The sequence below is a fragment of the Halomicrobium sp. HArcel3 genome (assembly GCF_058933135.1).
Map to the genome: position 1 here is coordinate 1 of NZ_JBZYDN010000012.1, position 82,955 is coordinate 82,955.

Genomic DNA, 82,955 nt, shown 5'->3' on the forward strand with positions numbered 1-82,955 from the left:
GCCCGCAGCTGGTGGCTCGAATTCCGCGAGATGGTGCTGAAAGCCACCGTCTACAACCTCCGCCGCAGCGTTAGATACTCGTGAAAATCACGCACCGACAGACCGATCCTACAGAGCATTTCAGTCCGCCAGGGCTGCATAGCTCGCGCGGCCTTCGGCACGCGCTCGCGAGTGACTCCACCACACCTCCCCGGATTCGCGGCGTCCGCCGCGAATCACGCTTCCTTCCGCAATCGCACAGCAGTTGGCCGGGAGCACGTGCCCGAACGAATGTGAGGGTCGTGCGACCAGGGGAAGGGCAGGGCTGCGGTGCTGTGCTGACCTGGTGGATTGAAAGGGCGAGGCGGGCTGAACGAAGCACGGGCCCGTAAGCACCGAACGGAGTGAGGCGCGCAGCGCGGTCCGCGCGAGTTCAGCACGTCGAGGGCTTTCCCTTGTTTGAAGTCTCGTTCTCTAGCTCAGCTCCCATCGAAATTACTGATCGAATCACTACTATACGAACGCTTAACCACCGCCCACACGCGCATGCTAGACATGGCAATCGGGGACGTCACGCACGCGAGCGAGGTGCACGAAGACCTGTGGTACGTCGACACCGGGATGTACGGCGTCGAGGAGTACGGCTCGGTGTACGTGATAGACGCCGAGCGTCCCGCCGTGGTCGACACGGGCCTGGGGACGAACTACGAGCGCGTGCTCGACGCCGTCGAGGCGGCGGGTATCGACCCGGAGGACGTCGAGGTCATCGCGGCGACGCACGTCCACCTCGACCACGCGGGCGGGGCGGGGTTCCTGGTCGAGGAGTTCGAGGACGCGGCGGTGTACGTCCACGAGATCGGGGCGCCGCACCTCGTCGACCCCGAGCGGCTCTGGGAGGGGACGAAGGCGGCGGTCGGCGACCAGATCCAGTACTACGTCGAACCAGAGCCCGTGCCGGAGGACTGGATCGTCGAGATCGAGGACGGCGACCGGATCGAACTGGGCGACCACTCGCTGGCGGTCCACCACGCGCCCGGGCACGCGCCCCACCAGGTCGTCTTTCACGACCCCGAAATCGACGGGGTGTTCACGGCCGACGCGGCGGGCATCTACAGCCCGTCCACCGACGAGGTCCACGTCACCAGCCCGCCGTCGAACTTCGACCTGGATCGGGCGCTGGACGACGTCGAGACGCTCGAAGCGATCGGCCCCGAGTGGCTGCTGTACGGCCACTTCGGACCGGCGCGGACGGCCGACCGCCTCGACACCTACGCCGAGATCCTGTCGGCGTGGGTGGCCGACGTCGAGGCGGCCCGCGACGAACTGGGTGACGACGACGCCGTCATCGAACGGTTCCAGGAGACGGTCGAGACACCGGAGATCTGGGGCGAGGAGAAGTCGACGGCCGAGGTGGCGATGAACGTCCGCGGCGTGTTGACGTATCTGGACCAGTAGCGACGGCCGCTGCCGTCGAGCCGGTAGGGAGGTGGCTGCCCCTCGAGTGTTTTGTGACGATCGATTTCCTACCGTGCACGGAGCGCAGTTCCGCCGTACAGCCGAAGAGCCGGAGCCGGTGGACAGCGAGCGACCATCGCAGACCAGAGCGTTAAATGACAGTCCAAAATGTTTATATAATAATATAATTTCAATTGATATGGGTTCGTATCATACATGATTGGCAGAAACGACGGTCTGGAAACGAGCAGATCAGACGGAGCACAGCCTCAATTAGCTGCTTTCCTCGTCAGCGCAATTGTTCTGGTCGCGAGCGCGGGAATGGTCGCTGGCGCGACGGCACCGCCGACCGCCGAAGCATCGGCCGCTGCGACGGCGCCGGACACCGAACAGCTGACAGTAATAAGCGGGCACACAGTGATAATCAGTGAGGAAGGGAATGAGACCACGTATAGTCTCGAGACGCCGGAAAGATCGCGAGGTCGTCAGACCCGCTACTGGCGGGCTTCGGCCAGTATCGTCAGAACAGGTTCCGGTACGTACGTCCTTCCCGACGAATACAACCAGTCGAGATTCGACCGGGCCCTGTTCGACATCGAACTGCTCAGATCGCAGGGACAGACGGACGCAACGACAGATGAGATCCCGGTGATCATCCGCTGGTCTTCCGACAACCCGGAGGACGCTTCGGCCGTCCTGTCCCATCCCGGAGTTCGTGTCCGACACCGGCTTGACTCCGTTAACGCGACCGCAGTCCGTATCTCGAAGTCCGAGACGAGGAGCGTGTATCAGGCACTGCAGGAGAACCGAGACGTCGACGCAGTGCTGTACGATGCGAAGGTGTCCCTCTAATAGCACAGGTGGCGGATCACGTCGATGAGAGGAGCCGGTTCGTGGACGGCGGCGATCCGGCTGCTTGCCGACCCCCGTCGCGGGTGAACACCGAGCACGCGGTCCGGAAGCGACGAAACCCGGTGGCTTGACCGCTGCCGAGCGTCCTGGGACGGAGACCTCCCAGGATTGGACGGTGTGAAGTGAACGAATCGACTGCGCCCGACCGCTTTTCGCGAGTGGATGTATTTATACCGCCCCGTTGCTTTGGGCCAGACACACGATGGCGGCCACAGACCTGATATTGCTCGTCGCCGGCATCATCGCGATCGGTGTGCTAGCACAGTTGCTGGCCGACCGGTTGCAGATCCCGAGCATCATCTTCTACATCGCCGCCGGGCTCGTGCTCGGACCGATATCGCCGTACATACCGCTGGTGAACGGGCGGATCATCGACCCGGCGTCGTTCGGGGACGCGCTCCCCGCGATCGTCGGGCTCGCGGTCGCCATCATCGTCTTCGAGGGGGCGTTCCACCTGAAGATGGAACGGATCCAGTCGGCACCGTCGGCTGCCGTCCAGCTCGTGACCGTCGGGGCGGTCATCGCCCTCGTCGGCACGAGCGTCGCGGTCCGGTTCGCGTTCGACACCTCGTGGTTCCTCGCGCTGACGATCGGGTCGCTGCTCGTCGCCACCGGGCCGACCGTGGTGACGCCGATCCTGAAGGTCGTCCCGGTCAGGGACCGCGTCGCCGCGGCGCTGGAGACCGAGGGTATCGTCAACGACGTGACGGCGGCCATCCTCGCCGTGGTCTTCTTCGAGGCGGTAAGCCCCGAGACCGTCTCCAACGGCCTCGTCGAGGGGTTCATCACCCGCCTCGGCGTCGGGCTGCTGTTCGGCGTGCTCGTCGCCGCGGTCGTCTTCTACCTGCTGCGATACGTCGACCTCTCGCCAGGTGACGCACCGCGCAACGCCCGGTTGCTGGTGCTGGCCGGCGCACTCATCGCGTACGCGGCGGCGAACGCCCAGGCGAGCGAGGCCGGCGTCGCCGCGGTGGCGACGGCGGGATTCCTGCTCGGCAACGCGGACATCCCCTACGAGGAGGACATCGAGGACTTCAAGGGGGACATCACGCTGGTCGTCCTCTCGTTCGTCTTCATCGCGCTGGCCGCGCTGCTGGACCTCAACGCGCTCCGGCAGGTCGGCATCCCCGGCCTGATCGTCGTCGTCGCGATGGCGCTCGTGATCCGGCCGGTGCTCGTGTTCATCTCGACGGTCGGCGACCGGTTCACCCTGCAGGAGCGGACGTTCATGAGTTTCGTCGGACCGCGCGGGATCATCCCGGCGTCGGTCGCGACGCTGTTCGCCGTCGAGTTGCAGGCGCTCGGTCGGATCGAGGAGGCGAACATCATCCTCGGGACCGTCTTCCTGGCAATCCTGCTGACCGCCGTGTTCGAGGGCGGCTTCGCCCGCAAAATCGCGGAATACCTGGACGTGATACCAATGAGAGTCATCATCGTCGGAGGCGGGAAGGTGGGCCGGTCGCTCGCCGAACGCCTCGAAGACCGTGGCGAGAACGTCGTCATCGTCGAAGAGAGAGAAAGCGTCGTAGAGACCGCCCGGAACGCCGGGTTCACGGTGCACAGCGGCGACGGCACCGACACCGAAGTACTGCGCTCCGCCGGGGCGGAGAACGCCAAGACCGTCGTCGCCGCCACCGGGGACGACGACGCCAACCTGCTGGTCGCCCAGCTGGCCAACTCGAAGTTCGACGTCGAGCGGGTCATCGCCCGCGCGAACAACCCGGACAACGTCGAGGCCTTCGAGGACCTGGGCGTCAGCACTATCTCCTCGGCCATGGCGACGGCCTGGGCCATCGACAACCAGATCGAACGCCCCGCCATCGCCCACTGGATGACCGACGTCGGCCGCGTCGGTGACGTCCAGGAGATCGAGGTGACCAACCACGACATCGTCGACAAGCCCGTCAGCGAGGTCGGCCCGATGCTTCCGGACGCCTGCCTCATCGCGCTCATCACGCGCGACGGGGAGACCGACGTCCCGACCGCCGACTTCGTCGTCGAGCGCGGGGACATGCTGACGCTGCTTGGCCGGAACGATTCGGTCCGCGAGGGGATGGCGTTCGTCAACAGCGACGCCAGCTAACGTTCTCCGGCCGTACCGTCTGTCGGCCTCGTCTGCAGGCTCGACGGCCTCCCGGCCGATCCGAGCGGCGAAGGTTTTTGTTCGAAGGCGCGAGAGTCGCGATAGCATGAGTTTCCGGGGGCTGTGGGGCGCGGTGGGTACCGTCCGCGATCGTCCGGCCTTGCTCGGCTTCGGCCTGATCATCGGCCTGGCAGACGTGGCGTCTCTCGCGCTCCTCGGTATCGGCGTCGACCTGGCCGGTGCCGGCGAGTGGACCGGGGTGGGCGTCGGCGTACTCGGACGGCTCGGCCTGCTCGCTGTCGTCAGCGCCCTCACGCCGGGCCTGTACGCGGTCGTCCGGGGCGAGACGAACGGCGGCCGGTCGGTGCTCGCGAAGACCGCGACGGAAGCACGGCGGTCCGGGGCATCGCTGTTTCGCGCTTCGGTGAGTGCACACGCCGTCGCATTCCTGCTGTTCATCCCGCTCGCCGTCGTCACCACGTCCATCGCGCTCGGTATCGACGCGGTCGTCCAGATTGCGCGTGGGACGGTGGGGAACGGATCGTGGGTGGGCCCGTGGTTGGTCATTGTCGGTGCCTGGCTCGTCGCCGCGTACCTCGCCCGACTGCCCCTCTCGTTCCACGACCTCGCGACGGTCCGCGGTGACGAACGGCCCACGTGGGCGTGGCTGGCGAGCGCTCGGGCGACGCTGTCGAATCCCCGAGCGCTCCTCACCTACGGCGTGGGCCGGGCGAGTTTGCTCGCCGCGCCATCGTTCCTCGCGATGGCGTTCGCGATCGGATTCGACATCCTCACGGGCGGCAGCCTCGGGGTTCTGCACCTCGCCGCCGTTTTCCTCGCCGGCAGTTGCCTCGCCAGACCCGTGCTGGCGGCCTATCACCTGTCGGCCGACGACGAGCTGGTCAGGCGTGGACGGACGCGAGCGGAATCTGGGAGTCTCGTCCCGCGAGCGCGCACTGGGGTCGCTTGCATGGTACTCCTTGCGGCGGTCGTGGGCGGGGTCGGGGCAGTCAGGGTCGGGGACGTCGATCCGATCGACCGCACGCCGGCCGCACCGGACGTCGAGCGGGACGACCCGTCGACCGTCGTCGCCGCCGCGAACGAGCGGACGGCGGCCACGAGTCGAGAGCACACCCACGTCTGGTCCACGTACAACGACACGACCCAGTCCTGGGAGACAGTCAGGGAGCAGGACATCCGGATCGACACCCGACAGCGGCGGGTCGCCGCCTCAGTTCACAGACACTACTCGGATTGGCGCTACGAAATCTATCTGGAGGACGGACGGACGCTGAAGCCCAAAGGGTGGTTCAGGTACACAGTCAGCGAAACGTTCCGGATGGAGCGCCAGGACGGCGCGGTTTTGATCGGCCCCACGAAGTCCTTCCTGCCGGACGCCTCTCGGTACCCGTCGCCTGCGCTACCCTGGCGCGTCGTGAACCGCACCGAGGACGCCGTCGTCTATGCGGTCACCGACCCCGAAGCGCTCCACGCCGACGAGCGGTACGCCGACAGCTATCCGTCGCCGCGCGAGGAGGGCGTCACCTACCGGGACGGGAACTACGTGCGAGTGACAGTCGACCGGGAGACCGGCCGGCTGCGATCGGTCGAGAGACAGAGCCACTACGAGCGAGCGGACGGAATCGAGACGGTCGTGGTCGGGAACCGGGTCGTCTCCAAGTTCGACGGGTACGGAACGACGCACGTCGAGCGGCCAGCCGAACTGGATGGCCCGTCCGTGTACGCCACGTTCTGGGACTACGTCGACTACTGATCGTCGTCCGGATCCACGTCGTCTCGCTCGACGTCCGCTTCCCACGGTGACTCCCCGTTCTGACCGCCGGTCTTGTACACGCCGCGAGCCGTGGCGACGTGGTGATCGTCCGCATCGTGAATCTCGACGTTGGCGACGGCCACGCTCCCGCCGTTGCGGACGACGTCGGCCGTCGCGGTCAGGTCGGCCGTCGCCGGCGCGAGGTAGTCGATGCGCATGTCCACGGTCGGCGCGACGTCGCCGGTGAGCGAGACGACGGCCGCGCCGCCGACGGTGTCGGCCAGCGAGTAGGTAACGCCGCCGTGGGCGACGCCGCCGTGCGGGTTAGTGGTGTGTTCCTCCCGGAGCGGGAGCGTCCCCTCGGCGTGGCCGTCGCCGGCCTCGGTCACCTCGATGCCGAGCGACTCGACGAACGGGATCTCGTTGAAGACGGTTTCGAGACTCATTGCCAGTGAGAGGAGGGTACGCGGGATAAGCCCTCCAGAACGGGAACAAACGGGCCGCGCGTGGTGAGCGACCCGTCACGCTTTTTCCGGGGGCTCTCCGACGTAGGGCCGATGACGGACATCGAGCGAGCCACCGAGGCCGTCGACGACGGCGACCTCGTCGTCTACCCGACGGAGACGGTGTACGGGCTGGGGGCAGACGCCCTGGACCCCGACGCCGTCGAGCGGGTGTTCGCGGCGAAGGGCCGAGAGCGCGACGACCCGCTCTCACTCGGCGTCCCGGACGTCGACACCGCCCTCGAGTACACCAACCCCACCGAGCGCGAGGAACGCTTCATGCGGGCGTTCCTCCCCGGCCCCGTCACGGTCGTCGTCGAGCGGGGCGAGCAGGTGCCCGACGCGCTGACGGGCGGGCGCGACCGCGTCGGGATCCGGGTCCCCGAGCACGAACTGGCTCGGGACCTCCTCGCCGCGGCCGGCCCGCTCACGGCGACGAGCGCGAACGTCAGTGGCAACCCCAGCGCACGCAGCGTCGACGAGCTCGACGACGAGATTCGCGAGGCGGCGGCGGTCGTCCTCGACGGCGGCGAGACGCTCGGGGCGGAGTCCACGGTCGTCGACGTCGGCGAGGGCGAGATACTGCGGGACGGCGGGATGGTGACGGCCGTACAGATGTGGCTGCGAAGCGAAGAGTAGGAAGGTCGTGAGCGAAGTGAACGACCGTCTTGATACCGAACGGGGAGCGGAGCGACCCGTAAGGTAGGCTGGGCCCGACTGGAAGGAGGGCCAGCTTTCGAGCAAGCGGTGAAACCGCGAGTCGCCCGGGAATCACGGCTTCAGGATGCTCTTGAGCGACCGCGTTCGCGTACCACAGGACTCCTGGTACTCGCAGGGTTCGCACTTGGCGCCGTTCGACGTGCGCGGTGGTGGCCCGTCGATGGATTCGGCGGTCCGGAGCGCCCGACGGTAGTCGCCCGTGCGATGCGTCGTCAGTTCGATCTCGCGAACGACGCCGTAGGCCGGGTACTCGGCGTAGGCGCGTTCGACCTGCCGCTCGCGTTCCCAGGAGAGCGCCTTGGCGGCGGCGACGAGTCGGACGGACTGGGGCTCCCAGACGCCGTCGTCGGGCGGGCGGCCGGCGAAGACCAGCGACGGGGCGAGCGGGTCTTCCAGCACCTTGTGGGCGACGCCGCGGCAGTCCTTCCCTTCGAGGAACGCGTTCTTCCGGGGCGGGTCGGCGAGTTCGTCCCACGAATCGAGATCGTCGCTCGCGGTTCGGAGTCGATCGCGGAACGTCCCCGGGGAGACCTCGATGGGAGCAGCGAGCAGCGCCGCGTCGACGGCCAGCAGGTGCTCGTACTCGAAGGCGAGCGACCGGACGTCACTCACGTCCGGCACCTCGACGTCGGCGTCGCGCCGGCGGTGGTACAGCTTCCGGGCGCAGTACGCGGCCGTCTCCAGGTCGCGGAAGGCGTGCATGGACCGCTCTGGTCCCGTCTTCACTGATAAAGGGTCGGGCGCGGGAACGGTGGAAGAAGGTGCCTAAAAGCTAACGTCCGCGTCCTCTTCGAGCGAGCCGATGTCCTCGGTCGTGTCGTCGAGGCCGTTCTCGGGCATCGCGTCGGTCATCGCCGTGAGGCCGGCGTCGGCGAGGGCCTCCTCGAACTCGGCCTGGAAGCGCTGGCTGACCTGCCGGGCCTCGTTCTGGGCGGTGACGACCCGGCAGTAGTGGCGGACCGCCTCGGGCGCGGCGTCGAGGTCGGCGGCCAGCGTCGCGACGTCGTCTCCGGCCCGCTTGCGGAGCGGCGCGAGGTCGAACGGCGCGTCGGTGTCCGCGTCGCGGAAGAGGTGGAGGTCCAGCCGGGCGTCGAAGACGTCCTCGGCCGCGACGCCCAGCTCGTCGGCGATAGTGGCGTCGTCGTCGCCGTCGTAGAACCCACGAACGACGGCGGCGAGTCGCTCGTCGTCGAGCCCGGAGTCGAAGTCGTACCGGTCGCGCATGCGCTCGACGACCGCGGCGATGCGGTCGTCCACCCCGTCCTCGTCGGTGGTGAGCGAGCCAGGCGACTCCTCCTGGGACTCCGTGACAGTGTCCTCGCCGGCGACGTCGACGAAGATGTCGCGTAGTTCCTCGGTCTTTTCGTCCATCGACCGTGAAAGGGTGGACGGACGGGTAAGTATCTGTCGGGAACGGGCCAAACGGGCGGGAATGCGGCAGATAGCTGGACAGTACGACCGCAGTCAGTGGGGCGTGAACTCTGAACACCGATTTCGTTTCCGACAGACTGCGGCGGGGTCCAGCAAGACTTAAGCGGCAGGACGATGGGTGATATCACATGGCATTGCCGCTCCAGGCGGCCACGCGGCCCACCTTCTGGCAGATCAGCCCGCTCGGGAAAGCGATCTTCTACTACCTCTCGGCGGTGGCGATACTGGTCTTCCTCGTCGGCGTCTACCGGCGGTTTGCCCGGTACGCGCGGGCAAGCGAGGACCCGTTTCCGCGGCTCGACGACCTGCCGGGTCGCGTGCTCACGGCCGCCGGAATCGTCCTGTCGAACCAGAAACAGTTCGACCGCGACTGGGTCGCTGGTCTGTGGCACTCCTTCGTCTTCTGGGGCTTTCTCACCCTGCTGATCGGAACGACCATCCTGGGGATCGACATGGACTTCTATCGGCCGCTGACCGGCGAGTCCTTTTTCGTCGGCGATTTCTACCTCTCCTACTCTTTCGTGATGGACCTGATGGGCCTGCTGTTCGTGGTGGGCCTCGGTATCGCCATCTGGCGGCGCTACGGCGTCCGCATGGACCGGCTCTGGGGTCGCCACACCGACAGTTCTGATCACCTGCTCGTCTGGTCGCTCTTTCTCCTGGGCGTCGGCGGCTACCTCACCGAGGGCGTCCGGATCCTCGGGACGTCAGCAGTGCGCGACGTCAGCTTCGAGACGGTGAGCTTCGTCGGCTGGACCGTCGCCCGCGCGTTCGAGGGAGCGGGCGTCACCCCGGAACTCGCGACGGCGGCGTATCCCGTCGTCTGGTGGAGCCACTCGCTGCTGGCGCTGTGGTTCGTCGCCTGGGTCCCCTACGCCAAGCCGTTCCACATGCTCTCCTCCTTTGCCAACGTCCTCACCCGCGACGAGAAGGCCGGAGTGAGACTACCGGGTGTACCCGCCGACGCCGCCCCGGAGGAGATCGGCCCCAGCGAGATAGACGACTTCTCGTGGAAACAACTGCTCGACCAGGACGCCTGCACGAAGTGCGGCCGCTGTTCGGACGCCTGCCCCGCGAAGGACGTCGGCCGGCCGCTCGACCCCCGGGACGTCATTTTGGACCTGAAGCACTACCGGGAGGAGCGCGATGGTGGCGAGGCCGAGGAGATGCCCATCATTGCCGACGGTGGCACCTCCGTCGTCGACAGCGAGACGATGGAGTCCTGCCTGGCCTGCATGGCCTGCATGGACAGCTGTCCCGTCGACATCGAACACCTCACCAGCTTCACCGAGATGAACCGCCGTCTCACCGAATCGGGCCAGATGGACGAGAACGCCCAGGACGCCATGATGAACGTGTTCCAGCACGGGAATTCGTTCGGCAACCCTGAGCGCAAACGACCGGACTGGACCGACGACCTGGACTTCGACGTGCCCGACGCCCGCGAGGAGGCCGTCGACTACCTCTGGTACGTCGGCGACTACCCCAGCTACGACGGCCGGAACCAGAAGATAGCGACGGCGCTGGCCCGCGTCTTCGAGGCGGCAGACGTCTCCTACGGCATCCTCTACGAGGACGAACAGAACGCCGGCAACGACGTCCGCCGCGTCGGCGAGGAAGGTCTCTACGAGATGCTCGTCGAGGACAACGCCGCCGCCATCCAGGACTGCGAGTTCGACCGGATCGTCACGACCGACCCCCACGCCTACAACACGTTCATGAACGAATATCCCGAGTTCGAGGCCTGCGAATGGGACGCGGAGGACGTCTTCCACTACACCCAGGTGGTGGCTGATCTGGTGGACTCGGGTTCGCTGGTCGTGCCGGCGACGCTCGATTACACGGTCACCTACCACGATCCCTGTCATCTGGGCCGCTACAACGGCGAGTTCGAGGCGCCCCGGGAGCTCGTGGACGCGACGGGGTGTGAGCGCGTCGAGATGCCCCGCAACCGGCAGGACTCGTTCTGTTGTGGCGGCGGTGGCGGCGGTCTCTGGATAGAAGTCGAGGAGGAGCGAAAGCCCAGCGAGGAACGGCTTCGAGAGGCCGTGGAGGACACTGAGGCGGGGAACGCGGTCGAGAAGTTCGTCGTCGCCTGCCCGATGTGTACGACGATGTTCGAGGACGGCCGGAAGACCGGCGGGTTCGAAGACGAACTGGAGATCGTCGGCGTGACCGAATTGCTCGCAGAGGCGCTAGATGAAGAGAACGTAGCTGTCTCTGCGCGATCTGGTTCTGAGGGAACGTGATCAGCCGAGGGAACTAACGACAGAGGAAAGCCTTCGGCCCGCTCTCCACGAATCAGTGACAACACCGCAAACACGTCGAAAGCCCTCGGCCCGCTCGGGTCGCGCGGCCCACGCTGTGCGCGCTCGCTACGCTCGCGTGCTTGCGGGGCCGTGCTTCCCCGACCGTCCCTCGCCCTTTCAGTCCACCGGAAGACTCACTCCGTTCGTCTTCCGAGCCCTGCTTCGCTTCGCTCAGCAGGACCCCAGGCCCGCACAGCACCGCAGCCCTGCCCTTCCCCTTCCACGCGAGCGAAGCGAGTGTGGGCTCGAAAGACGAGGTGTGCCGAGTCTTTCGGTGGGTCGCGAGGGCCTCGCAATCGCTCGGCCACTCGCTCCCGGCCAGACCGCGTTCGGTCAGAGAAAGTAGTGGCGCCGAACGGGAATCAGTTCTCGCAGACTCGCTACTCATCCCAGGTGACCCCGGGAACGTCCCCGAGACCAGTCGGTGCGTCGGCCAGCGCCGCCCGAAGGTCGGCCACGCCGGGTTTGTCGACCCGGCCTGGATTGACCCGGATTTCGACGGGCTGGTGGCCCAGCGAGACGAACCCAAGGCCCAGTTTTGCGGCGGTCGCCCGGAGCGCGAGGCCGGCGTCAGCGTCACCCGTCGCGACTCGACGAGCCGGTCCCTCGTGGCCGGGTGCCGTCCGCTCGGCGCCGTCGATGGCGTCCACGAGTTCGGCGTGAGTCGCGTCTCGCTCGTCAGCCAGGTCGTCGAGCGCGGCGTCGAAGGCGTCGCGTAGCCCCGACCGGCCCCGGTTGACGAACCGCCAGTCGCCGTCGACGAGCGCGGCCATGCCGTCGATGGCTGCGGCCGCGTCGGTCTCAGGGGCGACGACGAGGCCCCACTCGCGCGTCCAGCCGCCGAGTGGGGTGCCAGCAGCGTCCTCGTCGGCACCCGTGACGACGGCGACGTCGGGGACGCTGCCGGCGAGGCGGCGGTCGCCCTCGGCAGATCCGACGGCCAGGAAGCGCGTCCGGGGAACGGCGTCGAGCAGGTCCCAGAGAACGGGGTCGGCCTCGCCGACGCCGAACAGGCGCGGGGGGCGGACGTCGGTGCCGAAGAGGTCGACGGTGACGGCCGTCCCGTCCGCCAGCAGCGACGTCTCGGCGGGCATCTCTACGATGCCGTCGGCGTTGGTCAGCGTCGTCGTCGCGCCGCTGCCCTTGTCGACGGGGTAGGCGAGCGTCCCGCCCGCGCCGTCGGTGACCAGGCCGACGGGCAGGAGGCGGTGGCGCCCCTCGTCGTAGTGGACGTCCTCGCTGAGTTCGGCCCGACGCTCGGGTCGCTCCAGCGGCGGTCGCCCGGCCGCCTCGCGGATGGCGGGCGCCACGAGCGTCCGGAACACCGACAGTGCCGACACCGGGTAGCCCGGGAGACCGACGAACGGCGTTCCGGCGAGGCGGGCGACCAGCGTCGGCTTGCCGGGCTTCAGCGCGACGCCGTGGTGCAGTTGCTCGCCGTCGTCGTCGATGACCTCGGAGAGGACGTCCACCGCGCCGGCGCTGGTGGCGCCGGAGGTCAACACGAGGTCGCAGTCGGCCGCGGCCTCCCGCAGGACCTGTTTCATCTCGGCGGTATCGTCGCCGACGGTAGGGTAGACTTCTGGCTTACCGCCGGCGTCACGGACCGCGGCGGCGATGGACTGGCCGTTGACGTCGTATATCTCGCCGCGTTCGGGGTGGAGGTCGTCGGCGAGGGCGACCAGTTCGTCGCCCGTCGAGATGACGGCGACGCGGGGTCGGCCGCGGACCCGGACGGTCTCGCGGCCCAGCGCGGCGAGCAGCCCGATTTCCCGATTGGTGACGACCGTTCCGGGACCGAGCGCTCGTTCGCCCGGCGCGACGTCGTCGCCGGCCGGCATGACGTGCTCGCCGGGGGTGACGGTGGTCCGAATCGCGACGTTCGACTCCCGGCGACTGGTTCGCTCGACCATCACGACCGCGTCGGCGCCGGGCGGCATCACGGCGCCGGTCGACACCTCGACGGCCGTCATCGGGTCGACGTCGGCGGTCGGTTCCTCGCCGGCGTGGACCTCGCCGACGATCTCGAGGACCGTCGGGGCGGCCTCGCTGGCGCCGACGGTGTCGGTCGCCCGGACGGCGTAGCCGTCCATGCTCGCTCGATCGAACCCCGGGACCGCGAGGTCCGCGTCGACCCGTTCGGCGAGGACTCGACCCTGCGCGTCGGCGAGCGAGACGGCTTCAGTGCCGCCACCGAGGTCGAAGCCCGCGATCGTTTCGCGGACCGCGTCGGGGTCGGCAAGCGTCAGGAACTCGGTTCGGTCGGTCACTTGGATCCCTCCCAGTGCTCCACCTGAACGGTGTGGCCCTCCGGGAACCCCTCCGTCTCCTCGGGGACGACCACCCAGCCGTCGGCCTCGGTGACGCTGGAGAGGACGCCCGACCCGCGGGCCCGAATCGGCGTCGCCACGCCGTCGTCGAGGGCGACGCGGGCGTAGGTTCTGGTGCCGACGGGGCTGGCCAGCTTTCGGGCGAGCGTCGCCTCGGTGGTCGGCGGATCGGTGATCGGCCGACTGGCAAGCCGGCTGACGGCGGGCCGGACCAGTGCCGTCGCGGCGACGAGACAGCCGACGGGGTAGCCCGGGAGCATCACGACCGGCGTCTCCCCGACGGTGCCGAAGCCGACGGGGTGACCCGGCTGGAGCGCGACGCCGTGGCGCTCGACGGATCCGATGGATTCGACCGCCCCGGGAACCCGGTCGCGTTCGCCAGCCGAGGTGCCCCCCATCGTGAGGATCAGGTCGGCGTCGCGCTCACCGCTGGCCTCGCGCAGCGCCGCCCGGAGCGCCTCGCTGTCGTCGGTGACCGGGTCGAATCGCTCGGCCTCGCCGCCCCAGCGCCCGACGTACCGGCCGACGGTCAGGCTGTTCGACTCGACGACCTCGCCGGGCTCGGGGTCGGCACTGACGAGTTCCTCGCCGGTGGGAATCAGGACGACCCTGGGTCGTCGGTACACCTCGACATCGTCGAGACCGACCACCCGGAGGAGTCCGAGGTCGGCCGGTGCGAGCCGGTGGCCGGCGTCGAACAGCCGCGCACCGGCTTCGACGTCCTCGCCCTCCGCGCCGACGTTCTCGCCGGGCGCGACGGCCTCGAAGACGAGCACTTCGTCGCCCACTCGCTCGGTCCGTTCGACCATCACGACCGCGTCGGCGCCGGCCGGCATCGGCTCGCCGGTGTCGACCGAAATTGCTCGTCCCGGACCGCACTCTGGCTCCTCGCCCTCACTGTCGTCATCGTCGTCGCGTTTCTCGACTCCCTCTGCGAGTGCGAGCCTGACTGGCGCCCGCTCGCCGGCGTCGACGACGTCCGCCGCGCGCACGGCGTAGCCGTCCATCGCGGCGCGGTCGTAGTGGGGCACCGCTCTCGGCGCGTCGATGGCGGTCGCCAGCACCCGGTCGTCGGCGTCGGCCAGGGCGACCGATTCGGTCTCCTCGACGGGCGCGACCAGGTCCAGCAGCGCCGCCCGGGCGTCGTCGACCGCCGTCCGCTCGCCGACGGCCGTCATCGGCGGGCCAGCCCCAGCACGTGGTCGATTTCGGGCAACAGTACCGCCACGACGCCGAGTTCGACGGCGTCGGGGTTCCCCGGGAAGGCGTAGATAGCGGTGCCGTCCGCGACGCCCGCGGTCGCCCGGGAGAGCATCGCCATCGTCCCGACCTGCTCGTGGCTCAGTCGCCGGAAGTACTCGCCGACGCCGGGGAGTTCCTTGTCCAGTAGCGGGCGGAGAGCCTCCACCGTTACGTCGTCGGGCGTCAACCCCGTCCCGCCACTGGTGACGACCACGTCGACGTCGCCGACGAGCGAGTCGACGGTCTCGGTGATGGCTTCCTGATCGTCCGCGACTATCTCCTGGACCGCGACCTCGTGGCCGGCGGTCTCGATGGCCTCGCGGGCTACCTCTCCGCTCCGGTCGTCGCTCGCCGAGCGCGAGGTCGAGACCGTGAGGACCGCGAACTCGTGGGTCTCGTCGCTGTCGTGGTGATGATGATCGTGGTGATCATGCCCGTCTCCCTTATGCGAGTCATGGTCGCTCACGACGGCGCCTCCTTGTGCTTCTCGACGACGCGGACGTCCTCGATGCGGGCCTGGGGATACTCACCCGCGTCGTCCTTCTCGGCGGACTTCACCATGTCGAAGACGGTGAGCAGCGCCCGGGTGACGCCGTTGAGCGCCTCCATCTCGACGCCGGTCTGGCCCGTCGACGACACCTCGACGGTGCTCTCGACGGCCGACTCGCCCACCTCGAACTCGACGGTCACGCCGTCGACGGGAATCTGGTGACAGAGTGGGATGTCGTCCCAGGTCCGCTTGACCGCCTGGATGGCCGCGACGCGGGCTGTGGCGAGGACGTTCCCCTTGGTCACCTCGCCGGCCTCGATGATCGCCGCCGTCTCGGGCCGGACGGCGATCCGACCCGACGCCACCGCGCGGCGGTCGACGGTCGCCTTGTCGCCCACGTCGACCATCTGCACCCGTTCGTCGTCGTCGACGTGACTGAACTCGTCCATACTCCGTAGTCCGCGCCGAGCCACTAACCCCTTTCCACGCGAACGACGTTTGCGCCGGTGAGAAACTATACGTACGTCCGGGTCCCGTTCGAAAACGTGTACGTCCTGGGTATCGCTGGACCCTCCGACGCGGGCAAGACCACGCTCGTCGAGCGCCTGACGAGTCGTCTCTCCGAGCGCGGGTCGGTCGCCACGGTCAAGCACCTCACGCACGCGCCCGACGTCGACACGGAGGGAAAGGACACTGCCCGGCATCGCGCCGCGGGCGCGCAGGCCACCTACGGCATCACCGACGACGAGGGCTGGTTCGCGACGGGCACCGAGCGGTCGCTCGACGAGACGCTGGACGACCTGGCCCCCGACTACGACTACGCGCTCGTCGAGGGATTCTCCCAGGCCGACGTCCCAACCGTCGCGCTCGGCGGCCGCGACCACGCCGGCGAGCAGGTGGCGGCGGCGCCGACGGCCGACGACCTCGACCTCGATTCGGTGGTCGACGCGCTCCACGACCGGGAGCCCTACGAGACGCTGGGGTCGCTGGTGGCGCGAGTGAAGGATTCAGCCCGGCAGGACCGCGCCGGCGCCATCGCGACCTTCACCGGGCGCGTGCGCGAGCGGGACGCGCCGGACGACGACCCGACGGAACACCTCGAATTCGAGAAGTACGACGTCGTCGCAGAACAGCGGCTGGCGGAGATTCGAAGCGACCTGCTCGACCGCGACGGAATTTTCGAGGTGGCGCTCCACCACAGGACGGGCGTGGTCGAGGCCGGCGAGGACATCGTCTTCGTCGTGATCCTGGCCGGCCACCGGGCGGAGGCGTTCCGGGCGGTGGAGGACGGGATCGACCGCCTGAAAGACGAAGTCCCCCTGTTCAAGAAGGAAGTGACCGTCTCCGACGAGTTCTGGGCCCACGAAGGACCCTGAGATGAGTTATCGGTGTTCGGCACGCTACGTTGGCTGACGACGAGAAATCCTCGACCGTCTTGGCTCTACGGATAGCTGCTATCGCTGAACGCATCACCACTTACAACCAGAAAGCCCCCTCCCGCTCGGGTCGGGGGCCCACAACTGCGCTCCTCGCCTCCCGGCTGTCGTTCGAAAGACGCGAAGCGTCTTTCGTGATGACGAGAGAGCTTCGCTCTCTCGAACCACGGTGCTTGTCGGGGCCGCCTTCCCCGAGCGGTCGGCCCCTTTCAGTCCCGCCCAAGTACCGCAGCCCTGCCCTTCCCCTCGTCGCGCGATGAAACGCGCTCCCGGCCGGGCGGTTGCAGAGCGGTCAGGAAGCGTGATTCGGCGCGGACGCGCCGAATCCGGGGAGGGGGGCGGTTCAATCGCGAGCGCGGGGCGAAGCCCGCGCGAGCTATGCGGTGCCTGGCGGACTGAAAGGGCGAGGCACGGTCGGCGAAGTCCGAACCCACAAGCACGCGAGGAACGAGCGCGCGCAGTGGGTTCGCACGAGTCGAGCGCGCCGAGGGCTTTCGACGTGTTTGCGGTATCGCTGTCGACTCATAGCGACCGGTCTGACGAAATTCTACCAACGTCGATCCGGGCCTCGGATCCCAGAATTGCGCATCATGCCCAGCGACCACCGAGTCGAGGGTGATCAGAAAAACACCCGAACACGTTTCTAGTGCACGATCATGAACGAATACTGTTTTGAATGTTGAATACGAGGGAGTAAACAAGAGATATTCCCATGAGGTTCGAACAAATCTGTCCGAAATATGGGCGAACGTCCGGCAATATTTTCCAGCACGGAGAGGGGCCATGAGCGACTGGGTGCCGACGACGTGCATGCGGTGTGCCGTCGGCTGTGGTCACCTCCAGCAGGGCGTCGACATCGGCTACGGCGTCGACGTGGTCCGCGGGGACGCGGCCCACCCGGTCAACCAGGGGCTGGCCTGCCAGCGCGGCGTCAGGGAGAGCCAGGACCCCGACGGCGAGTGGCTCACCCAGCCACTCGTTCGCCGCGATGGGGAACTGGTCCCGACGACGTGGGACCTGGCGCTGGCCGAGGTGGTCGGTCGCTTCGAGGACACCCTCGATGCCGGCGACGACGTGGCGGTGCTGGGCAGCGGCCAGCAGACCAACGAGGCGGCCTACGCGCTCGGCAAGCTCGCCCGCGGCGGGTTCGGGACGCGCTACTACGACGCGAACACCACCCTCTGCATGGCCAGCGCGGTGACGGCCTACTACCAGGCGTTCGGGAGCGACGCGCCGCCGTGTACGTACGACGACATCCCCGAGGCCGAGAGCCACGTCGTCTGGGGCGCGAACCCGGCGGTGGCTCACCCCGTGATGTTCCGGTGGATCCGACAGGCGGCGAGCGGAGACGACTCGGAGATGCTCGTCGTCGACCCAGTCGCGACCCAGACCGCCGAACACGCTGACGGCCACGTCGCGCCCGAGCCGGGAAAGGATCTGGCGCTCGCGCGTGCGGTGCTCGCGCGCCTGGTCGAGACGGACCGCATCGACCAGGAGTTCGTCGACGAGGCCACCGAGGGGTTCGAAGAGTTGCTGGCGACGCTGCCAGAGCCCGAGGCGGCGGCCGCCGAGGCCGGCGTGGAGATGAGCGACGTCGACCGACTGGCGGACGCCTTCGACCGGAACGCGCTGTGCTACTGGGGGATGGGCGTCAACCAGCACGTTCAGGGGACGGAGCTCTCCCGGGCCCTCATCGACCTGACGCTCGCGACGGGGAACCTCCGGCCCGGCGGGGGCCCGTTCTCGCTGACCGGCCAGGCCAACTCGATGGGGACGCGCGTCTGCTCCTCGAAGGGGTCCTGGCCGGGTCAGCGACCGTTCGCGGACCCGAACGAGCGTGCGTTCGTCGCCGAAGAGTGGGGCGTCCCGGTCGACCGCCTGCCGGACGACCCCGGGCCGGGGCCGGTCGGCGTCGTCGAGGCCGTCGACTGCGACGTCGACGCGGTCTGGACCGTCGCCACCAACCCCGTCGCCGGGATGCCCGACGCAGGGCCAGCAAGGGAACGGCTCGAAGACGCCTTCGTCGTCGCCCAGGACGCCTTCCACTCCGAAACCACCGAACTGGCCGACGTCGTCCTGCCGGCGGCGACCTGGGGCGAGTCCTCCGGGACGACGATGAACATGGAGCGCACCGTTTCGCGCGTGCGCCCGGCGACGGAGATGCCCAGCGGCGTCCGGAGCGACCTGGAGATCATCGCGACCGTCGGGGCGCGCCTGTTCCCGGACCTGTTCCCCGAGAAGTCGCCTGACCCCGAGTCGGTCTTCGACGAGTTCCGCGAACTCACCGCGGGGACGAAGGCCGACTGCTCGGGGATCGGATACGACCGCCTCGACGACGAGAAGGCGGTCCGCTGGCCCGCGCCCGAGGCCGACTCGCAGGGCGGTTACCGCTACTACGAGGGCGGTGAAGGCGACGCGGACGACGGGACCGGTGACGCGCCCGCCGACGAGTCGTGGGCGTTCCCCACGGCATCGGGCAAGGCGCAGTTCTCTACCGGCCGGCAGGGGGACCTCCCCGAACCCGTCGACGACGAGTACGCACTGACGCTGACGACGGCCCGCGAATCCGACGGGTACAACACCGGCATCCGCTCGCGATCGGTCGAGGATCCGGAGCTCGTCGTCGCTCGCGTTCACCCCGAAACGGTCGCGAGCAGCGACGCGGTCGAGGACGACCGGACCGTCGTCGAGTCCCGGCGCGGCGCCGTCCCGGCGACCGTCGAACCGGACCCGGCCGTCCCCGAAGGGATGGTCTGGCTGCCGATCCACCACCCGTCGACGAACCGGCTCACTATCGACGCGCTGGACCCACAGTCGAAGGAACCGAACTTCAAGCAGTGCGCCGTCCGCCTCGTCGCGCCCGCGCACCGTGACGCCGCGAGCCTGTCGGTCCCCGCCGACGACTGAGCGCGACGTGCGCACCGGACGGCCACGCGCGGCCCGGTCTTCTCCTTTCTCGCGCCGCTCGCTCTTCCCTAGCGACGGCGTCGTCGCGACGGTTTCGTCGTGCGCCTGGTCCGCCGTCCGCCGGCCCGGCCGCTTCGAGACGACCGGTCGCCGAACCGGGCGACCGTCTGCGACGATCGGACTGATTCTGGTAATACACATATTACCTCGTTTAATTGTGTCCGCCCGTCCACTGCAGTGCCTTTGTTTCAAACAAATGGTGTGGCCAGCGTTAATAGGGCAGCAATCGACCACATATCTGTGTATGAAGTCTCCAAACACCACGGGTAAAGGCGAAAAAAGATACAAATGGCCAAATATTCCCGATAACGATCGTGCAGGATCCATCGGGCGAGCCGTGAGCGGCCGAACGGGCGGTCCGGTGGAGGTGGGAGACCGATGGGACTGATCAAGATGACCAAGTGGCGGACGCTCGTGCTCGCCACCGTCGGGTTCAACTTCTCCTTTCTGATCTGGTTCTCCTTCGCCCCGTTCACGGGGCCGATGGCCGAGGAGTTCGGCCTCTCGCTGGCCGAAATCGGCATCCTGGCGAGTTCCGCCATCTGGCTCGCGCCGTTCGGTCGCATGCTGACCGGCTGGCTCTCGGACAAGTTCGGCGCGCCGGCGGTGTTCGCCATCGTGCTGGGCTACGTGGGCGTGTTCTCCATCGCGAGCGCGTTCGCCGAAAGCTACGGGGTGTTCTTCGTCACCCGGCTCATCGTCGCGACGGCGGGCATCACCTTCGTCATCGGCATCCAGCACGTCTCCGAGTGGTTCGAGGAGGGCCAGCTCGGCACCGCGGAGGGCATCTACGCCGGCATCGGGAACGCGGGCGCCGCCGGCGGGGCGCTCATCCTCCCGCGCGTGTTCGGTCCGGGCTGGAACGGCCCCATCTTCCAGACGAACTGGCGCGCGGCGTTCTTCTGGACCGGCCTCGTCTCCATCGGCCTCGCCATCGCCTACTACGCGCTCGGCGAGGCAGCGAAGTCCGAGGCGAAGCGGGAGGCGACCGCCCAGAGCGCCACCTTCAAGCAGTGGGTTCACACGGCGACCCGCTACGGGACCGTCGTGCTCGCGCTGGCGTACGTGATGACGTTCGGCCTCGAGCTGTCGATGAACGGCTGGCTCGCGACCTACTACAGGGAAGGGTTCGACACGAACAACCTCGTGCTGGCCTCGACGTTCGCGGCGACGTTCTCAGTCGCGGCGGGCCTGCTGCGGCCGATCGGCGGCTACGTCAGCGACCTGCTGGCGCGCAAGGAACGGGACATCCTCCCCTGGTTCACGGGCCGCTACCGGGAACAGTGGACGTTCCTCACGCTGTGTTTCGTCGTCGTCACCATGGTCGGGATGACGTTCGCGGGCCTCAGCGGCGAGGTGCTCGTCGCGGTCGGCGCCGGCTTCCTGGTCGGGATGGGGTGTGCGTTCGCGGAGGGCGCCATCTTCGCACAGGTCCCCGCGATGTTCCCCGACAGTTCGGGTTCCGTGGCGGGCATCGTCGGCGGCGTCGGCACGGTCGGTGGCATCGTCTACCCGCTCGTCTACTCGTCGACGCTGCTTCCGAATCTCCACGTCGGCTACGCCATCGTGGGCGCCTCGATGATCCCCATCGTCCTGCTGAACGCGTGGGTCTACCGACCCCAGATCGCCCGACGGGCGACCACCGACGGCTGGCTGGTCAGTTCGTCGAGCGGCGAGTCGACCACCCCGGGCGGGGACTGAGATGCGCTCGGGACTCGTCCTCGCTGGCGGTCGCTCGACGCGCTTCGGCGAGGTCGACAAATCCCTCGCCGAGGTGGACGGCGGTCCGATGATCCGCCGCGTCGCCGACCGACTGCGGGAGGTGACCGACGAACTCGTCGTGAACTACCGGGACGAACAGCGGGCCGCCGTCGCCGAAGCGCTCGACGGCGTGGCGTATCGCGAAGCCGTCGACCCCGTTCCGGACGAGGGACCGGTCGCCGGCATGCGGACCGGACTGCGGGTCGCGAGCGGGAACGCCGTCGCCGTGGTCGCCTGCGACATGCCCCGGGCAGACCCGGCACTGTTCGAGCGGCTGTTCGCGGCGGTGGACTCGGCGGCCGTACCGCGGGCCGACGGCCGCCTCCACCCGCTCCACGCGGTCTACGACCGCCACGCCGGGCGGGTCGCCTGCGACCGGACGCTCGCGGCGGGCTCCCGGCGGCTCTACGACGTGCTCGCGCGCGTGGACCCGGTCGTCGTCGACGCCGACGACGTCACCAGATACCGATCGCCCTTTACGAACGTCAACTCGCGCGCCGATCTTGCCGCCGTCACTGGACGGATCGAAAATTGAGGGGCAGTATAAGGCGTTCTAGGTCCTTGTACTTCGACCGTTCGTCCGGATCCAGCCCTTAATTTTTGAAATGTGTGACGATTACCCTTATTGTCGGCGCGTCCGCGTATTCTAGCCGTAGAACAAAGGACGTTCGTGTAGATTTGAAGCGAGAATGAGGACGATCTACAAAGACAGAGTGATACAATGGCCCACAAGAAGGAAGACTGGAAAGGAGAACTGTACGGCGACGACGTCAGGGAGAAGCTAGAGGAGTTCGCCGAGAACGGCTGGGAATCCATCCCCGAAGAAGAGCGCGACGAGTGGTTCTCCCGGTTCAAGTTCTGGGGGGTGTTCCACCACCGCGGCGGCCAGGAGAGCTACTTCATGATGCGCCTGACCAACTGCGGCGGCGTGCTCGAACCCGGACAGCTCCGGGCCATCGGCGAGGTCGCCCGCGACTACGCCAGGGGACCGGTCGAGAACCCCGAGTTCGGCAACGGCTGGATCGACTTCACGACGCGGCAGTCGATCCAGCTTCACTGGCTCAAGCTGGAGGACGTCACCGAGATCTGGGAGAAACTCGAAGCGGTCGGCGTCTCCTCGCGCTCGGCCGGCGGCGACACGATGCGCAACATCTCGGGCTGTCCGGTCGCCGGCAAGGCCGACGAGTACGTCGAGAGCCGCGAACTGCTGGACGAGATACAGGAGGGGATCCGCGGCGACGACGCGCTCTGTAACATGCCCCGGAAGTTCAACATCTCCGTATCGGGCTGTCGCCAGGGCTGCGCCCAGGACTCGATCAACGACGTCGGGCTGGAACCGGCCCACACCGTCGTGGACGGGGAAGAGGTGAAAGGGTTCAACGTCCGCGTCGGCGGCGGTCTCGGCGGCCGCGAACCGCGCCCCGCCCGCTCGCTGGACGTGTTCGTCCGCCGCGACCAGGCCTACGAGACGGTCCGGACGTTCGTCGAACTGTACCACGAGGAAGGGGACCGGCAGAACCGCTCCAAGAACCGCGCCCGCTTCTTCGTCGACGACTGGGGGACGGAGAAGATCCGCGAGGAGATGGTCGAGCGCCTCTCCTTCGAACCCGCCCGCGCCGGGACGAACTTCCGCGGCGAGTACACGTACAACGCCGGCAGGCCCGCCGAACGCGGCGCCCACGACCACGTCGGCGTCTACGACCAGCAGGACGGCGAGAACTACGTCGGGCTCTCGGTGCCCGTCGGCCGCATGCCCGCCGAGGACGCCATCGAACTGGCCGACCTGGCCGACGCCTACGGCTCCGGCGAGGTGCGACTGACCCGCCGGCAGAACCCGCTCGTCATGGACGTCCCCGACGGGAACCTGAAGAACCTGCTCAACGAACCGTTGCTCGACACGTACACGCCCGAGCCGAACCCCTTCGAACAGGGGGCGATGGCCTGCACCGGGACGGAGTTCTGCTCAATCGCGCTGACCGAGACGAAGGCCCGGACCGCGCGCCTGCTCCGCTGGCTCGGCGAGCACGTCGACGTCCCCGCCGACGTCGACCGGATCAAGATCCACTACTCGGGCTGTACGGCCGACTGCGGCCAGGCGATGACGGCCGACATCGGCCTCCAGGGCATGCGCGCCCGCAAGGACGGCGAGATGGTCGAGGCGATGGACGTCGGCGTCGGCGGCGGCATCGGCGAGGAGCCCACCTTCATCGACTGGGTCCGCCAGCGCGTCCCCGCCGACGAGGTGCCAGGCATGATCGCCAACCTCGTCGAGGCCTACGCCGCCCTCCGGGAAGACGGCCAGACCTTCCGCGAGTGGGTCGACGCCACCGGCCACGAGACCATCGTCGAACTCGCCGAACCCGAGGAGGTCGAGGGGTACGAGGACCTCTCGCTCACCGACGCCAAGCAGTCGTGGTACCCCTTCGACGACGGCGAGAGTCCGGCGCCGACCGACGCCGAGGGGCAGCCGATTTCGGCGGACGATTAGCCAGGTCGCAAACGCAGTGAGAGACCTGGGAAATGCGAGCGGGAGCGAAGCGACACGCGAGCAGGGTGGGGCGACCGGAGGGAGGGTCCTCCGAGAACGCGAACGGCGAGGGTGGCGAGCCGTGAGCAGGATGGTCTGACCGGAGGGAGGACCATCTTAATCGCGAGCGGGAGCGACCTAGCGGGCGCGAAGCGCCCGCATTTGCTCGAACGGGGAACGGAGTGACCCGTGAGAGCGCAGGGAGCGACACGCGAGCAGAGAAGCGCCTGACTGGGAGCTCGTCGCCGATCGAAGGGAGGGGACGCCAGAGGTGCGATCGCGACGGGACAAAACACCGGAGCGGCGTTTCGAGCAGTGAGTTCGGCAACGCATTCATAGAACCCCAAAGTAATTTTTACATCGTTATGAGCTACATGGAACGGCTGATCGGCCGGATCCCGATGATCATCGTGGTGTTCGGCGTCGTGCTGCTCACCGGCGGGTACAGGAGCGCGGAACTGTCGGGCGGATCGCAGCCCGTGGCGGGTATCGGACTCGTCGCGCTCGGATGCGTCACATACGGCGGCCTGTGGTATCTCCGGGAGTGAGTGCGCGCGGCGATGCCGTGTCCACCGTGGAGCGGCAGCAATGCTCGCGTTCGGCCCGGGTCGCTCACCTGCGCTCGCGGCCGCTCGCGAACTGAGACCGACGCCGAGGGGCGTTACACCCGGCCGCGGAAGGCGTCGATGGTCCGTTCGCCGGCCAGGCCGGCGGTCCAGGAGAGCGATCCAAGCACTGCGGCGGCGACGCCCAGGAACACCAGCCCGTCGGGTGAGAGAAATGCCACGAGCCGTTCGACCGGTGGGCGGCTCGCCAGGCCGAGCAGGTAGTGGTCGGCGCTGGCACCGAGCAGCGGCGCGTAGGCGGCGAGCCAGCCGAAGAGGAGGCCGTTCTGCTGATAGCCCACGAGGGCGGACGCGATCATCCCCACGACGACGGCGTCCACCGCGAGGAAGACGACGCCACCGGTGACCTCGAAGAGGCCGACCGCGTACGCCAGGAAGGTACCCAGGAAGAGCCCGAGGGCGAACAGGACGTCGAGTCGGCGCTGGAACTGGTACTCGGGCGGGCCGAGGAGGAGCGTGCGGAGCGAGGGCACCATACAGTCGGTCCCGTCGGCCTGGAGCAAATCGTTGTCGGGTGTCCGTCGCCGGGAGAGAGGTACTCGGCCCCGGTTCCGGGAATCAGGAGGGACTCGCGGTCGAATCGGCCCGGTCGGGAACGAGCCACGCCGGGACGACGCGCGTGAGGACGACCATCCCGGTCAGTTCGACGAGGGTCTGGGTGACGACGACGGCCGGCGCGAGGCCGTAGCCCGCCGGTAGCGCGAGCGCCAGCGGCAGGACGACCAGCGAGTTCCGCGTGACCGAGGTGAACACGAGCGCGCGACTCTCGCCGACGTCCATCCCGATGGCACCGGCCGCCAGCCGACCGAGCAATGGCATGACGACCAGAAAGGCGACGTACACCGGGACGACCGCCGCGATCTGTCCGATGGAGTCCTGGACGCGGGGCAGTTGCGAGGCGATGACGACCAGCAGCGTCGCGCCCATCATCGGCACCGGCAACCACCCCATCGCCGACTGCCAGCGCTCGGCCTGGGGCGAGCGGTCGGCCGAGACCTCGGTGAGCCAGGCGAGCGCGAGCGGGGCGGCGATGATCACGAGGAACGCTTCGAGGAAGGGGCCGGCCTCGATCGCTTCCGCGGCGGCCGGGCCCACGAACAGCCAGAGGTACGCCGGCAAGAGGAGCAACTGGACCACCATCAGCACTGGCGTCGCGGCGGTGACCTGCTCGGCGTCGCCGCCCGCCAGGTCGGTGAAGGAGATGACGTAGTCGATACAGGGCGTCAGCAACACCATGAAGGCGCCGACGAGGATCACCGGCTCCGGCGGGAGGAAGCGACCGAGCGCCCACGCGACGACTGGGACGACCAGAAAGTTCATCCCCAGCGCGGCGGCCATGAACCGCCGGTCCCGGAACGCCGCCCGGATGCGGACGAACGGCACCTCCAGGAAGGTGACGTACAGCAGAACCGCCAGGACGGGGTTGATGAGGGGTTCCAGTGACCGGGCCGTGACAGGACGGCCGACGGCGAGGGCGACGGCGGCGAGCACCGCCACAGCGTACACCGCGACCTGGCGTCGCTGGAGGGACTGTTTCGATTTGACCTCCTCCCGCGCCTAAAGGCGCGGGAATCCCACCATGGGATTTCAGGCCGAGCGTGGCCCTAAGGTTTCAAGACGCATACGTTCCAAGCGTCTCTTGCTGGGTGTCAGCATCGGCTTGGCTGTCTTGTGGGACGGTCAAACGTCCCCCTTCCTCAGCCGAGTCATCGTCACTCGTGTATTCTCTTGAATGGCTCTCTCCGCTGAGGTAGCGGTCTGCAATATTGAGCGCGGCGTTAACGTCTGCTTGGTACTCCGAAACCCAACACTCCACGTTGGAACACTTGAACGTCGCCTGCTTCGGACGGTAGCCCTTTTCTCCACAACAGTGGCACGTCTTTGAAGTGTGCGCTGGATTCACCGTCTCCACACGAATCCCTTTCTCAGTCGCCTTGTAGCGAATCTGAGCGTGCATCTTCGCAAAGCCCCATCCGTGAAGGCGACGGTTCATGAACGCACCGTAGTCCAAGTTCTCACGGATGTGCGTCAAGTCTTCCAGAACCAGAACGGGATTGTCGAATTGGTCGGCGTAGGAGACGACCTCCGACGTCACCATGTGAAGGATGTGGTCGATGTGTCGCCACAACTCATCGCCGTAGGATTCAGCGATACGTTCACTTCCACGTTGCTGAAGGCGTTGAGTCGCCGTGAAATACATCTCACGGAGTTGGCGAACCGTCTTGCCTTCTCCGTTCCAGAGGTTGGGTGCAGTCGGGGAGCCGCGCTCGTCACGGTGACACACCGTTACCAAAGAGGCTTCCCCGATGTCTACCCCAATCGGCGTCTCCGCCGAACTGGTTTCTCGTTCCTCCACGTCCCGCGTAGCGACGATATGGAAGTACCACTCGCCGTCACGGTCGAACAGCCGACACTCACCCATCGTCGCGTCCCCCGCGTGCAACGCTTCCAACCACTCCCGTTGTTTGGGGTTCGGTGACGCGGGCAACCAGAGGTGGTAGTCGTCGTGGTGTGGGATTTTGACGTACCACTCGATGGCGTTCTGTGGCTTGTGGTCGAGCTTCGGGCCTTCGTTCGTGAATCGGACGGGGTGATCGTCGTGAAGCTCTTTCGCGTCGTAGCTTCCACCACAGAGTTGTGGGACGTACTTCTTGAGGGCGTTCTTCGCGTACCCACTCAAGTCGTAGTTGACCACCACGTCGTTGGCCGCTGACTGTGTAGTACAGTTAGCGATGAACGCGGTTTCGAGCGCGTCTTGGTACGCCTGTTTCGTCTCGCAGAGTTTCCGATGCTTGTGGGCGTTCGGTTCCACAAGCTTGAGTTCCAGCGTCTCGGTGAGTTCGGTCACTGTTCGTCCTCCTCGTGACCCTGGATGTACTTCTCGACAGTCTCACTTGAGACGTGTCCTGCTGTCCCTGCGTAGTATCCGCGTGCCCACTTGATTTTCTCGCCGTCGTGGTCGGCGTGGCGGTGGTTGTATTTCCGCGAACTGATACCTTTGAACCAGTTGGCGAGAAGCGACGGGGCGTGTTTCGGCGGGCTACTGACGAACAGATGGATGTGGTCGGCCTGAACGGTCAGGTCGATAATCTCTACGCCTTTCTCGTCGGCTATTTCGTGGAGAATGTCTCGCACACGGGTTGCAACGTCATCGACGAGTACCGATTGGCGGTACGTTGATATCCACACTATGTGGTAGTTGAGGTTGTACGTTGCGTGCCGTGTGGTCTTCATCCGTACTGCATACTATGCATTTTCAGTGTTTTAAAACTATTGTACAGGTCGAGAAATAAAGTCGTGTTATCGTCGGTGGAGATGTACGCTATTGTCCGCTTGACCCGCGCCTGAAGACGCGGGTATGCGCTCGCACTATGTATCACGGTGTGTACTCACCGCAGAGTTCACCAGACGTCGTCCGGGGTGGAGTCTTCGGCGACGTCCGTGTCGAGGTCGATGTCCTGGATGAGGTCGACCAGCGCCTGGAGTTCCGGGAAGGTGTAGACCGTGAGGTCGATGTCCGTATCTTCACTCACTATGTGTGAGTCGATGACGAACACGAGGTCGGACCTGGGCCAGCCGCCCATGTCGTCGATGATGGCGGGCGTGCGGTCGAACAGCAACTGTGGCGTGCCCATGTCGATGGTCGTGTCGAGCACGTTCGCCCAGCCGTCGATGAACCCGGAGGTGAGGATGTTACCGATCTCCTGGAGCCCGCTGCGTTCCATGTCGGTGAAGCCGCCACCATCGTCTTCGCTCCCCACGCCGCCCATCATCTGTCCCACCAGGTGCCTGGCGTCGGTCGGGTCGAGGAGGAACAGCACGTAGCCGCCGGGCGCCTCGGTCAGTTCGACGTAGATGCCGACCCGTCGCTCGTCGCCCATGTGGGTCTTCACGTCGCCGATGTCGAGAAAGTTGATCTGGGAGGTCCGAACGGCCGCCGGCACCCCGGTCAGCTGTTCGAGGTGGTCGGCGACCGTGCTCGACCCCTCCTTCGCCATCGTGTTGAAGAGGTCGAGCTTCCGGACGTCGACTTCGAGACTCATACGCCTCTGTGCGGAGCGAGCGGCTTAACGCCACCGACGGACCCGGGTTTGCATGTCAATTGGTTCGGACTCGTTGTCTCTAAGAGCGGTCGAACTACTGTGTTGATCAGTTCGAGATAGAACGACTTCAACTGGTGCCGACAACAAAGGAAAGCCCCGGCCGGTTAGCCTGGAGAAACGGGCGGGACTGAAAGGGGCCGACCGCTCGGGGAAGGCGGGCGCAGTAAGCACCGAGGCCGAAGGCCGAGGCGCGCAGCAAGCCCCCCGACCCGAGCGGGAGGGGGCTTTCGGGCTGTTGTTTGTAGCTCCAGTAGCCGTCTCAACCCAAACTGATCAATCTAGTAGTTGGATCACTCGTGAACCATGCTATCGGAGTCAACGTCGCACGCGAACAGTCGATACCAGCCGCTACCCGGATGGAGTGTCGCGAAAAACGGAATCGTCAGTCGCCGCGGAGCGGCGACAGCGAGTCGTCGGCGACGGTGTCGAGGACGACCGCGGTGGTCACCTCGGCGACGCCCTCGGTGGTGACGAGTTCGCCGACGCGTTCGTTGAGTTCGGCGGTGTCGCGGAACCGGCCGACGGCGACGACGTCGTACTCCCCGGTCACCTCGTAGACGGTGACGTACTGGGCTGCCGTTCGCAACTCGTTCAGGACCTCGGCCCGTCTGGCGTCGGCGGCGGTCAACTGGACGACGGCGGTGACGTCGAACCCGAGTTCGCCGTAGTCGACGCGGGCCTCGTAGCCCGTGATGGCGTCGCGCTTCTCGAGTCCGGTGACTCGCTGTTCGACGACGGGCGGGGAGATGCCCGTCGCGGCCGAGAGGTCGTTCGTCGTCGCCCGACCGTCCTCGGACAGGGCCGCGAGCAGTTGGCGGTCGGTGTCGTCGACCTCCATTCGCTTAGACGGCGTCGGGGCCGCTGTTACCGGTGCGGACCTGGACCGCGTCCGCGACCGGGAGGACGAAGATCTTGCCGTCGCCGGGCTCGCCCGTGTGGGCGGCCTCGCGGATGGCGTCGACCACGTCGTCGGCGGGGACGTCGGCGACGACGCACTCGATCTTCACCTTCTGGTGGAGGTCCACGACGTACTCCTCGCCGCGCCACTGGCCCTTCTTCGCGGGCTGGGAGCCGCGGCCGGAGACGTTAGTCACCGTCAGCGACGGGGCGCCGACGTCGGTCAGTGCTTCCTTCACGTCCGCCAGCTTGTCGGGGCGGACGATGGCCGTGATCATCTGGATGTCAGTGTCGGTTTCAGTTTCACTCATCGTCGGTCACCTCGCTGTCCGCGACGCTACCGTCCGTTCGTACGATACTTCCGCCATCGGTGGCGACGCCGTCGTCGACCCCGAACTCGGGGTAGGTGTCGACGCCGTGTTCGCTGATGTCGAGACCGTCGCGCTCGTGTTCGGGCGTGACGCGGGCCTGTCCGATGGCCTTGAGGACGCCGAACACGAGTGCGGTCGCGGCGATCGTCCAGGCGGAGACGATGACGACGAAGACGACCTGGTCGACGAACGCGCCGATCATCGTGGTCCCCTCGAGGGCGCTCGACGTGGCCACGAAGGGGAACAGCAGGGTCCCGATGACGCCCGCGCTCCCGTGGACCGGGAAGACGGCGCAGACGTCGTCGATCTTCAGGCGCTTCTCGACGAAGCCGAAGACGATGGGGAGCTGGGCGCCGGCAACGGTGCCGACCACGAACGCGCCCCACCAGGTGGTGGTGTCCGGGATGGCCGTGATGCCGACGAGACCAGCCAGGAGGCCGTTCGCGACGTACAGCGTGTCGACCTTCCCGGTCTTGATCAGCGAGACCGCGCTCGCGCCGATGGCACCGCAGGCCATGGCGATAGTCGTCGTCATGGCGACGCGACCGACGTAGCTGAACGCGCCCAGGGTGAGCGCCCCGTCCTCGACGGCGAAGACGGTCGCGGCCGTGCCGACGTTGAAGCCGTACCAGCCGAACGCGAGGATGAGCGTCCCGAGCACGGCGAAGGTCAGCGAGTGGCCGGGGATGACGTTCGCGGAGCCGTCACTGTTGTACCGACCGATGCGCGGGCCGAGGACCCAGGCCGCGGTGAGACCGGCGATGCCGCCCATCCCGTGGACGATCATCCCGCCCGCGAAGTCCTGGTATCCCAGCGAGGCGATGAAGCCGCCTCCCCAGGTCAGCCCGGTGACGACGGGGTAGATGACTGCGGCGAGCAGGATGGTGTAGGCCACGTACGCGCGGAGCTTCGCGCGGCCGGCGACGGCACCGGAGACGATGGTCGCCGCGGTCATGGCGAACACCGCGCCGAACAGCCAGCCGACCCAGTCGCCGGAGCTACCGACGGTGGCAGCACTCGCGAAGCCCGAGCCACCGACGAGGCTCGAGATCCCGCTGCCGATCAGGAAGAACATGACGACCCCGACCGACCAGGTCAGCAAGTTCTTCGTCAGCTGGTTCGCCACGTTCTTCGAGCGCACCTGCCCCGCCTCGAGCATGGCGAAGCCGGCGTGCATGAAGAAGATCAGGAACGTTACGACGAGTACCCACATGAGGTTGACACCCTCGGCGAGTACCGCTGGATCGATTTGCAGTGGTGCGAATGACATTATGATGTTCACTTTGGTGGTTTTGGCTGCTTATCGTGATTGAACGTCCAACATTCTCTCGCAAACGCCCGACTTTGTCATGCAGTTCACGGAGGAGGGGTGGGAATCACACTACATAAGGGTTAGCTTGAAGATATCCAGAACCTGTACCAGGATAATAGACGACCGTCCAGATTAGGGCACAATATTATGGATATAAGGTGGTTGGCCGTCCAGAAAGGAGACGCTCCACAGCCACCGATTCCGACGTTCGTCCAGGGCATTTCCGCAAAAATAGCCGAATGTGGCCCGAAATCCTCGCGCGCGCTCCCTCTCGGAACGGTCAGTGCCGCTGGTTCGAGCGGGCGAATGCCACACCAGCTTGACACCGATCGCCGTGGTTTCAGCGGCTAAGTGCGGCGGCCGGGCTGATAGCGCCGAGAGGACGTAGCGCCAATGGTGGGGCCGTTCCCCGGTCGATAGAGGAAGATGGGGTAGAGAGCGAACGCCGGCTCGCTCAGACAGTCCCAATGACCAGGTGTCGACGGACCAGGTAGTAGCCGCCGGTGATCGGGAACGCGACGGGCGCGAGGACGAAGAAGAAGACGGCGAGGTTGAGGTAGTTCCCCGGGTTCGGTCGCCAGCCACTGGAGTTGAGCCGGACGTAGGTCGCGTCGCGGTAGATGGCGAGCGGGAACGGAACGGCGGTCAGGATAGCGAGGCCAACCAGGAGGAAGGGCAAGACAGTGCCGCTGTTCATCCCGACGGAAAAGGCGAGCGCGAGTAAGATGGTCGGGAGGACAGTCCCGGCCGCCACGAACACCCACCAGAAGTCACGTTCGACCCAGTCGACGACGTACTGGTGACGCTTGTAGATGTGATGGAGCTTCATCAGGTAGCCGAAGAAGAGGCCGAGAACCGCGTACAGCACCGGACTCGGCTGCCACTCCAGGTCCGCCTCGTTGAGCTTCTTCGTGTCCAGATAGAGGACGAACGGCGTCAACAGCCAGGAGACGAAAAAGAGGGCGATGCCACCGATCCACCACGCGCCCAGTGCTGCCACCGCTCCCATGACGCCCGCCTCGCTCTCGCCGAACCCGAGCAAGATGATACCGACCCCGAGCATCGCGTAGAGTGCGATCGGTAACAGCAACAGGATCTCGACGCCGCGATACGCCTTCGAGGGGACGTCCTCGACCGTGACCATCCCGGTTCTGGTTCCACCCATGAGTATCTGCACGCACGTGTCGACCGGTCAGACATAATAATTCCGGCCGTTTCGGGCGGGAAAATGTCGCTCTCGGCCGGTCAGAGTCCGAGAGGGCGGACACGGCAATCGGAGTGGGCGCCACCGTTGCCCCGAGTCATCGACGCGACGGTCCGCGAACGCCTCGCCGGTCAGTCCAGCCGACTCGCCAGGTCTTCGGCGAAGTAGGTGAGGATGAGGTCGGCGCCGGCCCGTTTGATAGAGAGCAGCGACTCGAAGGCCACTTCCTCCAGATCGAGCCAGCCCTTCTCGGCCGCAGCGTGCAACATGGCGTACTCGCCGCTGACGTTGTAGGCGGCGACGGGGTGGTCGTACTCACGCCGGACCGCGCTGACGACGTCGAGGTACGGCAGCGCGGGCTTGACCATCAGCACGTCCGCGCCCTCCTCCACGTCGAGAGCCACTTCACGCATCGCCTCGCGACCGTTCGCGGGGTCCATCTGGTAGTGTCGGCGGTCGCCGAACGCCGGAGCGCCGTCCGCCGCGTCGCGGAACGGCCCGTAGAACGCCGAGGCGAACTTCGCCGCGTAGCTCATGATCGGCACCTCGTCGTAGTCCGCGTCGTCGAGCGCCGTCCTGATGGCCCCGACCATCCCGTCCATCGCCGCCGAGGGGGCGACCATGTCCGCGCCGGCCTCGGCGTGGGAGACGGCCGTCTTCGCGAGCAGGTCGAGCGTCTCGTCGTTGCGGACGGTGAGCGTCGGGTCCTCCGCGGCCCCCTCCTCGATCAGGCCGCAGTGGCCGTGCTCGGTGTACTCGCAGAGGCAGACGTCGGTGACAACGTAGGCGTCGGTTTCGGCCGCGATGTCGCGGACTGCCGCCTGGACGACGCCGTCCTCGGCCCAGGCCCGGGTTCCGCGCTCGTCCTTCGACTCGGGGATGCCGAACACCATCACGGCCTCGACACCGGTGTCGAGCACCTCCTCGACGCGAGGGACTGCCTCGGCGACCGGGACGCGCTCGTGGCCCGGCATCGACTCGATGGGGACTCGCTCGTCGGCCGTCGCGTCGACGAACACCGGCGCGACGAGGTCCGACGCCGACAGGTCCGTCTCGCGGACGAGCGAGCGGACGCCGTCGGCCCGCAGACGACGGGGTCGGCGAGTGGGGTTCATGCGTGACGTTGGGAGACTCCGGGGCAAGAACCCACCGCTCCGAACGAGCCGTGCCCAGGACGACGCTGCCACACCCTTAAGAGGGAAGACGGGGCCAGCGTCCGTGATGGCACCAGGTGGCGTCTCTCATCGGCGGGGCGTGACGAATGACCGTCCCGAGCGACCCTCGCGGACTCGAACAGCACTGAGACGGCGAGCTGGGTGGAATACATACAATGGATACAAAAGCATACAACCCATACGATCCAAACGTCACGATATGCCGGTGAACTTCGACGATTACCGGGAAGCGCGGGACGACGGCGACGGCCTCCCGATCGATCCGGCGTCGAACGCCCACAGGATCCTCTCGTACCTCGCGGCGCACCCGGACCTGGGTTTCAAACCGGCAGAGATCCGCGAGCACGTCGACGTTCCGGCCGGCAGCGTCAATCCGACACTCGCCCGCCTCGAAGAACGCGGGCTGGTCGAACACGAGTCGCCGTACTGGTCCGCCGGCGACGACGACCGCCTGGCCGCCCTCGACGGAACCATCGCGAGCATGCGCGCCTTCGAGGACCGGCACGGCGACGACGATTTCGAGGGGTGGCACGAGTCAGACGTCGATCCCCGCGAACAGCGCCAGGGTCCTGACGATCGCGAGCGGTGAGTGGGACACACCGATTCCGAGAGGGAGTCTCACGATACCGGGTCCCCGAGCGGCGATGAGTGACGGGCCATTCCAGCGGGGAGACGTGATCTGGCACCCCGCGCCGTTCAAACCGGCGCCGCGAGAGCGCCCGTTCCTGATCCTCAGCGACGACTCGCATCCGTTTCACGGATCCGAATACGCCGTCGTCGGGTTGACGCGGACCGAACGACAGCGAGCGATCGAACTGACGCCGTCGTCGTGGGCTGCCGGCGATCCAGGCGGGGAGAGTTACGCGTCGCCGTGGTACGTATTCACAATCAAACACGCGGACGTCGTCCGGCCGAAGGGGTCGCTCACTAAGGATGCGACGACCGACGTGGCGACCGCTGTGGCGCGGATGGTCGGCGTCACCTGCTAACTTGGTTGGCCGTCGCCGACGATCCCGAACAGAAGACATTTGGACGCGACGCGAGTCACAGACGACTAATGGCCTCCACGCAGTCCTCGCGCTCGCGCCTCCGCGTCTTCGCCGAGGACTACGGATTGCTCGTCATCGCCGTGACCTTCGCGCTGCTAGCTATCACTGGCGTCGTGCTCTTCTTCGTCGGCGACGCTGCCTTCGCCAAGGAACTCATCGAGACCTACGGCCTGTACGTCCTCTTCCTGATCTTCGTGCTCGAGGGGGCGATGTTGCTGTACTTCGCGCCGAGCGAGGGGATCGTCCCCTTCGCCATCGGCGCGCTCGCGACGACACCGTCGGGGTACGAGCTGGACACCATCGCGTTCATCATGGTCGTGGCCGTCGTCGGCGCGACCATCGGCCAGACGGCCCTCTTCCTGCTCGCCAAGCGCGGCGGTCGGGAGTGGCTCCTCCAGAAACCGTGGTTCCGCGTCAGCGATTCGAAGCTGGAACGGTTCGAGGGCTGGTTCGACCGGTGGGGTCGCCCGGCCGTCCTCGTCAGCAACGCGCTGCTGTTCACCCGTGGCATGTTGACCGTCCCGGCCGGGGTCGCCGAGATGGACCTTCGTGAGTTCGTCGTGCTCTCGGCCGTCGGCACGCTGATCTTCGAGTCCTGGCTCGCCGTCGCCGCCTACTACTTCTTCGAGTTCGGCGTGATGGAACTGTTCTGAGCGCCAGGTTGTGTCACAGCCCTGCGGTGAGTACCGACAGGTAGTGTTCGACGATGCCGCCCGCCCAGAGCGTCGCGTGGGCCACCGCCGGGACGACGAGGTTCTCCGTTCGCTCGTAGGCGAGGCCGAACACCAGGCCGCCGACGAACGTCTCCGCGACCACTGCGAGCACGGGACCCATCCCCTCGGAGAGGAGCGCCATCGGGACGTGCATCAGTGCGAAACAGCCAGCAGCGAGGACGAGCGCCGGCACGACGTCGAACGCCTCGCGCAACCGGCCCTGGACGACGCCCCGGAAGAGCAACTCCTCTGCCGGCGCGGCGAACAGGAACCAGAGGGCCAACGCGAACAGCAGGAGCGCGGGCTGCGTGGCCAGTTCCGGAACGCCCTCTGAGCCACTCGTATGCGTGACGACGCCGAGGAACTCCAGCACCGGTCCGACGACGAACGCGACGGCCTTGAGAAGGGGAAAGATGGCCGCAATCCAGATGGCGTCACGTATCGTCGGTCGCCGAAATCGGGCGTACCGCCCCGGTGCGCCGCGGTAGACGACGTACCCGACCGCGACGATCAGGAATCCGATCTGGACGCTCTTGTTCAGCAGTATCCGCACGGCGGCCGAGTCGCTCACGCCCAGCAGTCCGGCGACGGGCCACGCGACGATCGCGACGGCGATTGCTGCGACGGTTCCGATGACGGTCAGGCCGAGCACCGCGTAGACAGCGGCATACGGACCGTGATCACCCGCACCGAGTCGATCCCCAAGTGATCTGATAGCAGACATATCGACACCGACGCGCGGACCGCCTATAGGTCGCCGAGCAGAGTTTCAGAGTCCGAAATCGCGTCGGTCCGATCAGTCTGTGTGATCGACCACTTCGATCTCTTCTCGCAGCCACGCGACGGCGGCCTCGACCGCTTCCGAGTCGGTGCCGGTCACCTTCACCCGCCCCGGATCCCGCCCCTTCACGGGATAGCTCCCCACCGTCACGTCGAACTGTCCCCGGATGTCTTCGAGCGCCTCGTACAGCGCGCCCTCCGGCGCCGGCGTGGTGAGCGTCTCCGAAATGGCGTCGCCGCCGAAGTCCTCGGCCACCAGCGCGAACATGGCCCGGAGTTCCTCCGGGAACCCCGGGAAGACGAAGACGTTCTCGACGGCACAGCCAGGCGCGAAGCTGGCGTCGGTGATCAGCGGTTCGGCGCCGTCGGGCAGGGCCGCCTGCGCGTCGAGGTCGATGTCGAAGTCGTATCCCTCGGCGAGGTCGGGGTTCTCCTCGCGGAACTGCCTGGCCTTCTCGGCGATGGTCTCGCGTACGTCGTCCTGGACGACCAGATCCCGGTCCAGCGCGTCGGCGACGGCCTCGACCGTGAGGTCGTCGGGCGTTCCGCCGAGTCCGCCGGTGACGACGACGGCGTCGAAGGCCTCGCTCCATCGACGGACGTAGTCGGCGATCGTTTCCTCGTCGTCCGGCACGGTGAGGATTCGCCTGGCGGTGGCCCCGCGCTCCGTTAGCTGCCGGGCCAGCCACGTCGCGTTGGTGTTCTCGGTGTCCCCCGAGAGGATCTCGTCGCCGACGGTGAGGATGGCGACCTCCATGTGTGATCGGCGAGGGTCGCCGGCCGATTAAGCGTTGTTCGATGGGAAGCGGGGCGAGTTCCCCTGCCACCGAGCGGTGGACCGCCTAGATCCCGCCGGCCGCCGGCTGACTCCCGCTGGTCGTCACCCGAGCCCGGCCTCACACAGTTTGGCCGGACGCCATCAGGAAGAGAGCCACCGAGATGACGGCGAAGAGGACGGCGACGCCCTTCTTGATCGTCTCCGTATCGAGCGCGTTCGACACGTAGGGAGCGATCTGGCCACCGAGGGCGGTCGCGGGAACGGTGAACACGACCATGTTCCACGGCGTCGTCGCGAGGCTCAGGGAGTGGCCGCCGGGAACGAGCCCACCCCCGAAGACGTGGACGATCGAGGCGATGATCGCCGTGGTCGCGACGACGACGTGGTTCGTGCCGATGGCGACCCGGACCGGCACGTTCGTCCGGAGCTTCGAGATGATGCCGAGTTCGCCGATGCCGAAGCCGGCCAGTCCCTGGAAGAGGCCGCCGACGGCGTAGTTAGCGAACCGTTCGAGGTAGCCCGACCACGTGTACGTGTAGGTGTCGCCACCGCGGTCGACCCGCGTCACGGTCCCCGCGTCGTCGATGCCGACGCCCGCGGGGCCGAGCTTCCCGTCGTCGTCCGGCAGGCCCGCGTCGGTCCCACCGTCCGTCGCGACGTCGGCCCCGTCCTCCCCCGGCTCCTCGTGGCCGAGATTGGCCGTGAACATGAGATACGCGGCGGCGACGAGCGCCAGCGCGAGCAAGGCGTGAAACAGCGGCTCGGGAATGACGAACGACAGGAGCGCGCCCCCGACGACGAAGGGGAGCGCGCCGAGGACGAGCGTGAGCCCCAGCCGTCGGTCGACCAGGCCGTACTGGATGAACGCCAGCGCCGAACTCGACAGCCCGAAGGACTCGCTAATCAGCCCGACCTTCACGAGCGTCTCGGGTTCGAGCGGGTGAGCGAGCAACGGGAAGATGAAGATCAGGAACGGCACGAACAGCGCCGACCCGCTGATCCCGACGGTGTTGACGATCGTCGCCCCCAGCAGGAAGAAGGGGAACAGCCACCAGTAGTCGAGCCAGTACGACAGCCCGGTCCCCTCGGGCGTCGGAGCCGCCAGGACGACCGCTGCGACGAACACCAGGGGCGCCGCGAAGACGAACAGGTGCTGGTGGCGCAGGAACTCCCGCTGGACCAGCTGGGTAGAACTCGCGGACATCGTCAGGTGATGTGCTGTCGCCCGTCCGTTCGCGACGCGCTCGACGACCCCACGGCGCGTAGCGGCGGTGAACCCCCATTCGAGAGGGCGATGGTGGACCGATCGCGACCGTGATCGTCGACACTACCGACCATAGCCAAGGGCGTGGGATTACCAGTTGAAAAAATCTGTGCGTCGAACCGCGTGTGTTCGTCGTTCCCACACAAATGCGCCCCGATCGCGCGGATTTCTTCCGTTCGTGGCTCTTTCGACAGATTTTCGCTGAATCGCCGTGCAGGGAACTCGCTTCTATGGCCATTCCGCTGGTCGTTCACTCCGTTCACGACCAGCCGACCTCGCGGGTCACTCCGTTCCCCGCTCGTCATTTAGTTGGTGCTCGCTGCGCTCGCACCAACCTACCTCGCATCCTTTATGCCCACCCACACCCACCCTTCGCCCATGAGCGAGGCCGAGGCCGAAGCTGTCGGGCGGGAGGAAGTCTGGATCGAAAAGTACCGCCCGACGTCGTTCGACGACATCGTTGGCCACGAGGACATCGTGGAGCGGCTGCGGAGCTACGTCTCCCGCAACGAGTTGAGCCACATGTTGTTCTCGGGACCGGCGGGGACGGGCAAGACGACGAGCGCCGTCACCATCGCCCACGAACTGTACGGCGAGGACTGGCAGGAGCACTTCCTGGAACTCAACGCCTCCGACGAGCGGGGGATCGACGTGGTCCGGGACCGGATCAAGAGCTTCGCGCGCACGAGTTTCGGCGGCGTCGACTACCGCATCATCTTCCTGGACGAGGCCGACGCGCTGACCAGCGACGCCCAGTCGGCGCTGCGCCGCACGATGGAGCAGTTCTCCAACAACGTCCGCTTCATCCTCTCGTGTAACTACTCCAGTCAGATCATCGACCCGATCCAGTCCCGGTGTGCCGTCTTCCGCTTCTCGCCGCTCTCGGACGCGGCCGTCGAGGAGGAGATCCGACACATCGCCGACGTGGAGGGGATCGAACTGACCGAGGACGGCGTCGACGCGCTGGTCTACGCCGCCGACGGCGACATGCGGAAGGCCATCAACGGGCTCCAGGCGGCCTCGATTACGGGGAGCGTCGTCGACGAGGCGGCGGTCTTCGAGATAACGTCGACCGCCAGGCCCGAAGAGATACAGACCATGGTCGAGTCCGCGCTGGGCGGCGACTTCACCGCCTCGCGGTCCAAGCTCGACGAGCTCCTCACCGACGAAGGCATCGCCGGCGGCGACGTCATCAACCAGATCCACCGGTCGGTGTGGGAGTTCGGCCTCGACGACGAGCAGGCCGTGCGCGTGCTCGACCGCGTCGGCGAGACCGACTACCGCATCACCCAGGGCGCCAACGAGCGCGTCCAGCTCGAGGCGATGCTGGCGTCGCTGGCGCTCGGGAAGTAGCGAGAGACGGCCGTTCTACTCGACGTAATGTGGAATGCTCGTCAGCCCGAAAGTCTCGAAGTCGCCGTCGAACGTGAGGACGTGGTCGACCGACAGCGAATCCGCGTGAACCGCGATGACGTGGTCGGTGAAGGATAGCTCCCCGTGATCGTCGAACTCCCTGAACTGGTCGACCGCGTCAGCCAGGACGTCGTCGGTGACCGAGCGAAAATCGAACGCCGCACCGTCGTACAGGCTATCGAGCGCTTCTGTTGCCACGTCGAAGTTCGCGTGCCGACGGAGCCTGGTGACGACCTCGTCGAGGACGTAGTCGTTCGTGAAGAGGGGGCGATACGGGAGCGAACCGGTTCGTTCGGCCTCGAAAAACGCTCGCGCCGTCTCGTGGCACTGATCCCGCGGGTAGAAGTAGGCGTACAGCGCGCCGGAATCGACGAAGAGCCCCGTCGCACCGGCCGTCTTCGGCTGGAACCTGTCGAGTTCGTTCGTCACGCGCTGTCCCCGTACAGGTCCTCGTCCATCTCCCGGGCGTCAGTCTCGTCGTCGGCTGCGGCGTCGGCGTCGACCCGGTCGTGAAAGGTGAAAAAGGGGTCCTCTGGGTCGGGGCGGTCCTTCGCTTCGAGGTACGCGCCCGTCGCTCGCCGTAGGGCTTCTTTCAGCGAGATCCCTTCCTCGTCGGCGAGTTGCCGGAGTCGCCGATACTCGGACTCGGGAAGTTCCGTCTGGACGACCTTGGCATCTGTTCGTGACATGGGATTTCGTCTGTTCATGAGATCGTCGAACCTGAATGAACAAAATTGTTGGCATAAGCGGCGAGACGAAGGGGGCCGATCGGGGCGGCCGACGGAAGGGAAACGGCGGGAAGGAGACGGCGTCCGTGTCGAAACGGGTAGCACGTGGCGGCCAGATCCGCACGTAGTCGGGCGATTGGGCGAGTATCCGCGCTCGACCCCTTCGGAACAGTTTTAGGCGCTGGTGGGCCAAAGATACCGCAATGAGCGACCTCGCCGACGAATACCGACTAGAGTACTTCGATGAGGAGGGGTTCGTCCGCCGGGAGTGTTCCGAGTGCGGGGCCAACTTCTGGACCAGGGACGAGTCCCGCGAGACCTGCGGCGAACCGCCGTGTGCGGAGTACGGGTTCATCGACGACCCCGGTTTCGACGAGGCGTACACCCTGGAGGAGATGCGCGAGGCCTTCCTCTCCTTCTTCGAGGACCACGGCCACGAACGCATCGAGCCCTACCCCGTCGCCGCGAACCGGTGGCGCGACGACGCCCTCCTGACCCAGGCCTCGATCTACGACTTCCAGCCGCTGGTCACCTCGGGGTCGACGCCGCCGCCGGCGAACCCGCTGACCATCAGCCAGCCCTGTATCCGGATGCAGGACATCGACAACGTGGGCAAGACCGGCCGGCACACGATGGCCTTCGAGATGATGGCCCACCACGCGTTCAACGCCCGCGAAGATATCGAGGACCCCGAGCAGTACGCCTACCAGGGCGAGGTGTACTGGAAGGAGGAGACCGTCCAGTACTGCGACGAACTGTTCGAGTCGCTGGGCGCGGACCTCGACGAACTCGTCTACATCGAGGACCCCTGGGTCGGCGGGGGTAACGCCGGTCCCGCGCTCGAAGTTATCTACAAGGGTGCCGAGCTGGCGACGCTGGTCTTCATGTCGATGGAGCAGGACCCAGAGGGCGAGTACGAACTGAAGGACGGCAACACGTACGCCCCGATGGACACCTACGTCGTCGACACGGGCTACGGGCTCGAACGGTGGACGTGGATGTCCCAGGGGACGCCGACCGTGTACGAGGCGATCTACCCCGACATGATCGCCTTCCTGAAGGACAACGCCGGCGTCGAGATGACCGACGAAGAGGCCGAAATCGTCCACCGCGCCGCCAAGCTGGCCGGCCACATGGACATCGACGAGGCCGAGGACATCGAGGCCGCCCGGGACACCATCGCCGACCAGGTGGGCGTCTCGACCGAAGCGCTGCTCGACCTGATGGAGCCGCTGGAGGACATCTACGCCATCGCCGACCACTGCCGGACGCTGGCGTACATGCTGGGCGACGAGATCGTCCCCTCCAACGTCGGGACGGGCTACCTCGCCCGGATGGTGCTTCGCCGAACGAAACGGCTCTGTGACACCGTCGGCGTCGACGCGCCGCTGGACGAACTCGTCGACATGCAGGCCGAGCGGCTGGGCTACGAGAACCGCGACCACGTCCGCGACGTCGTCCGCACCGAGGTCGAGAAGTACCGCGAGACGCTGGACCGGGGCGGCCGGCGCGTCCGGCAACTGGCCGACGAGTACGCCGAGACGGGCGAGGCCATCCCGGTCGACGAGCTCATCGAGCTGTACGACTCCCACGGCATCCAGCCCGACATGGTCGAGGAGATCGCCGCCGAGAAGGACGTCGACGTCGAGGTACCCGACGACTTCTACGCGCTCGTCGCCGGACGCCACGAGGGTGGCCAGGCCTTCGAGGACGAGGCGGGCGTCCCCTACGCCGACCGCATCGCCGAACTGCCCGACACCGAGCAGCTCTACTACGAGGACCAGAACCGCATGGAGTTCGAGGCCGTCGTCCTCGAGGTGTTCGACCGCGAAGACGGCGACTTCGACGTCGTGCTCGACCAGACGATGTTCTACCCCGAAGGCGGTGGCCAGCCCGCCGACCACGGGACGCTCGCGACCGACGACGTCACCGGCGAGGTGACGGACGTCCAGCTCCACGACGGCGTCATCGTCCACACCACCAGCGAGGACCCGGGTAAGGGCGAGTTCGTCCGCGGCCAGATCGACGCGACCCGACGCCGCCGCCTGATGCGACACCACACCGCGACCCACCTCGTCGTCCACGCCGCCCGGCAGGTGCTGGGCGACCACATCCGGCAGGCCGGCGCCCAGAAAGGCACCGAGAGCTCCCGCATCGACGTCAGCCACTACGAGTCCATCTCGCGCGAGGAGGTCGAGGCCATCGAGCACTACGCCAACGAGATCGTCATGGACAACGTCGCGGTCACCCAGGAGTGGCCCGACCGTCACGACGCCGAAGCCGAACACGGCTTCGACCTCTACCAGGGCGGCATCCCGCCGGGCGAACAGATCCGCCTCATCCACGTCGCCGAGGACGTTCAGGCCTGCGGCGGCACCCACGTCGCCCGCACGGGTGACGTCGGGACGATCAAGATGTTGGGCACCGAGCGCGTCCAGGACGGCGTCATCCGGCTCACGTTCGCCGCCGGCGACGCCGCCATCGAGGCGACCCAGCGCACCGAGAACGCTCTGAACGAGGCCGCCGAAATCCTCGACGTCAGCCCCGAGGACGTCCCCGAGACCGCCGAGCGGTTCTTCTCCGAGTGGAAGGCCCGGGGCAAGGAAATTGAGGAACTCAAGTCACAGCTCGCCGAGGCACGGGCCTCGGGCGGGGCCGATGCCGAAGAGGTCGAAGTCGGCGACGCCACGGCGGTCGTCCAGCGCATCGACGCCGACATGGACGAACTGCGCGCCCAGGCCAACGCCGTCGTCGAGCAGGGCAACATCGCCGTGCTCGGCTCCGGCGCGGACGGTGCCCAGTTCGTCGTCGCCGTCCCCGACGGAGTCGACCTCAACGCCGGACAGGTCGTCGGCGAACTGGCGGGGATGGTCGGCGGCGGCGGTGGCGGTCCCGCCGACTTCGCCCAGGGCGGCGGCCCGGACGCCGACGCACTGGACGAGGCGCTCGAAGACGCGCCCGACGTCTTGCGGCGGGTCGCCAACGCCTGAGTTCGTTCGCCGCCCACTGTTTTTCGCCGACCGCCGTTCCGCCAGCGACAGCCTCGCCACGGTCACCGACCGGGACCACTCAGTTCCGTCCCGTCTGGTAAACCACTGGATCCGTCCACCACCTATCTGTCCGCCGTCGGCCAGTTTCACTTTCACTCCCCTGTTAACGGGGGTTTATATCCCCCCACGCATAATGGAAATCCATGGCAGCACAGGAAGAACTCGAAGACCTGCCGGGCGTCGGTCCGGCGACCGCGGAGAAGCTCAAGGAGAACGGTTTCGACAACTACCAGGGCATCGCCGTCGCCAGTCCCGGTGAACTGTCGAACACCGCCGACGTCGGCGAGTCCTCCGCCGCCGACATCATCCAGGCCGCCCGGAAGGCCGCCGACATCGGCGGCTTCGAGACCGGTGCCACAGTGCTAGAGCGACGTGAACAGATCGGCAAACTCACCTGGGGCGTGGACGAGGTCGACGAGCTGCTCGGGGGCGGCGTCGAGACACAGTCGATCACCGAGGTGTACGGCGAGTTCGGGGCCGGCAAGTCCCAGGTGACTCACGAACTTTCGGTGACTGTTCAGCTCCCCGCCGAACACGGCGGCCTGGAGGGTTCTACCATCTTCGTCGACTCCGAGGACACCTTCCGGCCCGAGCGTATCGACCAGATGGTCCGCGGCCTCGACGACGAGGTCCTCGCGGATACGATGGAACTCCACGGCGTCGTCGGCGAGGACGAGACGGCCGACCCCACCGACGAGGCCAACCTCGAGGCGCTCGTCGAGTCGGTGCTGGACAAGATCCACGTCGCGAAGGCGTTCAACTCCAACCACCAGATCCTGCTCGCCGAGAAGGCCCAGGAGATCGCCAGCGAGAGCCAGGACGAGGAGTTCCCCGTCCGCCTGCTCTGCGTCGACTCACTGACCGCCCACTTCCGCGCCGAGTACGTCGGCCGTGGCGAGCTCGCCGACCGACAGCAGAAGCTCAACAAGCACCTCCACGACCTGATGCGCGTCGGTGACCTCAACAACACCGCCGTCGTCGTTACGAACCAGGTCGCCTCGAACCCCGATTCGTTCTTCGGCGACCCGACCCAGCCCATCGGTGGCAACATCCTGGGCCACACCTCTACCTTCCGCATCTACCTCCGCAAGTCCAAGGGGACCAAGCGGATCGTCAAGCTCGTCGACGCGCCGAACCTCCCCGACGGCGAAGCCGTGATGCGCGTCGAGGAAGAGGGACTGCTGAACGAGTAGGGTTCGCCACTCGCCGTTTCTATCGCTTTCTCGATCATCGTCTGACGCCGGAGTGGATCTGTCGTGGTACGACCCCACAACCGCAGTACTGCGGCCAGCTTCGAGCTGAAAGAAACGGGTTGTGAACCACTCACGTACAGATGAAATGCTTCGAACGCTGACGTTCCAGCCAGAAGCATCCGCTCGGCGTGGCGTCGAACCCCTCTCTTTCAACTCGAATCGGTCGCTGTCTTGCGTCTGACCGGTGTCTGACGCCGGAGCGAAACTCGAGACACGATGGCGAAAAACGCAATCCGTGAGTGGGTTTCGAGGTGAAGCGGAGGGGTTGGCTCGACTTCCAGTCGAGAGCGGGGTCGGCGGGGCGTCGTCGACCGGGTATCAGTCGCCCGCCGACTTCATCCCGGTCCCCTTCAGGTCAGCGCCGTCGACGGAGGACCGAAGGGCGTCCATCCCGTCGTCGCGGTCGATACCGAAGTTGTCCGCGTAGAGGGCCTGCACGCGCTCGTACTCCGCGTCGGAGAGCGGCGGCGTCCCGGAAGCGCCCGCCCACTCGTCGACGTCGTCGGTGGTCCGGAAGGTGGGCGTGACGCTGGCGACCTCGTCGTGGGCCAGCAGCCACTGGATGGCGGCCTGGGCCATCGTCCGCGTGCCGTCGGCGTGGTCGGGGTCTTCGAGGAAGCGAAGCGTCTCCACCTTCTCCCAGCCCGTCTCGTACCACTCGTCGGGGCGGAACCCGCGGTGGTCGCCCTCGTCGAGTTCCGTGTCGGGGGTGACCTGCTCGTTCAGCAGGCCGGAGGAGTGGGGGACGCGAGGGAGCACGCTCGTGTCGGCGTCGAGTTCCCGAATCGTGTCGATGAAGTGCTGACCGGGGGTCTGCTCGAACAGGTTGAACACGACCTGGACGGCGTCGAACTCGTTCTCGACGGCGGCGTCGCCCTCGGCGAGCCAGCCGATGGAGGGGCCCAGCGCCCAGCCGATGGCCTCGACCCTGCCCTCCTCCCGGAGTTCGTCGAGGAGTTCGAGGACGTCGGGCGTCACCTCGTCGACGTTGGCGTTGTGGAGCATCAGCAGGTCCACGTAGTCGGTGTCCAGGCGCTCCAGGGAGCGGTCGAACGCCGTCCGGAGGTACTCGGCGTCCATCTCCTTCGGGAGTTCGCCGTGGCCCGCCTGCGGGTTGTTGTAGAAGTCGTAGCCCACTTTCGTCGAGAGGGTCACCTCGTCGCGGTGTTCGGCCAGCGCCTCGCCGACGAGTTCCTCGGAGTTCCCGTGGCCGTAGACGTCGCCCGTGTCGAAGAACGTCACGCCCTCGTCCAGCGCGTGCTGGACCATGCCGATCGCCTGCTCGCGCGTGCGGTCCCCCCACCAGTCGGTGCCGACGACCCAGGCGCCGAAGCCGACCTCCGACACCTCGACGCCGGAGTTGCCGAGCTCGCGGTAGTGCATGATCGGATAATACGTGTGGCCGCACTTAGCCCTCGTGGTTCGTTCGAGAGTGGGTAGTGGATCAGTGTCGGTGAAGACAGACGACAGCAACAACTCGAAAGCCCCGGGCGGTTCGACTCGGGAGGCTCGTTGCGCGCTTCGCTCACTCCGTTCGCTGCAGTGCTTACGTCGCCTGCCTTCGTCGAACCGCCCGCCCCTTTCAGTCCACCCCACGGCCCGTGGTTTGCTCCAGCCACGTTACTCGCTCTCGGTGCGTGGTTCCGGTGACTTCCGGAGGTCGGGCACCGCGACGCCAGTGGGGAACCAGTCCGAGGCACCGCCCCGGCGGACCCACCACCAGGTCAGGCCGATAGCGACGCCGAGTGCGAGGTAGACGACCAGGCCAGCCTCGGGGCCGAAGGGGCCACCAGTGATCAGGGGGTCGCCGGTCTGGCGGACGTCGAGTATCGTCGCTGGCGTCGTCAGCCCGCTGACCGGGAAGCCGTACACCGACGAGAGCGAGAAGTTCCAGGTGATGTGGACGCCGATGGCGATGCCCAGGTCCTCCGTCACGACGTACGTCCAGGCGAGGAAGAGGCCGACGACGGTGATGTTGAACGCGGAGACGAGGGTGGCGTTCGGGTTGGTGATGTGGACGACGCCGAACACCGCGGAGGTGAGGACGGCCGCGACGCCGAGGGCGGTCCGGGGACCGATCGGTCCCAGGCCGTTGAGTCCCTCAGCGATATTCGTCAGCAGGTACCCCCGGAAGAGCACCTCTTCGCCGACGCCGACGGCGACGAACATGAGGACGACGAGGACGAACGCGACGGGGAACGGCTGGTCGATACCGAGCCCGGGCCTGCTGAGGAACAGCTGTTCGACCGTGATCAGCCCGGCGGCGAGTTCGACGGCGAACACGGCCGTCGTCATCGCCACTCCGAGGAGGAGGCCGAAACCGAGGTTGCGCCACCAGCGCCGGCCGCCCAGACCCAGATCGGGGAGCGTCCGGCGGTCGACGAACCACGCGGCGACCACGAGCACGCCCGTGACGAGGACGTTCGACGCGGTCTGGGCCACGAGCGTCGAGGCCAGGATTCCGCCGACGACCAGCGGGCCGGCGAACGACAGGATCGCCTGGGCGTAGTCGACGGCGAGGAACAGTGCCAGCGACGCGAGGACGAGAATGAATGTCGCAGCGATCAACCGCCAGCCGGCCCGGAGTCGCCGTTCACGTCCGTTCACGAACACGCGTCTCGTCAGCGACCGGTCGCCCGGCTCTGTCATGGCCGATCCGTCTCGAAGCTAGACCTTAGTTGTGGCTGAAGTATACCTATTCACCGGCTAACACGCTTGCGTCGGGCGGTTACACTCGGGTAACGGAAACCCCTTTGTCTGCCCACTGTGTTGAGCAGTGTATGACTAAGCGTCACGTCTCGTTACCGCCGCTCGCGGAGGAGGGGCTGCGGGCGTTCATCTCCGACGTCGACGAGCGCCTCTCGGGGGAGGAGAACACGTGCGACGTCGTCGAGGACGTGCTGATCGACCTCCACGGGGACCGGGCGGCCTACGAGCGCTGGCAGGCCGGCGAGAAGGTTTCGCCCGCCGAGCGGGTGCGCCTGCAGGGGTACGACCCCTGTAACGCGACACTGGAGAGCGAGTACTACGCCGAGAAGGACGAGGAGCGGTTCACCCGGTCGAAACACCTCCAGTGGCTCTGGCGCCAGTTCGACGCGACGCCGATGGCCGACAACGTCGAGTTCGCGCTGCGCTTCCGGAAGATGATCGCCGAGCACCTCTTCGAGTCGGTGGGGGAGAACTGCCGCTTCTTCAAGGGGATCAGTTTCACCTACGGCCACAACATCTCCGTGGGCGACAACGTCGTGATCCACGACGACGTCCACCTCGACGACCGCGGCAAACTCACCATCGGCGACCGCGTCTCCATCTCCGACGACGCCCACGTGTACAGCCACGACCACGACGTCAACGACCAGACCGCCATCGAGAACTATCACACTATCATCGAGGACGACGTCCGGGTGACCTACGACTCGATGGTCCGCGCAGGGGTCCGCCTCGGCGAGAACAGCGTCCTCGCCGCCAAGTCGATCGCCGCACGCGACGTCCCGGCCCACCACGTCGCCGCCGGGACGCCCGCCAAGAGCGTCAAGATCAAACCGGGCTGGGAGTCCGTCGCCGAGCCCATCGATGACGCCAACGTCGACCGCCGCGACGAACGGGAACTCGACTACGCGATCCCCGACGACGTGGAGACGTTCGACGAGTTCGGGCGCGACCGGACCCCGCCGGACGCCTGACCGAGCCCAGCGCCGCGGGCACGAGCGTCGGGGCCACCAGCGTCGCTCCCTCGCCGCCACGCAGCAGTCACCAGATACGGACCGGGAGACGGCCAGATCCCGTCTGACTCGCTTCTCGCCCCAAAATATCCAAGTATCTTGCCAACGTATAACACAGTATGGAAGCGCTGGGCTGGCTCGTCGCCTACGTCCTCGGGTTCGCACTCGTCCAGCTCTTGCTCTACCGCTACATCCAGCGGGACGACGCCTCACCGGACGCCGCTCCCGGCTCCGTCGACCGCTCCGCACGCCGGTCGATGGAACAGCCGTCTGCTCGACCCGGAGCAGGTGACGGGGACGGCGACGACGAGGAGGGAGTCCACTGTCGCCACTGCGGAACCCTCAACGACTACGAACAGCAGTTCGCCTACTGCCGGGAGTGCGTCCAGCCGCTCCAGTGACCGTTGTCGGCCCGCGCCAGTGACTGTTGTCGGCGACGGCTCGTCGGAGGGCGAGTTTTCAGGGATCCGGCCGCAGTCACCTGACCGGCCAGTCGGTTATCAGCCCTGAAAACCGAGCGCAAACACCTATACCGGGAGTTGGCATTGCAGGCAGTATGCGCGTTTCGAGCGGCGTTCCGGGATTCGATCAGCTCGTCGAGGGTGGGCTTCTCGAGGACCGACTGTACGTCATCAGCGGCCCGCCAGGGAGCGGCAAGACCACGTTCTGTGCGCAGTTCATCACCCAGGGCGCGAAGAAGGGCGAGGACTGCCTCTACGTGACGATGCACGAGACCCAGACCGAGCTGATGCAGGACATGTCGGGCTACGAGTTCGGCTTCGACCGGGCGATGCAGTCCGACGCCATCCAGTTCCTGAACCTGGTGACCGAGAGTGGCAAGCGAACCATCTCGCAATTCGGCACCGAGAGCGGGCTGACGAACCGGCTCATCGCCTTCATCGAGCAGAACGGCGTCGACCGCGTCGTCGTCGACTCGACGATGCTCCTCCAGCACTTCCTCACCGACGTCTCCCAGGAGATAACGGGCTTCCTCTCGGCGCTCAAGCAGACGGACGCGACCATCCTGCTCATCTCCGAGATGACCGACCCCTCCTCCTACAGCGACGAGCACTACCTCGCCCACGGCGTCATCTTCTTCCACAACTTCCTCGACCGGGGCAGCATGACCCGCGGGATGCAGGTGATCAAGATGCGCGGCACGGCCATCGACTGCGACATCCGCCAGATCGAGTTCTCCGACAGGGGGCTGCAGGTGTTCCCGGACGAGAAGATCGAGTCATGAGCCTCTACGAGCGCGAGTACGACAGCGACTGGGACGTCCTGGACAAGGACGAGGCCACCGAACGGGCCTACGCCATCGGCGTCGCCGAGAAACTCGGCGAGTACAACCGCGACGAACTGGAGGCGGTCTACGACGAGATGGACACCTCCTACAACAAGAGCCTGGTCGAACTCGCCTACCGCGAGGGGCGCCAGGAGGCCACCGAAGCCGCCGAGCGGTCCAGCGCGGACGGCGACGCGGTCTGGGCGGAACTCGTCGAGGGCGAGACCGTGACTGTGGACCCCGACGACCGCCCCACCGGCGGCCGCGACGGCCTCCCCGAGGCCCTGGAGACGAGCGACGTGCTCGACCGCCAGGAGGTCGACAGCACCGACGTCGTCGACCGACCCAAGTTCCTGGACCGGTAGTTCGACGTCGAGTTTTCGGAGTGAGCGGTAATGTTTGCTCAGTACAGATCAAGGAGTTAGCGATCGGTGGCTTCCAGGATTGTCGCTGTTAGCACGACGTCAAACACCTCGAAAGCCCTCGGCGCGCTCGACTCGTGCGAACCCGCTGCGCGCGCTCGTTCCTCGCGTGCTTGCGGGTTCGGACTTCGTCGACCGCACCTCGCCCTTTCAGTCCACCAGGAATCAGCACCGCTCGTGCACGGAGGCACTCGCGATTAGACCGCCACCCCTCCCCGAACCCGCCGCGTCCGCGGCGGGTCACGCTACCTTCAGTAACCACCCGGCCGGGAGCGCGTTTCATCGCGCGACCCACCGAAAGACTCGGCACACCTCGTCTTTCGAGCCCACACTCGCTTCGCTCGCGTGGAAGGGGAAGGGCAGGGCTGCGGTGCTTTCCTGGAGGACTGAAAGGGCGAGGGGTGGTCCGGGAACCCGGGCGCAGTAAGCGACCGCGAGAGCTCCGCTCTCGCGTAGTCCTCAGCTCCGCTGAGGGCACCGCAACGCAGTGAGGAGCGTGGTTCGAAAGGCGCGCAGCGCCTTTCGTCATCACGAGAGAGCGAAGCTCTCTCGAACGACAGCGAGCCCCGGGACCGGAGCGCGCCGAGGGCTTTCTGGTTGTTGGCGGTCTCCTTTCTTACAATGCTATCCCATCAAAACACCCGTTCAACTCACAGATGACGAGAACGGCCGAGCCTCTCGCCACAGATGTACGAGTGAATCCTGGGACGCCATCACACACCACAAGAACACCACCGAAAAGAGACCGGCCTAAATCGAGAGCTGATCGGGGCCGTCCTCGCTGATCGACACCGGATCGCGGTCGGAGTAACCCACGCGGCCGATGCCCTTCGACGAGACGGCGCTGTACATCGCCAGGCGCGCCTGGTCGGCGCTCTGGTACGTCTCGGGCGTGAGGCGTTCGAGCACGTCGCCGAGGGACTCCGTGCCGTTCGGGAGGTCGAGTTGCACGTCGCCGTAGGCCTCGATGAGATCGCCTGTCGTCGCGGGGTAGTCGTGGTCGTTCATCGGCGTCGTCGCGCTGTCGAGTAGTCGCATACACCAGCATTCTTCATGGTCGTTAATAAACTTTCACTATTAATCGTACAATGCCACCAAGGGCGTATAAGGTGCACACCGGAACCGGCATAGGGTGAGCGGCCGAGGGTCGAGTCGAGATGGTCGTCGCCGACCTGCACGTCCACACGACGAACTCCGACGGGACGCTGACGCTGCCGGAAGTGCCCGGTATCGCTCGTGAGGCCGGTCTCGACGCCGTGGCCATCACGGACCACGACCGCCTCCACCCCGATCTCGACGGGCCCGTCGTCGAGCGCGACGGGATACTGGTGATCCACGGCATCGAACTCCGGGCCGACGCCGGCGACCAGCGCGTCGACCTGCTCGGCTACGGCGCCCGACCGACCCGAGCGCTCCGCGAGGAGTGCGACCGAATACAGGCGAATCGCGAGGAACGCGGCGCCGCCATCATCGACTGCGTCGAGGAGCGCCTGAACGTCTCGCTGCCCGTCGAGCCCCGATCCGGACTCGGCCGCCCCCACATCGCACGCGCCATAGCCGACGTGAGCGAGTACGACGTCCAGGGCGCCTTCGACGACCTGATCGGCGACGATTGCCCGTGTTACGTGCCACGCGAGGTGCCCTCGTTCGAACGCGGGCGCGACCTCCTCGCCGACGCCTGCGGGCTGGTCGGCCTGGCGCATCCGCTGCGGTACCCCGACCCCGACGACGCGCTCGCCCTGTGTGACTCGCTCGACGCCGTCGAGCGCTGGTACCCCTACGACGACGCGGTCGATACGGCGCCCGTCGACCGGGCCGTCGAGCGGTACGACCTGCTCGAAACTGGCGGGAGTGACGCCCACGAAGACGTTCTCGGCGTCGCCGGGCTCGACGCCGCTGCCTTCGAGCGCATCCGGACGGCCCTCGGCGTCTGATAGTGGTAGTTGTAATCCATTACAACCGTCCGTCTGACGCCTGGCATGCGAGAACGGAGGGTTCAATGCCCCCCAGTCCATAACGCCTGCCATGCAGTGCCACTACTGCGAGAACGAGGCTGACGTCGCCGTCGAGAAAGACGCGGTGAAGGTCGGCGTCTGCCAGGTGCACTTCCGCGAGCAACTGGAAGAGCTCGAGGAAGCCGAGTGGCTCTCGGACGTGGACGAAGAGCTCGACATCGACCGGTCCGAGTGAGTCCCGCCGCCCACACTCGCCCGTAGTTCTCCGACAGCGGTCGGACACCGGGTGACTTCCACTGGTCGTCACCCGAGCCCTGTCGTCCGAAAATCTTCGGTTTTCGGGATGAGCGTGGGACTCTTCGAGTCCCACGAACCATGCGAACGGGCGGCGAAGCCGCCCGTGAACAGATGACGAGAGAGCGAAGCTCTCTCGAACCACTTCACTTCGTTCAGCAGGACGCGAGTCCGATCGATTCCGTTCCGCCGGCGACCGTTCTCCCGAGACGTCTCCGCAGATTACAGCGGCAGCGCCGCCCCGCACGCCCAGTACCTTTACTCGCTGGCCGCCCAACCATCAGACATGGAAAAGGTCACTCTCGACGCCGTCGACTCGCGGATGGGTCCCGCAGCCGTCAAGCGCCCCCTCTCGGACGCGCTCGACGCGGACGGCGTCGCGCTGAACTACTACGAGCTCGCCCCCGGCGATAGCTTCGGCTTCGGCTACCACCGCCACGCCGACCAGGAGGAAGTGTTCCACGTCCAGCGCGGCACCGTCACGTTCGAGACGGAGGACGGTGACGTCGACGTGGGTGCTGGAGAGCTCATCCGCTTCGCCCCCGGCGAGTGGCAACTCGGCACCAACCGGGGTGACGAGCGGGTGGTCGCCCTCGCCATGGGCGCCCCCGCCGACGCCGGCGCGACCGAGATGCTCCGGGAATGCGCCGACTGCGGCGGCCGCACCGAGAACCGCATCGAGATGACCGACGACCGCGACGCGCTCGTGACGGTCTGCGAGCAGTGCGACGCGGAGACGGGCCGATTCACCTGAGATGGCCGCACGCACCGCACGAACCGCGGCCGTACCGCGGCTCGTCTACGACGACCAGTGTGGCTTCTGTACCTGGTCGGTCGAACTCGCACTCCGCCACGGCGAGTTCGAGGCCGTCGGCTTCTCGGAGCTCTCGCCTGACCAGCGCGCCCGCCTGCCCGAGTCCTACGACCGGTGCATGCACCTCCTGACCGACGACGCGGCGTACTCCTGTGGCGCCGCCGCCGAGCGGACCATCGAACTGGCGCTCCCGGCGACGCGGCCACTGTTCGGCGCCCTCAGGCAGGTCCCCGGCTACGCCCGTTTCCGCGAGGGGCTCTACCGCTGGATCGGCGACCGACGCGCGATCTGGGGGCGCTACCGGAGCGCCTCCCCGCCGGCGGGTCGGTGACACCCAGGTAGTCACGCCAGTGACACCCGGAACAGTCGACGACAGTCGTCTCTCCAACAGTCACGGATACTCAGTGCACGGACACGCATAATCTAAATGTTCAGTTTAGACATCACTTCTGTCGCCGTCTGTCGCTTTCCACATTCCTCGGGTTAGTGATACGACGGTTCGAGGCACTGGAGTCGTACCCCCAGATCGCCCGACGTAGGCGCGTCTGACAAACGATTAAGTGGGTAGAACGAGCAACAGTAACACATCAATGGGCAACAAGAACAAGACCATCTCGTTCAGGGTCAGCCAGGAGAAGTTCGAGACGCTCCGGGACATCGCAGAGGAACGTGACATCTCGCTGTCTGCAGTCTTCCGCGACTACGTCGACATGCTCGTCGCCCACGACGGCCAGGTCGAGGTCGTCCCCGAACACGAAGTCGGCGAGTCCGAGAGCACCACCGAGAGCTTCCCGCCCAAGGTCGAGGTCCCCAAGAGCTTCGTCCGGGAACACGAGCGTCTCGAACTCGAGGCCGACCACCTGCGCGAACAGCTCGAAGAGCACAAGCGCTACGTCACGAAACTCCGCCAGCAACTCGACGAGAACGACGACGAGGACGTCGTCCAGCTCGAAGACCTCGACGGCGACGACGACGAGGAGACCTCCTACCGCATCGGGAGCTTCGAAGACGTCTAACTGAACTCGGCCCGACAGACTCCGTTCTGCCGTCTATATCAGGTCGTCCCGTTTCTGCCGCGCTTTCGCCGCGACGTCTCCCTGCCCGTCGACCTCTGCCAGTGCCTCGACCGCTTCCAGCGTCCGGATCGAGTCGTCGAGGAAGTTCCGCACGTCGCCGGGATAGGCGTACAGCATGTAGTCGTCGCCCATCACGTCGACGACGCCCTGGGGCCCCATGCCCTGCTCGCGGAGTTCGAGGAGATAGCGAGTGAACTTCCGCTCGGCACAGCCGCAGTGGGGGTTGGCCTGGCAGTCACAGTCCAGGAAGTCCTCGGCGAACTCGAGGACCCGGTCGCGACTGGCCTCGTTGAGCTTCGCCAGCCCCTCGCCCTGGAAGAGGATGTCCAGGGTCGCGCCCTTGAACGCACCCTTGGGGAACGACGTCTCCAGCTGTGAGGCGAGCTGGCGGTGGTTCTTGACGTATATCTTGTCCGTGATGGCCACGCTTGCACGAAGAAAGACGGTCCGGGTGCAAAAGCCTCTCGAAGCGGGGGTGGAGTCGTAACGTATATCTGAGTCAGTGGTTTAGATGAGGACGCCTCACCCGTGTCCGGGCTGGGGTAGTGGCATCCTTGAGCCTTGTGGGGGCTCAGAGGCGGGTTCAATTCCCGCGCCCGGACCTAGGCAACTTTTGCCGCAAAATTCGTGGCGAGGTTTACCCCCGCTCAGCTTTACTTTCACTCCGGTAGGCAGAGGTTTAATTTCCTTCTCTCCGTCCATTGAACTATGTCCGAACACACCTGTCCGACCTGTGGGAAACAGTTCGACTCGCGACGCGGGCTCGGTGTACACCACACCTCGGCCCACGATGAGCGGTTACCGAACAGAGAATGCGCTCGTTGCGGAGCGGAGTTCCACTGCGAATACGAAAAGAAGTACTGTTCCGAGGAGTGCCACGATAGCGCGGTTTCGTACGAAGGTGAGAACAACCCGAACTACCGGGGTGGGAAGGAAACCACGACGTGTGTAATCTGCGGGACTGACTTCGAGTACTATCCCAGTGAGAAACCGGGGAAGTTCTGCTCGACGTGTGTCGAGACCGAGCCCTGGCGACATTCTCCCGACTTCTCAGGAGAGAACAATCCGCGGTGGAGCGGGGGCAAGCAGACGGTCCACTGCGACGTCTGTGACGGCGCGTTCGAGCGTCATCCAGGGATGATCACGGGAGAGGCGACCCTCTGCAGCCGTGAGTGTCACACCGAATGGCTCTCCGAGGAGTTCACCGGCGATGGCCACCCGAACTGGCTCGGTGGCGGGACTGGCTCCTACGGAAAGGGGTGGAACCAGGTCCGGAAACGAGCGCTGGAGCGCGATGGACACGCATGCGTGATGTGTGAAACCGGCGCCGACGAACTCGGGCGCAACCCGGACGTCCACCACCTGATCCCGGTTCGCGTGTTCGTCGAGTCGCCGCTGTTGACCATCGAGGACGCCCACACGCTCGACAACGTCGTCTCACTGTGCCCGGCGTGTCACCGTCGCGCCGAGTTCGGTCACCATTCGAGGGCGGAGCTCCGGTGGCGGGCCGGCGTTAGAGCGACACCGTGTTGAGTGACGATAGAACGGACTACGTACGTACCAATTGGTGATACTTTTAGTTCGTGCTGTGTGCAATACCGCTGTACTGCGGCGAGACATTCCATCTAATCACACCCATAGAAATCCAGATAGTTACCACCCGAAGTTAAGGTGGACGAGAGTAATCACCGTCTGTGCAGTCACAGACACGAATCGCGGTACTGCAGTCGATTTTTCTGGTCGTCGCCCTGTCGCTGGTCGGAGTGCCAGCCCTCGCGGGGACCGCTGTGCAGCCGACCGGGATGGACGGAACTGTCTCCGCGAACGCCGAGGCGGACGCGACGAACGGCAGCGGTGAGTCGCTGGCCGGCGAGACGGTCACCCTCCACGTGTCGAGCGGTGACGGGATAGAGAGGGCGACGTTCTCCTTCGAGATGACCGAGAACGGGCGTATCGAAGGGCTCGAACGCGGGGCGCGCGAGAACGCGACGGTCGAGATGCGGACCGACCGGCAGACGTTCGAGCGGGTCGCACACGCGCCGAACCCGGAGCGGGCGTTCCGGGCGGCGATCGAGCGCGGCGACGTCGAGACGCGCGTCGCCGACGACGCGGACGACGACGAGTGGAACGTGTTCAGCGGCGTCGAGGAACTCGCCCGGTCGCTCGGCCTCTGAGCGCGGGCCAGTGTAGCGCGTCTGGCGGACGGTTCTCAGGACTGGGGCCGGAAGACGGCGGCGTCGCTCTCCTCGGCGCCGTTCTGGTAGTTCGGACTCGACTTGATGATCGTCAGCGCGGTCATGATGTCGGTGCGGGTGAGCAGGCCGAGGAAGCGCTCGTCGTCGAGGACGAGCAGGCGACCGACCTCGTTGTCGTCGAGTTCGGTGAGCGCCGTCATCACGTCGTCGTCGGGCGAGACGGTGAACAGCTCGGTGGTCATGACGTCCCTGACGCGGTAGGCGTCGCGCTCGACGTCGCGGACGGCGCGGGCGTCGTCCAGCGTCACGAGGCCGACGACGTCGTCGCCGACGGCGACGGGATAGCCGGTGTGGCGCTCGCGGAACATCGTCTGGATAAGTTCGCTGACGCTCGTCTCCGGGTCGACGGTGGTGACGCGCTCGGCGGGCGTCATCACGTCGCGGACGGTGACGCCCTCGAAGGCCGCCCGCATGACCGTCTGTCGGGACTCGCTCTCGGCGCCGATGTAGATGAAGAAGGCCAGTCCGATGAGCAGCGGGTTGAACGGCGGGATCAGGCCGAAGAGGCCCAGCAGGATGGCGAACCACTTGCCGACTTCAGCGGCGAGTTCGGTCGCGCGGGCGAACGGGCGGTTGCGGGCGAGCAGCGCCCGGAGGACGCGCCCCCCGTCCATCGGGAACCCGGGGAGGAGGTTGAACCCGGCGAGCGCGACGTTCATCAGCGCGAGGTAGCCCAGGACGAAGCGGGCGGCCTGGAATCCCGTCTCCGCCGACCCCGGGACGACGACGAAGGCGACGTAAGAGAGGACGCCGAGGACGACGCTGACGATGGGTCCGGCGATGGCGATGGTGAGTTCCTGGCGCCAGTCCTCGGGCATCTCGGTCAGCTGGGCGATGCCGCCGAACAGCCACAGCGTGATGGAGTCGATGGGGTAGCCGTAGCGCCTGGCCACCAGCGAGTGGCCCAGTTCGTGGAGGACGACGCCGGTGAACAGCCCGACGGCGGCGGCGACGCCCAGGACCCACGGGAGCGAACCGGTGGTGAGGACCGCCGCGTCGAGACCGGCGCCGGTCCGGTTGAGCAGGTCGACGGTCTGGGTGACCTGCGAGCCGATGATCCAGGCGAAGATGGGCAGGATGAGCAGGAAGGTGAGATCGAGCTGGATGGGGATCCCGAACGCACTCCCGATTCGGAACCGTCGCATGCGGGAGGCTAGAGTGGGGACGGTCTTAAGCCCCCCTGTGGAGGACAGATGTCGTCTCGGTCGACACGCCTTTCGGGTGAGGAGGCGAACGTTCGCCCATGAGCGACCCACTCGTTCGCCGTGCGGCGGACGTCGAGTACGAGGACGTCGGCGCAGCCGACGGAATGGCCAAGGGCGTACTGGTGGGGGAGGACCAGGGCGCGCCGAACCTCGCCATCCGCCGGTTTACGCTCGAACCCGGCGGGTCGGTCCCGAGACACACCAACGAAATCGAGCACGAACAGTACGTGCTCTCGGGGGCCTACACCGTCGGAATCGAGGGGGAAGAGTACGAGGTCGAGGCGGGCGACAGCCTCCACATCCCCGCCGGCGCGGTCCACTGGTACCGCAACGACGGCGACGAGGAAGGTGCCTTCCTCTGTGCAGTCCCGGCCGGCGACGACGCCATCGAACTGGTCGAGGAGTAGCGTCCTCGATACGAGACCGCCTGCGAGCATCACGTGACAACGACATTATTATATTCCCAGACATCTGCGTAATCTATTCGAGACCACGTCTCACCTGGTTCAATTTGCGCATGGTATCGAAGGACTTCGCGACGAAACTCGTAACGACGGGATGCGGACTCCTGGTCAGTCTCGGGCTCGTGACCGACGGCTACCAGGAGTTCGAACGGGGCGCCCCGATGGCCGAGTGGGTCCCGCTGCTGTCGCTGGGCCTGGTCGTCGGATCCTTTCTGGTCGTGACGAGAGTCGCGGCGCGATTCGGTGACGACCCGAAGACGACGGAGGGGTTCCCGCTCGCTCTCCGGGCCGCGACCGGTGGCTTCGCCCTCACCGCCGCGGCCGGGGTAGCGTACGTGACGTCGAATTTTACGGCTATCCTGAGCTGGGGGCACGTGGTCATGGGGGTCGGCGGCCTGCTGGTGATGGGGTGGGCGTGGCTGCGTACGCCCTCGTGAGCGACGCGCGTATCTCTTCACTTCGCTGGCCCGAACGCGTAGAGGCCGTCGACGGCGTTGACGTAGAGCCCGCCGTCGACGACCACCGGCTGGGACTCGACGCCGCCCATCACCTGGTCGCCGCCGACGACTTTGTCCGGGAAGTCGTGACGCCAGTGCTCGCTGCCGTCGGTCGGGTCGAGGACGACCAGGGGCGCATCGAGGCCGATGGTCCCGACGTAGACGGCGTCGGTACCGACCGTCACCGACTGGACGGACCCGCTCTCCGAATCGGGGACGACCTGCCAGTCGGTACTCCCATCGCTCGCGGCGAGCGCGGATAGGGTCGACCCCCTGGCGACGTAGACGGTCCCGCCGTCGACGGTGATGCCCCGGGGCCGGTCGTCGAACTCGCGTCGCCAGCGTTCGCTCCCGTCGTCGAGAGCCAGTGCACGAACAGAGTCGTCGTAACTCCCGACGTACACGGTTCCGTCGGCGACAACGGGCGTCGTGAAGGCGTCCCCCGCTACCTCGGTCCGCCACCGTCCGCTCCCGTCCGCAAGCGACAGGCCGAGGACGACGCCGGTGCCGTCCCAGCCGCCGGAGACGACGGCGACGGTGTCGTCGGCGACCGCGACGCCGTTCTGGCGCTTCGGCGGCTCGACCGACCAGCGCTCCTCGCCGTCGGCGAGCGCGTAGGCGCGGACCGCGGGGCGACGGACGTACTCGCCGGACTGTCCGTCGACGGCGCCGGAGAACGGAACGACGACGCAGTCGTCGACGACGGTCGGATCGGTCGGGCTGTCGTCGCCGACGTCGACTCGCCAGGCCGGGCTGCCGTCCGCGACGTCGAACGCAGCGACCTCTCCTTTCACGCAGGTTATCGCCCGTCCGTCGGTGAGGGCCGGCCAGCCACGGCTCGCGTCGGGGAGCGACTGCGTCCACTCTATCCGGCCGTCGCTCGCGTCGCGAGCCACGAGTGCGGGCGCGCCGTCGACGGTGTGGACGAGCGTGTCCTCCTCGGGGGTCGGCGTCAAAGTGGGCCGGCCGCTGGTGTCCTCGCCGAGTTCCGCGTAGTGGAACAGCCGACCGTCGGCCAGCACCGGCGGGCCGCTGCGGATCCGCCGGAGGTGCCAGTACGGTTCGCCGTCCTCGGGGAGGCCAGTGGCGTCCGTGAGGCCGGTGTGGCCCGGGCCGGCGCCGAACTGCGACCAGGTGCCGCCGACGTCGAGGGGTTTCGGGGAGCGTTCGGTCGCCGTCGGTCTGTCCTCGTCGCCCGTGGGCGCCGTCGTGGTTTCGTCGGTGTCAGTGCGGTCGGTGTCGGTATCGTCGGCGACGGTGCCGTCGGTGGACGTACCGGGCGCGTCGCGGTCGCTACAGCCGGCGAGGGCGAGCGGGGCCGCCGTCGCGACGGCGCGGAGGGCACGCCGTCGGGACCAGGAGTCGGGCATGTGTCTCGACGCAGAGGTCTCCTGTCGGGAGGTAAGTGCTTTCCGTGCGTTCACAGCGGCGTTTCACCGTTCGGGTGTAGTCCGCGGGCCCCGAGACGGAACGGTGGTGTGTTCCCCGTGATCGTACCACGTAGCCAGTCCGAACATCTCAAGTAGCGCAGCCTCCTCTACACGGCTGTGTCTCAGCAGGTCGCGCAGGTGGATACGCTGTTCCTCCACGAGCGAGGGGACGACTACCGGGTGGCCGTCCAGCGGGACGGCGACCGCGTGTTCCACGGCGTGCTCGAATGCAAGCAAACCGACGCCGGGCCCCGTCCCCGGCGGTTGCGGATCAAGGACGGGTCCAGCGAGGAGCTGCGCAGCCCGGACCAGTTCGTCGAACTGGCCCGCCGAGCGGAGCGTATCCACGTCTCCCAGCAGACCTCACCTGCGGGTCGCGAGGAGATTCGCGAGATGCTGGCGGGGTACCAGCTGGAGTGCACCGTCGTCCGGACCTGCCGGTTCTGTGCCAGCAGCGGCGAGTACTCGCCGATAACTTCTAATACTGCGATCGACGCCGACGGCGAGTCCATCTGTCCGGACTGTGCGAAGGCCGAACTCGACCGGGAACTGGCCTTCAGCGGCGGGATCACCAGCGACGCCAGGGACCGCCTGGAGGACCTGCTGCTGGAGGTGCAGGATCTGGAGCGGATTTCGAATCTCCTGAAGGGGAACCTCGACCCCGATCTCACGAAGTTCGACGAGATCTCGGCGACGACGGACGACGTCGACCCGGTCCGCGTCGACTCGCTCGGCCTCCACCCGGGCATCCAGCAGCACCTGGAGGGACGCTTCGAGCACCTCCTGCCCGTCCAGAGCCTCGCCGTCGAGCACGGCGCCACCGACGGCGATGACCAGCTCGTCGTGTCCGCGACGGCGACGGGGAAGACCCTCATCGGCGAGATGGCCGGGCTCGACCGCGTGCTCAACGGCAAGGGGAAGATGCTCTTTCTGGTGCCGCTCGTGGCGCTGGCGAACCAGAAGTACGAGAAGTTCCAGGAGCGCTACGGCGACATGGTCGACGTGACCCTGCGGGTGGGCTCGTCCCGCGTCGGCGGCGACGGCAACCGCTTCGACCCTTCCGCGGACGTCATCGTCGGCACCTACGAGGGCATCGACCACGCGCTGCGGACGGGGAAGAACCTGGGCGATATCGGGACGGTCGTCATCGACGAGGTCCACACCCTCGGCGAGGAGGAGCGCGGCCACCGGCTGGACGGGCTGATTTCCCGCTTGAAATATTACTGCGAAGAGAACCCCGGCGCGGACGGCACCCAGTGGATCTACCTCTCGGCGACGGTGGGCAACCCCGGCCAGCTTGGCGACCAGCTCGGCGCCAAACTCATCGAGTTCGAGGAGCGCCCGGTGCCCATCGAACGCCACGTCACCTTCGCCGACGGCCAGGAGAAGACCGACATCGAGAACAAGCTGGTCCGGCGCGCGTTCGACAGCAAGTCGAGCAAAGGGTACCGAGGCCAGACGATCATCTTCACCAACTCCCGGCGGCGCTGTCACCAGATCTCTCGGAAGCTGGAGTACGATTCGGCCCCCTACCACGCCGGCCTGGACAACCGCAAGCGCAACCGGGTCGAGCGGCAGTTCGCCGACCAGGAGATCGCCGCCGTCGTGACCACTGCGGCGCTCGCGGCCGGGGTCGACTTCCCCGCCTCGCAGGTCGTCTTCGACTCGCTGGCGATGGGCATCGAGTGGCTCACCGTCCAGGACTTCTCCCAGATGCTGGGTCGGGCGGGTCGCCCCGACTACCACGACAAGGGGACGGTGTACCTCCTCGTCGAGCCCGACTGCTCCTATCACAACAGCATGGAGATGACCGAGGACGAGGTGGCGTTCAAGCTTCTCAAGGGCGAGATGGAGCCCGTGATCACCACCTACGACGAGTCCGCCGCCGTCGAGGAGACCCTGGCGAACGTGACCGTCGGTGGCAAGGCCGCCAAGCGCCTCAACGACCGCATGGTCGGCGAAGTCCCGACCAAGCACGCCCTGGGGAAGCTACTGGAGTACGACTTCATCGACGGACTGCGGCCGACGCCGCTGGGCCGCGCCGTGACGCGGTTCTTCCTCGCCCCGGACGAGGCGTTCGCGATTCTGGACGGCGTCCGGAAGGGTGACCACCCCTACGACGTCGTCGCCGACATGGAACTCCGTGACGAGTACGAGTGACTAGCAGATTTGTGTCGGATTTTCGGGTAACTGCTAGACCGTGACGGCGTGGCTGGACCCACTGGAACGTTCTCTGCCCGCTCTCTCGTGAGCGATGCTACTACCGCAAACACGAAGAAAGCCCTCGGCTCGCTCGACTCGCGCGCCACAGTCTGCGCTCCTCGCTCTGCTGCGGTGCTTGACGTGTCGTGCTTCGTCGACCACGCCTCGCCCTTTCATTCCTCCAGGGACAGCCTCGCCCGCGCGATAAAACGCGCTCGCGATTATAACCACCAGACCTCCCCGGTCGCGCCTGGCGGCGCGACACGCTTCCTGACCGCTCCGCAACCGCCCGGCCGGGAGCACGTGCCCGAACGAACGTGAGGGCCGTGCGACCAGGGGGAGGGCAGGGCTGCGGTGCCTGGAGGACCGAAAGGGCGAGGTGGGCTCGGGGAAGCCGGGACCCCCAAGCACCGGAGCGGAGCGAGGAGCGCAGGGTGGTCCCCGCGACCCGAGCACGCCGAGGGCTTTCGAGGTGTTGGCGGTTACTATTCAGACTGTCGAGAGCGCACCGAGGGCTTTCTGAATGTTATTGGGTTTGACTTCGACTGCTAGCGAGCAAATTGATTCAACACCACTACTCACAGAAGAGATGCCACCCACATACCAATAGTCTAGCTTTCATATCCGAGAAATCGGGAGATAGTTTCTTGTGTGCCGATGAAATGGGGGAGATATGGGCGTGTTCGACTTTCTCCCCGGTCGGGGTGGGGACGGCGAGGGGGCATCGTCGTCCGAAGACGGCTCGACCGACGGGGAGGGGGCAGGGGGAACCGACCGAATCGAAGACCTGACAGCGGCGGACTTTCGCGAGCGCGCCGAGACGCTGGCGAAGCGTTCGGACGTGCCGACGCTGGATTTCACCGTCGACTCGCTGGCGGCGCTCGACGACCTGGCGACCGGGTCGGCGGGCGGCATCGGCGAGGTCGCCTACGGCAGCTACCTCGGCGAGACCATCGTCCGCGAGTACGGCGGCGAGTGGACCGACGAGGACGGCTGGCAGGTGGCCGTCGCGCTGGCCGACGACCGGACGACCGTCGCCGTCTTCGACGCCGCAGGGATGTCCATCGAAGGCGACCCCGTCTTCAGCAAGGTCGCGGCCCGACTGGAGGCCGAGGGCGCGGTGCGGATGCCCGACGTCCCCGGAAGCCCGCCGGACCCCGAGGAGGCAGCCTCGAAACGAGACGTGAGGACCGACTCGACGGCGAGCGATGCGGGCAGCGAACCCGCGACCGACAGCGTGGTCACCGACGATCCGGCGGGCGACGAAGCGGGCGACAGTCCGGCCAGGGACGAGGACGGCGCTACGGCCGACGACGCCACGATCGAGGCCGACGTCACAGTTGAGGACAGCGCCGCTGTCGAGGCCGACGCCGACGCAGGCGACGTCGGTGGGCCCGAGACGGACGTCGGGGCCGACATCGAGGACGACGCGGACCCGACGGGAATCGACGGCGTCGGTTCGGACGACGTGGCGTTCGGCATCGACGACGGCACGGCCGGCGACGACGATGACGACACCGACGACCGAACCAGCGTCCTGCCCTTCGGCGGGTCGAGCGACGCGACGGGATCCGACACCGAGGACGACTCCGAAGCGTCGGTGACGACCGACGACGGCCCGTCGGGACTGGCGACCGACGACGAGACCGGTGCCTCCGCGGGGCTCGCGGAGGAGGTTGCCAGCCAGGTAGCCAGCGACTCGGCCGTCGGCGGCGTGGCGCCGGAGGGCGACGAAGAGTCGTCGGGAGACGACGACGCGCCGGGCATCGACGTGGGCGCTTCGAGCACCACCACGGACGACGCGACCGAGGAGAGCGGACCAGCCGGGAATAGTTCAGTCGGGAACAGTCCAGCCGGGAGCAATCCAGCCGGGAACAGTTCAGCCGGGAGCGATCTGGATGGCGCCGCCTCCGCGAACGCCGACGCGCCCCGTGGCGACACCGGCGAGAAGGACGAGCCGACGGCGCCGAAACGGTACGTCCTCCGGGAGACCGCGGAGGAACTCGCGGACGGCTGGCCGTCTCGGGACCTCGACTTCACGCCCGCGTCGCTGCCCAGGCTGGATACCTTCGTCGAGGAGCAGTGGGACGGTCGGTTCCGCGCGAGTAGCCTGGCCGACCGGACTGTCGACCACGAGGACACCGGCGACCCGCTCGCCCAGCTCGGCACCTACTACGCCGAGGTGCTCGTCCGGTGGCTCGACGGCGAGTGGATCGCCACCGACGACGGCGAGGGCGCCATCGAGGTGCCGGACGTCGGCGAGAAGGTCCAGCGGGTCGCCGTCTTCGACGTCGCCCGGGAGTGTCTGATCCCGCCGTCGACGTTCGCTTACCGCTACGACGCGCTGGTCAACCGACTGTACGCCGACGAGGAAGCCGTCAGCGACGGCCGCGCCGACGTGTTCGACGACGACCGCGCCTCGCTCACCTCCTCGGACGTTATCACCCAGTTCGCCGACACGGCCGACGAGTTCGTCGAGTCCTGGCCGAAGTACCCGCTCGACTACTCGCCGCGGTCGGTCCGGGCGCTCGACGAGATCGCCCAGCGCCAGACCAGGGACTGGGACCCGAGCGGCGTCCCCCTGGCCGAGGGCACCGACCCCGAGTCGCTGCGCCTGACCGCGCGGGCGACGGCCGCCGGCGCCTACTTCGCGGCCGTCCTGGTCAGACACCGGGACGCCCAGTGGCGGATCGACGGCGACGACGTCGAACTGGTCGTCGCCCGGCCCGCCGGCGAGCGAACGGTCGACCCCGTCGCCACCGCCGCCGACGCGCTTCGCGGCCGGGGGAGCTTCCTCGATACGTACGGGCGCCTCGACGACTGACTGGTGCACGCAGTCCCGTCGAGGCACACGCGGTCCCATCGAGGCGCACGCAGTCCCGTCGATAGCCCGAATCCCCACCTTTTTCGTCGCTGCGGGCGCCTCATCTGACGTGCCACTCGCAGCCGTCACGCCGGAGATGGCCTTCGTCTTCGCGCTCGTGGTGGCCTCGCTCGTCCTCTTCGCCACGGAAGTCGTCCCCGTCGACGTCACCGCCATCGGCGTGATGGTTGCGCTGTTACTCGCCGAGCCGGTCACCGTCATGCTGGCCGACGCTGGCCTGATCGCCGGGCCGCTGTACGTCCTCCACCAGCCCGGCGACGACATCTCGCCCGTCAGTCAGGGCCTCTCGGGCTTCGCCTCCACAGCGACCATCACCGTGCTGGCGATGTTCATCCTCTCGGCCGGCGTCCAGCGCACTGGCGTCATCCAGGTGCTCGGTTCGAAGGTGGCGAGTTTCACCGGCGACGACGAAGGGCGCCAGCTCGGGGCGACCATCGGCCTCGTGGGCCCGATCTCCGGGTTCATCAACAACACCGCCGCCGTCGCCATCCTGCTGCCGATGGTCACCGACCTGGCCCACGAGGGCCGCACGTCCCCGTCGAAGCTCCTCCTGCCCCTCTCGTACGCCTCGATGTTCGGCGGGACGCTCACCCTCATCGGGACGTCGACGAACATCCTCGCGAGCGAACTCGCCGGCAACCTGGCACGGCAGAACCCGGCCCGTTACGGCGCGCTCCGCGAGTTCACCATGTTCGAGTTCACCCAGCTCGGCGTCATCGTGCTCGTCGTGGGCTCGGTGTACCTCATGACCGTCGGCCGGTGGCTGACGCCCGCTCGCATCAAGCCCGATTCCGACCTCACCGAGGAGTTCGAGATGGCCGACTACCTCACCGAGGTGGTCGTCCGCGCGGACTCACCGCTGGTCGGCGACACCGTCCGCGACGCGCTCATGGCGACCGATCTCGACGTCGACCTCGTCCAGCTGATCCGCGACGAGGAGGTGTTCCTCGAACCGCTCGGTCCGAGGGTCATCCGGGCCGGCGACGTGTTCGCGCTCCGGACCGACCGCGACACCCTCGTCGAGTTGCTCGACACCGAGGGGCTCGACATCGTCCCCGACGCCATCCTCGACGAGGACGACCTCGAGGCCGCCGAGGAGCGCCAGAACCTCGTCGAGGTGGTCGTCTCCCCCGGCTCCTCGCTCGTCGGTAACTCGCTGGTCTCCGCCAGCTTCCGCCAGCGCTACGACGCCTCCGTCCTCGCCATCCGACGCGGCGGCGAGCTCATCCGCCGCCGGATGGACGAGGCCGCCCTCCGCGTCGGCGACACGCTGCTGGTCCAGGGGACCGCCGACAGCATCGACCGGCTGAACAACAACCCCAACTTCATCGTCGCCCAGGAAGTCGAGCGACCGGACTTCCGGCAGTCGAAGATTCCCGTCGCCGTCGGCATCGTGGCGCTGGTCGTCGGCCTCGCCGCGGTGACGCCCATCCCCATCGTCGTCTCCGCGCTCGCCGGCGCGCTCGCGATGGTGCTGACCGGCACGCTCCGGGCGACCGAGCTGTACGACTCCATCCAGTGGGACGTCATCTTCCTGCTCGCCGGCGTCATCCCGCTCGGGCTGGCGCTCCAGGAGACCGGCGGCGCCGGCCTGATCGCCGACCTGCTGGTGCTGGCCGCGCCCGCCCTGCCGGCGATGGTCGTCCTCGGCCTCGTGTACGTCGTCACCGCGCTGTTGACCAACGTCATCTCCAACAACGCCAGCGTCGTCCTGATGATCCCCGTCGCCGCGGAGGCCGCCGTCCAGCTCGGCGCCAACGCCTTCGCGTTCATCCTGGCGGTGACGTTCGCCGCGTCGACGGCGTTCATGACGCCCGTGGGCTACCAGACCAACCTCTTCGTCTACGGTCCCGGTGGCTACCGATTCATGGACTACGTGAAGGTCGGGGCGCCGCTGCAGGCGGTCTTCGCGGTGGTGACGACTGTGGGAATCGCCTTCTTCTGGGGCCTGACTCCCTAGGAGAATTTGGCTGATTGACCGCCTTTACTGCCAGTGCCAACGACAAAGGAAAGCCCCCGGGCGGTCGGCTACTGCGAACCGCGCTGCGCTCCTCGCTGACGCTGCGGTGCTTACGGGTTCTCGTACGCCGACCGCCCGGCCCCTTTCATTCCCTCCCGGCGTGGATCGTGTCGGTCGGTGTCGTGGACTGACCCGCAACGAAACGCTTTACCTTGCGAGGGATGCATGTGTTAATGCGGGACCATGGGTTAGTGGTATACTTCGAGCCTTGGGTGCTCGTGACCCCGGTTCGAATCCGGGTGGTCCCATACCCACAATAAAGGAAGCGGCGAGCGTTGCCGCCACCTCGCGAGGTGGTGCGCGTGAGCCGATCTGCGTCCGCGGACTCGGTCGACGACCTACCAGATCCCATTTGTAACTTCTGCGGCTGCACCATCGACGAGCCGACAGACGACTGTCCGGCCCGCGACGTCGGGAGGTGTCGGCCATGAGCAAGGCCGGCAACCCACCAGCCGGACCGGTGACCCAACGGATCGGCGACCTGCCGCGCTACGACATGCCCGACGACTGGACGATGACGGGCAGCTGGAAGCGCGCGCAGCAGACTACCGACTCCGGCGGGCCGATCAACAGAGCCGAGCGAATGGTCTCGCTCTCGGATACTGACGGCTTCCACCGCGTAGTGTGGGCGCTCTCAGGCGGCTCTCTCCGTGCCGAGTGCGAATGTATAGGATACGAGCACCGCGACTGGTGCGCCCACCTCGCAAGCCTGTGGTGGCGCTGGACGCTCGGAGAGATCACCGTCACCCACCTGGAGACGGGGAAGACCTACCAGACGCCACCATCGTGGCTATCCTTCGATCTCGACGACAGTGACGAGGAAGACTTGGAAGGGCTGACCCCCGGCGAGTTGGACGCCTATCTGGCGTGCGAGTGGGGCGACGTCGGTGTGCGAGAGTACGCCCGCAACACCAGTCGCGTTCCGGGCACTGTCGGGAACCTCCTCCACCGAGCCCGGGAGAAGGTCGGGGGTGATGGGCGGTGAGCCTCGCACGCGCACACGCCCAGGCGAAGCCCCTCCCTCAGAACACCAGCGGGGGGCGTCTAGCTAAACTCCGGTTCCCATCGCCGTCTGCGTATTACGGAGTTCGGAATCGTCTAGAAAGTGCGTTCCACGCGAAACGGAGGGTCGACTAATGGGGCGAATGGGCAAAGACGGATACAGTTCCGCCGGTAGCGAGCAAGTAAGTGCGAAGGTCCCACCGTCGCTGAAGGACGATTTCCGGGATGCGTGCGACGAGATGGGAGTCTCGATGACCGACAAGCTCACCGAGAAAATGAGCGAGGTCGTCGAAGAGTTCCAGGGCGGCGCCGACGGGGATCTACTCCCCGACAACGATCGGCTTCGAGAGGGGTACCGGAAACTACGGTCAGAGGCAGACCCAGACAGCCACCGAATCGACACCAACGTCGCGAAAAGCGCCGTCGCTGAAGCCACGCAGGTCAAGAAGCGCTCTGTCCGGAGTGGGGTACTCGACCCGCTTGAACGGCGCGGATACCTCCGGTACCGCTGGGGTGTGATCATCGTTGTTCCCCCTGCAGTGGCTGAAGAGCGTCGTCAGCAGGTGAATGCATGACCCGGCGCGACGACCTTCTCGACCAACTCCCTGAAGGTCGGACTCGTCGGCAGGTTGCCGCACTGACGGACCTACAGCAGACGCACCTCACCCGGCGAGACGCTCGCGACTGGGGTGGTTCGCGTGACTGACTCCGAGGACGAACTACTGATTTACCACCTCTATGCCGACGAGGGTGTCGAGAGCGACTATCTGACCCGATTCGGCCGAGTGGTTCGCGTGGGGCTCGACCCGACCGACCGGAACGGTTCAGAACCGGTTGCTGGTGACGTGGGGAACCTTCCACTTCAACCAGGGGCAGACTTGGCCGTCGCCCATCCAGAATGCGGCCCGTGGAATACGATGAACGCACTTCACGGGAACGCGGACGAGCAACCTCGTCAGGTCGAGGACGCCCGAGAGGTATGCAAGCGAGTGGCCGACCACTACATCATCGAGAACGTGCCGGACGCACCACTACAGGACCCGATCGTTCTACAGGGGTCGTATTTCGGACTCCCGATCACGAAAAAGAGGGCGTTCGAAACGTCGTTCCACGTGCCCCAGCCGGAGCTTCAGCAGACCCTTCACGACCATTGTTCGAACTTCAATCGCTACGGCCGCCCCCGCCGCTGGTGGGAGGCCGTGATGGGAGTCGAGAACTGGTATCCTATCGATCCGATGGTGAACGCAGGGATGCCCCGGGCGTACATCGAGTACCTGCTACAGTACTACTTTCTGGCTACTGAGAAGGAAGAAATCGACCAAGAGGCGACTAGCGAGGTATCGACCCATGCGTGAGGGGTACGCGCACGGAGTCAATCGGCAGACACGGATAGTTACTAGGATGAACCGCCCAGAATCCGCTACCTCTGGAGGTAAGTACTGAATATGACGAACACTACCGGAGTGAGTATGCCGGAAAACCTCGTCGAGAGCATCGACGAGACGTATTTCGTCGCCGGATACTCAAGTCGGTCAGAACTGATCCGCGATGCCGTCCGCGAGAAGTTGGACGAACTCGAAACTGCGGAGTAGCGCTCACTCCCATTCTTGACAAGTAGCGAGGTGATTAGACAGCGCCTGCGCTACGAACGGCCGGATGACAGAGGCACAGCGCCCCCAGACGCGCGCCGACGTCGAGGCTCTCACCTACAACGACAAGCAGAGCCTCGCCGCTGACCTCGGTTTCGGCCGTATTGTCGGGGTACAGGAGCAGAAACTAGAGAATTACATAGCGGGTCAGCTTTTCGACGAGGAGCCTGCTGAACCGCCAGAGGACGGCGACGATTCCGAGGACGTCGTCGACGAGGAGCCAGATCCGGAGACCACCGAAATGAGCGACAGCGATACAGACAGCGATAGTAGCGAGCCAGCGCCCGAACCGGAGACCGACGCGATTAGCGTCGGCCACGAGGGCAAGGAAAAACTCTCACCAGCAGGCGCCCCCGACGACGGTGGGACTGCTGTCGAGCCACCAGAGGGCCTGGAGGACTTGGCCGACGCAAGGCCCGACGATCTGGAGGCCGACGGCAACGACGTCCAAGAGGAAAGCGCCGATAGCAGTGAGCCAGCGCCAGCAGACCAGGGCGAGACCAGCGAAGACGCTAGAGAACCAGACGGAGAGGGTAGCAGTGGCGGGCTACTCTCTCGAATCAAGGGCGATAGCGGGGGTGAGAGCGAGCGTAGTAGCGAGGATATCGTCGAGGCCGCGCCGACCGACGAAGCGCGCGAACGCCGTCGAGAGATGAAGCAGAAGCTGGAGAGCAACATGACCGGCGCCGACCCAGCCGCCGGCGACGTCGAAGATAGCGCCGGTGATAGCGGTGACCCATCGAGTAGCGAGACGGCGCCGACCACGCAACAGGCCAGCGGAATGCTGGTCGACGAGAGCGTCGTCGGCCACATGATTGCAATGCCGTTCAACATGGCGAGCAGCGCGACGGGCTGGGAGGGTTGGGAACTCTCCGAGCAGGAACGCCGGGCGAACGCGGAGTTATTCATTGCGATGTGCGACGAGCACGACGTCGACGTCGGTCCGACGACGATGTTTGCTCTGTCGATGGGCGGCACATTCAGCGGGAAGGCGATTCGCTACCGGCGACGGAACTCCAGTGAAGAGAGCGACGAAAGCGAGCAGCGCGACGATAGCGAGAACCAGAAGGCCAGCGACGAACCGGCCGAACAGACCGAACCACAGGCGCCAGCACAGACCGCCAGCGCCGGCCCTGTCGACGACGTCCAGGAGAGTAGTGCGGACGATCATTTCGACCCGACAGACAGCAGCACGTGGTAGTTATGCAGGAGATCATCAACGACCTCACGACGAAGGTGAACGAGACCGACGAACAGCGCGCACAGCGACTCCAGCAGACGGGAGCGGACGCCGGTGTGAACCCTGGAACTCTCTACGAGATAGAGCAAGAGGTCCGTAGCCAGACCCAAGCGCTCGCCAGTGAGCACCAAGAGCGAATCGACGAGCAGCTAGGACAGTTCCAGTCGCTCGCTGTTCTCGCGCTGGGGTTGGACCCATCGGTCGCTGCGCAACTACTCCGGACCGACGCTCTAGTGACGCTACTCAGTCAGGGAGTGACAGAGAAACCGCGGGCACTCGCCGCGACGGTCTACCGGCTAGACTCGCTGTTCAAACAGCGCGGGCTCTACCAGGAGATCGACGTTGAAGCAGTCGACCCGGCCGGCGAATTGGCCGACGTCGTCGAGGAGGCCGAGTAGGTGGCGAGATGGATATCGATCTAAGCGAAATCACGGTCCTGCTGGGACAGAAAAACAGCGGGAAATCGGTTCTATTCGAGCATCTACTGACGCAGACGGAGCGGTTCATCTGTCTCGACCCGAACGCGGAACACGGACCGCCCGGCGCGGTCTACCCGGAGAGCCCGGCGGAGTGTCTACGCCTCTGGATGGACGGCGAGACACGGCAGGTAGTCCGTGCGGTCCCGTTCAACGAGGACGTCCTCGACCAGTACTGTCGCGCGTTCGGCCAGCTAGAGCGGTGCTTTCTCTATATCGACGAGGCCCACAACTGGATGAGCGCGAACTACATTCCCGACGTTCTGCAGGACCTCATCAAGTGGCACGTGACCCACTCTAACTGCGGAATCGTCTGCGCGGCGCACAAGGCGAAGGAGATCCACGACCAGATGTTCACGCAGACGGACAACTACATGATATTCTCCTACGGCGAGCACGAGGACGCCAAATTCAACCGCGTGAGCATCCCAGACAAGCATATCGTAACAGAACTGGACCCAGAGAGCTACCAGTTCCTTTACTACAAGGACGTCGCTGGTGCCAGTAGCGAAGTCCGGGGGCCTGTTCCTATTCCAGAACATCTGCAATAGAGAAGAGCAGCAAATAATTCTATAATTCCTCCTGGGTGGGCTTGATAGTTGAACCATCTGGAGACATCTCTTCTCGATAAACTTGGCCGCGTTCTGGATACCGATACCGGCGAACGAGTGGGTCGTCTGGCTGATTCTCAGCCTCTTTGGTTGTAACGGGAGTGTGTCCTATTCCACACCTTTAGGTGAAACCAGCCCACAGCTCGTCAGGATCGCCCATACCTGTTTTCGAATCGAAAACCGAGGGGTGTATTGACTATAACTACCGAATTATCTCGTCATAACCTTGTCGAGGTCAATTGTCTGATCGCAACCCTCGCATTTGAATTCGACTTTCTCCTGAACACCTTTCTTAGGCGATTCTGTCTCAGGGTATGTGCGATTAAGATCGAACCACATTCCGCATTTTGAGCAGAAGTATTCGTCTGCCATATCCCCATTTGGCACCAGAATATCATGAACCCATTGATTTGAACGGCCTACGCATGGATGAGTTCCCGTGACCAGTTCACGCCCTGTATTGACCATCTAGGATCGGGTCCATCCTCTGTTGAGAAGGTGAATAGAGAATACTAGCGTTTAAGCGCCCCTACCTCCCGAATTCTCCGTTCTTGACAAGCTACAAACGCCTAATGCCAAATCTCCGGTAGGTCGGGCTGCAGATGGCATCAACCGACTCAGACGGAAGCTCAGGCGGCGGGAGCGCCGTAGACAGCGCTCTCGCATTCCTGAAGGAACCGCTCGGCCTCGGCCTCGTCGCCGGGGTTGTAATCGCTCTCGGACTCGGCTACTACATCCTCTGAACAATGACATTCAACGTCGAAGAGAAACACGCAGTGATCGGCGCTGGAGCCGCTATGTCGGTTCCGACGCTCGCCGACGCCGCGGGTGTGGACCGTCTCATCGTATCGCTCGCAGACACGGCTTTCGAGGGAGACCGTGGCTCCGCCTCGTTCGTCACCGGCATCGGCTTCTCGGTGCTCGGCGCGGCGATGATCCTCGGAGCGATCTTCGCTCCAATCGACGACTGGCTCGGAGTCACTGTCGTCGGCCTCGGTGCCGGATTCATCGGCGTGGGCCTGGAGGCCTTCGCGGAGGGAGGGAACTGAGATGACGGACGAGACGCTCAGTACCGAACTCCAGTACGCGACCGTGACCGGCAACGTCGCAAACCAGCCGACGCCCGTCGCGACGTGGGACGTCCCGGAGGGGACGGCCATCACGATCTCGCAGGGTCACGCGGCTATCCTCGACGTCGACGCGGCCGACGGCGGTAACATGCCGCGAGGGACGCAACTCGGGTTCGGCTACCGCGAACCGAACGACCCGCTCGACGCGTGGACCGTCATCAGCGACTTCAGCATCGCCCCGTTCAACACGCTGTCCCTCAAGGACCAGCAGAGCGGCGAGAACGCCCAGCGCCGGCGCGTCCGGTTCGACCCGTCGCGCGTCCCCGAGGGCCGGCTGACGCTGGAGGACGCCGACGAGTTCGCGCTACTGGTCAACGGCTCGAAGTCCATCGACACGGACAGCCTGTTCTGGAACTACCCGATGCAGGTCGACCAGCGGTGACCCACCCATGAGCCAGAGCCAACAGGACCCCGAACGGACGGTCTACCTGGGAACGGAAGCGTTCGAGTTTCCGAACACCTACAACCCCGGATCGGAGGGGATCGTCGGCACGGCGCAGGTCCCGAGTACGCAGGTGTGGCGCGTTCCGGTCGGCCTACCGCTGGTCGTCGCGCTCGTCGGCAAGCAGACGACGACTGTCGACGAAGGAACGGCGGACCAGACGGTCACTCTGGACCCCGAAGCGCCGATCGTCGACTACATGGATGACGTGACGGCCGGCGAGTACACGGAAGACGCCTCTCTCGTCGGCTTCTACGACTCCGACGACGACGGCGAGCCCGACACGCTCATCACCGGCAACAGCACCGTCCAGTACACCGGCACGTTCGGAACGAGCGGGGATTTCGTGACGTCGGTCGACCTCTCGGACACCAGCGGGAACGCCGGCACGAAGGCCGTCGCGTTCTACGCGGTGATGCGCCACGGGCTGACGAAGCTCCAGAAGCGCAACAGCGGGAAAGGAAACGTCAAGCAGGAACTCCAGGCGGAGGACAGCATCACCTGGGCGTTCTCCAACCCCGACGCACCCGACACCGACCGGCAGGTCACGTGGGACGCCCGGAACGACGGGCACCGCGGGATTCTCCCGCCCAAGTTCAAGCTGGATCTGGTCTTCTACGACCAGAGTTTCGCGACCGCCGTCGAGGAAGCCAACGCGCGGAACGTCGAGCTATCGATCCCGGTGAAACAGCGGCCCGTCCGCGAGGACGAGGAACCCGCGAACCTCCGGCGAAAAATCTCGCGGCAGATGGTGGCCTGACGGCCGCCACTCACTGCTATGGCAATTATTCCAGACAACACGGACGACCCGACGAGCGGCGAGCCCGACGCGGCCAGCTCGAGGACGTCGCCGAGTGACCCCGACGACGGAGATCGCGGTCTGCTCGCCAGACTCTCCGACCGGGCGAGTCAGGTTGCGGACCTGCTGTCACCGTTCACGAACCTGCTGACGGCAATCGTCCAGGCGGCGACGGTCTACACCCTCGTGAGGAAAGCATGACCGGCTACGGGCTGGTCGGCACGGACACGCCTATCGACGACCTCCTAGAGCAGTACTTCCCCGGAGCGCCGCGGAATCTGCTGTACGAGGCGTTCGAGGACGAGACGAACGCGCTACTCGCGGCGCTGTTGATGGAGATGCGCGGCGACGACGTCGACCAGGACGTCACCCGAGAGACCGAAGCGGTGTACTACTCCGAGTCGGACGTCGCGGTCGAGACGACCGAGGAGCAGCGCATCGACTGGGATTTCGCGGCGGATACGGTCGTCGTCTACGGCTTCGACGCGCCGGTCACCGTCGCGTTCAAGTCGCCGAACAAGGGCGACCGAGAGATCCCACTGACTGCGACGGAAGCGCCGTTCTCCCTCTCCCCGCCGGGTGGAATCAGCACCTCGAAACTGTGGTACCGGAAGACGACCGAGAGCGCCGCTGACACCGCTCTAAACGTGTTGGCACTCCGATAACCAATGACGACAATCGCAGAAACACAGACGACCCTTTCGGGATTCATCGACAGTATCGCAGACGCGGCGACCGGCCTGTCTACGTGGGAGGAACCGGACGCCGACATAAACACCAGCGGGAGCACGACGAACTGGCACGACAGCGCCCGTCTCATCCACAACACGAACAGCGGCATCTACCTGCTCATGTTCGTCTGCTGGGACGAATACTACCGCGACAGCTACGAGAACGACACCATGTCCGGGATTCGAGTCGTCGTCTCGAACGACTGGAATCTCGATAACAACGTCCCAGCCGGGAGAACCAACGTCGTCGACGAGGACCCGTTCAGCGGTCAAGTCGGCAACCAGATCGAGGAGTCATACGACGCCTACGGGAGCAACAACAACGACAACACCGCTACCGGGTTCTGGTTCTTCAGTACTCAGGTCGACAACGTCGGCTCCAGTCTGGACGACCGGATCGACGCGGCCAACCTCGAAGCGGTGACCGGCTTCGGTTCGGTTGGAGACACCCATCTGAGCGTCGCCACGTGGAATACGACAGACGGCAACTACGGGGGCGCTGGGGCGTTCTCCTACGAGCACGTCGATAGCAAGTTCTGGGCCGATGGCACCGAGCCGCACGCCTACACCTGCAAGTACAACGACGGTTCGAACAACAACCCGGACCTCATCAGCGCCTACGGCTGGCGGTCCTACGGAGTCGACGAGATGAATCCGGAGTACATCGTCGCCGAGAATCAATCGGCCATCGAACCCGGCGACTGGGGTTTCATCAACCCCGACAGCGACGATGATACGTACTTTTTCCAGCGACCGGTCATCTACAACTCGTCGTCTCAGCAGATCCCCGTTTCGTTCCTCACAGCCGCTATCCGCAACGACCCGGCGGAGGGCGGCGCTCACGGTGACACGGTGACCTACGACGGCGTAGACTACCGAATCATGCAGCAGAGTGGCAACGCCGACGATACGACCATCTCGATCGGCCTGAGGTACACGTAGAGCAATGGCGACGTGGACCGGTCCCAGCACCGACGACGGTTCAGCGTTCGATAGCGACCCATCTACCTCACTCCACGGCGCCGGCCACTCACCAGCGGCCTCGACCATCACCGAGAGGTACGCCGAGGGGGCGACTCTCCGCCTCGCGTGGGACGGGCCGACTCTCGGACTGGCCGGCGCGGCCTACGACGGCGTAGGACGCGACAGTGACCCGTCCATCTCTCTGGACGGCTACGGCCACTCTCCCCCGGCGCCGACCTTCACCGACAGGTACGTCGAGGGAGCGGCCGCGCGGGCCGCGTGGGACGGGCCGACGGCCGGACGGCCTGGAACAGCCTACGATGGCGAAGGCTACGACCGCTCGCCGTCGGTCTCGGTTCACGGCTACGGCCATTCGCCACCGGAACCGACGATCTCCGACGACTGGGTGACCAGCGCCCGCCGGGGAACGTTCATCCCGATGGCGTATTTCCGGCCGCTCAGAGGCCAAGCCGTCGATACGGACGGGCGTCCGATCAAAGAGGCCACGTGGATCTACTCGCGCGGTGATCTTCCGACCGGCGCGCCCGTCGACGACATGGGCCGTTTCACCCTCTACACGCTAAAACAGGCGTACTCGGAGTTTCTACTGATTGGACGCTCCGGTCGGCGGAACCTCGATTACAGCTGGTATCAGCCGGTGGACGTCCAGGTCGGACCCACAGAGAACGACGTCACCCTCGTGTTCGAGACCGGCGAGTTGAAGGGTCTCTACGGGGGCGACGGTGCGGTATTCGGAGGACAACTAGGATAATGGCAAACTCAGACCCCAGCATCGTAACTGCTGGAATCCCGACAGAGGCACAGCCGAACAACCGATTCACGGTCGACGTCGAGATACTCCAGGGCGGGCCCGACCCGTGGGCCAGCGACGGCGGATGTACGACGTCGAACCTGGACGTCACCGGCTGGGAGACGCCGGTCGCGCTGTTCGTCGACGGCGAGAAGGTGGACGAGAACACCATGTGTCTCGCCCCGGACAACACCAAGACGACGACCCTGTCGACGTCCCTCAATGCAGGGACGCACGACGCGGAGGTTATCGTCTACTCGATGGGTGGCAACGGGTACGACCTTCAGCCGGTCCAGAAGGAACCGAACGACTCGGTGACCCAGACGATCGACGTCCACGGCGAGGCACGCGACCCGTCGCGACCGACGACCGGTGACACCATCATGAACTACCTGAGTCGACTCGCCGATGCGTTCGGCGGCACGACCCAGCAAGTGGCCGCTGGCATGGTTCTGGCGGTCGTTCTGTTGGTGGTACTATGATACTCCCCGGTCCGGACGGCGGCGGGGAAGCAACGTACCTACTGCTGTCCGACGTCGGTACGACGCGGTTCCAGGTCCGGCACCCGTCGGACCCGCAGGCCGACTCGGAACAGACCGAGCCCCAGCTGCAGGCGGACGTGACCAACACCAGCAGCTACCCGCAGGGTGCAACGGTCGCGTTCTACGCCGGCAACACGAAGGTCGCCGAGGCGACGAAGACGGTCAGCGGCTACGAGACCGCGACGCTGGCCGAACGCGTCCCCTGGAGCACCTTCGACGCGAAGGGACTCACAGGCGGCGACCACGCGCTCAGCGCGAAGCTGGAGAACACCGGCGGGACGATGCAAAGCGGGACACTGCACGTCCACGAGGAGCCCGTATCGAATGACCCAGATCCAGCGCCGGACCCCTCGCCAAATCCCTCACCGGACCCGTCACCAAGTCCTGACCCCGGTGACGGATCCGACGGCGGTGACGGCAGGCCGAGTGGGCCGGCGCCGCTGTTGCCCGAAGGATTCCCGACGCTCCCAGCAGTCGGACCGCTGACGGCGGAACAAACGACGCTCGCGGCGGGCGTGACGGTCATCTTGGCGGTGGTCGCCCGATGACAGTCGCGAACACCCTCGGGCGCCTCACGGGCCTGCTGACCGGGACGGTCGGCGTTCCCGGTGCAATCGTACTCGTCGCGATACTCGTCGTTGGCGCGGCGGCATGGAGGTCACTCTGAGATGGCCCTCGGTCCCGAACTCGTCAGTAGCGTGGGCTTCCCGATCGCGGTGAGCATCATGCTATTCAAGCTGTACCGGGACGAGCGCGAGGACCGACGAGAGGAACGCCAGGAGATGCGCGAGGAACGGAAGAAATTCCGGAAGGCGATCGATACGCAAACCCAGGCGTTCCGCTCTCTCGCGAACGAAATCGGAGGTGATGGCGACGGGCCACCACTCCCAGACGGAGGCCAGCAGGAATGAACTGGTGCTACGCGTGACGGTCGAGATCCCAATCCGCGACCTTTCGCGCGGACAGCGGCGGAAGCTACAGGAGTCTAGGTCTTTCGACGATCTGGCCGAGGAATTGGTCGCGAGAATCTACGGCCTGGAAGGGCTCGGCCTCGACCCAGACTGGTGGGACCTCCGACACCCAGACAGGCCCACCAAGTATGAGGTAAAATCGACGGCGACGTCTATCGGTCAGAAGTATTCGAGTGGCGGGCGCTTTCGGGTCTGGAAAGGACAGACGCGGTCGCTCATCGCTTCAGATGCCAACGCCGTCGCTTGGTACGCATTCGTACTGCTCGACGAGGAGAACGCGCAGATACGGATTCAGCGCAAGAAGCCCTCCACGGTCAACGCGATCGTTCAGGAACGCGGCGGGTGGAATCGATCTGGACACGAAACAATGGGGCTACAGCACAAGCTCCCGTGGGCTACTGTTCTATAGACAAGCCGCCTCCTCGTAATTCAGAAAGTACGCTCTAAGAGAGGGGTTGAAGCCATGTTTGGAGAAAGATTGAGGCGATCATCATAGAGAGATAAATTCCGACCACGGTCCAATCAGTGAATTCGGCATCCATCCACGATTCGAGCTTTCTGCGCGTCAGTGGGAACACGACTATACCTGCTGAAAGCGCTGGAATCGCGACCATGACACTACCAACGAGTGAGATTAGGCCCCAAAACAAAGCTAATATCCCTGAGAGGTACGCAACCATTGTCCAGATTGTGAGCTTACTCATTGCCACGTAATCTCAGATGAACTGGTATAAATGTGGATGCTTCCTATAATGACATTTCTCCGTTCCTGTAGTCAGATCGGGCCTCAGTGGGAAAATTAATCCATACTCCCAACATATTTAGCTCGATGAAGGTTGGTGCTCTTGGTCAAGGATTTGGGATCTCCAGTGATTCGGTGTCAGAGATGTTCGACTTGGAGTCCCCGGTTTTGGATGGTCCGCCGACGACGATCGGTGAATTGGTGTTGGCTTCGATATACGACGGGGATTTCACCGAGGCTCAATTCGTCGTCGCTTTCGCCACAGACACTGGTGTCACGGCTATTATTGATGCTGTAGAGAATTCCTCACTTGGAGCGATAGAATACTATGTAGGAGTTGACCAAGAAGCGACGACAAGACAAGCGCTAGAACGACTACTAGATTCCAGCATCGACACCGCCTGGATACGGTTTAGAGCGTCAGATACGACATTTCATCCAAAGGTGTATTTGTTTCGTGGCCCCGAAAAGATTCGGCTCATCATTGGTTCAGCGAACGTTACTGGTCCTGGACTCCGAAAAAACGTTGAGGCCGGAATGGTTTACGAGGCTGATCCCAATGACCCAGCTGATGTTGAGCCCATTTCCGATATCGAAGATTCCCTTCTCGAGCCCGTTAGGAGCCGGAGTGAACCGCTTTCTGAAACTGATATTCGCAATTTGGAAGAGCGAGGCCACATCTCCGATGAAACCGAGCGTACTTTCTCATCCTCTGGTCAGTCCTCCGCTACTGATGACTCCGCCGGCAAAGCACCGATAGGAGCTACAACAGGAACAACAGTGCCTCATATCACTGCGCCTTCCGAAAATGAGGGAAGCGAGACTGCTTCCGCTTCAGATTTCGTTTCACAGGCCAGCGAAATACCATCAAGGGGCGATTTACCGCCAATTCCCGAAATCAGTGATTTTCGTACTCCCACGGACCAAGAGTACTATGAACGGCTGCAGCGAGGAACGGATACTCAACCCTCTCTTATGCGACGGATCATTTTTTCCGAGGGGAAAATAACACAGGGAGAGCTGAAACAACGGCTAATCGAGAACCACGGGTACGACGACAGTGGCAGCCTAAATGCGAGTCTGCGAGTACTGTGGCGTACAACCGATGAGGTCGAGAAACAGGGGCGCGGGGACAGCGCACTTCTTATCTGGAGTAGATAATAGGTACCAGATCGCAACAATCAGTGTCTGCTCCAACGGGAAGTTTGACAAGCCGAATGTTTCCTCTTTTTCTTGAGCTAGATAGATTTCTACCCTTCCTGTTTTCTAAAGATGCATGGTGGGAATTTGCTAAGTATCTCACTGGTAGATTCAAGGATCTGCTGGCAAAGAATTCATCTTGCAGAAAGACCAGAGGATAACATGGTAGAAACCCGGGGAGATCACGGTTCTTGGCCAGGAATAAAGGTCGAAAAGTTTCTGGAGCGCTCTGAGACCCTACTTTCATCTGAACAATATTCCAGCATTTCGAATTGGGGGGATATCAAAGCCGAATGGGAACGCGTTCTGGATGAATATACAATGGGGGAGCCGAAAGACCATCCATTTTATCGCTTCTATCATAGACACCTTTGTCAGAGAGCTCCGGGAAAAATAGATGAGATTCTCGCAGCCATAGAATTAGAACTTAACCTCCGAATTAGAGGGGACTGAGTTTATCATACGGTCTTAGATATTCGATACGGGTTTTACAGAGATGGAAGTCTGTAAAATCTCACCGGCTCACACCCCCCTCACCGGAAGTTTCTAGGAGCTTGCAGGAAAACGATTTTACAGACAAGCATGGCTTGGAAACGCGAACCGCTGACCGACGACGAACTCGACGACCTGCTCGACGCCGCTGACGAGTTCAACTTGGACCACCAGATGACGATCTACACGCTCGCCCACACCGGCCTACGAGCGAACGAACTTGCACACATGACCGAGGACTGGGTCGACTGGCAGGGTGAGCGACTACGAGTACCTGCGGAAGAAAACGGGTGGACGCCGAAGACCGAGCATGCTGTCCGGACTGTCCCAGTGAAACAGCCGGGCACACTCCGGCGGATGCGCGATTTCTTCTCCTATGAACCAGAGTACGGAGCCTCCCGACAGACGGTAACGAACAGGGTGAAGCGTGTAGCCGCTGAGACACCGCTGAAGAAGAAGGTGACCCCTCACGTCCTTCGACACACCTATGGGACACTCATCGCCCACAGGGGAGCTACGCCGCAGTATATCCGGCAAACGATGGGCCATGCCGACCTTTCGAGTGCTAATGATTATCTCCAGTACGCAGGGACCCAGTTAGATGCTGAGGCAGAAGAATTGTGGTAATGATTAGTCACCACCTATAATCCAACATTGGAAACTGATCTCACCAGAACATTTAAACTTATACTGACCAGTCTAGACTTCAGATGAGCAATTCTCAGGGCCCCCTCAACATCACCTCTTATATTGATTATCGGTCGATTAGTCGTTCAATAGGGACGGTCCAATCCAATGTTCAGGATATCGAGTCCAGTCAAACTCTTAGCGATGTCTTGGCGAAATTGCCAGATAACCCTGACAGAGATGAGTTTCAATTCTGGTTCCGGAATTTAAATCCTGATGTAGCTTCACATCTTGCGGATCATCTCATTGAAGAGAAAAAGAGAATCGTGGTAAAAGAGGAGATTGGAAATAAAATTAAGCATATTGAGCAGACAGTTTCAGAGTACCCTGAGGAGGTTGTAGATGCGCTCTCACTGAATGATTTAGAGTATTACCGCTCATTTTTCAACTTTGCAGACAGGACATCGACAGTATATTCTATCCCAGATATGGGCGGTGTTTTCGAAGAAATCGCCGAGGAGGCCAATAGCGGCGAAGAAGCAAAGGAAATGTTTTGTCAATATATAGATGAGAGTGATGGGGTAAAATCAGGGTACAAGAAAGCAACCCAGGACTTAGCATCACCAATTATTGGCGATGTGGCCCATCAGCCAAAACCTCGTGTAATTCGCTTTGAGGATGAAAATCACATATTCATGGAGTTTTGGAAAATTGGAGAGGAGATCACGAGATTCGACGTAAATGAGAGTGACTATAGAACGATCCGAACTAGGACGAGAATTATCGTCAAGGTACATTTAGATTCCGCCGTAATTGAGTATACGAGTGAGGAGGACTCAGAAGATCTTCGGGGTGCCTTACTTGATGAAATTATTCTCTCCTTTGCTCATGATGAGAATGAACCAGAAACAAATGGTGGAGTAGCTCTTACTGGCCGCCTGTCCAAAGCAATCTCTGTTTCTGATTCAGATATCAAGGACATAAATAAGAATGTGGGTGTGATGAGTACTTTAGATACATTCCATGGGCGCCACGCAAACCTCTCTGTACATTCTATCGACGACAAACCAACCGAGGAAGACAACCTGCACGACCAGCTTAAAAAACGAGGATACATCAAATCCCATCCCAAGATTCTGATTGGGGAAAAAGATGGAACGTATGAACCCCTCGACCCCGTTGAAGTATACGACGACTACTCAATAGACGGGAGTGACGATGTTCCATCAATTCAGGACCTGATTGAGGACATCGAACTGAACAGCAACTATGACAAGGTCATCAAATTCACAATCGTGCTAAATGCTGATGATGATACAGTGAGAATTTGGAAGTCTTCCGTACCTCCAAGAGTCAGAAAAATGATT

At 65.3% G+C, this 82,955-nt stretch carries 87 protein-coding genes and 1 tRNA gene; 59 read left to right on the forward strand and 29 right to left on the reverse strand.

Going from position 1 to position 82,955, the window contains the following annotated elements:
- The first annotated feature begins 534 nt into the window (after positions 1-534).
- The 4 genes from AC5FRV_RS19980 (at position 535) to AC5FRV_RS19995 (ending at position 6,203) form a co-directional block, all read left to right on the forward strand.
- Entirely contained in the window at positions 535-1,434 is a 900-nt protein-coding gene (locus AC5FRV_RS19980) for an MBL fold metallo-hydrolase (RefSeq protein ID WP_493562838.1), read from the forward strand.
- Between the two features lie 216 nt (positions 1,435-1,650).
- On the forward strand, positions 1,651-2,286 hold the full coding sequence (locus AC5FRV_RS19985) for a hypothetical protein (protein ID WP_493562839.1): 636 nt from the start codon (positions 1,651-1,653) through the stop codon (positions 2,284-2,286).
- A gap of 262 nt (positions 2,287-2,548) precedes the next feature.
- Positions 2,549-4,429 carry a cation:proton antiporter domain-containing protein gene (locus tag AC5FRV_RS19990; RefSeq protein WP_493562840.1) on the forward strand — a complete coding sequence of 627 codons (1,881 nt, stop codon included), beginning with the start codon at positions 2,549-2,551 and terminating at the stop codon, positions 4,427-4,429.
- Positions 4,430-4,535: 106 nt separating this feature from the next.
- Positions 4,536-6,203 carry a hypothetical protein gene (locus tag AC5FRV_RS19995; protein ID WP_493562841.1) on the forward strand — a complete coding sequence of 556 codons (1,668 nt, stop codon included), beginning with the start codon at positions 4,536-4,538 and terminating at the stop codon, positions 6,201-6,203.
- On the opposite strand, the gene AC5FRV_RS20000 is transcribed toward AC5FRV_RS19995, so the two are convergent.
- The gene (locus AC5FRV_RS20000; RefSeq protein ID WP_493562842.1) at positions 6,197-6,649 is read right to left on the reverse strand and encodes a PaaI family thioesterase; all 453 of its coding nucleotides are present in this window, start codon (positions 6,647-6,649) and stop codon (positions 6,197-6,199) included. The two genes, AC5FRV_RS19995 and AC5FRV_RS20000, sit on opposite strands and share 7 nt — an antisense overlap.
- A 111-nt stretch (positions 6,650-6,760) precedes the next feature.
- On the opposite strand from AC5FRV_RS20000, the gene AC5FRV_RS20005 reads away from it, so the two are divergent.
- Positions 6,761-7,345 (forward strand): L-threonylcarbamoyladenylate synthase, encoded by a 585-nt coding sequence (locus AC5FRV_RS20005; protein WP_493562843.1) that lies wholly within the window; start codon positions 6,761-6,763, stop codon positions 7,343-7,345.
- A 132-nt stretch (positions 7,346-7,477) separates the two neighbouring features.
- Here AC5FRV_RS20005 and AC5FRV_RS20010 read toward each other — a convergent pair whose 3' ends face one another.
- A complete protein-coding gene (locus tag AC5FRV_RS20010) occupies positions 7,478-8,128 on the reverse strand; it encodes a CRISPR-associated protein Cas4 (protein ID WP_493562844.1) in 651 nt (216 codons plus the stop codon).
- 63 nt (positions 8,129-8,191) lie between these two features.
- Positions 8,192-8,797, reverse strand: a complete 606-nt coding sequence (locus tag AC5FRV_RS20015; protein WP_493562845.1) for a conditioned medium-induced protein 4 — start codon at positions 8,795-8,797, stop codon at positions 8,192-8,194.
- Between the two features lie 188 nt (positions 8,798-8,985).
- Between AC5FRV_RS20015 and AC5FRV_RS20020 the strand changes: the two genes are divergently transcribed.
- Complete coding sequence (locus AC5FRV_RS20020; RefSeq protein WP_493562846.1) at positions 8,986-11,106, forward strand: heterodisulfide reductase-related iron-sulfur binding cluster; 2,121 nt, start codon at positions 8,986-8,988, stop codon at positions 11,104-11,106.
- Positions 11,107-11,546: 440 nt separating this feature from the next.
- Here AC5FRV_RS20020 and AC5FRV_RS20025 read toward each other — a convergent pair whose 3' ends face one another.
- Genes AC5FRV_RS20025 through moaC form a run of 4 tightly spaced genes read right to left on the reverse strand, consistent with a single transcriptional unit; the run spans position 11,547 to position 15,677 of the window.
- A complete protein-coding gene (locus AC5FRV_RS20025; RefSeq protein ID WP_493562847.1) occupies positions 11,547-13,436 on the reverse strand; it encodes a molybdopterin biosynthesis protein in 1,890 nt (629 codons plus the stop codon).
- Positions 13,433-14,674 (reverse strand): molybdopterin molybdotransferase MoeA, encoded by a 1,242-nt coding sequence (locus AC5FRV_RS20030; protein WP_493562848.1) that lies wholly within the window; start codon positions 14,672-14,674, stop codon positions 13,433-13,435. Before AC5FRV_RS20030 ends, AC5FRV_RS20025 begins: the two co-directional genes overlap by 4 nt.
- Positions 14,671-15,204, reverse strand: coding sequence for a MogA/MoaB family molybdenum cofactor biosynthesis protein (locus AC5FRV_RS20035; RefSeq protein WP_493562849.1), 534 nt, complete (start codon positions 15,202-15,204; stop codon positions 14,671-14,673). The genes AC5FRV_RS20030 and AC5FRV_RS20035 overlap by 4 nt, the downstream gene beginning before the upstream one ends.
- Positions 15,201-15,677, reverse strand: coding sequence for a cyclic pyranopterin monophosphate synthase MoaC (moaC, locus tag AC5FRV_RS20040; RefSeq protein WP_493562850.1), 477 nt, complete (start codon positions 15,675-15,677; stop codon positions 15,201-15,203). Before moaC ends, AC5FRV_RS20035 begins: the two co-directional genes overlap by 4 nt.
- A gap of 96 nt (positions 15,678-15,773) precedes the next feature.
- Between moaC and AC5FRV_RS20045 the strand changes: the two genes are divergently transcribed.
- The 6 genes from AC5FRV_RS20045 (at position 15,774) to AC5FRV_RS20070 (ending at position 24,467) form a co-directional block, all read left to right on the forward strand.
- Positions 15,774-16,604, forward strand: a complete 831-nt coding sequence (locus AC5FRV_RS20045) for a molybdopterin synthase (protein ID WP_493562921.1) — start codon at positions 15,774-15,776, stop codon at positions 16,602-16,604.
- Positions 16,605-17,447: 843 nt separating this feature from the next.
- Positions 17,448-19,571, forward strand: a complete 2,124-nt coding sequence (gene nasA / locus AC5FRV_RS20050; RefSeq protein ID WP_493562851.1) for an assimilatory nitrate reductase NasA — start codon at positions 17,448-17,450, stop codon at positions 19,569-19,571.
- A gap of 453 nt (positions 19,572-20,024) precedes the next feature.
- A complete protein-coding gene (locus AC5FRV_RS20055; RefSeq protein ID WP_493562922.1) occupies positions 20,025-21,332 on the forward strand; it encodes an MFS transporter in 1,308 nt (435 codons plus the stop codon).
- A gap of 1 nt (position 21,333) precedes the next feature.
- Positions 21,334-21,927 (forward strand): molybdenum cofactor guanylyltransferase, encoded by a 594-nt coding sequence (mobA, locus tag AC5FRV_RS20060; RefSeq protein WP_493562852.1) that lies wholly within the window; start codon positions 21,334-21,336, stop codon positions 21,925-21,927.
- A 186-nt stretch (positions 21,928-22,113) separates the two neighbouring features.
- The gene (locus AC5FRV_RS20065) at positions 22,114-23,880 is read left to right on the forward strand and encodes a nitrite/sulfite reductase (protein WP_493562853.1); all 1,767 of its coding nucleotides are present in this window, start codon (positions 22,114-22,116) and stop codon (positions 23,878-23,880) included.
- Between the two features lie 404 nt (positions 23,881-24,284).
- The gene (locus AC5FRV_RS20070) at positions 24,285-24,467 is read left to right on the forward strand and encodes a hypothetical protein (protein ID WP_493562854.1); all 183 of its coding nucleotides are present in this window, start codon (positions 24,285-24,287) and stop codon (positions 24,465-24,467) included.
- Positions 24,468-24,580: 113 nt separating this feature from the next.
- On the opposite strand, the gene AC5FRV_RS20075 is transcribed toward AC5FRV_RS20070, so the two are convergent.
- The 10 genes from AC5FRV_RS20075 to hemB form a co-directional block, all read right to left on the reverse strand.
- The gene (locus tag AC5FRV_RS20075) at positions 24,581-25,021 is read right to left on the reverse strand and encodes a hypothetical protein (RefSeq protein ID WP_493562855.1); all 441 of its coding nucleotides are present in this window, start codon (positions 25,019-25,021) and stop codon (positions 24,581-24,583) included.
- A gap of 82 nt (positions 25,022-25,103) precedes the next feature.
- Entirely contained in the window at positions 25,104-26,051 is a 948-nt protein-coding gene (locus tag AC5FRV_RS20080) for an arsenic resistance protein (RefSeq protein WP_493562856.1), read from the reverse strand.
- A 106-nt stretch (positions 26,052-26,157) separates the two neighbouring features.
- A complete protein-coding gene (locus tag AC5FRV_RS20085) occupies positions 26,158-27,393 on the reverse strand; it encodes an RNA-guided endonuclease TnpB family protein (RefSeq protein ID WP_493562857.1) in 1,236 nt (411 codons plus the stop codon).
- Positions 27,390-27,779, reverse strand: a complete 390-nt coding sequence (tnpA, locus tag AC5FRV_RS20090) for an IS200/IS605 family transposase (protein ID WP_493562858.1) — start codon at positions 27,777-27,779, stop codon at positions 27,390-27,392. Before tnpA ends, AC5FRV_RS20085 begins: the two co-directional genes overlap by 4 nt.
- A 167-nt stretch (positions 27,780-27,946) precedes the next feature.
- On the reverse strand, positions 27,947-28,588 hold the full coding sequence (locus AC5FRV_RS20095) for a chemotaxis protein CheC (RefSeq protein WP_493562859.1): 642 nt from the start codon (positions 28,586-28,588) through the stop codon (positions 27,947-27,949).
- Between the two features lie 442 nt (positions 28,589-29,030).
- Positions 29,031-29,486: an Lrp/AsnC family transcriptional regulator gene (locus AC5FRV_RS20100; RefSeq protein WP_493562860.1), complete on the reverse strand. Its 456-nt coding sequence runs from the start codon at positions 29,484-29,486 to the stop codon at positions 29,031-29,033.
- 4 nt (positions 29,487-29,490) lie between these two features.
- On the reverse strand, positions 29,491-29,856 hold the full coding sequence (gene glnK1, locus AC5FRV_RS20105; RefSeq protein WP_493562861.1) for a nitrogen regulatory protein GlnK1: 366 nt from the start codon (positions 29,854-29,856) through the stop codon (positions 29,491-29,493).
- On the reverse strand, positions 29,849-31,186 hold the full coding sequence (locus AC5FRV_RS20110) for an ammonium transporter (RefSeq protein WP_493562862.1): 1,338 nt from the start codon (positions 31,184-31,186) through the stop codon (positions 29,849-29,851). Before AC5FRV_RS20110 ends, glnK1 begins: the two co-directional genes overlap by 8 nt.
- A gap of 496 nt (positions 31,187-31,682) precedes the next feature.
- Positions 31,683-32,393 (reverse strand): hypothetical protein, encoded by a 711-nt coding sequence (locus AC5FRV_RS20115; protein WP_493562863.1) that lies wholly within the window; start codon positions 32,391-32,393, stop codon positions 31,683-31,685.
- Between the two features lie 170 nt (positions 32,394-32,563).
- Positions 32,564-33,547, reverse strand: coding sequence for a porphobilinogen synthase (hemB, locus tag AC5FRV_RS20120; RefSeq protein ID WP_493562864.1), 984 nt, complete (start codon positions 33,545-33,547; stop codon positions 32,564-32,566).
- Positions 33,548-33,806: 259 nt separating this feature from the next.
- Here hemB and AC5FRV_RS20125 point away from each other — a divergent pair, with 259 nt between their 5' ends.
- The 3 genes from AC5FRV_RS20125 to AC5FRV_RS20135 all read left to right on the forward strand — a co-directional run bounded on the left by AC5FRV_RS20125 (position 33,807) and on the right by AC5FRV_RS20135 (position 35,309).
- Positions 33,807-34,196, forward strand: a complete 390-nt coding sequence (locus tag AC5FRV_RS20125) for a MarR family transcriptional regulator (protein ID WP_493562865.1) — start codon at positions 33,807-33,809, stop codon at positions 34,194-34,196.
- A gap of 55 nt (positions 34,197-34,251) precedes the next feature.
- Positions 34,252-34,596: a type II toxin-antitoxin system PemK/MazF family toxin gene (locus AC5FRV_RS20130; RefSeq protein ID WP_493562866.1), complete on the forward strand. Its 345-nt coding sequence runs from the start codon at positions 34,252-34,254 to the stop codon at positions 34,594-34,596.
- Positions 34,597-34,664: 68 nt separating this feature from the next.
- Positions 34,665-35,309, forward strand: coding sequence for a DedA family protein (locus AC5FRV_RS20135; RefSeq protein ID WP_493562867.1), 645 nt, complete (start codon positions 34,665-34,667; stop codon positions 35,307-35,309).
- Positions 35,310-35,322: 13 nt separating this feature from the next.
- Here the strand turns inward: AC5FRV_RS20135 and AC5FRV_RS20140 are convergent, their stop codons facing one another.
- The 3 genes from AC5FRV_RS20140 to AC5FRV_RS20150 form a co-directional block, all read right to left on the reverse strand.
- Positions 35,323-36,093, reverse strand: coding sequence for a CPBP family intramembrane glutamic endopeptidase (locus AC5FRV_RS20140; protein WP_493562868.1), 771 nt, complete (start codon positions 36,091-36,093; stop codon positions 35,323-35,325).
- 72 nt (positions 36,094-36,165) lie between these two features.
- The gene (locus tag AC5FRV_RS20145; protein ID WP_493562869.1) at positions 36,166-36,906 is read right to left on the reverse strand and encodes a competence/damage-inducible protein A; all 741 of its coding nucleotides are present in this window, start codon (positions 36,904-36,906) and stop codon (positions 36,166-36,168) included.
- Positions 36,907-37,045: 139 nt separating this feature from the next.
- The gene (locus AC5FRV_RS20150; protein WP_493562870.1) at positions 37,046-38,131 is read right to left on the reverse strand and encodes a sulfite exporter TauE/SafE family protein; all 1,086 of its coding nucleotides are present in this window, start codon (positions 38,129-38,131) and stop codon (positions 37,046-37,048) included.
- Between the two features lie 438 nt (positions 38,132-38,569).
- Between AC5FRV_RS20150 and AC5FRV_RS20155 the strand changes: the two genes are divergently transcribed.
- A complete protein-coding gene (locus AC5FRV_RS20155) occupies positions 38,570-39,544 on the forward strand; it encodes a replication factor C small subunit (protein ID WP_493562871.1) in 975 nt (324 codons plus the stop codon).
- Positions 39,545-39,559: 15 nt separating this feature from the next.
- Here AC5FRV_RS20155 and AC5FRV_RS20160 read toward each other — a convergent pair whose 3' ends face one another.
- Both AC5FRV_RS20160 and AC5FRV_RS20165 read right to left on the reverse strand, forming a co-directional pair.
- Positions 39,560-40,033 (reverse strand): type II toxin-antitoxin system VapC family toxin, encoded by a 474-nt coding sequence (locus AC5FRV_RS20160; protein WP_493562872.1) that lies wholly within the window; start codon positions 40,031-40,033, stop codon positions 39,560-39,562.
- Positions 40,030-40,293, reverse strand: a complete 264-nt coding sequence (locus tag AC5FRV_RS20165; RefSeq protein WP_493562873.1) for a hypothetical protein — start codon at positions 40,291-40,293, stop codon at positions 40,030-40,032. Before AC5FRV_RS20165 ends, AC5FRV_RS20160 begins: the two co-directional genes overlap by 4 nt.
- 242 nt (positions 40,294-40,535) lie before the next feature.
- Here AC5FRV_RS20165 and alaS point away from each other — a divergent pair, with 242 nt between their 5' ends.
- A complete protein-coding gene (gene alaS / locus AC5FRV_RS20170) occupies positions 40,536-43,322 on the forward strand; it encodes an alanine--tRNA ligase (RefSeq protein ID WP_493562874.1) in 2,787 nt (928 codons plus the stop codon).
- Positions 43,323-43,525: 203 nt separating this feature from the next.
- The gene (gene radA / locus AC5FRV_RS20175) at positions 43,526-44,575 is read left to right on the forward strand and encodes a DNA repair and recombination protein RadA (protein ID WP_493562875.1); all 1,050 of its coding nucleotides are present in this window, start codon (positions 43,526-43,528) and stop codon (positions 44,573-44,575) included.
- A gap of 378 nt (positions 44,576-44,953) precedes the next feature.
- Here the strand turns inward: radA and AC5FRV_RS20180 are convergent, their stop codons facing one another.
- Both AC5FRV_RS20180 and AC5FRV_RS20185 read right to left on the reverse strand, forming a co-directional pair.
- On the reverse strand, positions 44,954-46,018 hold the full coding sequence (locus AC5FRV_RS20180; RefSeq protein ID WP_493562876.1) for an aldo/keto reductase: 1,065 nt from the start codon (positions 46,016-46,018) through the stop codon (positions 44,954-44,956).
- Between the two features lie 237 nt (positions 46,019-46,255).
- Complete coding sequence (locus tag AC5FRV_RS20185; RefSeq protein ID WP_493562877.1) at positions 46,256-47,284, reverse strand: CPBP family intramembrane glutamic endopeptidase; 1,029 nt, start codon at positions 47,282-47,284, stop codon at positions 46,256-46,258.
- A gap of 131 nt (positions 47,285-47,415) precedes the next feature.
- Here AC5FRV_RS20185 and AC5FRV_RS20190 point away from each other — a divergent pair, with 131 nt between their 5' ends.
- From AC5FRV_RS20190 to AC5FRV_RS20205, 4 genes are all read left to right on the forward strand, one after another.
- Positions 47,416-48,318 (forward strand): acyltransferase, encoded by a 903-nt coding sequence (locus tag AC5FRV_RS20190; RefSeq protein ID WP_493562878.1) that lies wholly within the window; start codon positions 47,416-47,418, stop codon positions 48,316-48,318.
- Between the two features lie 158 nt (positions 48,319-48,476).
- Positions 48,477-48,758 carry a DUF7577 domain-containing protein gene (locus tag AC5FRV_RS20195; protein WP_493562879.1) on the forward strand — a complete coding sequence of 94 codons (282 nt, stop codon included), beginning with the start codon at positions 48,477-48,479 and terminating at the stop codon, positions 48,756-48,758.
- Between the two features lie 155 nt (positions 48,759-48,913).
- Positions 48,914-49,600, forward strand: a complete 687-nt coding sequence (locus AC5FRV_RS20200) for an RAD55 family ATPase (RefSeq protein WP_493562880.1) — start codon at positions 48,914-48,916, stop codon at positions 49,598-49,600.
- Positions 49,597-50,007 (forward strand): DUF8057 family protein, encoded by a 411-nt coding sequence (locus AC5FRV_RS20205; protein WP_493562881.1) that lies wholly within the window; start codon positions 49,597-49,599, stop codon positions 50,005-50,007. The genes AC5FRV_RS20200 and AC5FRV_RS20205 overlap by 4 nt, the downstream gene beginning before the upstream one ends.
- Positions 50,008-50,814: 807 nt before the next feature.
- Here the strand turns inward: AC5FRV_RS20205 and AC5FRV_RS20210 are convergent.
- Complete coding sequence (locus tag AC5FRV_RS20210) at positions 50,815-51,102, reverse strand: DUF5789 family protein (RefSeq protein WP_493562882.1); 288 nt, start codon at positions 51,100-51,102, stop codon at positions 50,815-50,817.
- 119 nt (positions 51,103-51,221) lie between these two features.
- Between AC5FRV_RS20210 and AC5FRV_RS20215 the strand changes: the two genes are divergently transcribed.
- From AC5FRV_RS20215 to AC5FRV_RS20235, 5 genes are all read left to right on the forward strand, one after another.
- A complete protein-coding gene (locus AC5FRV_RS20215) occupies positions 51,222-51,998 on the forward strand; it encodes a PHP domain-containing protein (protein ID WP_493562883.1) in 777 nt (258 codons plus the stop codon).
- A 91-nt stretch (positions 51,999-52,089) separates the two neighbouring features.
- A complete protein-coding gene (locus tag AC5FRV_RS20220; protein WP_177227112.1) occupies positions 52,090-52,254 on the forward strand; it encodes a DUF6757 family protein in 165 nt (54 codons plus the stop codon).
- A 345-nt stretch (positions 52,255-52,599) separates the two neighbouring features.
- Entirely contained in the window at positions 52,600-53,067 is a 468-nt protein-coding gene (locus AC5FRV_RS20225; protein WP_493562884.1) for a cupin domain-containing protein, read from the forward strand.
- Position 53,068: 1 nt separating this feature from the next.
- On the forward strand, positions 53,069-53,458 hold the full coding sequence (locus AC5FRV_RS20230) for a thiol-disulfide oxidoreductase DCC family protein (RefSeq protein ID WP_493562885.1): 390 nt from the start codon (positions 53,069-53,071) through the stop codon (positions 53,456-53,458).
- A 259-nt stretch (positions 53,459-53,717) separates the two neighbouring features.
- Positions 53,718-54,143 (forward strand): DUF8146 domain-containing protein, encoded by a 426-nt coding sequence (locus AC5FRV_RS20235; protein ID WP_493562886.1) that lies wholly within the window; start codon positions 53,718-53,720, stop codon positions 54,141-54,143.
- A gap of 33 nt (positions 54,144-54,176) precedes the next feature.
- Here the strand turns inward: AC5FRV_RS20235 and AC5FRV_RS20240 are convergent, their stop codons facing one another.
- Complete coding sequence (locus tag AC5FRV_RS20240; protein ID WP_493562887.1) at positions 54,177-54,629, reverse strand: DUF5814 domain-containing protein; 453 nt, start codon at positions 54,627-54,629, stop codon at positions 54,177-54,179.
- Positions 54,630-55,340: 711 nt separating this feature from the next.
- Between AC5FRV_RS20240 and AC5FRV_RS20245 the strand changes: the two genes are divergently transcribed.
- Positions 55,341-55,736 (forward strand): HNH endonuclease, encoded by a 396-nt coding sequence (locus AC5FRV_RS20245; protein WP_493562888.1) that lies wholly within the window; start codon positions 55,341-55,343, stop codon positions 55,734-55,736.
- Positions 55,737-55,897: 161 nt separating this feature from the next.
- Complete coding sequence (locus AC5FRV_RS20250; RefSeq protein WP_493562889.1) at positions 55,898-56,377, forward strand: hypothetical protein; 480 nt, start codon at positions 55,898-55,900, stop codon at positions 56,375-56,377.
- 35 nt (positions 56,378-56,412) lie between these two features.
- On the opposite strand, the gene AC5FRV_RS20255 is transcribed toward AC5FRV_RS20250, so the two are convergent.
- Positions 56,413-57,603 carry a site-2 protease family protein gene (locus AC5FRV_RS20255; protein ID WP_493562890.1) on the reverse strand — a complete coding sequence of 397 codons (1,191 nt, stop codon included), beginning with the start codon at positions 57,601-57,603 and terminating at the stop codon, positions 56,413-56,415.
- A gap of 98 nt (positions 57,604-57,701) precedes the next feature.
- Here AC5FRV_RS20255 and AC5FRV_RS20260 point away from each other — a divergent pair, with 98 nt between their 5' ends.
- A complete protein-coding gene (locus tag AC5FRV_RS20260) occupies positions 57,702-58,070 on the forward strand; it encodes a cupin domain-containing protein (protein ID WP_493562891.1) in 369 nt (122 codons plus the stop codon).
- A gap of 110 nt (positions 58,071-58,180) precedes the next feature.
- Positions 58,181-58,564, forward strand: coding sequence for a hypothetical protein (locus AC5FRV_RS20265; protein ID WP_493562892.1), 384 nt, complete (start codon positions 58,181-58,183; stop codon positions 58,562-58,564).
- Positions 58,565-58,581: 17 nt separating this feature from the next.
- On the opposite strand, the gene AC5FRV_RS20270 is transcribed toward AC5FRV_RS20265, so the two are convergent.
- Positions 58,582-59,994, reverse strand: a complete 1,413-nt coding sequence (locus tag AC5FRV_RS20270; RefSeq protein ID WP_493562893.1) for an outer membrane protein assembly factor BamB family protein — start codon at positions 59,992-59,994, stop codon at positions 58,582-58,584.
- A 177-nt stretch (positions 59,995-60,171) separates the two neighbouring features.
- Between AC5FRV_RS20270 and AC5FRV_RS20275 the strand changes: the two genes are divergently transcribed.
- The 24 genes from AC5FRV_RS20275 to AC5FRV_RS20390 all read left to right on the forward strand — a co-directional run bounded on the left by AC5FRV_RS20275 (position 60,172) and on the right by AC5FRV_RS20390 (position 78,936).
- A complete protein-coding gene (locus AC5FRV_RS20275; protein ID WP_493562894.1) occupies positions 60,172-62,214 on the forward strand; it encodes a DEAD/DEAH box helicase in 2,043 nt (680 codons plus the stop codon).
- Positions 62,215-62,929: 715 nt separating this feature from the next.
- Positions 62,930-65,080: a hypothetical protein gene (locus tag AC5FRV_RS20280; protein WP_493562895.1), complete on the forward strand. Its 2,151-nt coding sequence runs from the start codon at positions 62,930-62,932 to the stop codon at positions 65,078-65,080.
- 136 nt (positions 65,081-65,216) lie between these two features.
- A complete protein-coding gene (locus AC5FRV_RS20285; protein WP_493562923.1) occupies positions 65,217-67,100 on the forward strand; it encodes an SLC13 family permease in 1,884 nt (627 codons plus the stop codon).
- Positions 67,101-67,337: 237 nt separating this feature from the next.
- Positions 67,338-67,408: transfer RNA gene (locus tag AC5FRV_RS20290), tRNA-Pro, on the forward strand.
- A gap of 179 nt (positions 67,409-67,587) precedes the next feature.
- Positions 67,588-68,145 (forward strand): SWIM zinc finger family protein, encoded by a 558-nt coding sequence (locus AC5FRV_RS20295; RefSeq protein ID WP_493562896.1) that lies wholly within the window; start codon positions 67,588-67,590, stop codon positions 68,143-68,145.
- A gap of 268 nt (positions 68,146-68,413) precedes the next feature.
- Entirely contained in the window at positions 68,414-68,737 is a 324-nt protein-coding gene (locus tag AC5FRV_RS20300; RefSeq protein WP_493562897.1) for a hypothetical protein, read from the forward strand.
- Positions 68,738-68,860: 123 nt separating this feature from the next.
- The gene (locus tag AC5FRV_RS20305) at positions 68,861-69,517 is read left to right on the forward strand and encodes a hypothetical protein (RefSeq protein WP_493562898.1); all 657 of its coding nucleotides are present in this window, start codon (positions 68,861-68,863) and stop codon (positions 69,515-69,517) included.
- A 114-nt stretch (positions 69,518-69,631) separates the two neighbouring features.
- A complete protein-coding gene (locus tag AC5FRV_RS20310; protein WP_493562899.1) occupies positions 69,632-69,754 on the forward strand; it encodes a ribbon-helix-helix domain-containing protein in 123 nt (40 codons plus the stop codon).
- Positions 69,755-69,818: 64 nt separating this feature from the next.
- Positions 69,819-71,012, forward strand: coding sequence for a hypothetical protein (locus AC5FRV_RS20315; protein WP_493562900.1), 1,194 nt, complete (start codon positions 69,819-69,821; stop codon positions 71,010-71,012).
- A 2-nt stretch (positions 71,013-71,014) separates the two neighbouring features.
- Positions 71,015-71,449, forward strand: a complete 435-nt coding sequence (locus tag AC5FRV_RS20320) for a hypothetical protein (protein ID WP_493562901.1) — start codon at positions 71,015-71,017, stop codon at positions 71,447-71,449.
- Between the two features lie 8 nt (positions 71,450-71,457).
- Entirely contained in the window at positions 71,458-72,078 is a 621-nt protein-coding gene (locus AC5FRV_RS20325; protein ID WP_493562902.1) for a hypothetical protein, read from the forward strand.
- Positions 72,079-72,740: 662 nt separating this feature from the next.
- Entirely contained in the window at positions 72,741-72,881 is a 141-nt protein-coding gene (locus AC5FRV_RS20330; RefSeq protein WP_493562903.1) for a hypothetical protein, read from the forward strand.
- A gap of 3 nt (positions 72,882-72,884) precedes the next feature.
- The gene (locus AC5FRV_RS20335) at positions 72,885-73,187 is read left to right on the forward strand and encodes a hypothetical protein (protein WP_493562904.1); all 303 of its coding nucleotides are present in this window, start codon (positions 72,885-72,887) and stop codon (positions 73,185-73,187) included.
- Position 73,188: 1 nt separating this feature from the next.
- A complete protein-coding gene (locus AC5FRV_RS20340) occupies positions 73,189-73,650 on the forward strand; it encodes a hypothetical protein (protein ID WP_493562905.1) in 462 nt (153 codons plus the stop codon).
- A 7-nt stretch (positions 73,651-73,657) separates the two neighbouring features.
- On the forward strand, positions 73,658-74,470 hold the full coding sequence (locus AC5FRV_RS20345; RefSeq protein ID WP_493562906.1) for a hypothetical protein: 813 nt from the start codon (positions 73,658-73,660) through the stop codon (positions 74,468-74,470).
- 18 nt (positions 74,471-74,488) lie between these two features.
- Positions 74,489-74,710, forward strand: coding sequence for a hypothetical protein (locus AC5FRV_RS20350; RefSeq protein WP_493562907.1), 222 nt, complete (start codon positions 74,489-74,491; stop codon positions 74,708-74,710).
- Positions 74,707-75,174 carry a hypothetical protein gene (locus AC5FRV_RS20355; protein ID WP_493562908.1) on the forward strand — a complete coding sequence of 156 codons (468 nt, stop codon included), beginning with the start codon at positions 74,707-74,709 and terminating at the stop codon, positions 75,172-75,174. The genes AC5FRV_RS20350 and AC5FRV_RS20355 overlap by 4 nt, the downstream gene beginning before the upstream one ends.
- A gap of 3 nt (positions 75,175-75,177) precedes the next feature.
- Positions 75,178-76,182 (forward strand): hypothetical protein, encoded by a 1,005-nt coding sequence (locus AC5FRV_RS20360; protein WP_493562909.1) that lies wholly within the window; start codon positions 75,178-75,180, stop codon positions 76,180-76,182.
- 4 nt (positions 76,183-76,186) lie between these two features.
- Positions 76,187-76,975, forward strand: a complete 789-nt coding sequence (locus AC5FRV_RS20365; protein WP_493562910.1) for a hypothetical protein — start codon at positions 76,187-76,189, stop codon at positions 76,973-76,975.
- Complete coding sequence (locus AC5FRV_RS20370) at positions 76,975-77,496, forward strand: hypothetical protein (RefSeq protein WP_493562911.1); 522 nt, start codon at positions 76,975-76,977, stop codon at positions 77,494-77,496. Before AC5FRV_RS20365 ends, AC5FRV_RS20370 begins: the two co-directional genes overlap by 1 nt.
- Positions 77,493-78,104 carry a hypothetical protein gene (locus tag AC5FRV_RS20375; protein WP_493562912.1) on the forward strand — a complete coding sequence of 204 codons (612 nt, stop codon included), beginning with the start codon at positions 77,493-77,495 and terminating at the stop codon, positions 78,102-78,104. The genes AC5FRV_RS20370 and AC5FRV_RS20375 overlap by 4 nt, the downstream gene beginning before the upstream one ends.
- On the forward strand, positions 78,101-78,223 hold the full coding sequence (locus AC5FRV_RS20380) for a hypothetical protein (protein WP_493562913.1): 123 nt from the start codon (positions 78,101-78,103) through the stop codon (positions 78,221-78,223). Before AC5FRV_RS20375 ends, AC5FRV_RS20380 begins: the two co-directional genes overlap by 4 nt.
- 1 nt (position 78,224) lies before the next feature.
- Complete coding sequence (locus AC5FRV_RS20385; protein WP_493562914.1) at positions 78,225-78,467, forward strand: hypothetical protein; 243 nt, start codon at positions 78,225-78,227, stop codon at positions 78,465-78,467.
- Positions 78,424-78,936: a PD-(D/E)XK family putative nuclease gene (locus AC5FRV_RS20390; protein WP_493562915.1), complete on the forward strand. Its 513-nt coding sequence runs from the start codon at positions 78,424-78,426 to the stop codon at positions 78,934-78,936. Before AC5FRV_RS20385 ends, AC5FRV_RS20390 begins: the two co-directional genes overlap by 44 nt.
- 34 nt (positions 78,937-78,970) lie before the next feature.
- Here the strand turns inward: AC5FRV_RS20390 and AC5FRV_RS20395 are convergent, their stop codons facing one another.
- The gene (locus tag AC5FRV_RS20395) at positions 78,971-79,231 is read right to left on the reverse strand and encodes a hypothetical protein (protein WP_493562916.1); all 261 of its coding nucleotides are present in this window, start codon (positions 79,229-79,231) and stop codon (positions 78,971-78,973) included.
- 125 nt (positions 79,232-79,356) lie between these two features.
- Between AC5FRV_RS20395 and AC5FRV_RS20400 the strand changes: the two genes are divergently transcribed.
- The 4 genes from AC5FRV_RS20400 to AC5FRV_RS20415 all read left to right on the forward strand — a co-directional run.
- Positions 79,357-80,430 (forward strand): phospholipase D family protein, encoded by a 1,074-nt coding sequence (locus tag AC5FRV_RS20400; RefSeq protein ID WP_493562917.1) that lies wholly within the window; start codon positions 79,357-79,359, stop codon positions 80,428-80,430.
- Positions 80,431-80,631: 201 nt separating this feature from the next.
- Positions 80,632-80,922 carry a hypothetical protein gene (locus tag AC5FRV_RS20405; RefSeq protein WP_493562918.1) on the forward strand — a complete coding sequence of 97 codons (291 nt, stop codon included), beginning with the start codon at positions 80,632-80,634 and terminating at the stop codon, positions 80,920-80,922.
- 129 nt (positions 80,923-81,051) lie between these two features.
- Positions 81,052-81,588 (forward strand): tyrosine-type recombinase/integrase, encoded by a 537-nt coding sequence (locus tag AC5FRV_RS20410; RefSeq protein WP_493562919.1) that lies wholly within the window; start codon positions 81,052-81,054, stop codon positions 81,586-81,588.
- An 83-nt stretch (positions 81,589-81,671) separates the two neighbouring features.
- A partial coding sequence (locus AC5FRV_RS20415; protein ID WP_493562920.1) for a hypothetical protein occupies positions 81,672-82,955 on the forward strand: 1,284 nt, incomplete at its 3' end.

What these genes read in the sequence shown, in the direction of transcription:
- AC5FRV_RS19980 (WP_493562838.1), top strand. Translation starts at nt 535, where the DNA reads ATGGCAATCGGGGACGTCACGCACGCGAGCGAGGTGCACGAAGACCTG.
- AC5FRV_RS19985 (WP_493562839.1), top strand. Translation starts at nt 1,651, where the DNA reads ATGATTGGCAGAAACGACGGTCTGGAAACGAGCAGATCAGACGGAGCA.
- AC5FRV_RS19990 (WP_493562840.1), top strand. Translation starts at nt 2,549, where the DNA reads ATGGCGGCCACAGACCTGATATTGCTCGTCGCCGGCATCATCGCGATC.
- AC5FRV_RS19995 (WP_493562841.1), top strand. Translation starts at nt 4,536, where the DNA reads ATGAGTTTCCGGGGGCTGTGGGGCGCGGTGGGTACCGTCCGCGATCGT.
- AC5FRV_RS20000 (WP_493562842.1), bottom strand. Translation starts at nt 6,649, where the DNA reads ATGAGTCTCGAAACCGTCTTCAACGAGATCCCGTTCGTCGAGTCGCTC.
- AC5FRV_RS20005 (WP_493562843.1), top strand. Translation starts at nt 6,761, where the DNA reads ATGACGGACATCGAGCGAGCCACCGAGGCCGTCGACGACGGCGACCTC.
- AC5FRV_RS20010 (WP_493562844.1), bottom strand. Translation starts at nt 8,128, where the DNA reads ATGCACGCCTTCCGCGACCTGGAGACGGCCGCGTACTGCGCCCGGAAG.
- AC5FRV_RS20015 (WP_493562845.1), bottom strand. Translation starts at nt 8,797, where the DNA reads ATGGACGAAAAGACCGAGGAACTACGCGACATCTTCGTCGACGTCGCC.
- AC5FRV_RS20020 (WP_493562846.1), top strand. Translation starts at nt 8,986, where the DNA reads ATGGCATTGCCGCTCCAGGCGGCCACGCGGCCCACCTTCTGGCAGATC.
- AC5FRV_RS20030 (WP_493562848.1), bottom strand. Translation starts at nt 14,674, where the DNA reads ATGACGGCCGTCGGCGAGCGGACGGCGGTCGACGACGCCCGGGCGGCG.
- moaC (WP_493562850.1), bottom strand. Translation starts at nt 15,677, where the DNA reads ATGGACGAGTTCAGTCACGTCGACGACGACGAACGGGTGCAGATGGTC.
- nasA (WP_493562851.1), top strand. Translation starts at nt 17,448, where the DNA reads ATGAGCGACTGGGTGCCGACGACGTGCATGCGGTGTGCCGTCGGCTGT.
- AC5FRV_RS20055 (WP_493562922.1), top strand. Translation starts at nt 20,025, where the DNA reads ATGACCAAGTGGCGGACGCTCGTGCTCGCCACCGTCGGGTTCAACTTC.
- mobA (WP_493562852.1), top strand. Translation starts at nt 21,334, where the DNA reads ATGCGCTCGGGACTCGTCCTCGCTGGCGGTCGCTCGACGCGCTTCGGC.
- AC5FRV_RS20065 (WP_493562853.1), top strand. Translation starts at nt 22,114, where the DNA reads ATGGCCCACAAGAAGGAAGACTGGAAAGGAGAACTGTACGGCGACGAC.
- AC5FRV_RS20070 (WP_493562854.1), top strand. Translation starts at nt 24,285, where the DNA reads ATGAGCTACATGGAACGGCTGATCGGCCGGATCCCGATGATCATCGTG.
- AC5FRV_RS20075 (WP_493562855.1), bottom strand. Translation starts at nt 25,021, where the DNA reads ATGGTGCCCTCGCTCCGCACGCTCCTCCTCGGCCCGCCCGAGTACCAG.
- tnpA (WP_493562858.1), bottom strand. Translation starts at nt 27,779, where the DNA reads ATGAAGACCACACGGCACGCAACGTACAACCTCAACTACCACATAGTG.
- AC5FRV_RS20095 (WP_493562859.1), bottom strand. Translation starts at nt 28,588, where the DNA reads ATGAGTCTCGAAGTCGACGTCCGGAAGCTCGACCTCTTCAACACGATG.
- AC5FRV_RS20100 (WP_493562860.1), bottom strand. Translation starts at nt 29,486, where the DNA reads ATGGAGGTCGACGACACCGACCGCCAACTGCTCGCGGCCCTGTCCGAG.
- glnK1 (WP_493562861.1), bottom strand. Translation starts at nt 29,856, where the DNA reads ATGAGTGAAACTGAAACCGACACTGACATCCAGATGATCACGGCCATC.
- AC5FRV_RS20110 (WP_493562862.1), bottom strand. Translation starts at nt 31,186, where the DNA reads ATGTCATTCGCACCACTGCAAATCGATCCAGCGGTACTCGCCGAGGGT.
- AC5FRV_RS20115 (WP_493562863.1), bottom strand. Translation starts at nt 32,393, where the DNA reads ATGGGTGGAACCAGAACCGGGATGGTCACGGTCGAGGACGTCCCCTCG.
- hemB (WP_493562864.1), bottom strand. Translation starts at nt 33,547, where the DNA reads ATGAACCCCACTCGCCGACCCCGTCGTCTGCGGGCCGACGGCGTCCGC.
- AC5FRV_RS20125 (WP_493562865.1), top strand. Translation starts at nt 33,807, where the DNA reads ATGCCGGTGAACTTCGACGATTACCGGGAAGCGCGGGACGACGGCGAC.
- AC5FRV_RS20130 (WP_493562866.1), top strand. Translation starts at nt 34,252, where the DNA reads ATGAGTGACGGGCCATTCCAGCGGGGAGACGTGATCTGGCACCCCGCG.
- AC5FRV_RS20135 (WP_493562867.1), top strand. Translation starts at nt 34,665, where the DNA reads ATGGCCTCCACGCAGTCCTCGCGCTCGCGCCTCCGCGTCTTCGCCGAG.
- AC5FRV_RS20140 (WP_493562868.1), bottom strand. Translation starts at nt 36,093, where the DNA reads ATGTCTGCTATCAGATCACTTGGGGATCGACTCGGTGCGGGTGATCAC.
- AC5FRV_RS20145 (WP_493562869.1), bottom strand. Translation starts at nt 36,906, where the DNA reads ATGGAGGTCGCCATCCTCACCGTCGGCGACGAGATCCTCTCGGGGGAC.
- AC5FRV_RS20150 (WP_493562870.1), bottom strand. Translation starts at nt 38,131, where the DNA reads ATGTCCGCGAGTTCTACCCAGCTGGTCCAGCGGGAGTTCCTGCGCCAC.
- AC5FRV_RS20155 (WP_493562871.1), top strand. Translation starts at nt 38,570, where the DNA reads ATGAGCGAGGCCGAGGCCGAAGCTGTCGGGCGGGAGGAAGTCTGGATC.
- AC5FRV_RS20165 (WP_493562873.1), bottom strand. Translation starts at nt 40,293, where the DNA reads ATGTCACGAACAGATGCCAAGGTCGTCCAGACGGAACTTCCCGAGTCC.
- alaS (WP_493562874.1), top strand. Translation starts at nt 40,536, where the DNA reads ATGAGCGACCTCGCCGACGAATACCGACTAGAGTACTTCGATGAGGAG.
- radA (WP_493562875.1), top strand. Translation starts at nt 43,526, where the DNA reads ATGGCAGCACAGGAAGAACTCGAAGACCTGCCGGGCGTCGGTCCGGCG.
- AC5FRV_RS20180 (WP_493562876.1), bottom strand. Translation starts at nt 46,018, where the DNA reads ATGCACTACCGCGAGCTCGGCAACTCCGGCGTCGAGGTGTCGGAGGTC.
- AC5FRV_RS20185 (WP_493562877.1), bottom strand. Translation starts at nt 47,284, where the DNA reads ATGACAGAGCCGGGCGACCGGTCGCTGACGAGACGCGTGTTCGTGAAC.
- AC5FRV_RS20190 (WP_493562878.1), top strand. Translation starts at nt 47,416, where the DNA reads ATGACTAAGCGTCACGTCTCGTTACCGCCGCTCGCGGAGGAGGGGCTG.
- AC5FRV_RS20195 (WP_493562879.1), top strand. Translation starts at nt 48,477, where the DNA reads ATGGAAGCGCTGGGCTGGCTCGTCGCCTACGTCCTCGGGTTCGCACTC.
- AC5FRV_RS20200 (WP_493562880.1), top strand. Translation starts at nt 48,914, where the DNA reads ATGCGCGTTTCGAGCGGCGTTCCGGGATTCGATCAGCTCGTCGAGGGT.
- AC5FRV_RS20205 (WP_493562881.1), top strand. Translation starts at nt 49,597, where the DNA reads ATGAGCCTCTACGAGCGCGAGTACGACAGCGACTGGGACGTCCTGGAC.
- AC5FRV_RS20210 (WP_493562882.1), bottom strand. Translation starts at nt 51,102, where the DNA reads ATGCGACTACTCGACAGCGCGACGACGCCGATGAACGACCACGACTAC.
- AC5FRV_RS20215 (WP_493562883.1), top strand. Translation starts at nt 51,222, where the DNA reads ATGGTCGTCGCCGACCTGCACGTCCACACGACGAACTCCGACGGGACG.
- AC5FRV_RS20220 (WP_177227112.1), top strand. Translation starts at nt 52,090, where the DNA reads ATGCAGTGCCACTACTGCGAGAACGAGGCTGACGTCGCCGTCGAGAAA.
- AC5FRV_RS20225 (WP_493562884.1), top strand. Translation starts at nt 52,600, where the DNA reads ATGGAAAAGGTCACTCTCGACGCCGTCGACTCGCGGATGGGTCCCGCA.
- AC5FRV_RS20230 (WP_493562885.1), top strand. Translation starts at nt 53,069, where the DNA reads ATGGCCGCACGCACCGCACGAACCGCGGCCGTACCGCGGCTCGTCTAC.
- AC5FRV_RS20235 (WP_493562886.1), top strand. Translation starts at nt 53,718, where the DNA reads ATGGGCAACAAGAACAAGACCATCTCGTTCAGGGTCAGCCAGGAGAAG.
- AC5FRV_RS20245 (WP_493562888.1), top strand. Translation starts at nt 55,341, where the DNA reads ATGATCACGGGAGAGGCGACCCTCTGCAGCCGTGAGTGTCACACCGAA.
- AC5FRV_RS20255 (WP_493562890.1), bottom strand. Translation starts at nt 57,603, where the DNA reads ATGCGACGGTTCCGAATCGGGAGTGCGTTCGGGATCCCCATCCAGCTC.
- AC5FRV_RS20260 (WP_493562891.1), top strand. Translation starts at nt 57,702, where the DNA reads ATGAGCGACCCACTCGTTCGCCGTGCGGCGGACGTCGAGTACGAGGAC.
- AC5FRV_RS20265 (WP_493562892.1), top strand. Translation starts at nt 58,181, where the DNA reads ATGGTATCGAAGGACTTCGCGACGAAACTCGTAACGACGGGATGCGGA.
- AC5FRV_RS20270 (WP_493562893.1), bottom strand. Translation starts at nt 59,994, where the DNA reads ATGCCCGACTCCTGGTCCCGACGGCGTGCCCTCCGCGCCGTCGCGACG.
- AC5FRV_RS20280 (WP_493562895.1), top strand. Translation starts at nt 62,930, where the DNA reads ATGGGCGTGTTCGACTTTCTCCCCGGTCGGGGTGGGGACGGCGAGGGG.
- AC5FRV_RS20285 (WP_493562923.1), top strand. Translation starts at nt 65,217, where the DNA reads ATGGCCTTCGTCTTCGCGCTCGTGGTGGCCTCGCTCGTCCTCTTCGCC.
- AC5FRV_RS20295 (WP_493562896.1), top strand. Translation starts at nt 67,588, where the DNA reads ATGAGCAAGGCCGGCAACCCACCAGCCGGACCGGTGACCCAACGGATC.
- AC5FRV_RS20300 (WP_493562897.1), top strand. Translation starts at nt 68,414, where the DNA reads ATGACCGACAAGCTCACCGAGAAAATGAGCGAGGTCGTCGAAGAGTTC.
- AC5FRV_RS20310 (WP_493562899.1), top strand. Translation starts at nt 69,632, where the DNA reads ATGCCGGAAAACCTCGTCGAGAGCATCGACGAGACGTATTTCGTCGCC.
- AC5FRV_RS20315 (WP_493562900.1), top strand. Translation starts at nt 69,819, where the DNA reads ATGACAGAGGCACAGCGCCCCCAGACGCGCGCCGACGTCGAGGCTCTC.
- AC5FRV_RS20320 (WP_493562901.1), top strand. Translation starts at nt 71,015, where the DNA reads ATGCAGGAGATCATCAACGACCTCACGACGAAGGTGAACGAGACCGAC.
- AC5FRV_RS20325 (WP_493562902.1), top strand. Translation starts at nt 71,458, where the DNA reads ATGGATATCGATCTAAGCGAAATCACGGTCCTGCTGGGACAGAAAAAC.
- AC5FRV_RS20330 (WP_493562903.1), top strand. Translation starts at nt 72,741, where the DNA reads ATGGCATCAACCGACTCAGACGGAAGCTCAGGCGGCGGGAGCGCCGTA.
- AC5FRV_RS20335 (WP_493562904.1), top strand. Translation starts at nt 72,885, where the DNA reads ATGACATTCAACGTCGAAGAGAAACACGCAGTGATCGGCGCTGGAGCC.
- AC5FRV_RS20340 (WP_493562905.1), top strand. Translation starts at nt 73,189, where the DNA reads ATGACGGACGAGACGCTCAGTACCGAACTCCAGTACGCGACCGTGACC.
- AC5FRV_RS20345 (WP_493562906.1), top strand. Translation starts at nt 73,658, where the DNA reads ATGAGCCAGAGCCAACAGGACCCCGAACGGACGGTCTACCTGGGAACG.
- AC5FRV_RS20350 (WP_493562907.1), top strand. Translation starts at nt 74,489, where the DNA reads ATGGCAATTATTCCAGACAACACGGACGACCCGACGAGCGGCGAGCCC.
- AC5FRV_RS20355 (WP_493562908.1), top strand. Translation starts at nt 74,707, where the DNA reads ATGACCGGCTACGGGCTGGTCGGCACGGACACGCCTATCGACGACCTC.
- AC5FRV_RS20360 (WP_493562909.1), top strand. Translation starts at nt 75,178, where the DNA reads ATGACGACAATCGCAGAAACACAGACGACCCTTTCGGGATTCATCGAC.
- AC5FRV_RS20365 (WP_493562910.1), top strand. Translation starts at nt 76,187, where the DNA reads ATGGCGACGTGGACCGGTCCCAGCACCGACGACGGTTCAGCGTTCGAT.
- AC5FRV_RS20370 (WP_493562911.1), top strand. Translation starts at nt 76,975, where the DNA reads ATGGCAAACTCAGACCCCAGCATCGTAACTGCTGGAATCCCGACAGAG.
- AC5FRV_RS20375 (WP_493562912.1), top strand. Translation starts at nt 77,493, where the DNA reads ATGATACTCCCCGGTCCGGACGGCGGCGGGGAAGCAACGTACCTACTG.
- AC5FRV_RS20380 (WP_493562913.1), top strand. Translation starts at nt 78,101, where the DNA reads ATGACAGTCGCGAACACCCTCGGGCGCCTCACGGGCCTGCTGACCGGG.
- AC5FRV_RS20385 (WP_493562914.1), top strand. Translation starts at nt 78,225, where the DNA reads ATGGCCCTCGGTCCCGAACTCGTCAGTAGCGTGGGCTTCCCGATCGCG.
- AC5FRV_RS20390 (WP_493562915.1), top strand. Translation starts at nt 78,424, where the DNA reads ATGGCGACGGGCCACCACTCCCAGACGGAGGCCAGCAGGAATGAACTG.
- AC5FRV_RS20395 (WP_493562916.1), bottom strand. Translation starts at nt 79,231, where the DNA reads ATGAGTAAGCTCACAATCTGGACAATGGTTGCGTACCTCTCAGGGATA.
- AC5FRV_RS20400 (WP_493562917.1), top strand. Translation starts at nt 79,357, where the DNA reads ATGAAGGTTGGTGCTCTTGGTCAAGGATTTGGGATCTCCAGTGATTCG.
- AC5FRV_RS20405 (WP_493562918.1), top strand. Translation starts at nt 80,632, where the DNA reads ATGGTAGAAACCCGGGGAGATCACGGTTCTTGGCCAGGAATAAAGGTC.
- AC5FRV_RS20410 (WP_493562919.1), top strand. Translation starts at nt 81,052, where the DNA reads ATGGCTTGGAAACGCGAACCGCTGACCGACGACGAACTCGACGACCTG.